Source organism: [Anoxybacillus] calidus, assembly GCF_013760845.1.
GTDB lineage: Bacteria > Bacillota > Bacilli > Bacillales > Anoxybacillaceae > Paranoxybacillus > Paranoxybacillus calidus.
Genome location: NZ_JACDUU010000004.1, coordinates 65,548 through 180,890, shown reverse-complemented (window position 1 = coordinate 180,890; position 115,343 = coordinate 65,548). Strand labels below are relative to the sequence as shown.

The following is a 115,343-nucleotide window of genomic DNA, read 5'->3' as shown; positions in this document are numbered from 1 at the left end:
TGAGAAACACGCGCATAAAACACCAAACAAAATCGCTTTAAAATGGGAGAATGAAGCGGGAGAAACAAGAGAAATTACATATGTTGAGCTAATAAAAAGCGTCAATAAAATTGGAAACGCTTTAATTACTCGTGGATTAACAAAAGGCGATAAAGTGTTAATTGTGGTACCACGATTAATTGAAGCATATCAAGTGTATTTAGGAGCATTGAAAGCTGGATTAGTTGTTATTCCAAGCTCTGAATTGTTGCGTGCAAAAGATTTACAGTATCGTATTTCTCACGGTGAAGTAAAAGCAGTGATTGTTTATCATCCTTATATTGCTGAATTTGCACAAATTGAAGATACGAACCGTTTGATTAAGTTTGTAGTAGGAGATGATGTGGAAGGATGGTTCAATTTACAAAAAGAAATGGATAAGCAAAGCGACGAATTTACAGCAGTTGATACATCGCGTGATGACATGGCCTTTCTATCTTATACGTCCGGCACAACCGGAAATCCGAAAGGTGTTGTCCATACACATGGCTGGGCTTATGCCCATTTGCGTACGGCAGCGAAAAACTGGCTATGTATCGAAGAAGGAGATGTTGTTTGGGCAACGGCCGGTCCAGGCTGGCAAAAATGGATTTGGAGCCCGTTTTTATCGGTGTTAGGCTCTGGAGCAACCGGATTTGTTTATCATGGACGATTTGAACCTGAGAAATATTTGCAACTGTTAAGCAAATATGAAGTCAATGTTCTTTGCTGCACCCCTACCGAATATCGTTTGATGGCGAAGGTACCAAATATCGGAGAGTACAAACTTCCTCATTTACACAGTGCTGTCTCTGCTGGTGAACCGTTAAACCGCGAAGTCATTGACACATTTGAAAAACATTTTGGTGTTCAAGTGCGTGACGGTTACGGGCAAACAGAAAATACGTTGCTTGTCGGTGTCATGAAAGGGATGAAAATTAAGCCGGGCTCAATGGGCAAACCAACGCCAGGGAACCGGGTTGAAATTATTAATGAGGACGGAGAGCTGTGCAAAGTAGGCGAAGTAGGTGACATTGCTGTTCATGTCAGCACGCCGGCATTGTTCAAACATTACTATAAAGAACCTGAACGTACTGCGATGCAGTTCCGCGGTGAGTACTATATTACTGGAGATAAAGCAAAAATGGACGAAGATGGATACTTCTGGTTTGAAGGGCGCGGTGATGACATTATTATTAGCTCAGGCTATACGATCGGACCGTTTGAGGTAGAAGATGCACTTGTTAAACATCCTGCTGTAAAGGAATGTGCCGTTGTTGCAAGTCCAGATGAAATTCGTGGACATGTTGTCAAGGCATTTGTTGTTCTTCGCGAAGGGATCAATAAAAACGATCCGGCATTAATTCCAGCTTTACAAGAGCATGTTAAACAATTAACAGCTCCATACAAATATCCGCGCAAAATTGAATTTGTTGATGACTTGCCAAAAACAGCATCAGGTAAAATTCGCCGCGTTGAGCTTCGCCAGCGGGAAATAAGATTAGCTCAACAACAATAGTGACATATACTAAAAGAGGCTGACCCATAAGTGTTTGACCTCCCGTCCATTCCACCATATATCGTTTATTTATCTAATTATGTCTTATATGATGGTTGTGGGGGCTGACATTTTGCTTGTGGATCAGCCTTTTTTGTCGTTTATAAAAACGTCCTTTTTACTTTTTCCCAGAAAGAATTATTTTTTAGTTTTACTGTTTTAATAACTTTCTCGCTTAAAGAAATATCCAGTTTTTCGATATGTTGAATGCTGAGTGCTTCGTTGTCCATACCGATAATTGGATAATGATTACCTTCCGAGGAAATTTTTAATGTTAGCTTTCGTTTTCCGCTTAAAATAAACGAAGAACCTAATGTACGATAACGATTATTATTGAGAGAGGCAAGCTCGCTTACTTGAATGCACGGAAGCAGCGGGTCGACAACAGCACCGTTTACTGACTTGTTATAGGCAGTACTTCCTGTTGGAGTCGCTACAATCATTCCATCGCCGCGGAATGTTTCAAAATGAAGTTCGTCAATAAATACATCCATAACAAACGTTTTGATAATTCCAGAACGAATAGAACATTCATTTAAGCAATAAAATGAAGCAGAGTTATCAATGGTTACTTGAATTGTCGGATATCTTCGTACTTCAATACGCTCGTTTGTCATAGCTTCAATCATCTTATCTGTGTCATCAATATGGAAGTCGCAATAAAAGCTTGGTGAGTTAAGAGTGGAAATTCCCACATAAAGACAGTCATCACGGAAGCCAGTTTTTCGTACTGCCTGAAGGAATGAGCCATCACCACCGATGCTAACAATAATATTTGCGTTTCGATGATCGCTCACGACATGGAAATTGTATTCATTAGCAAGATTGATTAGCGACTTTACTTGCTCGCTTGTTTTTTCGTCTTTTCTGTAAAAAAAGTAAATATGATTGCGACGTTCTGCCATTTAGATGGCACCTCCGTTACAGTATTTTAGTTATATTAACAATTATGGTAAGATTAACTAATGTAATATGTAATATATAGTTTATCATTATTGCTTTTTAAAAGTAAAATTCATTTATATGAGGAGGAGAGATATGAATCGGAAACGTTGGATTGCTTTAGCAATCGCTGCGGCTTTATTTATCTTTTCCGCGCTAATGAGTTTTGTTACATCTGTATTTACTTCGGATTTTGAAAAATGGTCCGAAGATTTTTTTGCTCAAGGGAATGAGGAATTTGCTGAGGAAATCATTGAAGAAGGAAACGAGTTTAAAAAAATTGTTGTTCTAGAAGTAAATGGTGTTATTCAAGAAACGGAAGAAGTAGGCTCATTGTTTGAAACAGCTGGATACAATCATCAAGCTTTTTTAAACATGATTGAACAGGCGAAAAACGATGATGCGGTTAAAGCGATTGTATTGCGCGTCAACTCTCCGGGCGGCGGCGTTGTTGAAAGTGCAGAAATTCATGATAAACTATCCGATTTGAAAAAAGAAACAAAAAAACCGATTTATGTGTCAATGGGAACGATGGCTGCTTCTGGCGGATATTACATATCGACAATGGCAGATAAAATTTTCGCGAGCCCCGAGACGATTACTGGTTCGCTAGGCGTGATTATGCAAGGCATTAACTACGAAGGATTAGCGAAAAAATACGGTGTGGAATTTGTTACGATTAAAAGTGGGCCTTATAAAGATATTATGAATCCGGCAAGAAAAATGACGGATGAGGAAAGAAAGATTTTACAAACTCTTATTAACAATTCTTATGAAGGATTTGTAAAAGTGATTGCCGAAGGAAGAAAGATTCCTGAAAGTGAAGTTCGCAAACTGGCAGACGGACGTATTTATGATGGTCGTCAGGCAAAGGAATTAAAGTTAATTGATGAGTTTGGCTTTTTAGATGACACGATTGCTGCTGTGAAAAAAGACTATCACTTAAAAGATGCTCAAGTTGTGAAATATACGGACGAACTTGGTTTCGGTTCGTTATTTAGCATGAATGTAAAACCATTCAAACAAGATAACAACGAGGCAATCGAGCTTGTTAAATTATTTTCGCGTCCGAACTCACCGCGTTTAATGTATTTATATGCGGAGTAAAGGAGAGTGAAAAAGAATGATGAATGAAGAGCAGCAAAGCATTGAACAAGCAACAATGCAAAGTGAAACAGTTGTCTTACCGAATTATGCCACTTTCCATTATGCGGGATTTTGGATGCGGTTTTGGGCTTATTTGCTTGATTTAATCGTCATTGCAAGCATGAACGGAATCATTGTGTATCCAATTTTTCGCTTTATGGACTTACCTTTGGAAAAGAATCATATGTTTACACCGCTATCGATTGCAACCGCGACTACTTTTTATTTATATTTTATTTTCATGACAAAGATTTTTAAACAAACGATAGGAAAAATGGTGTTTGGTCTAAAAGTAATAGATGTTAACAATAGATCGTTAACATGGTCGACAGTGTTGTTTCGAGAATTGGTCGGAAAGTTTATTTCTAAGACCATTTTATTCATCGGATTTTTAGTAGCAGCATTTTCACCGAAAAAACAAGGGATTCACGATATGATTGCTGATACAACGGTTGTGCATGAGCGTACCTGCTAGTTATACTAGCAGGTTTATTTTTTATAGAAATGGTGAAAATGGTATGTTGAAGGAGAGTGCGTAAATTGAATGCTGTCTTGTTCATAGCGGTGGGGTTGATTTGTTTCATCATGTTCATTTCTATGATGAGAATGTCCATTTTAATTGATGTTAAACATGCGCAAGGTGATGATCGCGTAAAAATCACGCTAAAAACGTTATTTGGCCTCATTCGCTACACGATTAATATTCCGTTAGTAAAAGTGGATAAGGAATCACTGGGGATTATTGTTTCTCGCCGGGACGAGATGAGCTATGGAAAAAGTAATGTTGAAATTCAACCGAAAAAAAATAAGTATACTCCTAGTGAGATTGTCGATAGTCTAAAACAAACAAAACGATTTGTTAATCACGTTGTTCACTTACATTCCATTCTTAAAAAATTTCTGTCACACATTGCTGTGACGAAATTCGAATGGCATACGACATTCGGTACAGGTGATGCAGCTTATACAGGAATGGCTATTGGCATTGGATGGTCGGTGAAATATGGAATTGTGGCGATTGTTAGCCGATATATGAAGTTAAAAACCGGTCCTGTTATTACGATCACCCCATCTTTTCAACAAGCAATGTCGCAAACGCATTTTATATGTATGATTCATTTTCGTATCGGGCATGCTATGTTAGCAGGAATGCGAATCGTGAAATATTGGCGCGGCAACTCTTTGTCAAAATTAAAATCATTTGTTGCCGGTAAAGCAAACGAAAGTTATTAGGAGGGTTAGAAATGAGCAATCATCCAATCCAAGGGTTAATGTCAACGGCAATGGAAAATTTAAAACAAATGATTGATGTCAATACGATTATCGGCGATCCGGTAGAAACTCCGGATGGAAGTGTCATTTTAACGGTTTCTAAAGTAGGATTTGGCTTTGCTGCAGGCGGAAGCGAGTTTATGCTTGATGAAACCAATCAGCATAACGGTCAACAATCTATGGAAAACACTCATCCATTTGGCGGAGGCAGCGGTGGAGGAGTGTCGATTACACCAATTGCATTTTTAATTGTTAATTCTTCAGGTGTGAAGCTTCTTCATCTTGATGAAAGTACGCATTTATACGAAAAAATATTGGATTTAGCACCACAAGCGGTGGAGAAAATTCAACAAATGTTAAAGAAAAACAAGCAGCAACAACATGAACAAAACGATCGGGAAAACTCTTTTGAACAAAAAAAGGATGATTTCGAGATTTAAATAAGTCAAAATAATTGAAATTTTTTTATATTGTCATTATGATTAGCCTGTACATATTTTTTAGGAGGTAATCAGATGGCAAATATTACTTTTAAAGGGAAACCAGTTACTTTAGTAGGAAATGAAGTGAAAGTTGGCGATACAGCTCCAGACTTTAAGGTATTAGCAAATGATTTATCAGAGGTCACGCTCGCTGATACGAAGGGACATGTTCGTTTAATCAGTGTTATTCCTTCGATTGATACTGGCGTTTGTGATGCGCAAACTCGCCGTTTTAACGAAGAAGCGGCAAAATTAGAAAACGTCAAAGTGTTAACCATCAGCGTCGATTTACCATTTGCGCAAAAGCGTTGGTGCGGTGCCAACGGCATTGAAAATGTGCAAACATTGTCTGACCATCGCGACGTGTCATTTGGTCAAGCATACGGGGTGTTAATTAAAGAGTTACGTTTATTAGCACGTGCTGTATTTGTTATTGACAGCAACGACAAAGTAACATACGTTGAATACGTACCTGAAGCAACAAATCATCCGAATTATGAAGCGGCGATTGAAGCAGCCAAAGCAGCGAAATAATGGCGAAAGGACCTCGAGTTATTCGAGGTCTTTTTCGTTGCCTGATATAAAACTCTTGCGTTTATGAGCGAATACTCCATACAATAGAAAATTGGACACCAAATTGAAAGGTGGAAAAAAAATGAGCACACCAGTTGAACGATTATTTATGCTATTTGACCGTACTGCAGCGATCTTACAAGAAGAATTAAAATGTTCCTATTTAGAAGCCGTGGCCGAAACAGGAGAAAACTTATTTCATGAAGATGTTTTACAAGAAGAAGTAAGCGAATTATCGCAAAAACGGCTTAAAAAAGAATATAAAGAAATTCAGCTTGAGACATTTACGAATGAAGAAATTCGCAAATCGTTTCAGCTTGCCGTGTTAAAAGGAATGAAAGAAAATACGCAGCCGCATCATCAAATGACCCCAGATGCTGTTAGTTTATTTATCAGCTATTTAGTTGGCAAATTTACTGCGAAACATCTTGCTTTAACTATTCTCGATCCGGCTGTTGGGACTGCTAACTTATTAACGACTGTCCTAAACCATTTACCGGGCAAACAAGTAAAAAGTTATGGGGTTGATGTTGACGATTTATTAATTAAATTAGCGTATGTCAACGCTAATTTACAAAAACATCCTATCCAATTTTTTAATCAAGATAGTCTGCAGCCGATGTTTGTAGAGCACGCGGATGTTGTCGTTTGCGATTTGCCGGTTGGCTATTATCCACATGATGAAAATGCATCCCGCTTTGTTTTAAAGGCAGAGAAGGGGCATTCATACGCGCACCATTTGTTTATTGAACAAAGTTTGTATTATACGAAAGAAGGCGGCTATTTATTTTTCCTAATCCCGAATTCGTTATTTTCCAGCGATCAAGCTGCCGAGCTGCACACCTTTTTAAAAGAACAGGCTGTCATTCAAGGATTATTACAGTTACCGCTGTCGATGTTTAAAAATGAACAAGCTGCGAAAAGCATTTTTATTTTGCAAAAGAAAGGTTCAAACGTAAAAGCGCCAAAAAAGGCGTTGCTTGCAGAGTTGCCGCGCTTTTCGAATAAACAAGTCATGCAAGCAATGATGCGAAAAATTGATGAGTGGTTTGCAAGCGAAAAAAATCAATAAACTAAAGGGACGAGGCTGGTCCATAAGCGTCTGACCTCACGCCTAATCCTCCATAGCGTTCTTATCTAATGTTATGTCCTATATAGGAGGGGGCTGAGGTTTTGCTTTAGGGCAGCCTCTTTTTTTGATATTTGATATTTCAGAATATAAAAATATATCGATTAAGCGGTTTTTTTATTGATATCGTACTTGAAAAGATTATTAAATGGGGCGTAAAATGAAGAAGGTATATTGAAATTTGTCGAATTGTCTACAATATGATTAATGAAAACTTTTTTAGTGTAAAACCTAAAGGAGCTGTTTAGAAAGATGTCAAAAATTATTGCAATTAACGCCGGTAGTTCTTCACTCAAGTTTCAATTGTTTGAAATGCCTAGTGAAAAAGTGTTAACGAAAGGTCTAGTGGAGCGTATCGGCTTTGAAGACGCGATCTTTAATATTACGGTAAACGGCGAGAAATTGAAAGAAGTAAAGTCAATTCCAGACCATGCAGCTGCCGTTAAATTGTTGCTTGATAAATTAATAACGTTAGGAATCATTCAATCATTTGACGAAATTGATGGAATTGGACACCGTGTTGTACATGGCGGTGAGAAATTTAGCGATTCCGTTCTTATTACGGATGAGACATTAAAAGAGATTGAAGAGCTATCAGAATTAGCTCCGTTGCATAACCCGGCAAACATTGTTGGTATTAAAGCATTCCAAGAAATCTTACCAAATGTTCCGGCTGTCGCTGTATTTGACACGGCGTTCCATCAAACAATGCCTGAACAATCATTTTTATACAGCTTGCCATATGAATATTATACAAAATTCGGTATTCGTAAATACGGATTCCATGGAACGTCTCATAAATATGTTACACAACGCGCTGCGGAATTGCTTGGCCGTCCAATTGAACAACTGCGCTTAATTTCATGCCACTTAGGAAACGGAGCAAGCATCGCTGCTGTTGAAGGTGGAAAGTCAATTGATACTTCTATGGGATTCACGCCGCTTGCAGGTGTAGCGATGGGAACACGCTCTGGTAATATTGACCCTGCATTAATTCCATATATCATGGAGAAAACGGGCAAAACGGCGGAAGAAGTTGTCGAGATTTTAAATAAAAAGAGCGGTATGCTCGGTATTTCTGGTTTTTCAAGCGATTTACGTGACATTGAAAAAGCAGCGGAAGAAGGAAATGAGCGTGCTGAGTTAGCGTTAGAAGTGTTTGCAAGCCGCATCCATAAATATATCGGTTCTTATGCAGCACGCATGTGCGGTGTCGATGCGATTATTTTCACAGCAGGGATTGGCGAAAACAGTGACGTTGTCCGTGCGAAAGTATTGCGCGGTCTTGAGTTCATGGGCGTTTACTGGGACCCAGCACTGAACAAAGTCCGTGGACAAGAAGCATTCATCAGCTATCCGCACTCACCGGTTAAGGTGCTTGTCATCCCTACAAACGAGGAAGTCATGATTGCCCGCGATGTAGTGAGATTGGCGAATTTAGCGTAATGTTCAGGCACCTTTGACAAAAAATTGACCTAAATCTAATAAAGCAACCTTCTCTCATGCGATCTATCATGGCATGAGAGAAGGTTGTTTTTTTATGCGTTTTACTTTGAACCGTTGGCATCATTAGTATTTCTCTTACTGTGTTGGGCTGGAAAGTATAAATTAGCGTAGGAAATGTTGTTTTTTCTTCTTAAATTATGAAGTATGTGAAATGATTGAATAGAAAATAATTTATTTAATGGAATATAATTGGAATTACTGTTATTATAATTGTTAGAAAATTTAGTTTTTTATAGAGGGGGATTTTGTTGATAAGAGCTATTTAATTAATCACCAGAATAGTGTTCGAATGTATTGTTGCAATCTTAGGTGTAGTTATGGTTAGCGGTTTGCCAATCTTATTTAATAATATCAATATAAACATGAAGGAATATGTTAAAACGTTAGGTTACATCATCATGAAACTTATTCAGCCGATAAATATTGTATATGGAGAGAATAGGAGAGTATTTCCGCAGATTCTTCTACATTATAGGGAATCGCTAATATTGTGTGTGTTAGCTATGATGCTGGCATTATTATTGGCATTTATGATAACGTATATTACGTTACTTTCATTCAAACGCTATATTGATAAGATAAAAATCGTATTAACTTTTTTGGAGTCTCTTCCTGATTTGTTCATTATTGTAACATTCCAATTAATCGTTTTGATCATATTTAAGAATACTGGATGGCTCATATTTAATCTTGCTTCTCTTGGTGATGAACGAAGTATTTTTTTACCTGCCATTTGTCTGAGTATTCCGATTTCTTTGTTGTTTGGGAGGCTGCTTTTACAACAGTATGAAAACGAACTTCGCAAATCATATATAGAATATGCGATATCTAAGGGATTATCCTTTTTCTATATCCTTAATAAACATGTATTAAGGAATGTTATAGTAGGATTATTTAGTTATTCTAAAACAATTGTTTGGTTTATGCTTTCCAATTTAATTATCATTGAGTATCTATTTAATGTGAATGGTATCACAACTTTTCTAATTGAATATCATACTTCGGAAGTTTTTGCGCTAGGGGTTTTATTATTATATATTCCTTTATTTCTATTTTATAAAATATATCATTTGCTTCTTCCACCGATGTTGAAAGGAGAGAAATAGATTGGTTCGTTTGTTAATTCGAGACAAGCTATTTATGCTAGGCTTTCTTTTTATAACTATTCTAATGATATTAAGCCTGCTAAATAGCATTTTAAACGATGGGAATGTTAGACAAGTCCCTATTCTTTTTGACAAAAACGGTTCCCCCTTTTGCACCTTCACTCCATATTCCTTTAGGTACGGATCGTAATGGTTATGATATGTTGCATATTATTATACAAGGCGCGAAATTTACAATAGGGATTGCTTTATTAATAACGATTTTACGCATAACTTTGTCCATAATGATAGGTGGAATTCTAGGTGTTTATTTTAAAAACTGGATTTCAAAATTTGAAACCTTCTTTGATAGTTTTACAGTCGTTCCGTTAACGTTAATTGCTTACTTTATTCTAATTAATGTTCTATGGATGCCGATTGACGGATTTCCTCATCCTTTTTGGAAACGAGCTGCGTTTGAAGTTTTTGTCCTCACTGTATTAGCTATTCCTACATTAGCGTTTTATATCGCAAATGATATACGAAAGGTATTTACGGAGGAGTTTATCCAGGCAGCAAAAATATTAGGTGGTTCTAAATTTCATATACTAAAAGTACACGTTGTTCCGCATGTGGTTGAAAATTGGGTTTTATTGTCGATTCAACAATTTATTCAAGTATTAATGATTATGGCTCACTTAGGAGTACTACAATTATTTTTTGGGGGTACATTTGTTGACTATACATATCAAGATCCACCGAAAACTATTTCTTATGAATGGTCTGGGTTAATTGGAGACAGCTATCAAGTTTTAAATATAACTCCTTGGATTTCGATAGTTCCAATTGTATTTTTTCCCTAACTATTATATCAGCTCAGTTTATGTTGAACGGAGTGAAGAGAGCATTTGCATACAAAAAAGGGCAAAAAAAATATTAAAAATAATCAAGTAAGAATGAGAGAACAATTAAATACAGAGAAAAACGATTTTCCCCATATAAGAAATTAAAGCAGAAGAAGTGTCAGCTGCAAAAGCATGGCACTGCTTCTGCTTCATTAATGAAGAACGAATCTTATTTTGGTTCCGATTTTATTGCAAATTTTTATTTTTTTCTATCTCTTGGTTTCGAAGGATGAATCGTTGAATTTTACCGCTAGTCGTCTTAGGTAATTCAGTTACGAATTCAACTTCACGAGGGTATTCATGTTTCGAAAGGCGATTTTTAACAAACAGGGAAAGCTCTTGTGCTAATTCATTTGAAGGTGTAAATCCGTCTGCCAGCACAACAAAAGCTTTGACTATTTCCCCTTTCAATGGGTCGGGTTTTCCAACAGCGGCTGCCTCTACTACAGCCGGATGCTCGAGCAGACAACTTTCGATCTCAAAAGGTCCAATTCGATATCCCGCACTTGAGATAATGTCGTCAGCTCTACCTTGAAACCAAAAATACCCATCTTCATCCTTGAAGGCTAAATCACCTGTTAGGAACCACTTTCCAATCATTTTCTCTGAAGTCTTCTCAGGATCTTTCCAATATCCTTTAAAAAGATTTGGGATTGAATCGGTATTAAAAGCAATTTGTCCAACATTTCCATCAGCTACGGGAACACCTTCGTCATCGAGCAATGCAACTTCAAAACCTGGTAAAACAAATCCCATTGAACCTGGACGAATCTCCATATCAAGCGCGTTGAAATTACCAATTAGCATTAAAGTTTCAGATAACCCATACTGATCATGCACTGTGACTCCGAGATGCTTTTCGAAAAACCGTATCACTTCAGGATTAAGCGGCTCCCCTGCAGAACTCATTGCCCGTACATTAATATTGTATTTGCGGATTACTTCTGAACCTGCTGCCGCCATCGCACGATAGGCCGTAGGAGCATACGCAAAATTCGTTACATTATATTTTTCCATAAGAGAATAATAGGAATCTGGTTTGAATGGTCCTTCGTAAAAAACAATCGGAACCCCAAAACTCATTGGTGCAAACGTACAGAAAATCAGCCCATAAGCCCAGCCAGGATCTGCACCGCCTAAGAATATATCATCGTCCCGTAGATCGATGGCATACCGCATATAAGGATAAATATTAATGATCATATTGTGTGACCACATGGCTCCTTTAGGCATACCGGTAGAACCTGATGTATACTGTATTGCTAACAGATCATCTACTGTCATTTCTTCTGTTCGATGTTCAGTAGATTCGAGTGTAAGCGTTTCCCAAAAAGGCAAATCGTTTGGATACATAGTTCCATCAATTACAAAAATGTGCTCAAGTGAGGGAACCTTTTCTCGTGAAGGTAGTTTGCTTCGTTGATTTTGATTAGTTAGAATCACCCTAGCTTCAGAATGATTGATACGGTATTCAATCGCTTGTGGACCAAATGCTGTAAACAGTGGGACATAAACTGCTCCAATTTTCCAGGCAGCTAAAATATAGACGATAAGTGCTGGATTCTTTGGAAGCAGTGCGCAAACCCTGTCTCCTCTCTTGATTCCGAGTTTACGAAACACATTGGCCAGCTGGTTAGACCAGTCGCGAAGTTCACGATATGTGATAGTCTGTTGATTGCCAAACTGATCCTCATGAAATATGGCGATACGTGAGGGATCTTCTGCATAGCGGTCACATACTTCGTGGGCAACGTTGAAACGTTCACGAGGATTCCAGTGATAGTGATCGAATACTGCTTCCCAAGAAAAAGAGGAAGTTAAAGAAGAATAATTCATTGTTTTTAACATATTCATCCCTCCGATGTGGATTAATGGATCGATTTTCTGTAGTCAAACGATTCTTTGAAATACTGATACCAACCAAAGGTTAATAGTGTGAGTTCCTATTAACTAGAGTTATCATCCTCGTAAGCAACAATTAGTATGTTGTATATGTTCCTCCCTTCGTAAAAGTAATCATTGTTAAGCATTAATTTACTTAATATTAATAATAGACGTAAATAATAGAATATTCAATATATTATCCGTACCGTTCATGGTCTTTATTTCTTAAGATATTCTGAAAAGGTGGACATAGTTTTGTTGTATACTAAAATAAATTTTAATAGAAAGGTGAATACATATGAGCGTTACAGAACATAAAAAAGAAGCTCCGCGCAGTGTAAAATGCAAAGTCATTACGATTAGCGATACAAGAACAGTTGATACGGATAAAAGCGGAAAGTTAATGGTGCAACTGTTACAGGAAGCGGGGCATGAAGTGGTTGACTATGAAATTGTGAAAGATGAAAAAACGGCGATCCGGGAAGCGATTTTGGCTGGCTGTGCGAATCGAAACATTGATGCGGTGTTAACAAACGGCGGAACGGGAATCGCCAAAAGAGACGTAACAATTGAAATCGTAAAAGAAATCATTGAAAAAGAAATCGTTGGCTTCGGCGAGTTGTTTCGCATGTTGAGCTATACAGAAGATATTGGTTCCGCGGCGATTTTATCAAGAGCGATTGCTGGTGTTGCCAACGATACTGCGATTTTTTCTACTCCTGGATCCACTGGGGCGGTGAAACTGGCGATGATAAAATTAATTTTGCCAGAGCTTGCACATGTAATCCGCGAAATCAGAAAAGATTTGTAAAAGCAAAAGGCGGCTACAGAAATGAACGCCGCCTTTTAACCCAAAATCACCCTATTGATGCATTCGTGAAGACACGGTTTGATTCATTCGGTACCAAATCCATAAATCATTAATAATGGAAGCTAATTCGGTAATTTCCGAATTTAATATACATGATTTTGAAAAATCATTTTCTTCTCCAAGCTCTGCTTGCTTTTGATTAATGATCCCTTCAAGTTCGACAATTCGGTCTGGGATTTTGCCGCGAATTTTCTCCCAATGAAGTAATATGGCGTGTTGTTCGGATTCACTATATTCCTCCCACTCTTTTTCTAGTTTAGGAAGTGGAATGCCTAAACGTTCATCGTAAATAAACAGATGCTCCATTTTTAAACCCCCATCTCCATTACATATTTCCATTGTACAAAAAAGTCAGAAAAAGAACCATTTTTGCATGTTAGTATTTTTATACTTTTTTGTGAATAAGTATTGAAATTTTATAGAAAAGTTGATAAAGTAAAGCTATGTTTTATGAATAAATATTAATTATCAAGTATATTTATGTGAATTGTAGGGAAGGGGAGGAATACTATGGCGAATCCGAAGATTGTGTTAGCTTATTCTGGTGGTTTAGATACATCTGTTGCAATCAAGTGGCTTCAAGAGCGGGGGTATGACGTGATTGCGTGCTGTCTCGATGTTGGTGAAGGAAAAGATCTCGATTTTATTAAGGAAAAAGCACTGAAAGTTGGAGCGGTTAAGTCTTATGTGATTGATGCTAAAGAGGAATTTGCGAATGAATATGCACTCGTAGCACTACAAGCCCACACGCTTTACGAAGGAAAATATCCACTTGTTTCTGCGTTGTCTCGCCCGTTAATTGCGAAAAAATTAGTGGAAATCGCCGAGCTTGAAGGAGCGGTGGCGGTCGCGCACGGTTGCACAGGGAAAGGAAACGACCAGGTCCGCTTTGAAGTATCGATTAAAGCGTTGAATCCTAATCTTGAAGTTGTCGCTCCTGTACGTGAATGGAGCTGGTCGCGTGAAGAAGAAATTGAATATGCGGAAAAACATAACATTCCGATTCCAATCGATTTGGACAGTCCATTTTCCATTGATCAAAACTTATGGGGACGAAGCAACGAATGCGGCATTTTAGAAGACCCTTGGGCAGCTCCGCCTGAAGAAGCATACGAATTAACAGTGACGCTTGAGGATACGCCTGATGTCCCAGAAATCATTGAGATCAGTTTTGAAAAAGGCGTGCCAAAAACATTGAATGGAAAAGAATATTCGCTTGCTCAGCTGATTCTTGAGTTAAACGCCATTGCCGGAAAACACGGCGTTGGTCGCATTGACCATGTGGAAAACCGCCTTGTCGGCATTAAATCTCGTGAAGTGTACGAATGTCCAGGGGCAATCACATTAATTAAAGCGCATAAAGAGTTGGAAGACTTGACACTTGTGAAAGAAGTAGCGCACTTTAAACCACTCATCGAACAAAAACTGGCGGAAGTGATTTACAACGGCTTATGGTTCTCGCCGTTAAAAGATGCGCTTCTAGCATTCTTAAAAGAGACGCAAAAGAATGTGACAGGCGTCGTACGAGTGAAATTGTTTAAAGGTCATGCGATTATTGAAGGACGTAAATCTGAATTCTCGTTATATGATGAAAAATTGGCGACTTATACAGCAGAGGATGAGTTTGACCATCAAGCAGCTGTCGGCTTTATTTCTCTATTCGGCTTACCGACAAAAGTGTACAGCATGGTCAACAATAAGAAGGTGAACGTGTGAAAAAACTTTGGGGCGGACGTTTTACGAAAACAGCGGAAGAGTGGGTCGATGAGTTTGGCGCGTCGATCCCTTTTGATAAAGAATTAGTCGAAGAAGACATTGAAGGAAGCATTGCGCATGTGACGATGCTTGGCGAATGTGGCATTTTGTCAAAAGAAGACGTGGAGAAAATTCAATCAGGATTGCTTATTTTACTGGAAAAAGCGAAAAAGCAACAGCTTGAGTTTTCTATAGCGTATGAAGATATTCACTTAAACATCGAAAAAATGCTTATTGACGAAATTGGACCAGTCGGCGGAAAACTGCATACGGGACGAAGTCGTAATGACCAAGTCGCCACAGATATGCATTTATATTTGCGAAAGCGAGTCAATGAAATTATTGAACTAATTAAAGAGCTGCAAACAGTGCTAGTGGAAAAAGCGGAGAAGCATGTTGAAACAATTATTCCCGGCTATACTCACTTGCAGCGGGCACAGCCTGTTTCATTTGCACATCATTTAATGGCTTATTTTTGGATGTTTGAACGTGATCGTGAGCGTTTCACTGAATCATTAAAGCGCATTAATAAATCGCCGCTTGGAGCAGGTGCTTTAGCTGGGACCACATTTCCGATTGATCGTCAGTTAACGGCTGAGCTTCTCGGTTTTGACGGAATGTATGAAAACAGCATTGATGCGGTAAGCGATCGTGATTTTATCATTGAGTTTTTAAGCAATAGTTCGATACTTATGATGCATTTATCGCGCTTTTGTGAGGAGTTAATTCTTTGGTCAAGCCAAGAGTTTCAATTCGTTGAAATGGATGATACGTTTGCAACAGGAAGTAGCATTATGCCACAAAAGAAAAATCCAGATATGGCTGAATTGATTCGCGGCAAGACCGGACGGGTGTACGGAAACTTATTTGCCTTGTTGACAGTAATGAAAGGAACGCCTCTTGCTTACAACAAAGATATGCAAGAGGATAAAGAAGGAATGTTTGATACTGTAAAAACAGTGACAGGTTCTTTGAAAATTTTCACTGGCATGATTGCGACAATGAAAGTGAATACCGCTGTCATGGAAAAAGCAACGAAACAAGATTTCTCCAATGCGACTGAACTAGCTGATTACTTGGCAGCAAAAGGAGTACCGTTCCGCGAAGCACATGAAATTGTCGGTAAATTAGTATTAACATGTATTGAAAAAGGGATTTTCTTAGCTGATTTACCGCTTACTGACTATAAGGAAGCATCGGAATTGTTTGAAGAAGACATTTACGAAGCTTTGAATCCGTATACAGCAGTTAATCGCCGCAATAGCGCAGGAGGCACAGGATTTACAGAAGTGAAGAAGGCGATTGGAAAAGCAAAAAAGCGGTTGGATGAAAAGGACACAGATAACAATGGGGATAAGGAAAGATAAAAAGGGGACAATCCGTTGAGTAAGTTTTTGCCTACTGGATTGTCCTCTTGTTTTATTCCTTTTTAATTCTCACAACAGGCATTGATTGCGCTTAGCAATCAAATGCTCATTCGGCTTTTTTTGATCCATCTAATGCCACTAAATTTTTCTTATGAGTTATATCCATTTTCTCCTGGATATTGGATATAAGTGTTATTTCTGCTTACAGTATAGCATTAGCCAAAACAAAAAAGACTAAGTGCGTAATGATATTTTTGTGAAAAAAGGAGTGAATGGAATGCCGAGAGAACGTGAAATTTTATATTATGACGAAGAAGCAGCATTGGAGATTAGTCAGCAAATCGCAAGTGCTTACCACAGTGGCATGGTTGATCGGGAGTTAATTGAAAATCCACATTATCGCAAAAAGGAACAACAGACTCTTGAGCTTGATTAAGCTAAAATCGCATTAAAGTACTATACACATTACGTACCATATATTATAGTTATAGGGGCTGACACTTTGTTTTTTGAGTCAGCCCGATTTTTTTTAAACAAAAAATGTTGTTATCGTGTTTTTTATAGTAAATTAGAGATATAAAGAGAGTATAGGGAGGCGTTTTTTGTGCGGCATGCCCTCATCACTGCTGGAACAAAAGGATTGGGAAGAAAAGTAACAGAAAAGCTGCTCGAAAAAGGATACTCTGTGACTGTCAATTATAGAAGTGATGAGAATGCAGTCCAGTCATTAAAAGAAAAATACCATCATCTCTCAGAACGGTTGCATTTTGTTCAAGGAGATGTAACGAAAAAAGAAGATTTGTATCGTTTAGTAGATGAGGCTTTCAATCGTTTTGGCAGAATTGATTTTTTAATTAATAATGCTGGTCCTTACATTTTTGAACGAAAAAAATTAGCTGACTATGAAGATGATGAATGGTATGAGATGATTGAAGGAAATTTAAGCGCGGTATTTCATTTGTTTAAAAAGACGATTCCGATTATGAGAAAGCAACGGTTTGGACGTATCATTACATATGGCTTTCAAGGAGCGGGAAGCGCACCAGGCTGGCTCCATCGTTCTGCATTTAGCGCGGCAAAGGTCGGGCTTGTTTCATTGACGAAAACGATTGCTGTGGAAGAAGCAGAATATGGCATTACGGCTAATATGATTTGCCCTGGAAATATTTTAGGAGACATGAAAGAAGCGACGATTGCGTATGCTAGACAATTTAAAGATGAAATGACACCGATTGGCCGTTCTGGCACAGGGGAAGATATTGCGCGTGTTGTCGCGTTTTTATGTGAGGAAGATTCTGATATGATTACAGGTACGGTAATAGAGGTAACAGGTGGATTAGATGTCATTCATCGATATCGATAATGTGAATATTTTTCCAAAAATCACCTCATTCTAATGGATGAGGTGATTTTTTATGAGAAAATATGTCTTTTTGTTGATTATATGGTCATTTTTGTTAGCCCCGATTGTTGGTGCAGCTGATTTTCACAAAGGAAGTTTGTTTAAAATCAAACTTGTTGCTGATCATCAGGAAGTAGAATGTGAATATACATTTCCGTCAAATTATATGTGTAAAACAAACGGGAATGAACTGGAAGACAGACAAGCAAGGAAACAACTGCTGTTATTTTATCAACAGCTTCATCTTCACCGTGGAGTAAAGGCAGAAGAAATGGTTGCTTATTTACAACAGAAAGGATATAAAAATATTCAGCTTTTAGATGTGCGTTGGCTGGATGATCATGGACGTTTATTTACATGGATATGGGAGAAAGATAATGATTGAACCAATCCCATTCTCCCTTGGTTTAGAAGCGGAAGTCATTTCAACGATTTAAGATAAATTTCACGTTTATTAGTTTCAATATCAAACTGTTATGGATATTCTATAAAAAAGCAAGAATTTAGGAGGAAACTCATGGAAATTGGTGTTCCAAAAGAAATAAAAAATAATGAAAACCGTGTTGCGATTACGCCGGCTGGAGTGATGACGTTAGTTAAAGCAGGACATGAAGTGTATATCGAAAAAGATGCCGGAAAGGGGTCAGGATTTTCCGAAGAAGAGTACGTAGCCGCAGGGGCAAAAATTGTTGAAACAGCGGAAGAAGCATGGTCCATGGAGATGGTGATGAAAGTAAAAGAACCGCTTCCAGAAGAATATCGTTATTTTCGTGACGGCTTGATTTTATTTACGTATTTGCACTTAGCGCCAGAACCGGAGTTAACGAGAGCTTTAATTGATAATAAAGTAGTCGGTATTGCTTATGAAACGGTACAGCTTTCGAATGGTTCGCTTCCGTTGTTAATGCCGATGAGTGAGGTAGCGGGACGAATGTCAGTACAGATTGGTGCACAATTTTTGGAAAAGACAAAAGGCGGAAAAGGAATTTTGCTTGGAAGTGTGCCAGGAGTAAGACGCGGTAAAGTGACAATTATCGGCGGTGGCGTAGCGGGAACAAACGCGGCCAAAATGGCAGTTGGTCTCGGTGCAGAAGTGACGATTATCGATTTAAATCCGGATCGGCTTCGTCAGTTGGATGATATTTTCAGAAATGACGTGACAACGCTCATGTCGAATTCTTATAACATTGCCGAATCGGTGAAAGATTCTGATTTAGTGATTGGCGCTGTGCTTATTCCTGGTGCAAAAGCACCTAAGCTTGTGACAGAAGAAATGATTCAATCGATGACTCCGGGTTCAGTTGTCGTTGACATTGCTATTGACCAAGGAGGCGTTTTTGAAACAACCGATCGAGTGACAACTCATGACAATCCAACGTATGTAAAACATGGGGTTGTTCATTATGCCGTTGCGAATATGCCTGGTGCTGTTCCTCGTACATCGACATTGGCATTGACAAATGTAACGGTTCCGTATGCGCTGCAAATTGCCAATAAAGGGTATCAAAAAGCATGTTTAGATAACCCGGCATTGTTAAAAGGAATTAATACGCTAAATGGATATGTCACCTATGCAGCCGTGGCAGAGGCTCATGGCTTGGCATATGAGGACGCGAGAACATTATTGGAACAGATGTAATATAAAAGAGGCTGTTTGAAAAAGGTTGAACCTCACGCACCATCACAATAGTCAATGTACGATATATGGTGGTTGTGAGGTCTAACCCTTGCTTTTGAGACAGCCTCTTTCGATCTTTATATAATCTGAAGTTCTTTTGGATATTTCGTTAAAATTTCTACTCCGTCTTTTGTAATAAACACATCATCTTCAATTCGTACACCACCGATAGCAGGAACATAAATGCCTGGTTCGATGGTGAAGACCATTCCTTGTTGTAATGGCATTGTGTTTGTGCTATTCATGGATGGGTATTCATGAACGTCGATGCCTAATCCATGGCCGACACGATGTGTAAAATATTCACCGTATCCAGCTTGTTCAATGACCGTTCTTGCTGCTTTGTCAATTTGGCCAATTTCTATGCCTGGCTTGCAAGCGTGAATCGCTGCAATCTGTGCTTTTAATACCGTTTCATAAATTTCTTTTTGTTGTCCGTTTGCTTCACCGAAAGCGACCGTTCTTGTAATATCGGAGCAATAGCCATCAAGTACAACTCCTAAATCAAATAACACGAAATCTCCTTTTTTAATCGGAGCTAAACCTGGTACTCCGTGAGGAGCCGCTGTTTTTTCACCTGTCAACACCATCGTTGCGAATGACATTTCTCTTACGCCTTTTTTCTTTAATTCAAACTCGATTGCCGCAATAATCTCCAATTCGGTTTTTCCTTCGGCGAGTGCTTTCACTCCTGTTTCAACACCGAAATCGGCAAGTTCTGCTGCCTGGCGTAAAATCGCAATCTCTTTTTCATCTTTGATCATTCGTAACTCTCTTAATTTTTCCTCGACATTCAAGAATGAGGTATCTGGAAAATAAGTATGTATTTGTTCATAGCGTTCCATTGTTAAATGGCTTTTTTCAACGGCAATTTTACTAACGTGAACTTTCTGATTGTTTATATACTTAGAAACGAGCTCCCACGGATTGTCGATATCACTATAACCGATGATGTGGTAGTCCCAGCCCGCTTGCTTTGCTTGCAATACTTCCATTTGTGGACAAACTAAAATAGGCTCTTTATCTGGAAAAGCGATTAAAGCAAGCAAACGTTCATGAGGATCGCTATAGAAATTGCTTAAATAAAAAACGTTTGGTGTTGATGTGATAAAGGCAAAGGAAATGTCGTTTTCCTTCAACCAAATAGAAAGATTTTGCAACCGTTGATTCATTTTTTTCACATCCTTTTATTGATTATTTTACTTTCAGAGTATCAAGAATTGGCTTACGTGTAAACTGATTGACGGACATAATTAAAAAGAAGGAAATGGGCAATCAACGTCGAAACGTTATAAACGGGAATTTTAGCAAAGAAAGGGGAGACTTGCATTGAAGCTTACATACCATGGTCATTCTGTTGTCAAAATTGAAACAGGAGGCAAAACGATTTTTATTGATCCGTTTATTACAGGAAATGGAGCAACGGATTTAAAAGTTGAAGATGTAAAAGTGGATGTTATTTTATTGACTCATGGACATAACGACCATGTCGGTGATACGGTCGACCTTGCTCTTCGCAATAATGCGCTTGTCGTTGCACCTTATGAATTAGCTACTTATTTGAGCTGGCAAGGAGTTCATGTTCATCCGATGCACATTGGCGGAGCACATCAGTTTGAGTTTGGGAAGGTAAAATTAACACAAGCATTCCATGGTTCCAGCTATATTGATGAAAATAAACAAATTATTTATACAGGTATGCCATGTGGAATTTTGTTCTCTGCTGAAGGAAAAACCATTTATCATGCGGGAGATACAGCATTGTTTTCTGACATGAAGCTCATCGGTGAGAGAAACAACATTGATGTTGCGTTCTTACCAATTGGTGACAACTTTACAATGGGGCCGGAAGATGCGGCGTTAGCTGCTGAATGGCTTCGTGCGAAGACGGTTGTGCCGATTCATTACAATACGTTTCCTGTCATTGAACAAGATCCAGAAAAATTTGTTGCCATGTTAAATGAAGGGGTAGGAAAAATATTAAAAGCAGGAGAGAGTATCGAACTTTAACGACAGGCAGGGGCTGACTCATAAGTGTCTGACCTCACGCGTACTCCACCATATATAAACTCATTTATCTAATATGATGTTCTATATATTGTGCTGTGGGGTCTGACACTTTGATTTTGGAGTCAGCCTCTTTTTTTGTCAGAAACTAAAAAATGGTACATATTGTATGGTTTCATTGAATCCACTCTCATTCATCTTTATAATGGAAATAGACATCATGCTTAGAGGGTGAAGAAAATTTGGCAACAAAACATGAGCAAATTTTACAATATATTGATAGCCTTCCGGTTGGAGAAAAAATTTCTGTTCGGCAAATTGCAAAGGAAATGGGTGTAAGTGAGGGGACGGCATATCGGGCGATTAAAGATGCCGAAAATAAAGGATATGTAAGTACGATTGAGCGTGTCGGAACGATTCGAATTGAACGAAAAAAGAAGGAAAATATTGAAAAACTAACTTATGCAGAGGTTGTTAACATCGTTGATGGACAAGTTCTTGGAGGGCGTGAAGGGCTTCATAAGACGTTAAATCGCTTTGTGATCGGGGCAATGAAATTAGAAGCGATGATGCGTTATACAGGAGCAGGTGATTTATTAATAGTTGGCAACCGCATAAAGGCGCATCAACTGGCTTTGGAAGCAGGAGCAGCCGTTTTAATTACGGGCGGCTTTGATACAGAGGAACATGTCAAAAAATTAGCTGACCAATTGCAACTGCCCATTATTTCAACAAGCTATGATACGTTTACAGTTGCAACGATGATTAACCGCGCTATTTACGATCAGTTGATTAAAAAAGAAATCGTTCTTGTCGAAGATATTTTAACACCGCTAGAAAAAACGGTATATTTACAAGTTTCGGATAAAGTGGATAAATGGTATGAGCTAAATGAGGAAACGAATCATGGACGTTTCCCGGTAGTGGACCAACAGCTGAAAGTGCAGGGAGTTGTAACTGCGAAAGATATAATGGGGAAAGATCGTCAACTGTCGATTGAAAAGGTAATGACAAAAAACCCGATTACTGTGAGCGGAAAGACGTCGGTTGCTTCTGCTTCTCATATGATGGTATGGGAAGGAATTGAAATATTGCCTGTTGTTGATGATAACAATCGTTTGCAAGGTATTATAAGCCGTCAGGATGTTTTAAAAGCGTTGCAAATGATTCAGCGTCAGCCGCAAGTCGGCGAGACCATTGATGATATTATTACGAGCCAGTTTCTTGAAATGGAAAGCGAACAAAAAGAAGAAATATTTCGTTGTAGGATTACGCCGCAAATGACAAACTATTTAGGTACGCTGTCATATGGTGTGTTTACGACGATTGTTACAGAGGCGGCAACTCGTGCTCTTCGTCTTTACAAAAAAGGAGATTTAGTGGTAGAGAATATTACGATTTATTTTATTAAGCCGGTACAAATCGATAGCACGGTTGAGATTAAACCAAAATTGTTAGAAATTGGTCGGAAATTTGGAAAGGTAGATGTCGAAGTTTATAACGAAGGAATGGTTGTTGGCAAAGCTATGATGATGTGCCAATTAATTGACCGCTAGAAAAGTGGGGCCGCCTGTACATGAAGAAAAAACGGGGAAGATTAAACCCCGTTTTTTCCTAATTGTTTCGCTTCTTCAATGACAAGAGGCAAATAGTATTTATAGGCACGAACTCCTGCCCATGCACTGCCACCGCCAACGAGCAAGAAAATGATGCCAACAATTAGTGAAATAGTTGTTTGGTGAATAAAAAATTGATTAATGGCAAAGAAAAAGACGAACGCTCCAAGGGCAATGCTCGACTTGGCAGAAATCCAACGGCGTTCCATCGGGCGGTTGCTACGAAAATATTTTAGTTTGTAATAAACGTAAAAAGCGAGCGAAAAAATGATTAAAATGACAAATGCAGGCATATGTAAAACCTCCATGTTTAGTCTCTTTCCTCATTGTACAAAGAAATGTTGCAGAATTCTAGCCATGTACTGTTTTTAGGAAGTAGAAAAATGCTCTTCATATAAACCGTATGATATGCTTTAATAAAAGAAAATTCATTTAAAAGAGGAGAAAAACATGAAAGAAAAAGTGTTGCAAATTTTAGAGGCAATTAAACAATTTGACACAATTATTATTCACCGTCATGTTCGACCTGATCCTGATGCTTATGGATCACAAGGAGGGTTAGCAGAAATTTTAAAAGCGTCTTTTCCTGAAAAAAATATTTATACAGTAGGAAAAGAAGAAGAATCACTGAACTTTTTAAGAAGAATGGACCAGATTCCAGATGAAGCATATGAGAATGCTTTAGTTATCGTCTGTGATACAGCTAACCAAGAACGGATATGCGACCAGCGTTATAACCTTGGGAAAAAGTTGATTAAAATTGATCATCATCCAAATGAAGATGCATATGGTGACATTTTATGGGTCGATACAACAGCAAGCTCTTGCAGTGAAATGATTTATGAGTTTTATTTAATGGGAAAAGAGCATGGATTAGTTATGACAAAGACAGCGGCCCGCTTAATTTATGCGGGGATTGTTGGGGATACAGGACGTTTTCTTTTCCCAAGCACGAATCCAAAAACGTTTAAATATGCAAGCGAACTTATTGAATATGGTTTTTCGTTTACAGAGTTATATGAAGGATTATACCGTACGAAGTTAAATGTTGCTCATTTAAGCGGGTATGTGTTGCAAAACTTTAAGATATCTGAATCAGGTGTCGCTTCTATGATTATTTCCAAAGACATTTTAAAAGAGTATGATGTATCTCCTTCAGAAGCGTCCCAGCTAGTTAGCATTCTCGGCAATATTGAGGGAATTGTAGCGTGGGTGTTTTTTGTCGAAGAAGACGATCAAATTCGTGTTCGTCTTCGCTCAAAAGGCCCTGTTATTAACGAAGTAGCAAAGAAATATAAAGGCGGTGGCCATCCATTAGCGGCTGGTGCGTCTATTTATTCATGGGATGAAGTCGATAACGTGCTTGCCGATTTAGAAGCTGTTTGCAGGGTCTGACCCTCACTACTTCACCGCGTTAACGTAGTGGGGGTCAGACCCCTTGTTTTATTTTTAAGTCGATTGATAATGTGGTAAATAGAAATAGTTCGGATATTTCTACTTTGTAACGTCGGTCATCGATTTCAAATATTTTATTTTCAATCGCTTTTTTTAACAGGTCTTTGCTTTTATATACCGTTTCAATATCTTTGGCGATTAGGTGATCGATATCGTTTTTTACGCTTTCTTCAATGCGAAATTTTGTATAAGAATCGAGTTTATATTGTTCGGCATTAATAATGTTGATTTTAATATCTTGAATCGTTAACTTCTTTTTATTCTCTTTGTTTAATTGAATATAATCTTGCTGCCAAATTTGAATATCGTTTTTCAAATCAACAATTTCTTCTTTTAACCCAGCAATTTTACGCACCTGTTTTTCCTGTAAAATCCCGAATAACTGCAAAAATACAAGCCAGCTTATGACGGCACCTATAGCCATTCCGGCGAAAAAGCGTTGCCACGTTTTATCGTGGTGATAAGGGGGAATTCTCATGAGGAGATGTGCTCCTGCGTGAGCCATGTAATAATGATGAAACCTGTTTGCGCTCCGCCGATAGCTGAGAGAATAAGAAGAATTTGTTTGACAATATCGCGGGTTTCTCCTTGGAAAAGACCGCGTTCTACGCTGTAAAACGTGTCAAACGTTCCGCCGATGGCTGAAATAAGGGCCCAAATTTTTAAACTCTGTGCAAAACGGTATATGGTTGCTAGAGGCGGCTCACCTGTCAAAAATGCACCGAATCCTCCGATTAACGCCCCGCCTAACAACACTCCTAAAGCGATAAAATAGCTTTGAATAAAAGCTGGTAAAAACGCCATTTTCATCTCCATTGTCACTCATTCCTTTCACTAATAATATGTATATGGACAATCACGACGAAGTATGTTTTGCTTTTAAAAACTATCATTCACTATAATGAAGGAAAAGAGTGTAAAAAGGTGGGGAGAACATTGTCTTTTGTTCACCTTCATGTGCGCAGTGCTTACAGTTTGTTAAACAGTGCGGCAAAAATGGAAGAGCTCGTCAAAAAAGCGAGCGAACTTGGGTTTCATGCCCTTGCTTTAACAGATGAAAACGTACTATATGGTGTCATTCCTTTTTATAAAGAATGCAAAAAATATGGACTTAAACCAATTATTGGCATGATTGCGGACATTGTGCTTGAACGTAAACAACAATCCTTCCCGTTAGTGTTATTAGCAAAGAATGAGACAGGTTATCGTAACTTATTGAAAATTAGCAGTGTCATTCAGACGAAAGCTCCTGGCGGGATTCCTGAAAAATGGCTTCGATACTACACTGATGGGCTCATTGCCATTACTCCTGGAATAAACGGATACATTGAAACCTTGCTTTTGCAAAAGCAATTTACGGAGGCGATGGACGTATTAACGACTTATAAACAGTTATTTGGAAACGAGCAATTTTACATAGGATTACAAAACCACGGACTAAACGATGAAGCGGATTTGCAAATGGAGTTAATTCGCTTTAGCGAGGAGACGAATACACCGCTTGTCGCTACAAACGATGTTCACTATGTAAATAAAGAAGATGCGTTTGTCCATGATTGTTTGCTGGCGATTAAACACGGTGTGAAACTTGATGATGAAAAACGTCCGCGTCTTCAAAGCAATGAATATTATTTAAAATCGACAAAGGAAATGATTGATTTGTTCCGCCATTCTCCATCAGCGGTCGCTAATACAGTGCGGATTGCTGAACAGTGCAACGTAAAAATTGAGCTGGGGAAAATAAAGTTACCGAAATATCCAGTGCCGACGAATCAATCAGCGCATGATTATTTGCGCGAACTTTGTCTGAAAGGATTGCATGATCGTTTTTTGCAGCCGGAAGATGTTTATTTAAAACGTCTTGAGTACGAATTAGATGTTATTAAGAAAACGAACTTTAGCGACTATTTTTTAATTGTTTGGGATCTTATGAAATTTGCGCATGAACAAGGGATCTTAACAGGACCTGGACGCGGTTCGGCTGCAGGTTCCCTTGTTGCCTATGTGCTTCATATAACAAATGTAGACCCTATTAAATATGGCTTGCTTTTTGAAAGATTTTTAAACCCTGAGCGTATTTCAATGCCTGATATTGATATTGACTTTCCTGATGAGCGCCGCGACGAAGTGATTCAGTATGTAGTGAAAAAATATGGGAAGCAGCATGTTGCCCAAATTATTACGTTCGGTACTCTGGCAGCAAAAGCTGCGTTACGTGACATTGGAAGGGTGATGGGGGCTTCTAAGAATGAAATTGATTTTTTGGCAAAACAAGTCCCGAACAAGATTGGAATTACACTTCGGGAAGCGTATGAACAATCTCCTTCATTGCAACGGGCGGTGAAAGAGTCACCTCTTGCTAGGAAGATTTTTAAAACAGCGCTAAAAATTGAGGGGCTGCCGCGCCATACATCAACGCATGCAGCAGGTGTTGTGATCAGCGAACAGCCGTTAAGTGATATTGTTCCGCTGCAAGAAGGCTACGAGCAAATTTATTTGACGCAATACCCGATGGATATTTTAGAAGAGTTAGGACTGTTAAAAATGGATTTCCTTGGGTTGCGCACGTTAACTTTAATTGAAAATGTTCGTACGCTGATTAAGCACAAAACAGGAAAGACGCTCGATTTACAGGAGATTCCGTTCGATGATGCGAAAACGTATGCTTTGTTAAGCCGTGGGGAGACGACAGGCGTTTTCCAATTAGAATCGGAAGGAATGAGAAAAGTCTTACAGGAACTGCAGCCGTCTAAGTTTGAAGATATCGTGGCAGCGAATGCTTTATATCGTCCAGGTCCGATGGATTATATTCCTGTATACATTAAACGGAAACATCGTCAAGAAACAGTTTCTTATCCGCATCCTGATTTAGAGCCGATTTTAAAATCAACTTATGGGGTGCTCATTTACCAGGAGCAAATTATGCAAATTGCTGCGAAAATGGCCGGTTTCTCTTTAGGACAGGCAGATTTGTTGCGCCGTGCAGTCGGAAAGAAGAAAAAAGAAATTCTTGATAAGGAAAGAGAGCATTTTGTGAAAGGATGCATGGAAAAAGGCTATAGCAAGGAGACAGCCAATGACATATACGACTTAATTGTCCGCTTTGCCAATTACGGATTTAACCGGAGCCATGCCGTCGCTTACAGCATGATTGCTTATCAACTCGCTTACTTAAAAGCCAATTATCCTTTATATTTTTATGCTGCATTACTAACGAGCATTATTGGTCATGAGGAAAAAGTGGCCCAATATATTCTTGAAGCAAAACAAAAAAATATTTCGATTTTACCGCCTTCTATCAATAAAAGCTTTTACCCGTTTTCCATTGAGGATGGAAAAATCCGTTACAGTCTCGCAGCGATAAAAAATGTTGGTGCCGCTGCTGTGAAAGCGATTATTCAAGAAAGAAAAAAACGTCCGTTTACCGATTTGTTTGATGTTTGCATTCGTTTAGCGCCAAAAACAATCAATCGAAAGATGCTGGAATCTTTTGTGCTTGCCGGTTGCTTCGATGAGTTCGGAGTGGAACGAGCTTCATTGTTGGCCAGCTTAGATGTTGCCCTCGAGCATGCGGAGCTTGTGCGTCCTGATGATGGGCTCGGGGATTTATTTGCTGAGGAGTTTTCGTTAAAACCGAAATATGTAAAGGCTGAACCATTAACGGAAGATGAAAAATTAAAGCACGAAAAAGAACTGCTTGGCGTTTATTTATCAAGCCATCCTGTTTCTCCATATATCAAGCGTTTCCAGTCATTCGACACGCTGCCAATTTCGCATATGGCAAAGGCTCTAGGAAAACAAAAAATAAGTGTTGGTGCTTATATCATCAAAGAAAGAAAAACGAGAACAAAAACAGGAGAAGAAATGGCATTTTTTACAATTAGCGATGAAAGCGGTGAAGTGGAGGCGGTCGCTTTTCCTGATGTGTACAATCGCTACCGGCAGCAATTGCATAAAGGAGCCGTTTTACTGTTTCAAGGAAAAGTAGAAATTCGTCAAGGGCATTTACAATTGGTTATTAAACAAATATGGACGATAGAGGAATTGAAAGAAGCTGAACGTTCTCTTTACTTAAAAATTAGTCCGGACCATATTGCAATGGGAAAACTATCATCGTTAAAAACGCTTTTACAACAATATCCAGGCCCATACTCTGTATTTCTTTATTATGAGCAAGAGAAAAGAACGGTAAAGCTTTCAGAAGATTATTGCATTAATCTTACGAATGAATGTTTAGAAGAATTAAAAGAACTGCTCGGAGCGGAATATGTTGCCGTAAAATAATAATGCTTTACTATATTTATGGATTTTGTTATATTTTTATAAATGTTAGGTGGTCAGACCAGTTGGGGTAAAAGATTAAGGAGTGAACCGTTTTGTCATTGCGTGAAGAAGCGTTAAATATCCATAAAAACTATCAAGGAAAATTAGAAGTGAAAGCGAAGTTTCCAATCACCAATGCAAGAGAGTTGAGCTTAGCCTACTCTCCAGGTGTTGCCGAGCCTTGCAAGGAGATTTATGGAGATCGAAAGAAAGTATATGACTACACGATGAAAGGAAATACTGTCGCTGTAGTATCTAACGGCACAGCTGTGTTAGGTTTGGGGAATATTGGAGCTGATGCAGCATTGCCGGTTATGGAAGGAAAAGCTGTTTTGTTTAAGAGTTTTGCTGGTGTTGATGCTTTTCCTGTTTGCTTAAACACAACTGATGTTGAGCAAATCGTGCAAACAGTAAAACTCCTGGAGCCGACTTTTGGCGGCATTAACTTAGAGGACATCGGGGCACCAGATTGTTTTATTATTGAAGAACGATTGAAAAAGGAACTGGAAATCCCAGTTTTTCATGATGATCAACACGGGACAGCAATTGTAACCGTAGCTGGCTTGTTGAATGCTTTAAAGATTGTTGGAAAATCGATAACGGAAATTAAGCTGGTTGTTAATGGAGCTGGAGCTGCTGGTATTGCGATTGTAAAACTGCTTTATCATTACGGCGTTCGTAACTTAATTATGTGCGATTCAAAGGGAGCTATTTTTTCCGGAAGACCATATGGAATGAATAAAATGAAAGAGGAAGTAGCAAACATAACCAATCCGGAAAAAATTGAGGGACCTTTAGAGGAAGTTATTAAAGGAGCAGATGTTTTTATCGGAGTGTCTGTTGCAGGAGCGCTAACAAAAGAAATGATACGCACCATGAATAAAAATTCGATTATTTTTGCAATGGCGAATCCGACGCCGGAAATTATGCCGGAGGATGCAATCGATGCTGGGGCAACAGTGGTAGGAACTGGACGTTCCGACTATCCAAATCAAGTAAACAATGTTCTGGCGTTTCCTGGGATTTTCCGCGGAGCATTAGATGTTCGTGCAAGACAGATTAATGAGGAAATGAAGATTGCTGCTGTCGAGGCGATTGCCTCGTTGATTAAGGAAGAAGAGTTGCGTCCTAATTACGTTATTCCGGCTCCATTCGATTCTAGGGTCGCACCTGCCGTAGCAGCTGCAGTAGCCAAAGCGGCGATGGAAACAGGAGTTGCAAGGATTCATCTCAACCCTGAAGATGTGGCAAAGAAAACTCGTCAATTAACAACGATTATATAAAGTGAAAATTCTCCGATGGGGATGGGAAAGGGAGAGTGCCATGACCCAGTTCCAAATAGTGTCTGCTATTCTTGAGAAGAAAGATGATTGAACGGAATAAATCTGTGCGCTGAAGCAAGACGAACTCCCCAGATGATACTAGTTGAACAATTGGTGTTTATGATCAGCGGACTGACACCTATATAGGCAGCAGTCTTATAAACGATTACAACAGGACAAAGCGAGTGATGCTGCAACATGGCTTCTAAAGTCTACATTGAAATTTTGGAACAACTTCGCCGCTTGATTGAAGAGGATGGGCTTGTTGCCGGTGATAAAATTCCTTCTGAACGGGAGCTGTCGGAACGTTTAAATGTCGGGAGGTCTTCTGTCAGGGAAGCGTTGCGGGCCCTTGAACTTCTTGGCATTATCGAAACACGCCGGGGGGAAGGTACATATATAAAAGAGTTCGGTGAGCATCAGCTTGTCAGTTTGCTTGGAACGTTTATTTTACAAGGACATAAGGCAAAAGCCGACTTAATTGAAACAAAACTGTTAATTGAAAAAATATGCTTGCAGCTAGCCTGCCAGCGCCGTAACGAGAATCAGTTGGTAGCTTTAAAAAAAATGATTGAACAAAAAACGATTGATTACGATCGTTTTTTTAAATGGGTTGCCGATGCTGGAAATAACTATTTACTATTAAGGGTTTGGTTAGTGTTAAATGACTTTTTTAGACTAGAAAAAACAACTGTTGATATCCCGCTTATTTTTTATAAAAAAATGTTGGCGGCTTTTCAGGAGCAAAATGAATCGGCTCTGTTGCTGCTATTTGAAGAGTATGTTGTAAAACAATTGTCGAAACGGTAGCGACAAGCTTTTACAAAAAATCTCGTCCATTTCGTATAAAGTAGTAAAATAAGCCATCTTGTAAAATTGATAGAGAAGGAGAGAACTGACTTGCTCAAAGAACTGTTTACGAAGAAAAAGAAATATGCCACCATTCCTTCTGAGCAAGCAAAGCAAGACGTTCCTGAAGGAATTATGACGAAGTGCCCGAAATGCAAAAAAATTATGTATACGAAAGAGTTGGCGAAAAATTTGCGCGTTTGCATGAACTGCAACTACCATCACCCGATGTCAGCGTATGAAAGAATTGAAAGTTTGCTTGATGAAGGAAGCTTTAAAGAATACGATGCTAATATGATTTCTGAAAATCCGTTAAACTTTCCAGATTACGTGGAGAAACTTGAAGCGGATCGCCTAAAATCAAAGCTCAATGAAGCGGTTGTTACAGGTGAAGGGACAATCAATGGTTATCCCCTTGTCATTGCTGTCATGGATTCTCGTTTTCGCATGGGAAGCATGGGCTCTGTTGTCGGTGAGAAAATTACGCGGGCGATTGAGAAAGCGATGGAGCTCCAAGTTCCGTTTCTTATTTTTACCGCTTCCGGAGGAGCACGTATGCAAGAAGGTGTGCTAAGTCTAATGCAAATGGCGAAAACGAGTTCTGCTTTAAAGTTATTTAGCGAACAGGGCGGGCTCATTATTTCTGTAATGACCCATCCAACGACAGGAGGAGTATCAGCAAGTTTTGCTTCACTTGGTGATTATAATTTTGCGGAGCCAGGAGCATTAATTGGATTTGCCGGACGAAGAGTCATCGAGCAGACGGTGCGCGAAGAACTGCCGGAAGACTTCCAAACAGCGGAGTTTTTATTAAAACACGGACAGCTCGATGCTGTTATTCATCGTCACGACTTGAAAGAAACGCTAACCAATTTATTAGATATTCACAAAGCGGGAGGTGAAGGAGAATGGTGGGAGAATTAGAATTTGAGAAGCCGCTTATCGAATTGCGGAAAAAAATTAGCGAACTGAAGGAGTTTACGAAAACGGCGGATGTCGATCTTTCAGCCGAAATTGAAAAGCTGGAAGCAAGACTGGAAAAATTAGAAAATGAAACGTACGCCAATTTAAGTCCTTGGGACCGAGTTCAAATCGCCCGCCATCCGAACAGACCGACAACGCTTGACTACATTGAACGATTATTCACTAATTTTCTTGAATGTCATGGTGACCGCTGCTTTGGCGATGATGCTGCAATTGTCGGAGGAGTAGCGAAATATCATGGATTGCCTGTAACTGTTATTGGACATCAGCGCGGGAAAGATACAAAAGAGAACATTCGCCGTAACTTTGGCATGCCTCATCCTGAAGGATATCGCAAAGCGCTGCGTTTAATGAAACAAGCGGAGAAATTTAACCGTCCAATTATTTGTTTTATTGATACAAAAGGTGCTTATCCTGGAAAAGCTGCAGAAGAACGGGGACAAAGTGAAGCAATTGCGAGAAACTTATTTGAAATGGCTGGTTTAAAAGTTCCAATTGTTTGTATTGTTATTGGTGAAGGTGGAAGCGGAGGCGCACTGGCGCTTGGAGTTGGGAACCATATTCATATGCTTGAAAACTCTACCTATTCTGTTATTTCTCCTGAAGGAGCAGCAGCCATTCTTTGGAAAGATGCCTCACAGGCGCGTCAGGCAGCAGAAACGATGAAAATTACCGCTCCAGATTTAAAACAGCTTGGTGTCATCGATGAAATTATTCCAGAAGTAAGGGGCGGGGCACATCGCAATGTCGATGAACAAGCGAAAGAAATTGATGTTGTTTTGAAAAAATCGTTAAAAGAGTTGCTGCAACTCGATGGTGAGGAATTGGTGCAGCATCGCTACCGTAAATTTAAACAAATCGGTCAATATACTTTTTTGAATGAATATTTTAGTGTGAAATAAGCGAAAGAAGCTGGCTCAACAGTAAAGGTTCATCTTTCTAAATGGCATAAACGTTAATGATGTTGCCGTTTGAGAAAGTCTACTGTGATGAGTCAGCTTTTTATCTTAAACATTTTGTAAAACCATCGTTTCTCTATTGTTTTCGGCTTACTCTTCATGTTATTTTATAAAGTATCGAAAACTTTTTTGTCGTATGAGGTCAGACTTCTTTGGTCACTAATAGAATGAAACATATGAGGTGAGCATGAATGAAAAGAATAGGTGTATTAACAAGTGGCGGCGATTCTCCTGGTATGAATGCTGCGATTCGTGCGGTTGTGCGAAAAGCGATTTATCATGGTGTTGAAGTTTTTGGAATTTATCATGGATATGCAGGACTCATTTCTGGGAATATTAAAAAACTAGAGGTTGGCGATGTCGGCGATATTATTCACCGAGGCGGCACGATGTTGTATACAGCACGCTGTCCAGAATTTAAGACATTGGAAGGACAGTTAAAAGGGATTGAACAGCTGAAAAAGCATGGAATTGAAGGATTAGTGGTTATCGGTGGAGACGGATCTTATCAAGGTGCGAAAAAGCTGACAGAGCATGGCTATCCTTGTGTTGGTGTGCCGGGAACGATTGACAATGACATTCCTGGAACAGACTTTACAATCGGCTTCGACACAGCGTTAAATACAGTCATTGATGCGATTGACAAAATTCGTGATACAGCGACATCCCATGAGCGTACATATGTCATTGAAGTAATGGGACGTCATGCAGGAGATATTGCATTATGGGCCGGATTAGCTGGCGGTGCGGAAACAATCTTAATTCCGGAAGCAGACTATGATATGGATGATATCGTTACCCGCTTGAAGCGTGGACATGAGCGTGGGAAGAAGCACAGTATTATTGTTGTCGCTGAAGGTGTTGGTAGCGGAGTGGAATTCGGTAAGAAAATCCAAGAAGCGACAGGTTTTGAAACGCGTGTTACGGTTTTAGGTCATGTGCAACGAGGCGGTTCGCCAACAGCATTCGACCGCGTATTAGCAAGCCGTTTAGGCGCTCGTGCAGTTGAATTGCTTCTTGAAGGAAAAGGTGGACGCTGCGTCGGAATTCAAAATAATCAAATTGTTGACCATGACATTATTGAAGCATTAGCACAAAAACATACAGTTGAACAAAAAATGTATGAATTGTCAAAAGAGCTTTCAATTTAAAAGTATGGTATCGTTACCATATAGTGTTAATAGGAGGAAACGGTATGCGTAAAACGAAAATTGTTTGTACGATTGGTCCGGCAAGCGAGAGCGTTGAAAAATTAGTGGAGTTAATCGAAGCAGGAATGAATGTGGCGCGTCTCAATTTTTCGCATGGCGATTATGAAGAACATGGTATGCGCATTAAAAATATTCGCGAAGCGGCAAAACTTACTGGTAAGACAGTTGCGATTCTTCTTGATACGAAAGGACCAGAAATTCGTACGCATAATATGGAAAATGGTGCGATTGAATTAAAAGAAGGTTCTGAAGTCATTATTTCGATGGAAGAGGTACTTGGCACTCCTGAGAAATTTTCCATTACGTACACAGGCTTGATTGATGACGTCACCGTGGGCTCCAAAATTCTCCTCGACGATGGTTTAATCGGTTTAGAAGTGTTAGCTATCGACAAGGAAAAAGGGGAAATTAAGACAAAAGTCTTGAACAGCGGCGTGTTAAAAAATAAAAAAGGCGTCAATGTTCCAGGAGTTCGCGTGAATTTGCCTGGTATTACAGAAAAAGATGCTCAGGACATCCTTTTCGGCATTGAGCAAGGAATTGACTTTATTGCCGCATCTTTTGTTCGCCGTGCTTCCGACGTGCTTGAAATTCGCGAACTGCTCGAAATGAACAATGCGCTTCATATCCAAATTATTCCGAAAATCGAAAATCAAGAAGGTGTCGATAATATCGATGAAATTCTTGAAGTGGCAGATGGGTTAATGGTAGCGCGCGGTGATTTAGGTGTGGAAATTCCAGCTGAAGAAGTACCGCTTGTGCAAAAAGAGTTAATCAAAAAATGTAATGCGCTCGGCAAGCCGGTCATTACAGCAACGCAAATGTTAGATTCGATGCAGCGTAATCCACGTCCAACTCGCGCGGAAGCAAGCGATGTTGCCAACGCAATTTTTGACGGTACAGATGCAATTATGTTATCAGGTGAGACCGCTGCTGGATGTTATCCTGTTGAAGCGGTAAAAACGATGCATCAAATTGCTTCGCGCACTGAGCAAGCACTACAATATCGGGATTTATTAGCACAGCGCACAAAACAGAGCGGGACGACGATTACAGACGCAATTGGGCAATCTGTTGCTCATACAGCGCTAAATCTTGATGTGGCTGCAATCGTTACACCAACGGTGTCAGGAAATACAGCACGCATGATTTCGAAATATCGTCCGAAAGCACCAATTGTCGCTGTTACAGCAGATGAAGCTGTTTCCCGTAAACTAGCACTTGTATGGGGTGTATATCCAAAGGTGGCCCCTCAAGCAAACTCTACAGATGAAATGCTTGATATAGCTGTCGAGGCAGCAGTTGAGACAGGCATTGTCAAGCATGGTGATTTAGTAGTTATTACGGCTGGTGTGCCTGTCGGAGAAACAGGATCTACTAATTTAATGAAGGTTCATGTTGTTGGGGATATTATTGCAAAAGGTCAAGGAATCGGGCGAAAATCTGCTTTTGGCAAAGCGGTTATTGCGAAAACAGCTGAAGAAGCAGTCGAGAAAATGACTGAAGGCGCTATTCTTGTGACGTACAGCACAGATGCTGATATGATGAAAGCACTGCAAAAAGCAGCAGCGATTATTACGGAGGAAGGCGGTTTAACTAGCCATGCTGCAGTTGTAGGCTTAAGCCTCGGCATTCCGGTCATTGTCGGTGTAGAAAATGCGACATCCATCTTAAAAGATGGTCAGGAAATTACCGTTGATGCTGGATTTGGCGCTGTTTATCAAGGACATGCCAGCGTTCTATAAGATATAATAAGAGCAGGGAAGTTTTCTTCTCTGCTTTTATTATAAAGATATGGAGTTTGATATATATGAAACTGTTAATGTTTCTTCTTATTGTTATTCCAGCTCTTGAAATTGCTTTATTAGTGCTTTCAGGTAGTGTGATTGGGGTATGGCCTACGGTAGGACTGATTATCGCTACTGGAGTGATTGGGGCTTGGTTAGCGAAACGCGAAGGCATAGAGACGATTCGCCAAGCAAAACAGGAATTGATGTATGGAAGGATTCCAGGTGAAGCGGTTCTAGACGGGATTTGTATTCTCGTCGGAGGGATTGTTTTACTTACACCAGGATTTATTACTGATTTATTAGGATTTATTTTGTTAATTCCGTTCACAAGGAGATGGATCAAGCCTTTTTTAGGTCGTTGGTTAAAATCACTTTTTGAAACAAGAACGTTTTTTTACATGAAACGATAAAGAGGCTGCCTCTTATAAGTGCCTTACCTCACGTAAAATCCAACTTTGCAAACAGGAGTGCAATGGTAGTTGTGAGGTTTGGCACTTTGCTTTAGGTCAGCCTCTTTTCCTATTTAACATTTTTACTGAGAAGTCTCCCTACTCTAAGCGAAGTGTAGGTGGGAGAGGTTCATGACATTGGTTTTCCGATGATAAATTGCCAAAGATCGCGAAACACGTTTGCACCGTGTAAGGCTCGAATGATTACAAGCAAGACAGGACCGATAATCAACCCGAGAAATCCGAAAAGTTTAAAGCCGACAAACAAAGCGATAAGCGTTGCAAGAGGGTCTAAGCCAATCGTCGATGATAATACTTTCGGCTCCATGATTTGTCTTTGCACTAAAACAATGATATATAAAACGCCTAAACCGATGGCAAACGGTATATCGCCGCTTACAGCAGAGTAAATAATCCATGGCACAAATACAGCACCTGTTCCTAAATATGGAAGAATATCAACAATTCCGATAATAAGCGCAATCGTGATGGCATAATCTACACCGAGAAGAAGTAAACCAATCAATACGATGACGGTTGTAATCGAAATGAGAGTCGCTTGTGCTTTTACAAAACCGACTAAAGCCTTTTTTAAATCGATAAATACTGTTTTTCCACTATCTTTAGCTTTATTGGGTAAAATTTTTTGCACTGCTCCACTCAGACGGTACCAGTCTTTGCTGATAAAGAATGTGGCTAACAATGAAAAAACAATGACTGTTGCCGCATTTGGCAGCCAGCTAAGCAAATTTGGAATGTTTTGTAGCAGTTCTTGAATAAAATTACCAACTGTTGTAGCAATTTTGGTTCCCACTGATTGAATGTTGCTCATAATCGTGTCTTGCTGGCTTGCATCTAAATTTTTAAAAATAATGGAAATCTGGTTGTAAAGCGGAATAATTTGACCGGCAAAAAAGTCTTCGATGTAAACAATTAATTTTTGAAAGTGATGTGGGACGACGTTTGCTAAATATTGTGTTCCTGAGACAATTTCTGCGATTAGTAGCGTTAATAGACCAGCGACAATCGCAAATAAAAGAAGCAAGACAAGAATGACCGCCAGCGATCTCGGCATTTTCCCTTTTTGTTCTAAATAGTTAACGAAAGGATTAATCATGAACGCGATTAAAAAAGCAATGATAAAAGGATATGTAATTGTCGATATGTAGTAAAGGCTCATTGCGCCGATGACGATAACAGCAATAACGAACAAAAAGCGCAACATGCTATATAGATGATGTTTTGACAAATTTTCACCTCCAAAATTTTCCCATATTATAATATTACAATGTATATACGTAGTTGCAAAGCTAAAGGTTTCGTGCTTTTTCAATGTGATGTGCATAAAGTAAAAAGAGAAGTAATAACTCCATCATGGAAAGGAAGGATCCATTTTGAATCAATCAGTACTATTTTTATTAGTTTTACTAGTGATTGGATTGATTGCGAAAAATCAATCATTAATGATTGCTGTAATCGTTTTATTGTTTATTAAACTAATTGGGATGGAAGGAAAGTTATTGCCTGCTATTCAAGATAAGGGGATTCACTGGGGAGTGACAGTGATTACGGTTGCCGTATTAGCACCGATTGCTACTGGAGAAATCGGTTTTAAGCAGTTAACGGAGTCTTTGCGGTCATTTTCCGCCTGGATTGCCCTTATATCCGGTGTCATTGTTGCTCTGTTGGCAAAAGGTGGAGTAACTTTGTTGGCAGATGATCCGCATATTACGACAGCGCTTGTACTTGGAACGATTTTGGCTGTCTCGTTATTTAATGGAATCGCTGTTGGACCATTAATAGGGGCAGGAATTGCATATATCGCAATAAAAATAGTAGAATTTTTTTAAAAATAATTTTTTTGTGATAATATTTTATACATAATGAGTTCTTTTGATTCACAAAAGTCAGATAATTGTTTATAATAGAGACGTAAGTTACCTCACTTTCGAAAATGAGGATAATAGTTCCATTATGTTCATATTGTCACTATTTCAAGTGTTACAAGTGACAATATGAATATATGATAAAATGTAAGCATTTTCTTTTGTATTTTTATTCATCTGTTTTGAGCGAGCGCTCGCTTTCATCATGAAATCACGGTGGGAAAAGGGGAATCTTATAGAAAAGGAGAGATGGATATGACAGTAACACGCGGTCTCGAAGGGGTTGTTGCAACAACTTCAACGATTAGCTCTATTATTGATGATACGTTAACGTACGTAGGCTACGACATTGATGATTTAGCGGAAAATGCAACATTTGAAGAGGTTGTCTATCTTCTTTGGCATCGCAAGCTTCCAAATAAACAAGAGTTGGAAGAGTTAAAGAAACAATTAGCAGAAAATGCATCAATTCCAAAAGAAGTGATTGATCATTTTAAAATGTATCCAATTGACAAAGTGCATCCGATGGCAGCGTTAAGAACAGCGATTTCTTTATTAGGAATATATGATGAAGAGGCAGACGTAATGGATGCAGAAGCGAATTATCGCAAAGCGATTCGCCTACAAGCAAAAGTATCGACAATTGTTACTGCTTTTTCCCGCATTCGCAAAGGATTAGAGCCGGTTGAGCCGCGCAAAGATTTAAGCTTTGCTGCTAATTTCTTGTATATGCTCACAGGAGAAGAGCCGAACGAAATTGCTGTAGAAGCGTTTGATAAAGCGCTTGTTCTCCATGCTGACCACGAGTTGAATGCTTCTACTTTTACTGCACGCGTCTGTGTAGCGACGTTATCAGACGTATACTCCGGTATTACTGCGGCAGTTGGAGCGCTAAAAGGACCACTTCATGGTGGCGCAAACGAAGCGGTTATGAAAATGCTGACAGAAATCGGTACAGTTGAAAATGTTGAACAATATATTCAAAAAAAATTAGAAAACAAAGAGAAAATCATGGGCTTTGGTCATCGTGTATACCGTGAAGGTGACCCACGTGCGAAGCACTTAAAGAAAATGTCTGAGAAATTAACCAAACTTGTCGGTGAGCCTCATTGGTATGAAATGTCAGCGAAGATTGAAGAGATTATGAATTCTACTAAGCCATTACCGCCGAACGTTGACTTTTATTCAGCGTCTGTCTACCATTGTTTGGGAATTGACCATGATTTATTTACGCCGATTTTTGCAGTGAGCCGCATGTCCGGATGGTTAGCGCACATTTTAGAGCAATATGAAAATAATCGTCTCATTCGTCCTCGCGCTGAATATACAGGCCCACAAAAGCAGAAATATGTACCAATCGAGCAAAGAATATAACTCTTCTTTGCCGAACATCGCTTTTACTCATCGTCACTTAAAGGTGAGAATGGGCTTTCAATTCTCACCTTTAAAATTAAATAAATGGAGGTTGTGACCGAGATGCAAGGTGAAAAAATTACAGTTACGAATGGAGTTTTAAACGTTCCGAATAATCCAATTATTCCTTTTATTGAAGGCGATGGAACTGGTCCCGATATTTGGGCAGCAGCGTCTCGTGTATTAGAAGCAGCTGTTGAAAAAGCATATAAAGGTGAAAAGAAAATTGTTTGGAAAGAAGTTCTTGCCGGCGAAAAAGCGTTCAAACAAACAGGAGAATGGCTACCGCAAGAAACATTGGATGTCATTCGTGAATACATAATTGCAATTAAAGGACCGTTAACAACTCCTGTTGGTGGCGGTATTCGTTCTCTCAACGTGGCTCTTCGTCAAGAGTTAGATTTATTTGTTTGCTTGCGCCCAGTCCGCTATTTCAATGGAGTGCCTTCACCGGTTAAGCGTCCGGAAGATACGGACATGGTTATTTTCCGTGAAAATACGGAAGATATTTATGCTGGAATCGAGTACGCGAAAGGCACTGAAGAAGTGAAAAAAGTCATCGATTTCTTACAAAATGAAATGGGTGTTCGCAAAATCCGTTTTCCAGAAACATCTGGTATTGGCATCAAGCCAATCTCCGAAGAAGGAACAAAACGTTTAGTCCGCGCTGCGATTAAATATGCAATCGAGCATGGCCGCAAGTCAGTAACGCTTGTACATAAAGGGAATATTATGAAGTATACAGAAGGTGCGTTCAAAAACTGGGGTTATGAATTAGCGGAACAAGAATTTGGTGACAAGGTGTTTACATGGGCAGAGTATGACCGCATCGTTGAAAAAGAAGGAAAGGAAGCAGCAAACAGAGCGCAAGCAGAGGCAGAAGCAGCAGGAAAAATCATCATTAAAGATGCAATTGCTGATATCTTCTTACAGCAAATTTTAACTCGTCCGCGTGAATTTGATGTTGTAGCGACAATGAACTTAAATGGCGACTACATTTCTGATGCACTTGCTGCTCAAGTCGGCGGTATCGGTATTGCTCCAGGCGCTAATATTAACTATGAGACTGGACATGCCATCTTTGAGGCTACTCACGGTACAGCTCCAAAGTACGCTGGATTAGATAAAGTGAACCCATCATCTGTTATCTTATCAGGGGTAATGATGTTTGAGCATCTTGGCTGGAATGAAGCGGCAAAATTAATCATTGATGCAATGGAAAAAACAATTGCTTCTAAAGTCGTTACTTACGATTTTGCTCGTCTCATGGAAGATGCGACAGAAGTAAAATGCTCTGAATTCGCTGATGCTCTCATTAAAAACATGGGAGAATAAAGTGAAGCTTTAAATTGAACGAATTGCGCTTTCAGCATTGGAAATCTTTCGTTATATCACAATAGATATTGAAAAAGGGGATGGAGACAATGGCGATGAAACGTAAAAAAATCTCAGTAATCGGTGCTGGCTTCACAGGTGCAACAACGGCATTTATTTTAGCACAAAAAGAGTTAGGGGATATTGTGCTTGTTGATATTCCACAGTTGGAAAATCCAACAAAAGGTAAAGCGTTGGACATGCTTGAGTCAAGCCCGGTTTTAGGCTTTGATGCAAACATTATCGGTACTTCTGATTATGCAGACACAGCTAATTCTGATATCGTTGTCATTACGGCTGGTATTGCCCGCAAACCTGGTATGAGCCGTGATGACTTAGTTACAACAAACCAAAAAATTATGAAAGCTGTAACGAAAGAAATTGTTAAGTATTCTCCGAACTGCTATATTATCGTGTTAACAAATCCAGTTGATGCGATGACATATACGGTTTACAAAGAGTCTGGATTCCCGAAAAACCGCGTCATTGGTCAATCAGGGGTTCTTGATACAGCACGCTTCCGCACATTTGTTGCTCAAGAGTTAAATCTGTCTGTGAAAGATATTACAGGCTTTGTATTAGGTGGACATGGCGATGACATGGTGCCGCTTGTTCGTTATTCCTATGCAGGCGGTATTCCGCTTGAAACATTAATTCCAAAAGAGCGTCTTGATGCGATTGTAGAGCGCACGCGCAAAGGTGGCGGCGAAATCGTTAATCTTTTAGGTAACGGCAGCGCTTATTATGCTCCTGCAGCTTCTCTTGTTGAAATGGTTGAAGCAATCATTAAAGATCAACGCCGCGTTCTTCCAGCGATTGCTTATCTTGAAGGAGAGTACGGTTACGAAGGCATTTATTTAGGCGTGCCAACTATTTTAGGCGGTAACGGTATTGAAAAAGTCATTGAGCTTGAATTAACAGAGGAAGAAAAAGCCGCTCTTGCGAAATCTGTAGAGTCCGTCAAAAATGTTATGAAGGTATTAGAATAATATAAACATTATGTCATCAGACAACCGCAAAAATTCGGGGAACCCCCCGAATTTTTGTTCAATTGTATTGTAAGCGTTTTCGACAAAGGGGTGTTTATTATGTTAAAAAAACGCAAATTAGGTAGAAATATCTCGGAAATTACTGTTGGAGAGAAATTAGTTGTTAATCAAAAAATTGAAGACAGAGATTTATTGCTTTACCTCGGACTTACCGATGATGCAAATCCGCTATATATCCAGTACGATTATGCCTCGCAAACACCGTTGAAACGTCCAATTGTTCCTGCCATCATGTTAACAGGGATCATCACCTCTGCTATTTCGAAATATTTGCCTGGTCCAGGAAGTCATATTACAAAACAAGAAATTCGCTTTTTACAGCCGGTATATCATTATGAAAATTTACAATTTACATTTGAAGTAACAAATGTCGATCATGAGAATCATTTCATCGACATTAAGGTTGAGGCATTGCGAAATGAAGCAGAACCAGTTTTAGAAGGCATGATTTCTGTATGTCCCCCATATGCACTATCTAAACTGAATGTTAGCGTGTTGGAAAACTTTTAATTTTAATATAGTAAATCAAAAAAGGGATGATTCGTCCCTTTTTTTATTTTATGTTATTATGAAATTATAGAGCGATATTGATAAGTGTGGGGGAAAACAATGAATAAGAAAGTGTTAGTTGTTGACGATGAGCAGTCCATTGTTACATTGTTGCAATATAACTTGCAGCAAGCTGGATTTGAAGTGATTACAGCCAATGATGGCGAAGAAGGCATGAATAAAGTAGTAAACGAGCAACCCGATTTAATCATTCTTGATTTAATGCTGCCAAAATTGGATGGGATTGAAGTATGCAAGCAATTAAGACAGCAAAAAGTGATGACGCCGATTTTAATGCTTACAGCCAAAGATGATGAGTTTGATAAAGTGCTTGGTTTAGAACTCGGTGCTGACGACTATATGACAAAGCCGTTCAGTCCGCGTGAAGTAGTCGCTCGAGTGAAAGCGATATTGCGGCGCACGCAGTTTCAGAATGAACAGGAAAAGAAGGAAGAAGATGTTGAAAAAATCATTATCGGTGATTTAGAAATACTTCCTGAACATTATGAAGCGTATTTTAATCGCGAACGCTTAGAATTAACTCCGAAAGAATTTGAATTGCTTTTATATTTGGCAAAGCATAAAGGAAGAGTGTTAACGCGCGACCAGCTCCTCAGTGCAGTATGGAACTATGACTTTGTCGGTGATACGAGAATTGTTGATGTTCATATTAGCCACTTGCGCGAAAAAATCGAGAACAATACGAAAAAACCGCTTTATATTAAAACGATTCGCGGTTTAGGATATAAACTTGAGGAGCCAAAAATAGATGAATAAGTTCCGATCGCGTTTGCTTTTTGGACTTATTTCTTTAATTGTAGCTGTTTTAATTGGACTAGGGTTGTTATTAGGGCAGCTATTTAAAGATTTTTATCTTGACACCTTTAATAAGCAAATTGAAAAGGAAGCACGGCTTGTTGCTTTATTTATTGAGAGCCAAGGCGTTAATGACCTTTCCGTAAAACAGCAGTTAAATACAATTAGCCAGACGCTATCTTCACGTATTACCGTCTTAGATGAGAAAGAGAACATTTTATTTGACACAGAAGGAATCGCGCGCATTAGCGATGATTATCATAGAAAGATGATTCAAGACATTTTACGCAGTAAAACGGACGAGGAGAAAGGTTTTTCAATTATTGAGGAACAGAAAGATGTTTACTACTACATTGTTCCGTTTTATAGAGGTGAAGAAGTAGCAGGATATGTCATTTTAAGTTCACCAGTAAACTCGCTGAAGAAAGTGAATCAACAAATTTGGGGATTGCTAATTAGCAGCTTTGGAACATCTCTTGTTGTGATTCTTCTATTAGGAGTCAAAATTACAAGTCAGTATACAAAACCGATTGAAGCAGCGACAAAAGTAGCGATGGAGTTGGCAAAAGGCAACTATAAGGCGAGAGTATATGAAGATCATCATGATGAGACCGGGATGTTAAGCCAGTCCATTAACATTTTGGCACGTAATTTGCAGGATATGACAAGAACGCAAGAAATGCAAAAGGACCGTTTACACACGCTCATTGAAAGTATGGGAAGCGGGCTTATCCTTATTGACAGTCGCGGCTATATTAATCTTGTAAACCGTGCTTATAAGGAAATTTTCCATATTGATCCCGTTGATTATCTATATCGGTTATATTATGAAGCTTTTGAGCATAAGGAGATTATTCAGCTTGTCGAAGAAATTTTTATGACAGAAGTGAGAGTGCGAAAACAGCTACTTTTGCCAATTGGTATTGAACGAAAGCATTTTGAAGTATATGGTGCTCCCATTATTGGAACAAATCATGAATGGAAAGGGATTGTTCTCGTTTTCCATGATATTACCGAGTTAAAGAAACTGGAACAAATGCGCAAAGATTTTGTCGCTAACGTATCTCATGAATTGAAAACTCCGATTACGTCGATTAAAGGATTTACAGAGACGCTGCTGGATGGAGCAATGAAAGATGAAGCAACGCTCGAATACTTTTTATCGATTATTTTAAAAGAAAGCGACCGTCTGCAAACCTTGATACAAGATTTGCTCGATTTATCGAAAATTGAACAACAAGGCTTTCAACTGAATCTTGAAGCTGTTAATTTAACACAAATACTTGAAGAAATTATTATCATGCTCCAAGGAAAAGCGACAGATAAAGAAATTCAGCTTGAACTGCTGGCTGATCAGGACATTTATATACAAGGAGATGTCAATCGATTAAAGCAAGTGTTTATTAACTTAATTAATAATGCGATTACTTATACACCAAAAGGTGGATTTGTTCAAGCCATTATTGAAAATAAAAAAGATAAAGTTCTTGTCCACATAAAAGATACAGGAATTGGTATTGAAAAAGCAGAGATTCCGCGAATTTTTGAACGGTTTTATCGTGTTGATAAAGCAAGAAGCCGTAATTCAGGTGGAACGGGACTAGGTTTGGCGATTGTTAAGCATTTAGTAGAGGCACATGGCGGATATATTACCGTAAAGAGCAAAGTAGGGAAAGGCACAACGTTTACGGTGCATTTTCGGAAGGAATGGTAAATTCACAATACATTTACAGTTGCTTTACGGTTTATTCATAAAATATTAACAAAATTTTGTTAACATAGCTTCTGAAAACCCCTTCATCCAAGGAGCCAATCTTGAACGAGGCGAGAACCTTTGTGTTCTCGTCTTTTTTTATTTCTTCTTATAATCGTGTTAAAATGATGAAAAAGAGAGTTGTAGGAGGTTATTCGTTTGAAAAAGAAGCTGGTATTAATCGATGGTAATAGCATTGCCTATCGTGCATTTTTTGCTTTACCTCTTTTACATAATGACAAAGGGATACATACAAATGCCATCTACGGTTTTACGATGATGTTAATGAAAATTTTAGAAGAAGAAAAGCCGACACATATGCTTGTGGCATTTGATGCTGGGAAAACAACATTTCGTCACAAAACATATAGCGAATACAAAGGAGGACGGCAAAAAACGCCACCGGAACTATCAGAACAATTTCCGTTTTTGCGCGAGCTGCTTGCTGCCTATCAAATTTGCTCTTATGAGTTAGAAAACTATGAAGCGGATGATATTATTGGAACTTTATCTTCACAAGCTGCTAAAGAAGGATTTGACGTGAAAGTCATTTCCGGAGATCGTGATTTAACGCAGTTAGTATCAGATCGTGTAACCGTTGATATTACAAGAAAAGGAATTACTGATGTTGATTCGTATACGCCGGAATTTATCATGGAAAAGTACGGAATTTCTCCAGAGCAAATCATTGATTTAAAAGGATTAATGGGAGATGCGTCTGATAATATTCCGGGTGTTCCGGGAGTTGGGGAAAAAACAGCATTGAAATTATTAAAAGAGTTTGGCACCATTGAAAACTTGCTGAATTCTCTCGATAAAGTGAGCGGGAAAAAGCTGAAGGAAAAATTGGAGGAGCATCGTGAGCAAGCGTTGATGAGCAAAGAATTAGCAACGATTTTGCGCGAAGCCCCTTTAGAAATTTCACTTGAAGATACAGCGTATAAAGGATATGACATGGAAAAAGTCGTCTCGTTATTTAAAGAGCTCGGCTTCAACTCTTTGTTAAGCAAAATAGGACAAAGGGAAGAAGTTCAAGAACAAGCAGAGTTGCATGAAATTGAGTATACGTTTGTCACTGAAGTAACTGATGAGATACTATCTAGTCACTCCGCTCTCATTGTTGAAGTATTGGAAAGCAACTACCATAAAGCACCGATTCTTGGGTTTGCGGTTGTCAATGAGAAGGGAAAGTTTTTTATTTCAACAGAGACAGCCTTTGCTTCAGAGACATTTAAACATTGGCTTGAAGATGAACGTCAGAAAAAGAGTGTATTTGATGCGAAAAGGGCGATTGTTGCTTTAAAGTGGCACGGTATCCATCTAAAAGGAATTAAATTCGATTTGCTGATCGCCTCTTATCTTCTCAATCCTTCCGAATCAACGGAAGATATCGCTTCGATCGCAAAAATAAAAGGTTATACGAATGTGCAAACCGATGAAACGGTGTACGGAAAAGGGGCCAAACAGAGCATTCCAAACGAGAATGTTCTTGCCGAACATCTTGTACGAAAGGCATTAGCGATTTACGAACTGCAACATCAGTTTGTTCAGGAGTTAAAAGAAAACGAGCAATATGAGTTATTTATGGAGTTAGAGCTGCCATTAACGTTTATTCTCGCAGACATGGAGTTTACAGGAGTAAAAATTGACGTCGACCGCTTAAAGAAAATGGGAGAGGAGCTGACGGAACAGCTAAGAGAAATTGAACAAGAAATATACGAGCTCGCCGGACAAGAATTTAATATTAACTCGCCGAAGCAATTGGGCGTCATTTTATTTGAAAAACTGAATTTACCTGTTATTAAGAAAACGAAGACAGGATATTCTACATCAGCAGATGTCCTTGAAAAGCTTGCTCCCTACCATGAAATTGTTGAAAAGATTTTACATTACCGTCAATTGGGCAAAATTCAATCGACATATATTGAAGGTCTTTTAAAGGTGGTTCATAAAGATACGAATAAAGTGCATACCATCTTTAATCAGGCGCTTACACAAACGGGGCGTTTAAGTTCAACAGAACCGAACCTGCAAAATATTCCGATTCGTTTAGAAGAGGGAAGAAAAATTCGTCAGGCGTTTGTGCCGTCACAGCCCGACTGGGTCATTTTTGCGGCAGACTATTCACAAATTGAATTGCGCGTGCTTGCTCACATCGCCAACGATGAAAATTTAATTGAAGCATTCGTCAAAGATTTAGATATTCATACGAAAACAGCGATGGATGTATTCCATGTGAAAGAAGAAGAAGTAACTGCGAACATGCGCCGTCAAGCGAAAGCGGTCAACTTTGGAATTGTATATGGCATCAGCGATTACGGACTATCGCAAAATTTAAACATTACACGAAAAGAAGCATCTCAATTTATTGAGCGTTATTTCGCAAGCTTTCCTGGTGTAAAACAATATATGGAAGAGATTGTACAGCAGGCAAAGCAAAAAGGGTATGTCACGACGCTGTTACATCGCCGCCGCTATTTGCCGGACATTACAAGCCGCAATTTTAACTTGCGCAGCTTTGCTGAGAGAACAGCCATGAACACACCAATTCAAGGAAGCGCGGCTGACATTATTAAAAAAGCGATGATTGATTTGGCACAACGTCTAAAAGAAGAGAAGCTCCAAGCAAGAATCTTATTGCAGGTGCACGATGAATTGATTTTAGAAGCGCCAAAAGAAGAAGTGGAAAAATTGAAAAAGCTTGTTCCTGAGGTAATGGAAAACGCAATCGAACTAAAGGTGCCATTGAAAGTAGATTATCACTACGGTCCAACATGGTATGATGCAAAGTAAAAGGAAGTGATTACTATGCCTGAATTACCGGAAGTAGAAACAATCAAGCGGACACTCATTCAATTAGTAGCAGGAAAGGTAATTGAAGATGTTACTGTATGGTGGCCGAAAATAATAAAGAAACCTGATGAAGTAGAGCAGTTTATTGATGCTCTTAAAGGACAAACGATTCACGACATCGGCCGGCGCGGGAAGTTTTTGAAGTTTTTCTTAGATGATTATGTTCTCGTTTCCCATTTGCGCATGGAGGGACGCTATTCTGTTGTGAAAAGCGGAGAACCGATCGATAAACATACGCATGTCATTTTTCACTTTACCGACGGAACGGAGCTTCGTTATCGCGATGTTCGCAAATTTGGCACAATGCATTTATTTAAAAAGGGGGAAGAAGAGAAGGAGTTGCCGCTTTCTCAACTTGGCCCTGAGCCGTTCTCTGAACAATTTACAGCAGGGTTATTAATGGAAAAATTGCAAAAAACGAACCGTAAAATGAAAACAGTGCTTCTTGATCAGACGGTTGTTGTTGGGCTCGGAAATATTTATGTGGATGAGGTTCTGTTTCGCTCGGGGATTCACCCGGAAAGACCGGCAAATTCTCTGAAGCAAGAGGAAGTTCATGTACTTTACCAGGAAATTATTGCAACTTTAGAGGAAGCAGTGGAAAAAGGCGGCAGTACAGTAAGATCATATGTAAACTCCCAAGGACAAACTGGGATGTTTCAGCTCGAATTATTCGTGTACGGGCATAAAGGAGAGCCGTGTAAAAAATGCGGTCAGCCACTTCAAAAAATGGTTGTCGGTGGACGGGGCACCCATTATTGTAGCCATTGTCAAAAGTAAAACCAAATGGATTTCTCGAAATAAAAGGGGGAGAGCAAGATGGCGCTTATTATCGGTTTAACAGGTGGAATTGCCAGCGGAAAAAGCACGGTGGCAAGGATGTTACTTGAGCTGGGCATTCCTGTTATAGACGCAGATCAAATTGCCCGTGAGGTTGTTGAGATAGGTGAGGACGCATATTTGCAAATTGTTGAAAAGTTCGGTGAAGAAATTCTTCAGGCTGACAAAACGATTGATCGGGCGAAACTAGGTGCTATTGTTTTTAATGATGAGGAAAAAAGAAAATTGCTCAACAGCATCGTTCATCCGGCTGTTCGCCAAAAAATGCTTGAGCAAAAAGAACAATACGTAAAAAAAGGAGAAAAAAACATTGTTCTTGATATTCCATTATTATTCGAGAGCAACTTAACCTATCTCGTTGATAAAATTCTTGTTGTTTATGTTGATGGCCATATTCAGCTTGAACGATTAATGGAACGCAACTGTTTTTCAAAGGAAGAAGCGGAAGCGCGGATAAAGGCGCAATTGCCATTAAAGGAAAAAGCAGCAAAGGCGGATGCGGTTATCGATAACAATGGTACAATTGAACAAACAAAGGAGCAATTGTTAAATATTTTAAAACAATGGGATGTCCTCTAAAAATAGGACATCTTTTTTTGTTTTTTAATGTAATTTTTTCTCCACAAACTCGTTAAATATGTTATACTATTTCTAAAGATAACAAGTTATTAGTATAACATATATTTTGAGGGGAGACATAAGAATGAAAGTGAAAGTAGCGATTAATGGTTTTGGACGTATCGGAAGAATGGTATTCCGTAGCGCGATTGACGCAGAAAACTTTGAAATCGTTGCGATTAATGCGAGCTATCCGCCTGAAACGTTAGCTCATTTAATAAAATATGATTCTAACCACGGCAAATTTGATGGTGACGTGATTCCTATAGAAGATGGTCTTTTAGTAAACGGTAAGAAAGTGCAATTGTTAAGTTCACGTGATCCTAAGGAGCTTCCTTGGAAAGAGCTTGGTATTGACATTGTTATCGAGGCAACGGGAAAATTCAATTCAAAAGAAAAGGCAAGTCTTCACTTAGAGGCTGGAGCAAAACGCGTCATTTTAACAGCGCCGGGTAAAAATGAAGATATTACAATCGTTATGGGCGTAAACGAAGAAATGCTTGATATAGATCATCATTTTATTATTTCGAATGCTTCATGTACAACAAACTGCCTTGCTCCGGTTGTGAAAGTACTTGATGAAAAATTTGGTATTGAAAATGGCTTAATGACAACGGTTCATGCGTATACAAACGACCAAAAAAATATCGATAATCCGCATAAAGATTTGCGTCGTGCCCGTTCATGTGCCCAATCCATCATTCCGACAACAACAGGTGCAGCAAAAGCATTATCGCTTGTATTGCCGCATCTAAAAGGAAAATTACATGGAATGGCTCTCCGCGTTCCAACACCGAACGTATCATTAGTTGATTTAGTTGTTGACTTAAAACAAGATGTAACAATCGACGAAGTAAACCAAGCATTCATTGATGCCACAAACGGAGAATTAAAAGGAATTCTTGATTTTACAACAGAACCGCTTGTATCGATTGATTTTAACACAAATCCGCATTCTGCCATCGTTGACGGCCTATCTACAATGGTCATGGAAAACCGCAAAGTAAAAGTATTGGCATGGTATGATAACGAATGGGGCTATTCATGCCGTGTTGTTGACTTAACGAACTTAGTAGCAAGCAAAATGATGGAAAAATTACAGGTGAATGCTTAAGAAGTAGTCTCATAAGGGTCAGGCCTTACACATCATTTACAATAAATCCGATACGTGACTAAACAAGGTGTATGGATTTATTGTAGTTGTTGGGTCTGACCTTTTGTTTTTGAGACAGCTTTTTGGTTGAATCACTCCAACTAAAAAATCCGCTTATTAGCAAAAAAAATTAAAAAAGTGTGTTGCAAAAAAAATACAAACAAAGTATACTATGTCTCGTGAACTTCTTAAACGCACGGTAATGTGACTACTTAAAGGGTTAGGACCTCTTTGGACTAACTTTCCCCCGTGGTAGTTATACATGCCATTTTGCAAAAGAAATTCATGATTATTTTTTAAAAAATTTTAAAGGGGGATTATTCGAATGGATACAATGGGTCGTCACGTTATCTCTGAATTATGGGGATGCGAATTTGATAAGCTGAATGATATTGATTTTATTGAAAAAACGTTTGTTGATGCTGCATTAAAATCTGGAGCGGAAATTCGTGAAGTTGCTTTCCATAAATTCGCTCCGCAGGGGGTTAGTGGGGTAGTTATTATTTCTGAATCTCACTTAACTATTCATAGCTTCCCTGAACATGGCTATGCAAGCATCGACGTTTATACTTGCGGTGATTTAGATCCAAATATTGCTGCTGATTATATTGCTGAAGCATTAGGTGCACAAACTCGCGAAACAACTTTCATTACGCGAGGTATGAAACCAATTGAATTAAATCAAAAACAAGTAAAAGCTTTATAATAACTTCGACTAAAAAGAGGTGTAGATTCTGCACCTCTTTTTTATCATTTTTGTGTATGATGATGTTATGAGGAAATCCATTGAACGATTTATCCCGTTCTACCCGTCCGTAAGACTCCCAACTCTACAGGTGGGAGATAACGGACGCTAGAAGTGCGATAAGTTCAACTAACATCAGAGGGGGATGAAGAAAAACCCACTACTAATGAAGTTTCACTTTATTAAGGAGCTGGCATGGAAGGTGAGTATTTTTCAAAAGGTGAAAAATTGGCTTGCCGATCATTGCGAAACGCAAGAAAACCATCAAGATGAGCAGTTGCGAAGCCGCTATTATAAAACAACAGCAGTCAACGCCTTAAAGACAGTCAAAGAAATTGTCGAGAAATCACCTCATTTTGAACTTCTTTCTATTTCAGAGGAACGTGGTGAACTTAGTGTATCGGTTTCTAAAGGAAAGAAGGCATTTATGGTCATTACTGTGATTTCTGTTCGTCCGTTTGAAACGGCGATTGACTTTTCGGTAACAACGGAAACCAAATTTTTGCCATTTGATTTTGGATTTAGCCGCAATGTGATTTTAGATATGTATAAAAAACTTGATCAACATCTTACTTATATTGGCTCTGGAATCAACGCAGACATGTAAACTGCTGCTTTATCTATCTGTCAATCTCTTGTATACAGCCGATTGTTTCGATTATGATAAAGTTAGGCATAAGAGGAGTTAGTAAAAAACAAAACGGAGATGGTTATATGAAATGTCCATCATGTCAATATAACGGCACAAGGGTGTTGGATTCTCGGCCTGTTGACGAGGGGCGCTCTATTCGTCGCAGACGGGAGTGCGAACAATGTCATTTTCGTTTTACGACGTTTGAAAAAGTGGAAGAGATGCCGCTTATCGTTGTCAAGAAAGAAGGGACAAGAGAAGAGTTTCGACGCGATAAAATTTTGCGCGGCCTTATTAAAGCATGTGAAAAGCGCCCTGTCGCTTTAGAACAGCTTGAACAAATTACGCAAGAAATAGAAAAAGAATTGCGGAATCAAGGGGTGGCAGAAGTAAAGAGCGAAGCAATCGGCGAGATGGTGATGGAACGTTTATCAAAAGTAGATGAAGTGGCATATGTCCGCTTTGCTTCAGTGTACCGTCAGTTTAAAGACTTGAACGTTTTTATCGAAGAATTAAAAGAGCTAATCAAAAAAGAGCAACGTTAAAGAGCTACTTAGGCTCTTTTTTTATAAGCATATATTGAAAGGTCGATACTATGGAACACCATTGGAAAGAACTTATTCCTGTAGATCGCTACGTTGTACGGAGTAACAGTATCTTGCAGGACTTTGACCGAAAAGTTCTGACGTTATTGTATCAGCCTTTAATCGGCTGTCGGGCGTATAGTTTATATATGACATTATGGAGTGAATTAGAACAGCATCAGCTTTGGGGAGAGGAAACAACACATCATAGTTTAATGGCAATCATGCAGTGCAGCTTGAAAGAAATTTACCAGGAACGCTTGAAACTCGAAGGAATCGGCTTGTTAAAAACATATGTCAATCATGAACAAGACGAGCGAATGTTTATTTATGAACTGCAGGCACCGTTAACCCCAGAACAGTTTTTTACCGATGGGGTATTAAACATCTTTCTTTATAATCGAGTCGGAAAAAGCAAATTTAACAAGCTCAAGCAATTTTTCTCGACCTCAACCATTGATATGTCTAAATTTTCTTCCATTACCCGCTCCTTTAATGAGATTTTTTATTCTGTTCATCCTGAGCAAATGGTTGCAGCTGTCAATGATGAAACAAAAGAAGACTTAGTTTTAGCGGGCGGTTATGAATATGTCGGACGTAATGAAAAAACCGAATATGCCATTACAGATGATGTATTCGATTTTGATTTGTTTTTCGCTGGTCTTTCTGCCAATATGGTTCCGAAGCGGGCGATCAATGCAAAAGTAAAAGATGCAATTAAAAAGCTCGCTTTTTTATATGGAATTGGACCGCTTGAGATGCAAAAACTTGTCATTAGCGTTATTGACCCTTATGAACATATTGATATAGATGCTTTAAGAAAGGCAGCGCGTGAGTGGTATCAGTTTGAACATGGAGAATCATTGCCACACTTAAGCACGCGTGTCCAGCCGCTGCCATATCGAACAATGACAGATATTGAACCGAAAACAAAAGAAGAACAGTTAATCAAACAGCTAGAAACGATTTCACCGCGCCAGCTGCTCATGGATATTTCAGGCGGTGCAGAGCCATCGTTAAGCGATTTGCAAATTATTGAAGATGTGATGTTTCATCAAAAGCTGCTGCCTGGGGTTGTGAACGTGCTGATTTACTATGTCATGCTGCGTACTGATATGAAGCTTTCTAAGGCATATGTGGAGAAAATTGCAAGCCATTGGGCGCGAAAAAAGATTCGCACGGTGAAAGAAGCGATGGAATTAGCCAAACGCGAAGCAAGGGAATATCAAAAATGGGCGAGCGAAAAAGAAAAAGCACAAAAGGGGCGCAAAAAAGTTATTCGGAAAGAACTGTTGCCAGATTGGCTCAATATGGACTACAGTCAAAAAGAAAGCGAAAGCAAGGAAGAAGTGCATGATTTAGAGGCAAAACGACGAGAATTAGAAGAAAAGTTAAAAAAATATCGTGATGATCACAAGGAGTAAGCCAATGTCAGTTAGGATGTGAGAACGATGCAACCAATCAATGAAACATTGAGCAAGCTAATCAATCGTGAGGACTTTAAAAAACGGTACGAACAACTAAAAAAAGAAGTGCTGTCTCATCCGGAAGTTCGCTCATTTTTGCAGCAACATCCACACTCTATTACGGAAGAAATGGTAGACCGCAGTTTAATGAGATTATATGAGTTTATTGGACAAAGCAAAAACTGTAAGCAATGTCCAAGCCTTGACCAATGCAAAAACATTTTAAAAGGGTATCATCCTCATCTTGTCATTCAAGGAACGATGATCGATATTCAATATGAGCGATGTCCATCGAAAGTAAAACATGATGAGCGAAAAAAACAAGAGTCTTTGATTCAAAGTATTTTTGTGCCACGGGAAATTTTAAATGCGTCATTTTCTGATATTGAGTTAGTCGAAAATGGAAAAACCAATGAATCACGAGTGAAAGCGATTGAATTGGCAGAAAAATTTGTTTCGGAATATGAGCCAAAGAAAAAAATGAAAGGTCTATATTTGTACGGATCATTCGGTGTAGGGAAGACGTATATTCTTGGAGCCATTGCGAATGCACTTGCGAAGAAAAATGTGCCATCGCTTCTTGTATATGTCCCAGAGTTCTTCAGGGAGCTAAAAAGCTCTCTCCAAGATCAAACGATTAACGAAAAACTTGATTATGTAAAAAAAGTGCCGGTTTTAATGTTGGATGATATCGGTGCTGAATCGATGTCGAGCTGGCTACGTGACGATATTCTCGGACCGATTCTTCAATATCGTATGCTGGAAAACTTACCAACGTTTTTTACGTCTAACTTCGACTTTCAGCGACTTGCGCATCATTTTACTTACTCACAGCGCGGAGAAGAAGAGCAAGTAAAAGCTGCACGAATTATGGAACGAATCCAATATTTAGCCCAACCGGTTGAAATTAAAGGAAGAAATCGCCGGACTGAAATCTAAAGCCGCTTCATCGTTACCCATAAGGCGGCTTTTTTATTCTAAAAATCCGTGTCCTCCCATATATATAAGAACAAGTATTCACAATAAAGGGGGGACAACCTTGATTGAAATTTATTTCGAACAAACAACCGATGCAGCAAAACTATTTGCAGTTTTAAAAGTATATAAAAACGAACAATCCCTTTGCTTTGCATATGATGGGGACAAGCGAATTACAATTCATATAGATAAAAAAGCAGTCGAAATGATTCAAACTATTGTCATTCCAGCAATGACAAAGTTTATGATTCGCTTTATTGAAGACCGTTTGCTTTTATCAATCATTTCTAATGATTTTCACTATAAGAATGTCGAAGAACAGCAACAAATTTTACAGTTGGCTCATTCATTTATTGATGGAGAGCGGTATGATTATCGAAATGGAAAGCAGCAGGTTGAATCGAGAGAAACTTTCATTAAACAGGCCCTGACGGAATTTTTAAGCGAGCATATTTCTTTTTCGTTTGAATCATTTGTATATTTTCGACTAAAGAAATATAAAGAACGATTGCTGCATTACGTTGAACTGGCAATTGATGAATACAAGCTGGAACAGGAATATCAAAGTTTTATTCAAACATTGCGTGACTGTTTAGTATCCAGGCCACCAAAATTGAGCACCATTCATTTATTGCATAAAGAGTCCACATTTACTTTTTACGATGAGTATTTTTGTGAAATTTCTGCAAAAGAGTTAAGAAAGTTGATTGATCGCACGCTAATTGTTAATCAACCGATGTATATTGACTCATCGGTGTTAGCTCCGCTTGTATCTATTGCACCGAAAACCATTTATTTATATACTGGGAACTCAGACGATGGAATGGTTCAAACGATTCAAAATATTTTTCAAGAACGATTAAAGCTTTGTGATATTGATTTTTTTCTCCAGAGTAAACAAGCTTATTGCAAAAAGATTCGATAGCAGTACTTGATTTTCGGCGTTAATCACTCTATAATTACGTACATAAGTTTCCGAAAAAATGAAATAACGAAAAAAGTTATGATGAGGACATGGGTGTATTTTTACGGTTTCCAGAGAGGGAAGGCTTAGGCTGCAACCTTCCTAACACGAAAAATGCACTTACCACCTCTAAACTTCAGCAGTGAACAATGGGACGTTTCCATTAAGTAATTGCTGACGGTCAGCACCGTTATATTATTTGAGCCATCGTTTCAAGGGGAGAAGTGTCTTTTCCTATGAGCGATGGGAAAAAGGGTGGAACCACGAAACCAACTCGTCCCTTGTTTAGGGACGAGTTTTTTTATTTTAGATCAAAAAGGAGTGAAAAGAAATGTCAGAGGCAGTAAAAATTACATTCCCTGATGGTGCAGTAAAGGAGTTTCCTAAGGGAATCACAACGGAGGACATTGCTGCATCGATCAGCCCTGGTTTAAAGAAAAAGGCTATTGCCGGAAAATTAAACGATAAATTCATTGATTTGCGCACACCAATTTATGAGGACGGGGCTATCTCCATCATTACGCAAGACATGCCGGAAGCGTTGGAAATTTTGCGGCACAGTACAGCGCATCTTATGGCACAAGCGATTAAACGGCTTTACAAAAATGTAAAGCTCGGCGTTGGTCCTGTTATTGAAAATGGATTCTACTATGACATTGATATGGAAGAATCGTTAACACCAGAAGACCTTCCAAAGATTGAAAAAGAAATGCAGAAAATCGTCAAAGAAAATTTAGAAATTGTCCGCAAAGAAGTAAGCCGCAAGGAAGCGATTCGCCGTTACGAGGAAATCGGGGATCACTTAAAATTGGAGTTAATTAACGATATTCCAGAGGGGGAAGTAATCTCTATTTATGAACAAGGCGAATTTTTCGATCTTTGCCGCGGTGTGCATGTACCGTCAACAGGAAAAATTAAAGAGTTTAAACTGTTAAATATTGCGGGAGCTTATTGGCGCGGCGACAGCAAAAACAAAATGTTGCAGCGCATTTACGGTACAGCGTTTTTCAAAAAAGAAGATTTAGAAGAGCATCTTCGCTTGTTGCAGGAAGCAAAAGAGCGAGATCATCGCAAATTAGGAAAAGAGTTGGAGTTGTTCACAACTTCCCAAAAAGTAGGACAAGGCTTACCGCTTTGGCTACCAAAAGGGGCAACAATCCGCCGCACTATTGAAAGATACATTGTTGATAAAGAGCTTGCTCTAGGATATCAACATGTATATACTCCAGTTCTCGGAAGTGTGGAGCTATATAAAACTTCCGGCCACTGGGATCATTATAAAGACGGAATGTTCCCGCCGATGGAGATGGACAATGAACAGCTTGTGCTGCGTCCGATGAACTGTCCGCATCATATGATGATTTATAAACATAAAATTCATAGCTACCGTGAACTGCCAATTCGCATTGCTGAACTCGGAACAATGCACCGTTATGAAATGTCAGGAGCGCTTACTGGGCTTCAGCGCGTGCGCGGTATGACACTCAATGATGCGCATATTTTCGTCCGCCCGGATCAAATTAAAGACGAGTTTAAACGCGTCGTGAACTTAATCATGGAAGTTTACAAAGATTTTGGATTAAACGATTACTCGTTCCGCCTTTCTTATCGCGACCCGCACGATAAAGAAAAATATTATGATGATGATGCGATGTGGGAAAAGGCGCAAAGCATGCTGAAGGAAGCGATGGACGAATTAGGTCTTGAATATTATGAAGCAGAAGGCGAAGCAGCGTTCTACGGTCCAAAATTAGACGTGCAAGTGCGCACAGCGCTTGGAAAAGACGAAACATTATCAACGGTTCAGCTTGACTTCTTATTGCCAGAACGCTTTGATTTAACATACATTGGCGAGGACGGCAAACCGCATCGCCCAGTTGTGATTCACCGCGGTGTCGTTTCGACAATGGAACGCTTCGTTGCTTTCTTAATTGAAGAGTATAAAGGCGCGTTCCCAACTTGGCTTGCTCCTGTTCAAGTGCAAGTCATTCCAGTTTCGCCGGCGGTTCATGCTGATTACGCTTACGTGGTGAAAGAGCAGCTGCAGGCCGAAGGATTCCGTGTGGAAGTGGACGAGCGCGACGAGAAAATCGGCTACAAAATCCGCGAAGCGCAAATGCAAAAAATTCCTTACATGCTTGTTGTTGGCGATAACGAAGTGAAGGACAACTCTGTCAATGTGCGTAAATACGGAGAACAGAAGAGCGAAACTGTCGCATTGAACGATTTTATCGCTGCGTTGAAAGCAGAAATACATCGTTAAGCGATAGCAAGTGTCTGACCTCACGCAAAAATCACAGTATATCATGCACTAAACAAATCATGATGTACAATCGATTGTCATTGTGAGGTCGACACTTTCTTTCAACGATTTTTTATCTAAATAAAAAATTTTTGTTGCCATAATGTAAAATATTTATTATAATAATAAACGTTGTGTTTTGAATATCCAAAATTAGCCTTGACATGTTATTTTGACAATGATATATTATCTAAGGTGAAAGAAATACTTGTTTGTTGTATAAGCAGAAGCACCCCGCTTCTCACCTGTTTGACGCTTCACTTGCTGTTGACAGGTTTTTTACGATTGAATTGCGTATAATCAGGATCGTAATAAGTGTGGGTGTCGTATGCACTCACACTTTTTTTATTCCAAAACCTGTAACGCAAGGGTGCAGACCGACAAACAAGCGTTTCGTGAAAAAACCTTGGAGGTGGCTAGTTATTAGCAAAGATTTTATTATTAATGAAAACATCCGTGCCCGTGAAGTTCGTTTGATTGACCCGAACGGTGAGCAGCTTGGCATTAAGACGAAGCAAGAAGCGTTAGAAATTGCGGCGAGACTGAATCTTGATTTAGTGATGGTTGCTCCGAATGCCAAACCGCCTGTATGCCGCATTATGGATTACGGCAAATTCCGTTTCGAGCAACAAAAGAAAGAAAAAGAAGCCCGCAAAAAACAAAAAGTGATTAACGTCAAAGAAGTGCGTTTAAGCCCGACAATTGAGGAGCATGACTTTAACACGAAGCTCCGCAATGCGCGTAAATTCCTTGAAAAAGGTGATAAAGTTAAAGCGACAATCCGCTTTAAAGGGCGCGCTATTACGCATAAAGAAATCGGTCAGCGCGTATTAGATCGCTTCTCAGAAGCATGTGCCGATATTAGTACGGTTGAATCTGCGCCGAAAATGGACGGACGCAGCATGTTCTTAGTTCTAGCACCGAAAAATGAGAAATAACGTAACAAGGAGGAACACCCTATGCCAAAAATGAAAACTCACAAAGGCTCTGCAAAGCGTTTCAAAAAGACTGGTACTGGTAAATTAAAACGTTCACACGCTTTCACTAGCCACTTATTCGCGAACAAAACTCAAAAACAAAAACGTAAACTTCGTAAAGCGACACTTGTATCTTCAGGTGACTTCAAACGCATTCGTCAATTATTAGACAACTTGAAATAATTCGGAAAACTAGATTTTAGGAGGGAACTCACATGCCACGTGTAAAAGGCGGAACAGTAACACGCAGACGTCGTAAAAAAGTTCTTAAATTAGCAAAAGGTTATTTCGGTTCTAAGCATCGTTTATATAAAGTTGCAAACCAACAAGTAATGAAATCTTTAATGTATGCTTACCGTGACCGTCGTCAGAAAAAACGCGACTTCCGTAAGCTTTGGATTACTCGTATCAACGCGGCAGCTCGTATGAACGGTCTTTCTTACAGCCGCTTAATGCACGGCTTAAAATTAGCTGGTGTTGAAGTAAACCGCAAAATGCTTGCTGATTTAGCAGTAAACGATGCAGCAGCATTCGAGCAACTTGCAAACATTGCAAAAGAACAACTAAGCAAGTAATGTTAAAATGATGACCATTCTCTTTTGAGGGAATGGTCATTTATTATATGGAGGAAATCATGTTTGAACTATACGTTATAATCGTTAATATGTTAGGATTTTTTGTGATGGCAGTCGACAAGCAAAAAGCGAAAAAAGGAAAATGGCGCATCGCTGAAAGCACGATTTGGCTCGTTGCGCTGCTTGGTGGTGCTATCGGTGCGATGTTAGGAATGCAACTGTTTCGCCATAAAACAAAGCATCGCTTATTCCGTTATGGATTGCCATTTCTTGCATTGTTTGACATTGTCGTTTACCTAATATTTTATCAGTAATGGGGGAGATCAACGTGGATTTACAGAGACTTTATTCCATGCAGAAAATGCTTGATGAACGCATTGAAACACAACACGGTTTACAAGATGAAAACTTAGTCGAGAAAAAGATGCTGGCACTTTTTGTTGAAATTGGAGAACTTGCCAACGAAACGCGCTGCTTTAAGTTTTGGAGCTTAAAACCTCCTGCGCCGCTTGAAAAAGTGCTGGAAGAATATGTGGATGGCTTGCATTTTATTCTATCTTTAGGAATTGAATTAAATTTTGGTGACGATGTGGATAAAATGAAGAAAGAAACGGAAAACTATTCACTTGTGGAGCAATTTTTACGTGTCTTTCAAGCGGTAAACGAGTTTCAACAAACAAAGTCACTGGAAGCGTATAAGCATTTATTCACGAATTATTTGCAGCTCGGGGAACATTTAGGCTTCACGAATGAACAAATCGAACAAGCGTATATCAAAAAAAATGAAGTGAACCATGAGCGTCAAAATCAGAATTATTAACAAATTTTGTATTTTATGAGTGTTTTCTGTATAATGGGTGTGGAGTACGTAAGAAAGGGGTTCGAACATGACAAAATTAGATGAAACGTTAACGATGCTAAAAGAGTTAACCGACGCCAAAGGCGTGCCAGGCAACGAAAGAGAAGCACGTGAGGTAATGAAAAAATACATAACACCTTATGCTGATGAAGTCACGACAGATGGTCTTGGCAGTTTAGTTGCGAAAAAGACTGGAAAAGCAGATGGTCCGAAAATTATGGTTGCCGGCCATTTAGATGAAGTCGGTTTTATGGTGACGCAAATTGATGAAAAAGGATTTATCCGCTTCCAACCACTTGGCGGCTGGTGGGGGCAAGTCATGCTTGCTCAGCGCGTGACAATTATGACAAAGAAAGGCGACATCACAGGTGTCATTGGTTCCAAGCCACCGCATATTTTACCGCCAGAAGCGCGCAAAAAGCCGGTTGAAATTAAAGATATGTTTATTGATATTGGTGCATCAAGCCGTGAAGAAGCAATGGAATGGGGAGTTCGTCCAGGAGATTCCATCGTTCCATACTTTGAATTTACGGTAATGAATAATGAAAAAATGTTGCTTGCGAAAGCATGGGATAACCGCATTGGCTGTGCGATTGCGATTGACGTGTTAAAGCAATTAAAAGATGTCGAACATCCAAACGTTGTGTACGGTGTCGGTACAGTTCAAGAAGAAGTCGGCTTGCGCGGCGCGAAAACATCGGCAAATTTCATCCAGCCAGATATTGCGTTTGCGGTGGATGTGGGCGTTGCCGGAGATACGCCAGGCGTTTCCGAAAAAGATGCCATGGGCAAGCTTGGTGCTGGACCACATATCGTCTTATACGATGCAACGCTTGTGTCTCATAAAGGCCTGCGTGAATTTGTCATTGACGTAGCGGAAGAATTAAACATTCCTTATCACTTTGACGCAATGCCAGGCGGTGGCACAGACGCCGGAGCGATTCATATGACCGCAAGCGGGGTACCTGCGTTAACAATCACCATTCCAACGCGCTACATTCATTCACATGCGGCCATGCTTCACCGTGACGACTACGAAAACACAGTGAAACTTCTTGTTGAAGTGATTAAACGTCTAGATGCGGAAAAAGTGAAAGAGATTACGTTTGATTAACAAAAAAGCCGGCAGATGAGTGCCGGTTTTTTTGTAATTATATGCAAAAAAGTTTATTTATGTAAAATAATTATTTAAAATGAAAGTCATGGGGAAAACTTATTTATAGAAGGGATGAAAGATACGTGTCTAAAATGTAAAAAGAGATTTTATCATGGGGAAAATCAATCGTTTTTGCAATCTTTATAGCATTAGTGGTGAGAAATTTATTTTTTGCTCCTTATGTGGTAAAAGGAGAATCGATGCTTCCTAATCTGCAAAATGACAATCGGCTAATCGTCAGCAAGCTCAATAAATTCGATGGCTATCATCGATTCGACATCGTTGTATTCAATGCCCCTGACTCTTCAGAAAAATATATTAAAAGAATCATAGGATTACCGGGAGATACGATTGAAATGAAAGACGATACATTATACATTAACGGCAAAGCTTATAACGAACCGTATCTAAAAGAGCTGAAAGACAAAAAAGTGGAGGGCACTCTTCTTACAGGGGATTTTACTTTGAACGAGATTGCCGGTAAAAAAGTAATTCCGGAAGGTTATGTCTTTGTGTTAGGCGACAACCGCCTAATGAGTAAAGATAGCCGGCATTTTGGACTGCTGCCGATGAAAGATATTGTCGGGAAGGCTGTATTTCGTATATGGCCGATTGATCAAGCGGGATTAGTTCAATAATAAAAGCTAATATAGAGATTCTAAAAATAAAAACACAATGAAGCTTCTTGTTGAAGCTACTAAGCGTTCAGACGCGGAAAAAGCGAACAGGACTTGGTTTAATTAATAATAAAAAAGCTGGCAAATAAATGTCGGCTTTTTTATGTTGTATTATTAATTTTTGTTATTATTGATACAATATGTTAAATATTTGCGATATTTTATTAAAGGGGAGAGGAAAATATGGTTTCTTTTAATGTATGGAATCCGGATTTATATGACGAAAAATTATCTTTCGTATCCGGTTTAGGAAAAGGACTTATCGAGCTACTCCATCCAAAAAAGGGAGAGAAAATTCTTGATTTAGGCTGTGGTACAGGAGATCTCACTTATGAAATTGCAAAGTCGGGTGCTACGGTTGTAGGAATGGATTTATCGCCTGAAATGATTGAAAAGGCTCGCGAAAAATATGAAAACATTCAATTTGTCGTCGAAAATGGAGAGTCATTTAGAACAAATGAAAAGTATGATGCCGTTTTTTCAAACGCCGCTCTGCATTGGATGAAGAATGCGGAAAAAGTGGTTGAGTCTGTAGCACTTGCTTTACGTCCCAAAGGAAGATTTGTTGCTGAGTTTGGCGGAAAAGGAAATGTAGAAATGATTGTTAAGGCAGTTGAAGCAGTTTTATTACAAAACTACGGAATGAATGCAGTGGAAAGGAATCCTTGGTATTTTCCAAGTATAGGGGAGTATAGCAGTTTACTTGAAAAATACGGATTTCGTGTTCTTTATGCAAGCCATTTTGACCGCCCCACTCCATTAGTTGATCAAGAACAAGGGTTAAACCACTGGTTAGACAGTTTTTCCGGTGACTTTTTTGTAGGGATTGATCCATCTGAAAAGCTATTACTTTACGAACAAATTAAAGATAGACTAAGACCGTACTTATTTAAAGATGGGACATGGATTGCTGATTACAAACGCATTCGAATTGTGGCTATGAAAGAGGGATAATCAGGTTTTACTAAGAATGTTTGATTGTTAAACATGATTTTTTAGGAGAGATGTTTAATAATTAAGACAAAAAGTAGAGAAAAAATTGTTTCATTTATTTTTTGGGGAGTTATTTGGGGGGTATCGTTTATTTTTACGAGCTATGTTGTTAACAGTGCGTATCCTTCTCTTAAACTGTCATCGCTTTATTCTTGTCTATATTCTTTTGTACTATTGGAGTTTATATTGCTACAAGGAAGCTTTTATTGGTTTTTAAAGTGGAAATATCTAAAAGATAGAAACACGTCTGCCATTCCTGCTAAATATCTTTATACATTTAAAATTTTAAAGAGAGTAAATATCTTTCTATTATTTATTACACCTTTTCTATTCATTTATGATTTGTTCATTCAAGATTTCCCGCTTCCATTATGCGGATTGGCGATAGGAATGTTCATTTATTTCTTTCTTTCTTTCTTCTCTGTAATTGAGTATGTTAATTACTATCATATTAGGCTTTCATACAGCCATTTCAACGAGATTATATCTCTTAAAAAAACGAAAGCAATCCATTCTGTCAAAGGACTTAAAGACAATCGAATGAAATATGATTCGTGCTCGAAAATTTATAACCAATCACTCTAATTCGGTTTATGGTTCAAAATGGCTATAGTCGAGAATGTAGAAGTATCATTTATGGCAGGTTGTTCTTTTCTTTATCCGGAAAGTGTTGCTGATTTAGCGATTGAAAACTACTTAGAATCCTATCATATTGTATATTTTTACTTGGTTTTATCATTGTCTCAATTGTTTGCAGGTTTGTTTTCTTTAGCACATTATAAAAAATACATAAACGAATATCTATTGTCTTTAAATATCTTCTTGTCATGGTGTTTTCTCAAACAAAAGGGGCTGATAATATATAGGACATAACAAACACTATATGTGAAGTCAGCCCCTATTTTGTTTTCTTATCAGTTGTCGAAGGTTTTAGTGTTATTGTTTTACTGCTTGTTCGAGAGTTGTTAACATCATGTCTTTTTGCTGCTCAGTGGAGTTATTCCAAATTGCTTCAAAAAGAACTCCTAAGCCCGGAAGCATTTTTTCCTCGCCGCGTTGAATCGCATCGACAATCGTATCTTCTAATTGTTCTTTTGTGTTGTTTGCCACATTGTGCATAATCGCATGACGTAAATTTAAATCCATCTTTTTCACCTCGTTATTATGTATTACACGTTTATTTTTTGCTGTCATTTCGTTTATTATGTATAAAGAAATGTTTAAAGCAAAGGAGAATTCGATTTGAAACGAATTGAATCAACAAAAAATCCACAAGTCAAACAGTGGAAAAAGTTATTAACCAAAAAAGAACGGGAAAAAACCGGTTTGTTTATCATTGAAGGGTTTCATTTAGTCGAGGAAGCGGTAAAAAGCGGTGTTCACATTGTGGAAATCATTTTAGAGGAGAAAAAAGAAGTTCCACCAAGTTGGAAGGTGGATCATATTCCCATTACGTTAGTGACAGAAGAAATTATGAAAGCAATCAGCGATACGGAAACACCGCAAGGAATCGCGGCTGTGTGCAAACAATTCACATATGAACCAATCGACTGGGGAACAGCGAATGTGCTGCTTATTGACGCTGTGCAAGACCCAGGAAATGTCGGGACAATGATTCGTACCGCCGATGCGGCTGGGATAGATGCCGTCATTCTTGGGGAAGGATGTGTAGATTTGTACAATCCAAAAGTCATTCGCGCTACACAAGGCTCGCTGTTCCACCTTCCGATTATTCGTGGAAATCTCCGTGAATGGATACAAACATTAAAAGAGCAGAAAGTCCATATTTACGGCACATCTTTAGAAAACGGAGAGGATTATAAACAAGTGGAGCCAAAAGAACCGTTTGCCCTTCTTGTCGGAAACGAAGGCAGCGGTGTCAACAAAGATTTGCTTCAGCTGACCACGAAAAATTTATACATTCCGATTTATGGCAAATCCGAATCATTAAATGTTGCCGTTGCCGCGGGAATTTTGCTTTATTATTTGCACGGATAGAGGTTGCAACCCGTCCTTTGTTTGCCTATAATATAAAAATAGTTAAATAAGGAAAACAACGATGATAGAGAAGAGTAGCTTGCCGCTCGCCATCCAGGGAGAAAACGCCGTAGACTGGGAGCGTTTTTATGGTAGAAGCAAGTGAATTCACCTCTGGAGTTGACACTTGGACCATTCTACAGGAGTAGAATGTAAAGGTGTTCCGGTTTACGCCGTTATCGCAATGAAGTGAACAGCGCTGTTTCAATTTTGGCTGCTTTGCAAGCTTTGTTTCTTTTCGATTGCCTGTAAGCGGATAAAGCTCACAACTGGAAAAGCAGCATTAAGATAGCGGCGCTGTTAATAAGGGTGGTACCGCGATTTCACTCGTCCCTTGTTTGAGGGGCGAGTTTTTTATTTGGAAAAAGGAGGAGTAGCACATGAAAGAACGATTACAACAACTTCAACAAGAAGCGCTTGAGAAAATTGCTCAAGCAAGCGATTTAAAAGCGCTTAATGATGTTCGTGTCGCTTATCTTGGCAAAAAAGGTCCGATTACGGAAGTGCTTCGTGGCATGGGCGCTTTATCGCCGGAAGAACGACCAATCATGGGAGCGCTTGCCAACGAGGTGCGTGCAGCCATTCAGTCTGCGCTAGAGGAAAAACAAGCGAAACTTGAACAAGAAGAAATCGAGAAAAAATTAGCTTCCGAGGCGATTGATGTAACGCTTCCGGGACGTCCAGTTCGACTTGGCAATCATCATCCATTAACAAGAGTCATTGAAGAAATCGAAGACTTATTTATTGGCATGGGCTATACGATTGCCGAAGGTCCAGAAGTCGAAAAAGACTACTACAACTTTGAAGCATTAAACTTACCAAAAGGTCATCCAGCACGCGATATGCAAGATTCTTTCTACATCACCGAAGAAATTTTGCTTCGTACGCATACGTCACCAGTGCAAGCGCGCACAATGGAAAAACATCAAGGCCGTGGTCCGGTGAAAATCATCTGTCCAGGAAAAGTATATCGCCGTGATAATGACGATGCGACACACTCTCATCAATTTACACAAATTGAAGGGCTTGTTGTCGATGAAAACATTCGCATGAGCGACCTGAAAGGAACGCTTCAAGCGTTTGCGAAAAAAATGTTCGGCGAAGACCGAGAAATTCGTTTCCGTCCTAGCTTCTTCCCATTCACAGAACCGTCTGTAGAAGTGGATGTATCATGTTTTAACTGCGGAGGTCATGGCTGTAACGTATGTAAAGGAACAGGTTGGATTGAAATTTTAGGTGCAGGTATGGTTCATCCGAATGTTCTTGAAATGGCGGGCTTTGATTCGAAAAAATATACAGGTTTTGCCTTCGGTATGGGACCTGAACGAATTGCGATGTTGAAATACGGCATTGATGATATCCGTCATTTCTATCAAAACGACCTTCGTTTCTTACAACAATTCAATCGCGCGTAAAGGGAGGGTAATGGAATGTTAGTATCGTATAAATGGCTGCAAGAATACGTTGATTTAACGGGAATTACAGCAAAAGAATTAGCCGAGAAAATTACAAAAAGCGGCATCGAAGTCGAAACGGTCGAAGTGTTAAACAAAGGTGTAAAAGGTGTTGTCGTGGGGCATGTGCTTGAGCGCGAGCAGCATCCGAATGCCGATAAATTAAGCAAATGTTTAGTTGATATTGGCGAAGGAGAGCCGGTACAAATCATTTGTGGTGCACCGAACGTGGCGAAAGGACAAAAGGTAGCCGTTGCGAAAGTTGGCGCGGTATTGCCTGGTAACTTCAAAATTAAGAAAGCAAAGCTTCGCGGCGAAGAATCACATGGTATGATTTGTTCGCTGCAAGAGCTTGGCATTGAATCAAAACTTGTCGCAAAAGAATATGCAGACGGCATTTTTGTCTTTCCAAGCGATGCGCCTGTCGGGGCAGATGCATTAGAGCTATTAAACTTAGACGATGAAGTGTTAGAGTTAGGCTTAACACCAAACCGTGCCGATTGCTTAAGCATGATTGGTGTTGCTTATGAAGTAGCAGCGATTTTAGGACGAGAAGTGAAGTTGCCAACCGTTGAACTTCATGAAACAAGCGAAAACGTTGCCGATTATATTTCCGTGAAAGTGGAAGCAACGGAAGACAATCCATTATATACAGCGCGTGTGGTGAAAAACGTGAAAATCGGTCCGTCTCCGTTATGGATGCAGACGCGCTTAATGGCAGCTGGCATTCGTCCGCATAACAACGTTGTCGATATTACGAACTATATTTTGCTTGAGTACGGCCAGCCGCTTCATGCCTTTGACTATGACCGCCTCGGTTCAAAAGAAATTTTAGTGCGCCGCGCGAAAGCAGGCGAAAAAATCGTCACGCTTGATGATGTGGAAAGAACACTAACCGAAGACCATCTCGTTATTACAAACGGAACAGAGCCGGTTGCCCTTGCCGGTGTGATGGGCGGAGCTAACTCGGAAGTACAAAATGATACAACAACGGTATTAATCGAATCGGCTTATTTCACAAGTGCAACGATTCGTAAAGCGTCTAAAGACCATGGTTTGCGCAGTGAAGCAAGCACGCGCTTTGAAAAAGGTATCGACCCGGCGCGTACAAAAGAGGCATTAGACCGTGCTGCGGCATTAATGGCCGAGTATGCAGGCGGTGAAATTGTCAGCGGTGTCACCGAAGTGAATACGTTAAAACAAGAAGAAATTGTTGTTACGATTACCCTTGACCGCATCAACGGGGTGTTAGGAACAGCGATTACAAAAGAAGAAGTAGCAACGATTTTAACTAACTTAAAATTTGCGTTTACGGAAGATAATGGAACGTTCACAATCACAGTTCCATCACGCCGTCGTGACATCTCAATTCCAGAAGACATTATCGAAGAAGTGGCAAGATTATACGGCTACGATAACTTGCCAACGACATTGCCGGTAGCGGAATCACAGCCTGGTAAGTTAACACCTTATCAAGCAAAACGCCGGAAAGTGCGCCGTTATTTAGAAGATGCAGGACTTTTCCAAGCGATTACGTACTCTTTAACAAGCGAGGAGAAAGCAACGAAATTCGCGTTAGAGACGGCGGAGCCAATTCGCTTAGCGATGCCGATGAGTGAGGAACGCAGCGTGCTTCGTCAAAGCTTAATTCCTCATTTGCTTGAGGTCGTAAGCTATAATCGTGCGCGTCAAATCGAAAATGTCGCAGTGTATGAAACAGGAGCAGTGTATTTAGCAAAAGAGGCGCATGAACTTCCAGAAGAAAAAGAACGTTTGGCCGGAGCAGTCACGGGCGTATGGCACGCGCATTTATGGCAAGGCGAGAAAAAAGCGGTTGATTTCTATGTCGTCAAAGGAATTTTGGATGGATTATTCAACTTGCTTGGCTTAGAAAATCGCATTGAATACAAACAAGCAAAACGCGACGGTATGCATCCTGGTCGGACAGCGGATATTTTGCTTGACGGGAACGTCATTGGTTTTGTCGGACAGTTGCATCCAAGCGTGCAAAAAGAAAATGATTTAAAAGAAACGTATGTATTTGAGCTGGCATTAACCGACTTACTTCACGCCGAAGTTGAAGAAATTCGTTATTCAACGATTCCGCGCTTCCCATCGATGACGCGCGATATCGCTTTAGTTGTTGATAAAGATGTCATCGCAGGCGATATTCAAAAAGCAATTGTCGAAGCGGGCGGAGAACTGTTAAAAGAAGTAACGATTTTCGACGTGTACCAAGGCGACCGCTTGCCAGAAGGTAAAAAATCAATCGCGTTCTCACTTCGTTATTTCGATCCAGAGCGGACATTGACAGACGAGGAAGTAACAAAAGTTCATGAACAAGTAATAAAAGAAGTGGAAGAAAAATTTGCGGCAACGTTAAGAAGCTAATACAAAGAAAGGTGTGGTTCCATGAACCACACCTTTCTACATGTTCGCTAATTTTTTCGCCTTTTCTGTATTGGCAAAATGGAGCTTTGCATATTTGTTTAACGCGGAAAGCCCTTTTGTTTTGATTAACTTTGCAGCTGCGATATCCACTTGTGTGCCAGCTCCTTTTGGAAGCTCTATCCCCGCTTGGTGACTTAAGGAATCCATTGCTTTTAAAAACGCATAGCGGGCAATAATGGAGGCAGCGGCAACAGCAAGATGCAGTCCTTCTGCCTTTGTACTGAAATAGACAGATTCCTTTACAATCGTCTTTTTTCCTTTTAAATAATTATAATAAGTAGATGATTCAACAAACTGGTCGATTAAAATGGCATCAGGGCGGGCAGGGGCAATTTTGTCCAGAAGTTGAATAATTGCTTGATTGTGCAAGAGCGCCTTCATTTTTCCTTGTGACATTCCGCTTGCTTGCAGCTGATTATATTTTTCATTATGCAATGTGAACAAGCTGTATGGGATTTCTTTAATAAGCTGTTTGGCAATTAGACTAATTTTCTCATCGGTGAGCGTTTTCGAGTCTTTTACACCAAGTTGTTGCAGCACAGGAATTTTTTCCTTACTAACGTATGTGGCAACAACCGTAATTGGACCGAAATAATCTCCTGTTCCGACTTCATCCGAGCCGATAATAGATAAGGATGAAAAATTGGCAGGAAGATTCGTAGAATGACTTTTTGCTAATGATGGTTCCGCGCTTTCTTTTTCTTGCCATCGTGCGGCTTCCTGCTCGGCTGCTTTTCCTTGAAATAATACTTTTCCGGATTTGTAGGCAGTAATCGTGCAATCAGGAAGTTTGGCGGTAAACAAGGCACCGTTTGGAATTTTATCAAGTAAGAAAGCATAATAATATCGTTCCATTTCTTTCATGACGAATTCGGTCGCTTTGATAACTGTATTCGACAAAATGTTCAACCCCTATATAAATATATATATCTTATCATAACGATTTATCTCATATCTTTCCATACTATCATGATTCGTGTTATCATAAACATTAGGACTTTTATGAATGGGGGAAGCAATTTGTCAGAGCAGCAAAAAGTACGGATAAACGTTGAGATATATGGGCAGCAATATACCATTGTTGGTACGGAAAGCTCCAGCCATATCCGTTTAGTTGCGTCGATTGTTGACGATAAGATGCGGGAAATTAGCGCGAAAAATCCCCATCTCGATATTAATAAACTAGCTGTGTTAACCGCTGTTAATATTGTTCACGATTATTTGAAATTAAAAGAAGATTATAATCGACTATTACATGATATAAAAAAAGAAAAGGATGAACGACTCAATGATTGACTTAATTTTGCTTTTCATCCTTTTAACAGGATTTATGATTGGATTAAAACGTGGCTTTATTTTACAGTTTATTCATATGACAGGTTTTATTGTCGCGTTTATTGTTGCTTATATGAATTATGAAAACCTCGCACCAAGATTAAGACTATGGGTCCCTTATCCTTCTTTCGGCGATCAAGAAACAATGAAGATGATTATTGAAGGTGCTAACCTTGACGAAGCATATTATCGTGCGGTTGCTTTTGCGATTTTGTTCTTTGCGACGAAAATTTTGATGCAAATAATTGGTTCGATGCTTGATTTTGTGGCTCAGCTGCCGCTTTTGCGCAGCGTGAACCGATGGGCGGGTGGAGCGCTCGGTTTTATCGAGATTTACTTAATCGTCTTTATTGTTCTTTACATAGGAGCGCTTATTCCGATTGAAAGTTTACAAACACAGCTCCAAGATTCGTTTATGGCCAGTATTATTGTTAAACATACCCCATTTTTATCGCATATGCTTGAAAACATGTGGATTAAATATATGGCGTAAAAGAGGCTGTCGCATAAGGGTCTGACCTCGTGCACAAATCATGATATATAGCGTATTTATCCAATGTTATATACTATATATGATGGATTGTGGAGTCTGACCCCTTGCTTTGAGACAGGCCTCTTTTTTGTACTTTTTTATCAAAACTTGTATCATTTTTCATAGTGAATCGTATAGGTAGGTGTTTAAAAGCGGATGGTGAAAAATAAAAAAGATGTCATTAAGCTGTTAGAAACGATTGCTTTATATATGGAAATCAAAGGAGAAAATCCGTTTAAAATTGCTGCGTTTCGCAAAGCTGCAGCTACTCTTGAAAATGACGAACGCAGTTTGACAGATATAGATGATTTGACAGCGCTGCCGGGAATCGGAAAAGGAACGTCAGCGGTTATTGTGGAGTTTATAAAAACAGGGCAGTCAACTGTTTTAGAGGAATTGCAAAAAGAAATTCCAGCTGGACTGTTTCCATTGTTAAAGATTCCGGGACTCGGCGGGAAGAAAATTGCCAAACTATATAAAGAGCTCGGAATCGTTGATATTGAATCCTTAAAAGCTGCATGTCTAGAAAATAAAGTACAGGCTTTGTCCGGATTTGGGAAAAAGACGGAAGAGAAAATTTTAGCGGCTATTGAGGAAATTGGCTCCCGCCCGGAGCGGCTGCCGCTTGCTGTGATGCTGCCGATTGCCGAGGGAATTGAGAGGCAGCTTGCAGAAATCGAAGGAATCATTCGTTTTTCCCGCGCTGGCAGCCTGCGTCGTATGCGGGAAACGATTAAAGATTTAGACTTTATTATCGCGACGAATGAGCCACAAAAAGTGCGCAAACAGCTATTAACGTTAGAACGCGTATCGGAAATCATCGCGAATGGCGAAACAAAGGTGTCATTGCAGCTTAGCTATGAATATGAAGTCTCCGTTGATTTTCGTTTAGTAACACCTGAGCAATTTGCTACGACATTACACCACTTTACAGGCTCAAAGGAACATAATGTGCGGATGCGGCAAATTGCGAAGGAACGAGGAGAGAAAATTAGTGAATACGGTGTTGAAAACGTTGAAACAGGAGAAATCATTACGTTCGAAAATGAGGCGCAGTTTTTTGCACATTTTCATCTTCCGTATATTCCGCCAGAACTTCGCGAAGACGGAAGCGAAGTAGAACGCTATCAATCAGACTATCCTCTTATTGAGCTTAGTGATATTAAAGGGGATTTGCATATGCATTCTGCATGGAGTGACGGCGCTTTTTCGATTGAGGAAATGGCGGAAGCTTGCCGCAAAAAAGGATATAAATATATGGCGATAACCGATCACTCGCAGTTTTTAAAAGTGGCGAATGGCTTAACGGTAGAACGGCTAAAGAAACAGAGGGAAGAAATTCAGCGTCTCAATGAGAAATATGATAATTTTACCATTTTAGCAGGTGTCGAAATGGACATTTTACCGGATGGGACGCTAGACTATGATGATGAAGTATTAGAGGAGTTGGATATCGTTATCGCCTCGATTCATTCAGGATTTTCCCAGCCTCGAGAAGTCATTATGCAGCGTTTAAAAGCAGCGCTAATAAATCATCATGTCGATATTATCGCTCATCCAACGGGACGTCTCATCGGCCGTCGCGATGGTTACGATGTCGATATCGATATGCTCATTGAATTAGCAAAAGAAACGAATACCGCGCTTGAGCTGAATGCGAATCCAAACCGTCTTGATTTGGCATATGAACATTTAAAAAAGGCACAAGACGCCGGAGTGAAAATTGTTATTAATACAGATGCGCATAATCTCGATATGCTCGAAGATATGAAAATAGGCGTCGGCATCGCCCGCAAAGGCTGGATTCGTAAAGAAACGGTGTTGAACGCTTTAGAATTGGACGAACTGCGAAATTTTCTTAAACGCCATCATTGTTAATACTACAAACATGGAGGTTTTCATTGGTGCAACAACGAATTTTAAAAGTGTTAGAGTTTGACAAAGTAAAAGAACAGTTAATGGAACATGCAGCTTCATCATTGGGAAGAGAAAAAACTGAAAAGCTCGTTCCGTCAGCCGATTTTGCTGAAGTGGTAAAATGGCAGGAGCAGACGGATGAGGCTGTTACGATTTTGCGGTTACGGGGCAATGTTCCGCTTGGCGGGATTTTTGACATTCGCGCAAGCGTCAAAAGAGCGAAAATCGGTGGAACGCTAAGTCCTCATGAACTGCTTGACGTTGCGAGCACGATTTATGCAAGCAGACAAATGAAAAAGTTTATTGAGTCATTAAGCGATGAAAATGTGGAGCTTCCGCATTTATCGCAATATGTTGAACAAATGGTGGCTTTACCGGAAGTGGAGCAGGCGATAAAAAATTGCATTGATGATTATGGAGAAGTATTAGATCATGCCAGTGACCGCCTGCGTTCGATTCGCCAGCAGCTGCGGAGTACAGAAGGAAGAATTCGCGAAAAGCTTGAGAGCATGATTCGCTCTTCATCGGCACAAAAGATGTTATCTGATGCCATTATTACGATTCGCAATGAACGCTATGTGATTCCAGTAAAACAAGAATACCGCAGCGCTTACGGCGGTATTGTGCATGATCAATCTTCATCAGGTGCAACATTATTTATCGAGCCGCAGGCGGTTGTTGATTTAAACAATCAGCTGCAGGAAGCGCGCGTGAAAGAAAAGCAAGAAATTGAACGAATTTTAATTGAACTGACCGAAAAAGTGGCAGAACATGCAGATACTCTTCTCATCAATGTTGAAGTTCTAGCAGAGCTTGATTTTATTTTTACAAAAGCGAAATATGCCCGGAAAATCAAAGCAAGCAAACCGCTCATGAATGACCGTGGATATATTCGCTTGCGTAAAGCACGTCATCCGCTCATTGCGCCAGATGTTGTCGTGCCGAATGATATTGAGCTGGGCAAAGATTATACAACAATTGTTATTACCGGTCCGAACACAGGCGGTAAAACGGTTACGTTAAAGACGATAGGATTATTTACGTTAATGGCGCAGGCGGGGCTGCAAATTCCTGCGTTAGATGGTTCAGAATTAGCCGTTTTTAACGCTGTTTATGCTGATATTGGCGATGAGCAGTCAATTGAACAAAGTTTAAGTACGTTCTCTTCTCATATGGTCAATATTGTGGATATTTTACGAAAAGTGGACAATAACAGCTTAGTTCTATTTGACGAGCTTGGAGCAGGAACCGATCCACAAGAGGGAGCAGCTTTAGCGATTGCTATTCTTGACGAAGTGTATCAGCGGGGGGCGCGTGTCGTTGCAACAACGCATTATCCAGAGCTGAAGGCATATGGATATAACCGAAGAGGGGTTATTAACGCAAGTGTTGAGTTTGATATTGAAACATTAAGTCCAACATACAAATTATTAATCGGCGTTCCGGGACGAAGCAACGCCTTTGAAATTTCCAAACGGCTCGGTTTGGATGAACGAATCATTGAACGCGCAAAAAGTCATGTAAGCTCGGAAAGCAATAAAGTCGAAAATATGATTGCTTCACTTGAATACAGCAAAAAACGCGCTGAAGAAGAATGGAAGGAAGCGGAAGATTTTCGAAAAGAAGCAGAAAAGCTTCATAAAGAATTGCAGCGACAAATTATTGAATTCAATGAAAAGCGTGATGAATTGATCGAGGAAGCAAAACGGAAGGCAGCAGAAATTGTGAAAGCGTCTCAACAAGAAGCGGAGAAAATTATTAGCCAATTACGACAAATGCAAAAAGAAAAGCTCGCTGAAATTAAAGAGCATGAATTAATCGAGGCGAGAAAACGATTAGAAGAAGCTGCTCCGAAGCTGGAGGAGAAGAAAAAAGCGAAGAAAGCAAAAGCCTCTCAACATCAATTCCAGCCTGGTGATGAAGTAAAAGTGATTAACTTGAATCAAAAAGGCCATTTAATTGAAAAAGTTTCTGATGATGAGTGGCAAGTGCAAATCGGTATTTTAAAAATGAAAGTAAAAGAGGAAAATCTCGAATATATCGGAACGCCAAAACCAGTAGAAACAAGACCGTTAGCGACGGTAAAAGGAAAAGACTATCACGTTAGTCCTGAACTTGATTTGCGCGGGGAACGTTATGAAGATGCTCTTGTTCGTGTTGAAAAATATATTGATGATGCCCTTTTGGCTGGATATCCACGCGTATCCATTATACACGGAAAAGGAACAGGGGCTCTGCGTAAAGGAGTTCAAGAATTTTTGAAAAACCATCGTTCTGTAAAAAATATTCGCTACGGAGAAGCGACAGAAGGCGGTACCGGTGTCACTATTGTTGAATTAAAATGATGAAGGAGAGAATGCGATGAGCTCCTTTTGGGAAAATGAAATCGTGAAAGTAGCAGCAAATTTTAGCGTAGCCGTTTTATGTATCATCGTGTTTTTAGCTGTTTTTGAATTAGTCACAAAGTACAAAAACTGGGAAGAAATTCAAAATGGTAACGTTGCTGTGGCGATGGCGACAGGCGGAAAAATTTTTGGCATTGCTAATATTTTTCGCTACTCAATTGGCCAACATGATTCGCTAGTGGCGATGATTGGTTGGGGGGTTTACGGTTTTGTACTTTTATTGGTAGCATACTTTATTTACGAATTTCTCACTCCAAAATTTAATATTGATCATGAAATTGAAAAAGATAACCGAGCTGTTGGATTTATTTCCATGGTGATTTCTATCGGATTATCATTTGTAATTGGCGAAGGAATTCAATAGAGGGTGGAAAGATGGAAACATTAGCAAAAGTGCTGTTTGTATTATGCGGGATATTTTTCGTCATTGGTGTTATATACTTAATGTTTTTTGTATGAGGGTGTCTAAAAAAGACATCCTTCTTTTTTATTTTAAAAATCAAAGGAATATAATACAATGATAAATAATCAGAATTATCGAAATTGAAGGAGGGATATTAATGAATAAACCATGGTTAGCTCACTATCCTTCACAAATTCCTCATACGATTGATTATCCAAACAAGACGTTGCAGCAATTTTTACAAGAGGCAGCTTCACAATTTCCAAATAAAATAGCTATTCACTTTTTAGGAAAGGAATTAACATTTCAGGAAGTATATAAACAAGCATTAAAACTGGCTAACTATCTTGTGAAACTTGGATTAAAAAAAGGCGATCGTGTTTCCATTATGTTACCGAATTGTCCACAAGCGGTCATTAGTTATTACGGAGTGTTGTTTGCAGGGGGAGTTGTCGTTCAAACGAATCCGTTATATACCGAAAGAGAGTTAGAGTATCAATTAAAAGACAGCGGGGCAGAAATATTAATTACCTTAGATTTGCTTTATCCAAAAGCAGTTAAAATGAAAGCGATAACAAACCTAAAGCATTTAATTATTACCAGTATTAAAGATTACTTGCCTTTTATAAAAAAGCTTTTTTATTCGCTCGTTCAAAAGAAACAACAACAAGTCATTGTAAAAGTAAAAGAACAAGAGGATCAGCATTTGTTCTCGAGTGTCATGGCTTTTTCGGAAGCAAAAGAAATGGAAGTGGATATCGATCCTGTAGAGGATATCGCTTTATTGCAGTATACAGGGGGAACGACAGGATTCCCAAAGGCAGCGATGCTGACTCATCGAAATTTAATTGCCAATACGGTCATGGGTGCATATTGGATGTATCAATGTGAAAAAGGAAACGAGTCGATTTTAGGAGTTTTGCCTTTTTTCCATGTGTATGGTATGACAGCAGTGATGAATTTATCGATCATGCAAGGATATAAAATGATTTTACTTCCAAAATTTGATCCAGAAACAACATTAAAGACCATCCAAAAATTAAAACCAACATTGTTTCCAGGTGCCCCAACGATCTACATTGCTTTATTGAATCATCCAAAACTGAAAAATTATGATTTATCTTCCATCAAAGCATGTATTAGCGGCTCTGCTCCTTTACCTGTGGAAGTACAGGAAAAGTTTGAAACGGTTACAGGTGGAAAGCTGATCGAGGGATATGGTTTAACAGAAGCTTCACCAGTAACGCATGCTAATTTTCTATGGGATGGGGAACGTGTAAAAGGAAGTATTGGAGTACCATGGCCTGATACGGAAGCAAAAATTATATCATTAGAAACAGGTGAAGAAGCAAAGATAAACGAAATCGGTGAACTTGTCGTGCGCGGTCCTCAGATAATGAAAGGGTATTGGAATCAGCCGATCGAGACAGAAGCAGTATTGAGAGATGGATGGTTGTACACTGGAGATCTAGGGTATATGGATGAGAGAGGATATTTCTTTATTGTTGATCGGAAAAAGGATATGATTATAGCAAGCGGCTATAACATTTATCCGCGTGAAGTGGAAGAAGTGCTATACGAACATCCGAAAGTTCAAGAAGCGGCTGTCATTGGTATCCCTGATGTGTATCGTGGGGAAACGGTCAAAGCGTTCATCGTATTAAAACAAGGAGAAGAATGTACAAAGGAAGAACTGGATCATTTCGTGAGAAGTCGATTAGCAGCATATAAAGTGCCGCGAATTTATGAATTCAGAAAAGAATTACCAAAAACAGCAGTAGGAAAAATATTGCGGCGGGTGTTAATAGAGGGAGAGAAAAAATGATCATGAAGAGCCTGCCATATTTTCTTCATAGGCTCTTTCTTTTAACGTATTTTATATCTTGACAAGATAGAAAGGGGATTTTTAAAATAAAAACATGAATGATTATTCATTCATTTTTTGAAAGGGAGAATGTATGTTGAAAAAGAATAAACCAAAATATAAGCAAATTATCGAAGCAGCAGTCATTGTCATTGCGGAAAACGGTTATCATCAAGCACAAGTTTCAAAGATTGCTAAACAGGCGGGGGTAGCTGACGGAACGATCTATCTTTATTTTAAAAACAAAGAAGATATTCTTATTTCATTATTTCAGGAAAAAATGGGAAGTTTTATCGAAAAAATTCAAAAAGAAATAGAAGGAATCTCAAGTCCGACGGAGAAGTTATATGTGTTGGTAGAAAAACACTTTCAATTGTTAGCAGCTGATCGTCATTTGGCCATTGTTACCCAGTTAGAATTACGTCAATCGAATAAAGAACTTCGTTTAAGAATTAACGAAGTGTTGAAAGGATATTTGAAAGTCGTTGATGGTATTTTAATTGAGGGAATTGAAAAAGGCGAGTTTCGCAAAGACTTGGATATCCGATTGGCAAGACAGATGATTTTTGGGACGATTGACGAAACTGTTACAACGTGGGTAATGAATGAACAAAAGTATGACTTGGTTGCGCTAGCCAAGCCGGTTCATCAGTTGCTTACAAAAGGGTGTTCTGCCTAACGAATGTTTCTTGCGTCTGTTGATGCACAAGAATCGTTGACAACATAGGGGAGGGAGAAGCGAAATATGGAATTTTTCAAGGTCAATACGGAGGAGTTTGTTGCTACCATTTCCATTTCACGTCCTCCAGCTAATGCTTTATCATCGGGGCTTTTAAAAGAGCTTGCAATCATTCTCGATCGGTTAGAGAACGATGAAAGTGTTCGTGTGATTATTCTGCATGGGGAAGGTAGATTTTTTTCCGCAGGTGCGGATATTAAAGAATTTACGACAATCGAATCCGAAGAGAAAGCGACAGAACTTGCTCTTGCCGGCCAGCAAGTCATGGAGCGGATTGAGCAGTTCACTAAGCCGATCATTGCAGCGATTCACGGTGCAGCGTTAGGTGGTGGTTTGGAGTTAGCAATGGCCTGCCATATTCGCCTCGTTACTGAAAATGCCAAATTAGGATTGCCTGAATTGCAGCTTGGATTAATTCCAGGTTTTGCAGGAACGCAGCGCTTAACTCGTTATGTCGGCTTAGCGAAAGCGGCAGAAATGATGTGGACAACCGAGCCGATTACTGGCAAAGAAGCTGTACAGTGGGGACTAGCCAATCGCGTCGTTTCTGAGGAGCAGCTATTGGAAGAAGCGAAAACACTAGCACAAAAAATCGCGCAAAAAAGTCCAGTTTCAGTAAGCGCTACCATTGAATTGCTGAATGCTGCAAAAGCAACAGCGTTCCATGAAGCGGTTCAACAGGAAGCGGAGCTTTTCGGTAAAGTATTTACATCTGAAGATGCAAAAGAAGGAATTCAAGCTTTCATTGAAAAGCGGACAGCGCAATTCAAAGGAAAGTAATTATATATATTTTTTTACTATAATTTTACAGAAAATTTTAAACTGAATAAATGTTCGTTAAAAATAGGAGGGGTATTACATGAACATTTTCGTACTAATGAAACGCACATTTGATACAGAAGAAAAAATCGTTATTAACAATGGTGCAGTGAGTGAAGATGGAGCTGAATTTATTATTAACCCATATGATGAATATGCAATTGAAGAGGCTATTCAAGTACGCGATAAGCATGGCGGCGAAATTACAGTTGTTACTGTAGGGAACGAAGAGGCGGAAAAAGAATTGCGTACAGCGTTAGCAATGGGGTGTGATAAAGCTGTGTTAATCAATATTGAAGATGATGTAGAAGAAAGTGATCAATACACAACAGCAAAAATTCTTGCTGAATATTTAAAAGACAAAAATCCAGATTTAATTTTAGCTGGTAATGTTGCGATTGATGGTGGTTCAGGACAAGTCGGACCACGTGTTGCAGAATTGCTTGGCATCCCTTATGTGACAACGATTACAAAGCTGGATATTGACGGCAGTAAAGTAACGGTTGTTCGTGATGTTGAAGGGGACGAAGAAATTATTGAAACATCACTTCCTTTATTAGTTACTGCCCAACAAGGGTTAAATGAGCCACGTTATCCGTCGTTACCAGGCATTATGAAAGCAAAGAAAAAACCGCTTGAAGAGCTTGAATTAGATGATTTAGACCTTGAAGAAGACGATGTCGAGGCGAAAACGAAAACAATCGAAATCTTCTTGCCACCGAAAAAAGAAGCAGGAAAAATTTTGCAAGGGGAATTAGTAGACCAAGTTAAAGAACTTGTATCTCTTTTACACACAGAAGCAAAAGTAGTATAAACGTTATACCTTATTGAGACATCAATTCATTTCATACGGGGGGATTAAACAATGGCACGCAAAGTCATTACATTAGCTGAAGTTCGTGATGGTTCATTAAGAAACGTGTCTTTTGAAGCAATTGCTGCAGCAAAAACGATTGCTGAAGGCGGCGAAGTCGTAGCGGTATTAGTTGGTGAAAGCGTTCAAGCTTACGCAAACGAATTAATTTATTATGGCGCTGATCGCGTTGTAGTCGTAGAAAACGAAAAGTTAAAGAATTATACATCCGACGGGTTTAGTCAAGCGTTAATGGCGGTCATTGACGCGGAAAAACCGGAAGGAATTGTGTTTGGTCATACGGCGTTAGGAAAAGATTTATCACCAAAAATTGCAACAAAATTAAATTCTGGGCTTATTTCTGATGTAATCAATGTTGAAGAAGCAGGCGGAAATCTTGTGTTTACAAGACCGATTTATTCTGGAAAGGCATTCGAAAAGAAAATCACAACCGATGAACGCATTTTCGTGACAGTGCGCCCAAATAACATTCCTGCGCTAGAGCGTGATGAATCACGTACAGGAAATATATCAAACTTATCTGTTGATATTAAAGATTTGCGTACAATCGTAAAAGAAATCGTCCGTAAAACAGTTGAGGGTGTCGATTTATCAGAGGCAAAAGTGATCATCGCTGGCGGTCGTGGCGTAAAGAGTGAAGAAGGTTTCGAACCGTTGAAAGAGCTCGCAAATGTATTAGGCGGTGCAGTCGGAGCTTCACGCGGTGCATGCGATGCCGGTTATTGCGACTATTCGTTGCAAATTGGACAAACGGGTAAAGTCGTTACCCCAGACCTTTATATTGCGTGCGGAATTTCGGGTGCGATTCAACACTTAGCGGGTATGTCTAACTCTAAAGTGATTGTTGCAATTAACAAAGATCCAGAAGCGAACATTTTCAAAGTAGCGGATTATGGTATTGTCGGCGATTTATTTGAAGTGGTGCCGCTGTTGACAGAGGAATTCAAAAAATTAAAAGTTCATTCATAACGTTTTCTGTCTAAGAAGCGAGCAGAGTTTTTCATGACTCGGCTCGTTTTTTTTGGCTAATCAGAAGCGTAGCTCGAGATGTAGCTAAGGCTTTCATAAGGTCACGAAAGGAGAAAACTTGATATAAGCGAAGTTAGCCCGAACAGTCGGCAATCAACGAATTTCCTTTAGCATAATTATGACCTTGCAGGAAATATTAGTAGCGAAACAAAAAATTAGCGTCTTAAACAATTAAATGATATACTTTGCTTACACCAATTAAGTAATGAATAGGAGGAATTATAATGGCGATTGTAAGTGCAACTGATCAAACGTTTGCGACTGAAACGAAAGAGGGGGTTGTATTAGTCGACTTCTGGGCTCCTTGGTGCGGACCGTGCCGAATGATCGCTCCTGTTTTAGAGGAAGTAGATCAAGAAATGGGAGACAAAGTAAAAGTAGTAAAGGTTAACGTTGATGAAAACCAAGAAACTGCAGCAAAATACGGCGTAATGAGCATCCCAACTTTGTACGTTTTCAAAAACGGCGAAGTTGTAGATAAAGTAGTCGGTTATCAGCCAAAAGAAGCGCTCGTTCAATTGCTGCAAAAACATGTATAATGGCTGGCGGGAAAACGGTTTGATAAAATGGGGTTCAGACGATAAGTCTGAATCCCATTTTGTTTCATTAAGCGCATAAAGGGGTTTAAATAAAAGAATATTAAAAATAGTAAAAAATGATTGACTGACCAAAAAAAATCATTTATAGTAATATCTAACAAAACCGATAAAAAAAGTAGGAATAAAGTTCAGGAGACTGATCGGACATACCGAAGGTCCTTAATCACATGGAATCACCATGGATTGAGGACCTTTTTTAGTCCTATTAAACAAAGTTTTCCTATCGGAATAAAATAAATAAATTAAACTCGGAATACAAGTTTTTTAGATGATTGAAATATGGAAAATCAGATGAAAGATGATAAAGGGGGAATAGCTTTTGACTGTACATATTCGTGTAAGGGAGAAGTCGTTCAAAAAAGGTCAGACTGCCGTTCAGGTTCTTCGTGATATCCGTTTGGAGCTGGAAGATGGGGACTTTATAACCATCATTGGTCCAAGCGGCTGCGGAAAAAGCACTTTACTGAAAATTATTGCTGGGCTCGACACGGATTATGAAGGGACGGTTGAAATCGGTGGACTTCCTGTCGTAGGACCGGGAACGGATCAGGGCTTTGTTTTCCAAGAGCACAGGCTGTTTCCATGGTTGACGGTTGAGGAAAATATTGCAGCGAATCTATCCCTGAAAGATCCAGAAATCCGCAAAAGAGTCGATGAACTGATTCACATTGTTCGATTGAAAGGGTTTGAAAAAGCTTATCCAAAGGAGTTATCGGGGGGGATGTCGCAAAGAGTGGCGATTGCTAGGGCGCTGTTAAGAGAACCAAAAATATTATTATTGGATGAACCTTTTGGTGCACTAGACGCGTTTACAAGAAAGCATCTGCAAGATGTTCTTTTGGAAATATGGAGAAAAAAACGCATCACGATGGTTTTGGTAACCCATGATTTGGATGAATCTATTTATCTTGGCAATCAGGTCGTGATTATGAAGACAAAACCAGGATCTATCAGCAGAATCATTCCGATTGAATTACCTTTTCCACGGCAGAGAGCTCATCCACTGTTCCAGGAAATGAGACAAAAGGTTTTGAAAGAGTTTGAGACAGCGGACGAACTGCCTCTTATCGAGGGGCTTGGAATCTAGCATTGAGGAGGGATTTAGGGATGCGCAAAGGATTTGTTTTTGTCTTTATCATTGGCTTTGTTTGGATTTTTTCTGGTTGCAGCAGCTGGGATGCTGGTGGGGCTAAAAAGGAAGCAGAAAATATCACCATTCATATAGGAATTCAACAGAGTCTCGGGCCGCTTCTATTAGCGAAAGAAAAGGGATGGTTTGAAAAAGAATTCAAAAAAGAGGGAGTAAAAGTCAAATGGACCGAGTTTCAAAGCGGACCGCCTCATTTTGAAGCGATGGCCTCTAATAATCTTGATTTCGGGGTGGTGGGGAATTCTCCTGTTATTTCCGCCCAGGCCGCAAACATCGCTTTTAAAGAAATTAGCAAAAGCTCCGATGGATTAAAAGGAGATGCTATTCTCGTTCCAAAAGGAAGCAAAATCAAGGATTTGAAAGATTTAAAAGGAAAGAAAATTGCGGTGGCAAAAGGAAGCAGTGGATTCAATTTTTTATATGAAGCACTTGAGCATGCCGGATTGAAAGCGTCCGATGTGGAAATGATCCAACTGCAGCCGGATGAAGCCCAAGCGGCTTTTGACACCCGCAAAGTGGATGCTTGGGCCATTTGGGAGCCGTATATCTCCTATGAAACAATTAAAAACAAAGCGAAGGTGCTGGCGGATGGAGAAACACTGAATGTTTATTCGCCAGGTTTTATCATTGCACGCTCCGATTTTACGGAGGAACATCCGGACTTAACCGTTCGATTTTTAAAAGTGTATGAAAAAGCACGCCGTTGGCAGAATGAGCATTTTGACGAGGCGGTTTCTATTTATGCGAAAGCGAAGAAGCTGGATGAGAAAGTGGTCGCACGTTCGTTGCGCAACAACCCGCCGTTAAATGAGCCGATTACAGACGACATTATCAAGGCCCAGCAAAAAACCGCCGATTTTCAATATTCACAAAAAGTGATCAAAACGAAAATTGATACAAGTAAAGTGGTCGATAACCAATATATTAAAAAAGCATTGCAGGAACTAAAGAAGGAGGGGGAAGACAAAAATGGCTAAAACAACGATTACAGCAGAACAGCCAAAATTCCGAAAGGAATCGGTGAGAAGACCCACTGTTTTGAAAGACGACGGATTTAAAGAGAGTTTGAAAAGAAGAGTGGCAGGGCTTATCTTACCTTTCCTCCTATTTGCTATCTGGCAGATCATCGGCTCGCTCGGATTCGTTTCTAAAACAGTGTTACCGACGCCATCAGATATTGTGATGGCCTTTAAGAATTTGGTTGTTTCCGGAGAGCTATTTACCCATTTGAAAATCAGTGTTCTCCGAGCAGCAGCAGGATTTATATTGGGAGCGGGGCTAGGGCTTGCAGCAGGTATAGCCGTTGGTTTTTCGACCAAAACGGAAGGTGTGCTAGACCCGAGCCTACAGATGTTGCGGACGATTCCTCATCTGGCAGTTGCGCCGCTCTTTATCTTATGGTTTGGCTTCGGAGAAGCGTCCAAAATTTTATTAATCGCCAAAAGTGCGTTTTTCCCGATTTATGTGAATACGTTTCTTGGCATACGCGAAGTGGACGCAAGGTTGTTTGATGTAGCACGGATTCTCGATTTCAGCAAATGGAAGCAAATAAAGCTGCTCATCCTACCTTCCGCTCTTCCCAATATCTTATTGGGCATTCGTTTATCCCTCGGAGCTGCGTGGCTAGCGCTGGTTGTTGCTGAGTTGATGGGGTCGACAGAAGGAGTGGGCTATATGATGATGGATGCCAGACAGTTTAGCAATACTGATATTGTTTTTGTCGGGATTATCATTTTCGCAGCGGTCGGAAAATTGACAGATTCGTTTGTTCGCTTATTGGAAACACGCTTACTCAAATGGCAGGATACCTATAATGGTAGATAAAACGAGCTCTAGCTTCCTTTACGGTTTAATAATAAAAAGGAGTGGGTTGAAAATGTCGAATATTGTGTTGATTTCCGGAAGTCCATCTCCAAATTCCAAAACGGCTTCGATTGCCAAATGGTTGCAAAAGGAGCTAATCGAAAGAAACCATCGCGCCGATTTGATAGAGGTGCGTGAGTTGCCGGCGGAGGACTTACTCTATGCCAATTTCAAAAGCTCGACTATTGCCCATACTCATGCATTGATTAAGGCTGCAGACGCGATCATCGTTTTAAGCCCTGTCTACAAGGGAAGCTACACCGGAATTTTAAAGGCCTTTCTTGATTTGCTGCCAGAAAAGATTTTTGCTGGAAAGATTGTGGCGCCAGTTTTGACTGGGGGAACGATCGCTCATCTTCTATCTATCGAATACGCCTTTAAGCCGATTTTTTCACTGTTGGGGGCAAGAGAGATTTTGCATGGAGTATTTATTTTAGATACGAACGTTCAATGGAATGAAAAAGGTGACGTTTTTTTAGCTAAAGAGGTAGAGGAAAGAATTCAACACAGCTTAGAGGATTTGTTGAAAGCAACAGAAAGAAAAGAATTTCCAACGATTTAGTTAGAAAGGAGTAGGAAAAATGGAAATCTTGTGGTTTATTCCTTCACATGGTGACGGTCGATATCTCGGAACAACAAAAGGAGGTCGCTCAGCTGAATATAGCTACTTCCGTCAAATTGCACAAGCTGCTGATCGTCTTGGGTATAAAGGAGTTTTAATTCCCACGGGAAAATCCTGCGAAGATCCGTGGTTGCTGGCGGCAGCATTGGCTGCGGAAACGGAACAGTTACATTTCCTTGTTGCTGTCCGTCCAGGTTTAATGTCTCCTACACTTGCAGCAAGAATGGCTTCAACGCTCGACCGGATTTCTGGCGGACGTCTACTTATCAATGTGGTAGCTGGAGGAGATCCGGTTGAGCTTGCAGGTGACGGACTGTTTTTGAACCATGATGAACGTTATGAAGCGACAGACGAATTTCTTACGATTTGGAAAAAGCTGTTGAACGGTGAGGAGGTCACATTTGAAGGCCGTCATTTAAAAGTGAAAGGAGGAAAGCTTTTATTCTCTTCTGTACAAAAGCCATATCCTCCGATTTATTTTGGTGGATCATCTCCTGCGGGACAGCTCGTGGCGGCGAAGCATTCGGATGTATATTTAACCTGGGGGGAACCGCCAGAACAGGTGGAAAAGAAACTTTCAGAAGTGAAAAAACTTGCTGAAGAGCAAGGAAGAACGATCGAATTCGGCATACGGCTGCATGTAATTGTTCGGGAAACCGAAAAGGAAGCATGGGAGGCCGCTGAACAATTAATTCGATATGTGGATGCAAAAACGATTCAAGAAGCGCAACGAGTATTTTCCCGCTACGATTCTGTGGGGCAGCAGAGAATGAGACAGCTCCACAATGGAAATAGGGAGTCTTTGGAAATCAGCCCGAATTTATGGGCGGGTGTCGGCCTTGTGAGAGGAGGAGCAGGGACGGCTTTGGTGGGAGATCCGGAAACCGTGGCAAAACGCTTGCTGGAATATCAGAAAATGGGGATTAATCGTTTCATCTTATCTGGCTATCCGCACCTAGAGGAGGCATACCGGGTTGCCGAACTATTATTTCCACTCCTGCCGCTGGATCATGGAAAGAAGAAAGAGATCGTTCAAGGAGAAGTTATTGGCAATGAATTTTTCCCTTCATTTATTAAAGTGTGAACAAAAGCAGAGGGGCTGACCCATAAGTGTCTGACCTCAAGTGCAATCCATCGTATATAGTGTTATGTCCTATATATTGTGTGTGATTGTAGGGTCTGACACTTTTTGGGGTCAGCCTTTTTTAGTTGAACTACTTGAAAAGGTGAAAGATTATGAAACATTTTCTGGGAAATAAACGTTTTATGTCATATTTTTGTACATTTATCGGAGTTAGCGCACTTAGTTTGCTGTTTTATGTAGAATATCAATATGCAAGTCCATATGCGGCAACGTGGGATCAAGTTGATTTTGCGTTAGCGTTAAATCGTTATGACTTATTGGCCATGCAGCCTCATTTTCCAGGATACCCTTATTTCATTCTTGGGGGGATGATTGTAAACTCATTTATTGAGAATCCAGCAAAAGCGTTGTCTATTTTTAATGTGTTTATGATGTTATCGGCAACGATACCGAATTTTTTGTTAGCAAAAAAATATTACGAAAGTGATATTGCTTGGATAATTACATGTCTTTTGATGCTCATTGTTACGCAGCCGATGTCAGAAGGTGCTGGAATCGCTGTTTTATGGTGGTATTTATGGGCGGTTCAAATGACCAGAGAACGCCTTATATTGTCCTTTCATCTTCTGTCATTATTTTTTAAGTATGATATTAGGAATCCGGCTTTCTTATTTGCCTTTCGCAGCGGCACTCCTTTTTCTATGGTATGATGATTGGAAAAAATATAAAAGAATTGGCAGGATCATTCTATTGTTTATTGCCGCGTTGTTTTTTCAATTGATTTGGGGTGGTGCAGTAGCCTTAACAGAAGGAAGAATAACGGGATTTATCAAGCTTGCTTTAGCTTTTACAAGCGATCACTTTCAAGAATGGGGTGGTGCGGTAACAGCGGAACATGATTCACTTTTTGAGCGGTTTCTCATCTTCATTTTTTATAATATCATTTGGACGGGGATTGCCAGCCAAACGATTTTCTTGCTTATTGCATATGTCGTCTTAGTATTTTTGCTGCTCGTAAAACAAACGAAGCAGCTATCATTCCATATTGGCTATTCATAATAAGCATCGTCTATTTTCTTTGGGCGTGGCTTGCGCAAAATATTGATAAGCCACGCCATATTGCACCGTTAGTTACGATTATTCTCTTTTATATTTGGGGACGCTATTTTTCTGTTGGGAAGTCCATGTATAAAAAATGGTTTGCATTAACTGTATTCATCGTTCAAGTCATTGTCGGCAGTATACATGTATATGGTCAAGCAACTCACTTGCCAGCAACTTACCAATTAACATATGATTTACAAAAAGTAGATGCTCCTTTTGTTATTTATACGTGGGAAGAGACGAGAGTAATGGAATATTTAGACGCCGATTTTATCCATAAACGGGTGCTTCATTTTGACATTTTTTTACAGGGTAAAGTGAACTATAAACATGCTACAATTTATTTGACAGATCATGTAGTCAAAGGATTTACGGAACAAGGGGTTTCACTTGAGAGGCATTTGCGTAAGGTGAAAACCTATCAATCAAGCACATTAGCAGACCCCATTTATGGAGAAATTACCTTGTATGAGTGGATAGATTAATGTCATTGGAGTGATTGTCATGCATGATCACTTAAAAGAAAAGTTAGCGTTTTTGCCTGAACAGCCGGGCTGCTATTTAATGAAAGATAAAAACGGAACAGTCATTTATGTTGGGAAAGCGAAAGTGTTAAAAAACCGTGTGCGCTCGTATTTTACCGGAACGCATGACGGAAAAACGCTTCGTCTTGTCAATGAAATTGCTGATTTTGAATATATTGTCACTTCTTCGAACCTTGAGGCGCTCATTTTGGAAATGAATTTAATAAAAAAGTACGATCCGAAATATAACGTCATGTTGAAAGACGACAAAAGTTATCCGTTTATTAAAATTACCGCTGAAGAGCATCCGCGTCTCATCATTACAAGAAAAGTAAATAAAAAAGATAAAGGGAAATATTTCGGACCTTATCCGAACGTGCAGGCGGCGAATGAAACAAAAAAGCTGCTGGATCGTATTTATCCGCTGAGAAAATGTTCGACTCTGCCAGATCGAGTATGTCTTTATTATCATATGGGACAATGCCTTGCTCCATGTGTACATGATGTTTCACCAGAGCAAAACAAAGAGATTGTCGAGCAAATCGTTCGTTTTTTAAATGGGGGATACCGTGAGATTAAAGAAGAGCTGACAGAAAAAATGTTAAAAGCGGCAGAAGCTCTTGAATTTGAAAGAGCAAAAGAATACCGTGATCAAATTGCCCATATTGAAGCAACGATGGAAAAGCAAAAAATGATGATGAACGATTTTGTGGACCGCGATGTCTTTGGTTATTCCTATGATAAAGGCTGGATGTGCGTTCAAGTTTTCTTTATCCGGCAAGGAAAATTGATTGAACGGGATGTCTCGATGTTTCCGATGTATCAAGACCCTGATGAGGAATTTTTAACATTTTTAGGGCAGTTTTATACAAAAGCTAATCATTTTAAACCGAAAGAAGTCATTTTGCCCGAAGATGTGAATGGAGAATTGGCTGGACAGCTCCTTCAAGTAACGGTTGTCCAGCCGAAAAAAGGAAAGAAAAAAGAACTTGTTGATTTAGCAAACAAAAATGCGGCTATTGCTCTTAAAGAGAAGTTTTATTTAATCGAGCGCGACGAAGAACGAACAATAAAAGCAGTAGAGAATTTAGGAAAAAAGCTTGGGATTCCGACACCGCATCGCATTGAAGCATTTGACAACTCCAATATTCATGGAACCGATCCTGTCTCAGCGATGATTGTATTTATTGATGGCAAGCCGGAGAAGAAAGAGTATCGAAAATATAAGATCAAAACGGTGGAAGGTCCTGACGATTATGAATCAATGAGAGAAGTTGTCCGGAGAAGGTATGTACGTGTGTTGAAGGAGAACTTGACGCTTCCTGATTTGATTATCGTTGATGGCGGCAAAGGGCAATTGGCAGCCGCCCGCGATGTGCTTGAAAATGAGTTAGGGCTTGAAATTCCGATTGTAGGACTTGTGAAAGACGATAAACACCGTACTTCGGAATTAATTATTGGCGATCCACCCAAAACGGTTGATTTAGAGAGGAACAGTCAAGAATTTTATTTACTGCAGCGCATTCAAGATGAGGTGCACCGATTTGCTGTTACATTCCATCGTCAAGTGCGCGGCAAGACTGTATTTCAGTCTGTATTAGATGAAATTCCGGGAGTAGGAGAAAAGAGAAAAAAAGCGCTGCTGAAACATTTTGGTTCTGTCAAAAATATGCGTGAAGCTACTGTGGAGGAATTGAAACAAGCTGGAATTCCACATTCGGTTGCTGAAAAAATTTATGAGAAATTACGAGAATAATATTGTTATTTATATAGAAATTTGGTACAATTTTCTCAAAATGAATATTTATACACTTCTAAACACTGAAGTGAAGATAGAGGTGCGAACTTCAAGAGTAGGCATTCTGAGGAAAATGAGTTCCGATGATGAATGTTGAAAGGGGAGCGTCGCCGAAGTGGAAAAAGTCTCATTGCTTTTTCTGCTGGTCCTGCGTTTAAGAAATGTAGGACTGTCAAGATGAGAAACCATCTTGGAGAGCTATCTCACTGCGTGGAGCGAATTTGTTTTTTCGTTATTCACAGCAATGAGATTTCTCTCATTGCTGTTTTTTATTTGCGCGCAATCTAGCTTTTCTATCTATATCGATATAGATAAAGTAAACCTTCATCAGTGGGAACTTCATCCCTACTGCTGTTAGTTAAACTTATCGTACTTCTAGCGTCCGTTATCTCCCATCTGTAGAGGTGAGAGCCTTACGGGCGATTAGAACGGGATAAAGTAAAATTATGAACTAAAGGATGAGTGATAGTGGGAATTATTGTACAAAAATTTGGTGGAACATCTGTTGGTTCAATTGAACGCATTCAAAATGTAGCTAACCGAGTGATTGAAGAAGTCAACAGCGGAAACCAGGTAGTCGTTGTTGTTTCAGCAATGGGAAAAACGACGGATGAACTTGTTAATCTAGCAAAGCAAATTTCGAAAAATCCAAGTAAACGCGAGATGGATATGCTTTTAACAACCGGTGAACAAGTGAGTATTGCTCTATTAACAATGGCACTGAAAGAAAAGGGCTATGACGCTGTTTCTTTAACCGGATGGCAAGCGGGGATTGAAACGGAAGCCGTGCATGGAAACGCAAGAATTACGAACATCGACACGACAAGAATATATAAACATTTAAACGAAGGAAAAATCGTCGTTGTTGCCGGATTCCAAGGAATGACGAAAAATCAGGAAATTACAACTCTTGGACGCGGCGGTTCTGATACAACGGCTGTTGCGTTGGCAGCAGCATTAAACGCTAAAAAATGCGACATTTATACAGATGTTACCGGAGTGTTTACAACAGACCCACGCTATGTAAAAAAAGCCCGAAAACTACAAGCCATCTCATATGATGAAATGCTAGAATTAGCCAATTTGGGGGCTGGTGTTTTACATCCGCGGGCTGTTGAGTTTGCGAAGAACTATCAAGTACCGTTGGAAGTGCGCTCAAGTATGGAGCGTGAGCGCGGCACAATCGTTGAGGAGGAAGCTTCAATGGAACAAAACTTAATCGTAAGAGGAATTGCTTTTGAAGACCAAGTGACGAGAGTGACCATTCAAGGATTGCCGAACGAGCTGCATACGTTATCGACGATTTTTATGACACTTGCCAATCATGGGATTAATGTAGATATTATTATTCAAAGTGCAACAAGCGCAACGACGATGTCGATTTCTTTCTCGATTCACACGGAAGACTTAGATGAAACGTTAAAAGTACTGGAGTTTCATAAAGATCAATTAGGCTATGAGACGATTGAACATGAAAGCGGATTGGCGAAAGTATCCATTGTCGGTTCGGGAATGATTTCAAATCCTGGTGTTGCTGCGGAGATGTTTAAAGTGCTTGCTGAACATGGAATTGAGGTGAAAATGGTCAGCACGTCGGAAATTAAAATATCAACCGTCGTTGAACAAAGTAAAATGGTCGCTGCTGTTGAAGCATTGCACGATGCGTTTCAGCTTTCTGAAGAGGTAGCTGATGTACCTGTTATTTCGTAGTAGAATGATAGAAAAAGGTCACTCCCTAAATGAAGCATGGGAGTGACCGCTTCATTATTCAACGATCATATCTTTTTTATCCCATTTGACAGTGAAAACGACTTTTTTCGCCCGTTTTTTCGGCTGTTCATAGGCCTCGGTTATCCGCTTTTTCTGCTGTTCGATTTGCTGGGCGAGAAAACCGGCTTCAAGCTGAAAAGTACAATCTTCCTTATAGGAGAGACGGGTGATAATAAGCGGGCTTGTTAATTCAAATTCAAGTTCATCCTTGCCTTCGGAAACGATTGTTAGTGTTCCCCAACCAGCCTTTTCAAAAAACGAAATAATCTCCTCCATCGTTTCCAATGGATATTTACGGGCAAGGCTTTTTCCGGCCCAATATAAAATGCTTGCAGTTTCTTTTCCTAAAAGATCTGGAAGAAGAATTTCACGGATAATTTCGTATCCAAAACTAGAGATGTCAATATCTTTTAGTAATCCATAGTGTTGTTCAAATGTTAATTGTTTCACAAGCTTCCCCTCTTTCTAACAAACATTATAACGAAATGAATGAAAGAAAACAGTAGTTTTTCGATATGGAGAATAAAAGATTTACTTTGAAAAATTATTTTAATTTTCGAATGATTGAACAATTTGTGAACACGTTTTCTTGACGCTCCTACATTCTGGGAGTACAATGGATGTGACAAATGATTAATGGAAATGGAAGCAGTTTCATTTCTATTAATAAAAATCTAGTAAATGTGGATGGGGAGTGTATAAGAAATTTTTTGCGAACATCTTTTATGTTGATTGTCACAATTTAAGGGGGGTTACATATGGCAGGAAATCGTGAATTTTTTTATCGCCGACTTCATTCATTGTTAGGAGTTATCCCGGTAGGCCTCTTTTTAGTTCAGCATTTAGTGGTGAACCACTTTGCAACGAGAGGACCTGAAGCTTTTAACCGTGCGGCGCATTTTATGGAAAATTTACCGTTTCGTTATTTTTTAGAAATATTTGTTATTTTTCTTCCGCTATTGTTCCATGCCATTTATGGATTGTATATCGCTTTTACGGCGAAGAACAATGTGAGCCGATATAACTATTTCCGTAACTGGATGTTTATGTTACAACGTTTATCAGGTATCATCACTCTTATTTTTGTAACATGGCATGTATGGGAAACGCGTGTACAAGCTGCATTTGGTGCGGAAGTGAATTATGAAATGATGGCGAACATTGTTGACAATCCGATGATGCTCGGATTCTACGTTTTAGGTATTATTTCGACGGTGTTCCACTTTTCTAACGGTTTATGGTCTTTCTTTGTAAGTTGGGGAATTACTGTTACTCCTCGTTCGCAACAAATTTCAACATATGTGACAATGGCTATTTTCGTAGCGCTTTCCATTGTTGGTATCCGCGCCATCTTAGCATTCGCTTAATCCACAACTAGCAATCTTTTAAGGAGTGAGTAACGATGAGTAAAGGAAAAATCATAGTAGTTGGTGGCGGCTTAGCCGGCTTAATGGCAACGATTAAAATTGCAGAAGCAGGCGTGCCTGTAGAATTGTTTTCGCTCGTACCAGTAAAGCGATCTCACTCTGTTTGTGCTCAAGGTGGGATTAACGGTGCAGTAAATACAAAGGGTGAAGGTGACTCTCCATGGGAGCACTTTGATGATACAGTATATGGTGGTGACTTCTTGGCGAACCAGCCACCAGTGAAAGCGATGTGTGAAGCAGCACCAGGCATTATTCATTTACTAGATCGCATGGGCGTCATGTTTAACCGTACGCCTGAAGGATTGTTAGACTTCCGACGCTTTGGTGGTACACAGCATCACCGTACGGCATATGCGGGGGCAACTACTGGTCAGCAGCTTCTATATGCGTTAGATGAGCAAGTGCGTCGTCACGAAGTAGCTGGTCTTGTGACAAAGTACGAAGGATGGGAGTTTTTAGCTGCTGTTTTAGATGATGAACAAATCTGCCGTGGTATTGTTGCTCAAAATTTAACAACAATGGAAATTAAAGCGTTCCCAGCTGACGCTGTTATTATGGCGACAGGTGGACCGGGAATTATTTTCGGTAAGTCAACGAACTCCATCATTAACACGGGATCAGCCGCTTCTATTGTTTACCAGCAAGGTGCATACTATGCAAACGGTGAGTTTATTCAAATTCACCCAACAGCGATTCCAGGCGATGACAAATTGCGCTTAATGAGCGAATCTGCACGCGGTGAAGGTGGACGTGTATGGACATATAAAGATGGTAAGCCGTGGTATTTCTTGGAGGAAAAATATCCTGCTTACGGAAACCTTGTACCACGTGATATCGCAACTCGCGAGATCTTCCATGTTTGCGTGGACTTAAAGCTTGGCATTAACGGCGAAAATATGGTGTATTTAGATCTTTCTCATAAGGATCCGAAAGAGTTGGATATTAAGCTTGGTGGTATCATCGAAATTTACGAAAAATTCATGGGAGAAGATCCACGCAAAGTTCCGATGAAAATCTTCCCTGCCGTTCACTACTCAATGGGTGGTCTATGGGTTGATTACGACCAAATGACAAATATTAAAGGATTATTCGCTGCTGGTGAGTGCGACTATTCGATGCACGGGGCCAACCGTCTAGGAGCGAACTCGTTATTATCAGCCATTTATGGCGGTATGGTTGCTGGGCCGAAAGCAGTAGAATATATTAAAGGTTTAGAAAAATCAGCTGATGCAATGCCGTCTTCATTATATGACCGCTATCTCAAACAAGAAGAGCAAAAATGGGATAAGATCATGTCAATGGACGGTACAGAAAACGCTTATATCCTTCATAAAGAGCTTGGTGAATGGATGACAGACAACGTAACGGTTGTTCGTTATAATGACAAGCTGTTAAAAACAGATGAAAAGATTCAAGAGCTTCTTGAACGCTATGAAAATATTAATATTAACGATACAGCGAAATGGAGCAACCAAGGTGCATCGTTTACTCGTCAATTGTATAATATGCTTCAATTAGCGCGCGTTATTACGTTAGGTGCTTACAATCGGAATGAAAGCCGTGGAGCTCACTATAAGCCTGAGTTCCCTGAGCGTAACGACGAAGAATGGCTCAAAACAACAATGGCGAGATTTACGCCAGATGGACCAGCGTTCCACTACGAAGATGTTGATACTTCATTAATCAAACCTCGTAAACGTGACTATACGAAAAAGAAAGGGGAAGTGAAATGATGAGTGAGAAAAAAACGGTTCGCTTCATTATAACGCGACAAGATCGTCCTGATTCCCCTCCTTATGAAGAGGAATTTGAAATTCCTTATCGTCCGAATATGAACGTCATTTCCGCATTGATGGAGATTCGTAGAAATCCAGTCAATGCAAAGGGAGAAAAAACAACTCCTGTTGTTTGGGAGATGAACTGTCTTGAAGAGGTATGCGGCGCTTGTTCGATGGTCATTAATGGAAAGCCGCGCCAATCCTGTACGGCACTGATCGATCATTTAGAACAACCAATTCGTTTAGAGCCAATGCGCACGTTTCCGGTTGTGCGTGACTTGCAAGTTGACCGCAGCCGCATGTTTGATTCGTTAAAGAAAGTAAAAGCATGGATTCCAATTGATGGAACGCACGATTTAGGGCCTGGTCCGCGTATGCCTGAGCGTAAGCGTCAATGGGCATATGAACTTTCAAAATGCATGACATGTGGTGTTTGCTTAGAAGCTTGTCCAAATGTAAACAGCAAATCGAACTTTATCGGTCCTGCTCCGCTTTCACAAGTTCGTTTATTTAATGCTCACCCAACTGGAGCAATGAACAAGGCGGAGAGATTGGAGGCGATTATGGGAGACGGCGGACTTGCAAACTGCGGTAACTCGCAAAACTGCGTACAGTCTTGTCCGAAAGGAATTCCGTTGACAACATCGATTGCTGCGTTGAACCGAGAGGTAACGATTCAAGCCTTCCGTAACTTCTTCGGAAGCGACCAAGTATAACATATGCTTAATGAGGCTGTCCCATCATTGTCAGCCCCCACACAAAGCCGTATTATCAAGTGTAATGTCCGATATATTGTGGCTGTGGGGTCTGACACTTGGTTTTTGAGACAGCCTCTTTTTTCTAATGTGGGGGAGAGTAAATATATGAAGCAAATTAACTATATTCATGACTTTCAAGAATGGGAAAAAACATTTACTTTTTCGCATCCAATTAAAGTTCGTTTTTCAGAAACAGACATGTTTGGACATTTAAATAACACGGTTCCGTTTGTTTATTTTGAAGAGGCGAGAATTGAATTTTTTAAAAGTATTGGTTTTATGCAAAAGTGGACAGATTCGTTATCAGAAGAAATTCCAGTTGTTGCCGACTTGCAGTGCGACTTTCTCCAACAAGTGTTTTTTGGGGAACAATTAAGCCTATATGTCAAAGTACATTATGTGGGAAATTCGTCCGTTGACTTGCATTATATGGCGAAAAAAGATAACGGTACAGTTGCTTTTGTTGGCAGAGGAATGATGGTGCAAATCTCGAAAACAACAGGAAAGAGTGTTCCTTGGAATGAAGAAATGAGACAGGCACTCATTCGATTGCAATCGTCCATCACAAATATACCCCGTTGAACACCTATTTTTTATAATCTGTCATTTATTTCAGTCACCGTAATCCTCCAATTCACATACTATATGGTGAATAAATTATATACCCATCCGGTCGTTCAGGTCTGGCTAAAGCAAGGAGGGTTACAATACTTGAAGGAGAAACCATTTCAACAAAAGCCATTGCTTACCAAAAGAGAAAGAGAAGTGTTTGAATTATTAGTTCAAGATAAAACAACGAAAGAAATTGCAAGCGAGCTGTTTATAAGTGAAAAAACAGTTCGTAATCATATTTCAAACGCCATGCAAAAGCTTGGGGTTAAGGGGCGCTCTCAAGCTGTAGTTGAATTGCTACGAATGGGCGAACTTGAACTATAATAGATACCGGCTCACCTTAATTTTTTAAGGTAGCCGGTTTATTATTTTTATTATTGATTATGTAAGAAAGTGTAGTAAAATGAGAGTTGTGGCATTTTTGATTCGATGCATTTCGCTTGCAATTTGCATAAAAAAGTGTAAAAAATAGTAGAGTAAAAACGCGTTTTTACAGGAGAGATTTTATGACATCTCAATTTCAACAAAATGATGTCATTGTTGAGTTAGAAAAGTCGTTACGTTATGTAGCGGCTATTTTGAAACAAAAGGGAAGGGAAATTTTAACCCAATACCCGATTACACCTCCCCAGTTTGTGGCGTTGCAATGGCTCTTAGAAGAAGGGGATATGACGATTGGAGAGCTTTCGAATAAAATGTATTTAGCATTCAGTACGACGACGGATTTAGTCGATCGTATGGAGAAAAATCGTTTAGTGGCAAGAGTGAAAGATCAAAATGATCGAAGAGTTGTTCGAATTCATTTATTGCCAGAAGGCGAACGAATTATTGAGGAAGTAATCAAGAAACGACAACAATATTTGTTGGAAGTTCTTGGCGATTTCTCGGAAGAAGAAATTATCTTTTTAGAAAAAAGCTTAAAAAAATTACATCAAGAAATGAAGAAAGAATGAGGCGATCACTTGGATAGACCAATTGGTGTTATCGATTCAGGAGTAGGCGGGCTAACTGTTGCGAAAGAAATCATGCGACAATTGCCGAAAGAACAGATTGTTTATTTAGGAGATACAGCAAGATGTCCTTATGGTCCGCGTCCAAAGGAAGAGATTCGGCAGTTTACTTGGGAGATGACGAATTACTTATTGCGTTATTATGATATAAAGATGCTTGTTATTGCTTGTAATACTGCTACAGCTGTTGTTTTAGAAGAAATTCGTGAAAAACTTAACATTCCTGTGTTAGGTGTTGTTCATCCCGGTGCGAGGACTGCGTTAAAAATTACTAAAAATCATCATATCGGCGTCATCGGGACGATTGGCACAGTAAAAAGCGGTGCATATGAAAAAGCATTAAAATCAATCAATAACAAAGTTCAAGTTGAAAGTTTGGCATGCCCTAAATTCGTTCCACTCGTTGAAAGTGGAAATTTTGAAGGGGAGGAAGCAAAAAAAATTGTCGCAGAATCGCTTGTACCATTCAAGCATAGCGACATTGATACGTTAATTTTAGGATGTACTCACTATCCTCTTTTGAGTCCGTTGATTCGTGAGTATATGGGGAAAAAGGTAAAACTCATCTGCTCAGGAGATGAGACTGCGAGAGAAGTGAGTACAATTTTACATCATAGCAGACTGCTTAACACAGGAGAGAGAGTAAAAGAACATCTCTTCTTAACAACCGGACCAAAGGAACTATTTCAAAAAATTGCATCAAAATGGTTTGAATATCCAATCGAAAACGTTCAAACGATTGAACTAAAAACTCCTTCGGCTTAAAGTCGAAGGAGTTTTTATTTATGAAACGACTCATTTTGCTTTTTATGTTCTAATTTTTTAAAAGGCTCGTATACATAGTAGTACAAACTGGTCAATAGGAGGGAAATGTATGTTAAATCGCCGTGCGTGCAAGTTTGCTGCTTCATTCATTGTCTTAACAATGTTACTTAGCGGTTGCGGTCTTTTCGGAGAAGACAAAGCAGTCAAAGAAATTGACCCGCCACAAGACGTTACTTACTTAGAAGACGGAGAAGCGATACAACCTAGTAAAGAAGGCGAAAAGCAAACGAGTGCAAAAGAGGGGGAAAAAGCAACAGCAACAGTAAAGAGAGAGTTATATTTAATTGATAAAAACGGTTTTGTTGTTCCACAAACGCTCGAATTGCCAAAAACGGACGCTGTAGCAAAGCAAGCTTTAGAATATTTAGTAGAAGACGGTCCGGTATCAGAAATATTGCCAAACGGCTTCCGGGCTGTACTGCCTGCAGATACGCGGGTGCTTGGAGTGAAACTTGAAAAAGATGGAACGATCATTGCTGACTTTTCTCCAGAGTTTTCGAATTATAGGAAAGAAGATGAAAAGAAGATTTTACAAGCGATTACGTGGACATTGACACAATTTGATAAAGTCAAAAAAGTAAAAATTCGCATTAATGGTCATGACCAATCGGTAATGCCGGTCAACGGAACGCCGATTCAAGACGGGGTAAGCCGTGAAGATGGCATCAATATTGATACAAGCGGTGTAGTAGATATTACAAATACACACCCTGTAACAGTGTATTTTTTAGCTCAAGAAGATGAGCAAACTTACTATGTTCCTGTTACACGCCGGGTTTCAAATAAAGAGGAAGATCATGTTGTCGCTATCGTCAATGAATTAATTAAAGGCCCTAGCTATACGAGCGGACTGTTAAGCGATTTTCAAGCAGATGTGAAGTTATTAGATAAGCCAAAATATGAAAATGGCAAAGTGACATTGAACTTTAATGAGGGTATTTATGGAAGCAAAGAGAAAAATGTTATTTCTCAGCATGTCCTAAATTCGCTTGTTCTCTCATTAACAGAACAAGAAGGAATTGAAAGTGTAGCCATTACTGTAAATGGAAAAGCAAATCTTGTGAAAGAAGATGGAACATCACTAGCCGAGCCAGTAACAAGGCCAGAAAATGTGAATACAGGTAGTTTTTAAAAAACTTTTTTTGCTATACTATATAAAGAACAATAAGGAGGTAGGCAACGAAGCCGCCTCTTTCTGTTTATTCAGAGTGCTAAGGAGGTTGCTTTTATGAGAGTAGATGGAAGAGAAAAGCGTCAGTTGCGGCCAGTACATATTGAAACACATTACATAAAACATGCAGAAGGTTCTGTTCTTATTTCCATAGGAGATACGAAAGTCATTTGCACCGCTAGCATTGATGATAAAGTTCCGCCATTCATGCGCGGTGAAGGAAAAGGATGGATTACTGCTGAATATGCAATGCTGCCGCGGGCAACAGAGCAACGCAATCCGCGTGAATCGAGCAAAGGAAAAGTGTCCGGACGTACGATGGAAATTCAGCGTCTTATCGGACGTGCTTTACGTTCTGTTGTTGATTTACAAAAGCTTGGAGAAAAGACCATTTGGATTGACTGCGACGTCATTCAGGCGGATGGCGGAACACGCACGGCATCCATTACAGGTGCGTTTGTGGCAATGGTGTTAGCATTAGCTAAGCTTGTAGAAGAAGAAAAACTCACGGAATGGCCGATTACCGATTTCCTTGCCGCAACTTCAGTTGGTATTGATCCGGAACACGGGGTTATTTTAGATTTAAATTATGCTGAAGACTCTAAAGCAGAGGTAGACATGAATATCGTGATGACAGGAGCAGGAAATTTTGTTGAAATTCAAGGAACAGGAGAGGAAGCAACCTTTTCTCGTGAACAATTAAATGAATTATTGGAAACAGCAGAAGCAGGAATTCGGGAGCTGATCGAGATTCAGAAACAAGTACTAGGAGGTCTAGTAGAGAAAATAACTCGTTCGGAAAGAGTGGAGGAACAGTGAAAGAAGTTATTATCGCTACGAAAAATGCCGGAAAAGTAAAGGAATTTCAAACGCTATTTGCTGAAAAAGAAGTTGAAGTAAAATCGCTTTTAGATTTTGAGAACGCTCCTGATGTTGAAGAAACAGGAGAAACGTTTGCTGAAAATGCGATTTTAAAAGCGGAAACAATCGCTAATTATTTGAATAAAGTTGTGATTGCCGACGATTCTGGGTTGGTGGTTGATGCATTAAACGGCAAACCAGGCGTCTACTCTGCTCGTTATGCCGGTGAACATAAAAATGACAAGGAAAATATAGCTAAAGTACTTGAGGAATTAAAAGGGGTTCCTTTTGAAAAACGAACAGCCCGTTTTCATTGTGCATTGGCAGTTGCCATTCCTCGTCAGCGCACAGTTGTAGTCGAAGGAACATGTGAAGGATATATTGCAGAAGCACCAACAGGAACGAATGGCTTCGGCTATGATCCGATTTTTTATGTACCAGAGAAACAAAAAACGATGGCAGAGCTTTCAAAAGAAGAGAAAAATAAAATTAGTCATCGGGCGAATGCATTGAAAAAATTAGAAAAAATATGGGACGAGCTTGTTGAGACTAAGGAGTAGGTGAAATGAAAGTACTCATTGTTAGTGACAGTCACGGATTAACAAGAGAGCTTGTGGAAATAAAAAATCGCCATTCCGGAAAAGTAGATGCTTTTATTCATTGCGGTGATTCAGAATTGCCGTATGGAAGTTCCGAACTGCAAAATTTTTTGTATGTCCGTGGCAACTGTGATTTTGCGAAGGAATTTCCGGAAGAACGAACGGAAGACATTCAAGGCGTTCGCTTTTTTATCACTCATGGTCATCGTTATAATGTAAAGATGACATTCATGAATCTTTATTATCGTGCTCAAGAAATCGGAGCAAAAGTCGTATGTTTCGGTCATTCCCATATTGCCGGAGCAGAAAATATCAACGGTATTTTATTTATTAATCCCGGAAGCATCTATCTGCCGCGTATGAGAAAAGAAAAAACATATGTCATACTTGAGATTGACGAAGAAAAAGCGACGGTATATTTTTATGACATTCATGGCAACGAAATCCCAACTTTATCACAAACTTTTTCACTATGAGGCTGACTCAAGAGTGTCTGAGCTCACGCGAAACCTATAATATATAGTGTTCTCATCTAATGATGTACGATATATTGTGATTGTAGGGGCTGACACTTTGCTTTAGGGTCAGCCTCTCTGTTTTAATAATGTATTGACTTTATAACATTAGTTATTTATAATAATAAATGTCTTTGAAATCGAATATGAATTGTGTCCCAGTAGCTCAGCAGGATAGAGCAGCGGCCTTCTAAGCCGTCGGTCGGGAGTTCGAATCTCTCCTGGGACGTGTAAAAACCTCTCTTTCCTAAATTAGGAAAGAGAGGTTTTTGTTTGTCTTGAAAATGGATTTCTTAAATCAATACAAGCACAAACAAAATAAAAAATTTTTACATCTTAAAATCCTTGATTTCATCGCAATGAAAGCGTATACAAATATTCTAATAAATCTAAATATTCCAAAAATGGTATTGACTCTTCTTGAGATTGAGCGTATGATAATTTTCAAATAAATCAAACAAATTTGATAATTGATGAAAACTCAGATAAGGAAAGCGCTACTTGCAAGGGAAGAGGGGAAAAATAGTGAACGAACAATGGATTTTTTTAAACGATGAATTTGTTACAAAAGAAAACGCGAAAATTTCTGTCTATGATCACGGATTTTTGTATGGAGATGGAGTATTTGAAGGAATTCGCGTCTACAGCGGAAATGTGTTTCGTTTGAAGGAACATATTGATCGGCTTTATAGATCGGCAAAGTCGATTTTGCTTAATATCCCTTACACAAAAGAAGAATTAACAGACATTATCGTTCAAACAATACAAAAAAACGGATATCAAGATGCTTACATTCGCGCCATTGTTTCCCGCGGTGTTGGCGATTTGGGGCTTGACCCTTATAAGTGTAAAAAACCACAAGTTGTTGTCATTGCTGAACCGTTAGCGATTTTTCCAAAACATTTGTATGAAACGGGAATTGAGGTTGTTACGGTTCCAACGCGGCGGAATCGACCTGATGTGCTTAGTCCAAAAGTGAAATCTCTTAACTACTTAAATAATATTTTAGTGAGAATTGAAGCCCATTTAGCCAATGTCAGCGAAGCGCTCATGTTAAATGATCAAGGCTATGTCGCTGAAGGATCGGCTGATAACGTGTTTATCGTAAAAAACGGTGTGCTTTATACACCGCCTGGATATGTCGGTGCCCTTGAAGGAATTACGCGCGATGCAATTATTGAAATTGCTCAAGAACTTGGCTATGTCGTCAAAGAAGAACCGTTTACTCGTCATGATGTCTACACGGCTGACGAAGTATTTTTAACAGGAACAGCAGCCGAAGTCATCGCTGTTGTTAAAGTCGATGGCCGTATTATTGGCGATGGAGTGCCAGGAGAACATACAAAACGATTGCTTGAAGCATTTAGACAGCGGGTTGTTTCTGAAGGTGTAAAAGTATATCAACCTAGCTCTAATATGAATGTGGGATAATTTTAATATAAAGAGAAAGCGTTGAAGAGGATAAGTAGTCAGCGGGGAAGGTATCTACAGAGAGCCGGGGAAGCTGGGAACCGGTGATGCTGCCGTTTGATGAACTCACCTCTGAGCGTCAGCCTGAACGTTACTAACTAGTAGGGTTGGCCGGGTGGAGATTTTCCACTCGTTATTAAAATGAGGGTGTTCTAAAAGTAAAGTGTCAGACCCCACAACATCATATATCGTACATAACATTAGATACATCGTGAAATATGTGTAAGGTCAGACACTTATGGGAATGCCCTCGTGAGGTGGTCATGATGACCACGAAGAAGGGTGGTACCGCGGAAAGTAAACCTTTTCGCCCCTTTGACTTTCGAGGAGAAGGTCTGTATGGGGTGAAGAGGTTTTTTTAATTCAATATTTTTAGGGGGAAGGGTGGATGACAACAAATATGAAAGTGGAAGAGAAAAGGTTGCAAAAGACAAAAATCAGCGGAGCATCGATGTTGATTGAAGCATTAAAAGCGGAAAAGGTTGAGGTGATTTTTGGTTACCCAGGCGGTGCGGTGTTACCGATTTATGACAAATTGTATGATTCAGGTGTATTTCACGTATTGACGCGACATGAACAAGGAGCCATTCATGCAGCAGAAGGGTATGCGAGAATTGCTGGAAAGCCGGGAGTGGTGATTGCCACGTCAGGTCCTGGAGCGACTAATATCGTAACAGGCTTGACTGATGCGATGATTGACTCGATTCCGCTTGTTGTATTTACAGGGCAGGTTGCCTCACATGTCATTGGATCTGACGCTTTTCAGGAAGCTGATGTTGTGGGAATTACAATGCCGATTACAAAACATAATTATCAAGTTCGTGACATTAATGAACTTCCCAAAATTATTAAAGAGGCATTTCATATTGCAACGACAGGTCGCCCAGGTCCAGTTTTAATCGATATCCCAAAAGATATTACAGTGTGTGAAGCGGAATTTGATTATGAGCAAGAGGTGAAGCTGCCAGGATATCAGCCAACCATTCGCCCCAATCATTTACAAATTCGCAAGCTAGTTGAAGCAGTGAGTCAAGCGAAAAAACCAGTGATTTTAGCTGGAGCTGGAGTGCTTCATGCTAATGCTGCAGATGAACTTAAACAATATGCAGAGCAGCAGCATATCCCAGTTATCCATACACTATTAGGCTTAGGGGGATTCCCGGCAGACCATCCTTTGTTTTTAGGAATGGCTGGTATGCATGGCACATACACAGCAAATATGGCGTTATACGAATGTGATTTATTGATCAATATCGGAGCTCGCTTTGATGATCGAGTGACAGGAAATTTAAAATATTTTGCGCCAAAAGCAACCGTTGCGCACATCGATATTGATCCAGCAGAGATTGGGAAAAACGTTCCGACGCAAATTCCAGTTGTTGGCGATGCAAAAGAAGCGTTGAAAGAGCTGATTCATCAAGAAGGAAGACCAGGAGATACAGCAGCATGGCACGAACAGCTGAAAAAATGGAAACAAGAGTATCCGCTCGTGTATAAAAACGACACGAGCACAATTAAGCCACAAAAGTTAATTGAACTCCTTTATGAACTTACAGGTGGAGAAGCCATCGTTACAACGGACGTTGGACAGCATCAAATGTGGGCTGCACAATATTACAAATTTACTAAACCGCATCGCTGGGTTACATCAGGGGGACTTGGGACAATGGGATTCGGACTTCCGGCAGCCATTGGTGCACAGCTAGCTGAGCCGAAAGCAACTGTTGTTTCAATTGTTGGCGATGCGGGATTCCAAATGACGTTGCAAGAGTTATCTGTTATTCATGAGCTCAATCTTCCAATTAAGGTGGTAATTGTGAATAACCAATCTCTTGGAATGGTTCGTCAATGGCAAGAACTCTTTTACGAAAAACGTTATTCTCATTCTTTAATCCCTAATCAACCAGATTTTATAAAATTGGCTGAAGCTTATAACATTAAAGGCTTTCGAGCGAAAAATGAGGAAGAGGCTGTACGAGTTTTAAAAGAAGCATTTTCGACAAATGAGCCGGTATTGCTTGATTTTCATGTGACTGCTGATGAAAATGTATATCCAATGGTCGCGCCTGGCAAGGGATTGCATGAAATGGTGGGGGTGAAACTGTGAAACGAATTATTACAATGACGGTCAATAATCGCCCAGGCGTTTTGAATCGAATTACCGGGTTGTTTACAAAACGCCATTACAACATTGAGAGCATCACCGTTGGACACACAGAGACAGAAGGCGTGTCACGAATGACGTTTGTTATCAACGTCGAAGATGAGCGCACGGCAGAGCAAATTACAAAGCAGTTAAACAAACAAATCGACGTGTTAAAAGTAACAGATATTACTGACCAAGCGATAGTCGCTCGCGAATTAGCCCTCATTAAAGTGGCAGTCAATCCTAATTTACGTAATGAAGTGTATACATTAATTGAACCATTCCGTGCTTCGATTGTTGATGTAAGTCGCGAAAGCCTCGTCGTTCAAGTCACAGGAGAATCAGACAAAGTCGAAGCGCTCATCGACTTGCTTAGACCTTATGGAATCAAAGAAATCGCTAGAACCGGAACAACAGCGTTTACACGCGGCTCACAAAAAAGTGCCGCTTCCAATAAAACAGCGTTTATTATTTAAAAAATATCAAAAAGGGAGAGGATAAATATGGCAAAAGTTTACTATAACGGAGATGCAAAAGAATCTTATTTACAAAATAAAACGGTGGCAATCATCGGATACGGTTCTCAAGGACACGCACATGCTTTAAACTTGCGGGAAAGTGGTGTGAATGTCATCGTCGGTCTTCGTCCTGGAAAGTCATGGGAGCAGGCGGAAAAAGATGGATTTGCAGTTCGTACTGTTCGCGAAGCAGCAAGAGAAGCTGATGTTGTTATGGTGCTGCTTCCGGATGAATATCAGCCAAAAGTATACAAAGAAGAAATTGAACCTGAGTTGAAGGCAGGAAATGCATTAGTATTTGCTCATGGATTTAACATTCATTTTAATCAAATCGTTCCGCCAAAAGATGTTGATGTATTTCTTGTCGCGCCAAAAGGTCCGGGACATTTAGTGCGACGCACGTATACAGAAGGGGCAGGAGTTCCTGCGTTAATTGCAATTTATCAAGATGTGACAGGAGAAGCCAAAGAAATAGCGCTTGCCTATGCAAAAGCGATCGGTGCTACAAGAGCCGGTGTATTAGAAACGACGTTTAAAGAAGAAACAGAAACTGACTTATTCGGTGAGCAAGCGGTATTGTGCGGCGGATTAACCTCTCTTGTAAAAGCAGGATTTGAAACATTAGTGGAGGCAGGATATCAGCCTGAAGTGGCCTATTTTGAGTGTTTGCATGAACTCAAGCTGATCGTTGACCTCATGTATGAAGGCGGTCTTGCCGGAATGCGTTACTCCATCTCTGATACAGCGCAGTGGGGGGATTTCATTTCTGGTCCGCGCGTCATTAACGCTTCCGTAAAAGAGGAAATGAAAAAAGTACTTGAAGATATTCAATCTGGTACATTTGCTAAAGGTTGGATTTTAGAAAATCAGGCTAATCGCCCTGTATTTAATGCGATTAACAAGCGGGAAAACGAACATCTCATTGAAGTGGTTGGCCGTGAGCTCCGGGAAATGATGCCATTTGTTAAACAAAAGCAGAAAGAAGCGGTGGTTACCAATGCGAAAAATTAACATTTTCGATACGACGTTACGTGATGGGGAACAATCAGCTGGTGTGAACTTGAATTTAACGGAAAAACTAGAAATTGCCCGACAGTTAGAACGCTTAGGCGTCGATATTATTGAAGCTGGCTTTCCTGCTGCTTCTAAGGGGGATTTTCAAGCCGTCAAACAAATTGCGGAAACAATCCGAAATTGTTCTGTCACTGGGCTTTCACGCTCGGTGCAGAGCGATATCGATGCAGCGTGGGAGGCGTTAAAAGGTGGAGCGGAACCCCGCCTTCACCTTTTTATCGCTACCTCACCAATTCATATGCATTACAAGTTGCGAATGAAGCCGGAAGAAGTGATAGAAGCAGCTGTTTCCGCAGTAAAATACGCCAAAAAATATTTTCCGATTATTCAATGGTCAGCGGAAGATGCCTGTCGTAGTGATTTGAAGTTTCTGAAAACAATTATTACTGAAGTGATTAAAGCGGGGGCGAATGTTATTAACATACCGGATACCGTTGGATATATTACCCCGAAAGAATATGGTGAAATTTTCTCTTATTTAACAAAAAATATTCAGAATATTGAAAAAGTATCCCTTTCCGCTCATTGCCATGATGATTTAGGAATGGCGGTAGCAAACTCATTATCCGCTGTTGAGCATGGAGCGACGCAAATTGAAGGAACGATTAATGGCATCGGCGAGCGCGCCGGAAATGCCGCTTTAGAGGAAGTAGCGGTAGCTTTATATATTCGAAAGGATTATTATCAAGCAACAACGCGATTAAATCTTCAAGAAATTAAAAGAACAAGTAACTTAGTGAGCAAGCTAACAGGCATGATGGTACCACCCAATAAAGCAGTTGTCGGCAAAAACGCTTTTGCTCATGAATCAGGCATTCATCAAGATGGTGTCTTAAAAGAAAAAACAACATACGAAATCATATCACCAGAACTTGTTGGTGTTCACTCGAATTCAATGGTGTTAGGAAAACACTCAGGGCGCCATGCTTTACGAAATCGCGTTACGGAGCTTGGCTACACATTGACAGAAGAAGAAATTAATAAACTATTTGTTCGTTTTAAAGAATTAGCAGATAAGAAAAAAGATATTACGGATGATGATTTAGTAGCGCTGGTTTTTGAAGAGAAATTTGATCAATTTAAAGATTTTTATCAACTTTCTTCGATTCAAGTTCAATACGGCACAAAGCAGATTCCAACAGCTGTCGTTGTATTAACGGATGGAAAAGGAAATGAAATTCAAGAAGCGGCAACAGGTGCGGGAAGTGTTGAAGCATTATATAACACGTTGGAGCGGTGCTTCCAAACAACAGTAAAACTATTAGACTATCGTATTGAATCGGTCAGCGGTGGAAGAGACGCACTTGCGCAAGTATTTGTCAAAGTGCGTGTTAATGACATAGAAACAAGTGGAAGAGGAATGGCGCAAGATGTGCTGGAAGCGTCAGCAAAAGCCTATATCAACGCAGTAAATCGCGTCTTTGTGATTGAAAAAATGCGAGATGAAAATCAGAAAGTAGCAATTAACTAATGGAGGGGAGCAACATGGGAAAATATCGTATTGCTGTATTGCCGGGGGACGGAATCGGGAAGGAAGTAACAAAAGGAGCAGTTGAAATTTTAAAAGCGGTCGGTACACGGTTTGATCATCGTTTTGAATTTGTTTATGGATTCATTGGCGGGGAAGCAATTGACCGTGAAGGAACACCGCTTCCAGATGAGACGCTGCAAATGTGTCATGAAAGCGATGCTGTGTTACTTGGTGCGGTTGGCGGTCCGAAATGGGACCACAATCCTCCGCATTTGCGTCCGGAAAGAGGGTTGTTAAAAATTCGCAAGGAGATGAACTTATTTGCAAACTTACGGCCTGTTAAATTTTATGATAGTTTAGTCGATTCTTCTCCGCTAAAGGCAGAAGTAGTGAAAGATGTTGATTTATTGATTGTTCGGGAGTTAACAGGCGGTCTATATTTTGGAAAACCGAGCGAGCGCCGCGTCGAAAGCGGAGAAGAAGCGGTTGTCGATACGCTCTATTATAAGCGTGAAGAAATGAAAAGAATTATTACGACTGCTTTTGAATTAGCAGGAAAACGTAAAAAGAAGGTAACGTCTGTCGATAAAGCAAATGTATTAGAATCGAGCCGAATGTGGCGAGAAATTGCTGAAGAAGTAGCTAAGGATTTTCCTGATGTGACACTTGAACATATGTTAGTCGATAATGCAGCGATGCAGTTGATCCGCAATCCGAAGCAGTTTGATGTTCTCGTAACAGAAAATATGTTTGGGGATATTTTAAGTGATGAAGCTTCTGTGTTAACCGGTTCGCTCGGAATGTTGCCATCAGCGAGTTTATCAACATCAGGTCCAAGTTTGTATGAGCCGATTCATGGCTCAGCCCCAGATATTGCCGGTCAAAATAAGGCAAATCCGATTGCGATGATTTTATCAAGTGCGATGATGCTTCGTTTATCGTTTGGGCTTCATGAAGAAGCTGATGCGATTGAAAAAGCGGTTCAACAAGTGTTAGCTGCTGGATATCGCACGGCAGATGTTGCTAAAAACAGTAAACGTGTCGTTTCAACAACGCAAATGGTGGAAGAAATTAAAGAACGTATTCTTGATGATTCAGCGATCTTAAGTATCATGGCTGTCTATGCGTAATGAGGTGATAACGTTGAAGCCGAGAACAATTATTGAAAAAATTTGGGAGAATCATGTTGTATATTGTGAAGATGGAAAGCCGGATTTACTATATATCGACCTACATTTAGTTCATGAAGTCACCTCTCCACAGGCGTTCGAAGGATTAAGACAAAAGGGGCGGAAGGTGCGCCGCCCCGATCTAACGTTTGCCACGATGGACCACAATGTTCCAACCGTCAATCGTTTTGAGATTCATGATGAGGTGGCAAAAAATCAAATTACTGCTCTCGAACGAAACTGCCGTGAATTTTCGATTCCGCTTGCTGATTTATACAGTCCCGAACAAGGAATTGTTCATGTCATTGGCCCAGAGCTTGGTTTAACACATCCGGGAAAAACGATTGTTTGCGGTGATAGTCACACATCTACACATGGTGCATTCGGAGCATTGGCATTTGGAATCGGTACAAGTGAAGTAGAACATGTATTGGCTACGCAAACGTTATGGCAGCATCGTCCGAAAACATTGCAAGTCTGTGTCTCGGGAAAACTAGCACCGGGCGTAACTGCCAAGGATGTTATTTTAGCGATTATCCGTAAGTATGGCGTTGATTTTGGCACAGGTTACATTATCGAATTTACAGGTGAAACAATTCGTAACATGTCAATGGAAGAAAGAATGACGATTTGCAATATGTCCATTGAAGCGGGAGCGCGCGCAGGTTTAGTAAGTCCAGACGAAGTGACGTTTGAATATTTAAGAGGAAAAAAATATGCACCAAAAGGCGAGGAATTTGAAAAGGCAGTTGAACGTTGGCGGGAATTGGCGACAGATGAGGGAGCAACATACGATAAGACTGTAGAAATGAATGCATCGGAAATTGCGCCGATGGTTACATGGGGGACGACACCGGGAATGAGTGCATCGATCGAGGAAACCATTCCTTATCTAGAAGACTTTGCGACAGAAACAGAAAGAAAAGCAGCAAAATTGGCGCTCGAGTATATGGGATTAACACCGGGAATGCCGATTAGCGACATACAGATTCAGCATGTTTTTATCGGTTCCTGTACGAACTCCCGTTTAAGCGATTTGCGTGCTGCTGCAGAGGTGGTGAAAGGAAAGAAAGTCGCCCCAGGCGTAAGAGCGTTAGTGGTTCCCGGCTCTCAAGAAGTGAAGAAAAGAGCGGAAGAAGAAGGTTTAGCGAAGATATTTATAGAGGCCGGGTTTGAATGGCGGGATTCCGGCTGCAGCATGTGTTTAAGCATGAATCCCGATGTTGTTCCTGAAGGAGAGCATTGCGCGTCTACTTCCAATCGTAATTTTGAAGGCAGACAAGGAAAAGGAGCGCGCACTCACTTAGTAAGTCCGCCAATGGCTGCCGCTGCTGCGATATACGGCCGATTTGTCGATGTGCGAAAACTACAGGAAGAACGAGTACATTAAGAAAGGAGTGAAGCAATTGGAATCATTTACAATTCATACGGGAAAAGTTGCTGGATTAGACCGTGTCAATGTTGATACGGATCAAATTATTCCAAAGCAGTTTTTAAAACGGATTGAGAGAACGGGATTCGGACAGTTTCTATTTTATGATTGGCGCTATCTTGATGAACATACCTTAAATCCAAATTTTGAATTGAATCGTCCGGAAAATCAGGGGGCGACCATTCTTGTTGCTAATGAAAACTTCGGTTGCGGCTCGTCGCGCGAACATGCGCCATGGGCTCTGCAAGATTACGGTTTTAAGGTGATTATTGCTCCTTCTTTTGCCGATATTTTTTACAATAACTGCTTAAAAAATGGACTGTTGCCGATAAAACTAAGCAAGGAAGAGGTCAACTATTTATTAAAAGAGTCGCTAAGCGCGGATTATGAATTAACCATTTCTCTAGAGGAACAAGTTGTCCACGACGAAAAAGGATTCCGTGCTTCGTTTTATATTGATTCTTATCGCAAGCAATTAATGCTGAAAGGTTGGGACGAAATTGATTTAACTTTTGTCTATGAGGAGCATATTGCTGCATATGAGGAAAAAAATAATCCTATTCGTTGTTAAATATAAGGGGCTAGACTTCTCTGAAAAGATCTTTTCAGAGAAGTCTAGCCCTTTTTTATATCAATGTAAATGATATGTTTGCTTGTGTTTCCAAAAAAACATTGGTAAACTGTAAAGCAAATTGGTTAAAGGCGGATTGAAATGGACAAGCAAAAAGGAAAAATTATTCATTTTCCTAAATTAAAAGAACGCTTGGTAGAAAAGGGATTAGAACGATTACAGGCGAAAAAATATAAAGAAGCTCTTTCTTTGTTGCAAGAAGCTTATGAATTAGATTCCACTGATGCAGATGTGGAACTTGGCATCGTTCTTTGCTTATTGGAACTTGGAAAGCTGGAGCAGGCGAAGGAACGTTGTTACAAGATACTGCAAGAAGGGAAAGGCGACTATTTTCAAATTTTGCAAATTTATTTGTCGATTCTAATTCATTTACAACAGTATGAAGAGGTTATAATGACGATTCAAGCTGTTCTTGAAGAGAGCGATAATATGGATCCGGCGTTTCGGCAAAATTTAATCAATTTACTTCATTTCAGCACAAAAATGAGCGACCAAACGTCTATTGACATAAAAAGAGAAGAAGCAACACGATTGGTGCAGCTATTACTGCAATCAGATGATACAACTGAGCATATGAACATCATTAAGCAGCTTGAAAAAGAAGACATTGATTCAGTTCTTCCGATTCTTAAGCAATATTTAGCAGATGAAAAGAACAATCCGCTCACAAAAACGATGATATTACAGCTGCTTATTTCAAAACGAATTTCTGAACGTATCGTTGTCAAAAAATTTGGTGATACATTAACGATTATTCCAAGTGAACTGGACGAAAACATGCAATCTGATTTTGCGAGTGAAGTGCTACATATATTAGAAAAACAACTTGGCATAGAAAGTCCGAGTTTGTACAATTTGGCAGAAAGTATTTGGCTTCGTTATTTGTATATACTTTATCCGTTTATTCCAAAAAGCGAGGCAAATAGACAATGGGCCGCCGTCTTGCATATCACAGCGTGCAAGTATCAAGGAGTGAAAATCAATAAGAAAAATATCGCAGAACTTTATGGCGTTTCGTATGAACAAATCCAACCTCTTTGTCAATCGATTTGGGAAATAGAAGAAATTTCTCGATTTTGAATACATGATTTCTGTTGAAAGCAACTCAGCGTATGTTATAATATAGTGGTTGTATTGTGCATATCTTTTATATTTCAGCAATCCTACATACATTACAATCGTTGAATCGGATAATGAAATGTATGTTGGACATTCATTATCTTAGCTATAATTTAATAGGTGTTGGAGGGAAAAATATGTCTGCAAAATGGGAAAAGCTCGAAGGGAACCAAGGTGTTCTTACAGTTGAAGTAGATGCAGAAAAAGTGAATGAAGGTTTAGATGCAGCATTCAAAAAAGTAGTGAAAAAAATTAATGTTCCAGGATTCCGTAAAGGAAAAGTTCCACGCGCTCTTTTTGAGAAGCGTTTCGGTGTGGAAGCACTTTACCAAGACGCTTTAGATATTTTATTGCCTGAAGCATATGCAAAAGCTATCGAAGAGACAGGAATTGAGCCTGTGGATCGTCCTGAAATCGACATCGAGCAAATGGAAAAAGGAAAAAGCTTAATCTTTACGGCAAAAGTGACAGTAAAACCAGAAGTCAAACTAGGTGAATATAAAGGTCTCGAAGTTGAAAAAATCGATACAACTGTAACAGATGAAGATGTAGAAAATGAACTTAAACGTCTTCAAGAACGTCATGCTGAATTAGTTGTAAAAGAAGGCGGCAAAATTGAAAACGGCGACACAGCTGTGATTGATTTCGAAGGTTTTGTGAACGGTGAAGCATTCGAAGGTGGAAAAGGCGAAAACTATTCTTTAGAAATCGGCTCTGGCACGTTCATTCCTGGTTTTGAAGAGCAATTAGTAGGTTTAGAAGCTGGCGCTGAAAAAGAAATCGAAGTAACATTCCCAGAAGAATATCATGCAAAAGAATTGGCAGGAAAACCAGCTACATTCAAAATTAAAGTTCACGAAATTAAAACGAAACAACTTCCAGAGCTTGATGATGAGTTTGCAAAAGACGTAGATGAAGAGGTAGAAACACTTGATGAATTAAAAGCAAAAATTAAACAAAGACTAGAAGAAACAAAAAAGAATGAAGCAGAAACAACGCTTCGCAACACTGTAGTAGAAAAAGCAGCGGAAAATGCAGAGATCGATATTCCTGAAGTGATGATTAAAAATGAAACAGACCGCATGTTAAGTGAATTTGAACAACGTTTGCAAATGCAAGGCTTAAATCTTGAGTTATATTATCAATTCTCAGGTCAGGATGAAGCTGCATTGCGCGAACAAATGAAAGAAGATGCTGAAAAGCGTGTACGCGTCTCCTTGACACTGGAAGCAATTGCAAAAGCAGAAAATATTGAAGTGACAGAAGAAGATGTCAATAAAGAATTAGAAGAAATGTCTAAAATGTACGGCATCGAAGTTGAAAACTTAAAGAAAATGTTAGGAAGCCTTGAAGGCATTAAAGAGGATTTAAAATTAAGAAAAGCAATTGATTTTCTTGTTGAAAACAGCAAAATTGTTGCATAATAATAAGTAGAAGAACAAGGCGCGAGATGATCGTGCCTTGTTCTTTAATACAGAAAAACACTGTTCATAAGGAATATAAGTTCGAATTTTCTAATTTTTCTAATACATTTGTATTTTTTGTTAGCGTTTTTATAGTAATTTATGATACAATGACCATTACATAATGTTTTTTGTCACCGTTTTATGAGTTGTTGCAAAAGTACATATAATAATCGGTATCTTTGTATTTATATAACAAGGGGTGAAACGATGTTTAAGTTCAACGATGAGAAAGGACAGCTAAAATGTTCTTTCTGTGGAAAAACGCAAGACCAAGTTCGCAAATTAGTCGCTGGTCCAGGCGTATACATATGCGATGAGTGCATTGAGTTGTGTACAGAGATTGTGGAAGAAGAATTAGGCAACGAAGAAGAAGTGGAGTTTAAAGATGTTCCGAAACCAAAGGAAATTCGCGAAATTTTAGATGAATATGTCATCGGGCAAGACGCCGCGAAGAAATCACTTGCGGTAGCGGTTTATAACCATTACAAACGAATTAACTCCAACAGCAAAATTGATGATGTGGAATTATCAAAAAGTAACATTTTAATGATTGGACCGACAGGAAGCGGAAAAACACTGCTTGCCCAGACGCTTGCTCGCATTTTAAATGTACCGTTTGCGATTGCCGATGCTACATCTTTAACAGAAGCTGGTTATGTCGGTGAAGACGTAGAAAATATTCTTTTAAAATTAATTCAGGCTGCTGATTATGATGTAGAAAAAGCAGAAAAAGGGATTATTTATATTGATGAAATTGATAAGATTGCCCGCAAATCAGAAAATCCGTCCATTACGCGCGATGTATCAGGAGAAGGGGTACAGCAGGCACTTTTAAAAATTTTAGAAGGAACTATTGCAAGTGTACCTCCGCAAGGCGGCCGTAAACACCCGCATCAAGAATTCATTCAAATCGATACAACGAATATTCTTTTCATTTGCGGCGGTGCGTTTGACGGCATTGAACCGATTATTAAACGTCGTCTTGGCAAGAAAGTCATCGGCTTTGGTACTGAGGTGAATCAAGAGGAACTTGACGACAAAGCGTTATTATCTAAAGTGCTTCCAGAAGATTTGCTGAAATTTGGTTTAATTCCAGAATTTATCGGACGCTTGCCGGTCATTACAACCCTTGAACAATTAGATGAAGAAGCGCTCATTGATATTTTGAC

At 39.6% G+C, this 115,343-nt stretch carries 111 protein-coding genes, 1 tRNA gene, 1 riboswitch and 4 other annotated features (2 of these 117 only partly in view); of the genes, 101 read left to right on the top strand and 11 right to left on the bottom strand.

The annotated features are described in order from the left end of the window. Positions 1-1,537: the 3' portion of an acyl-CoA synthetase MbcS gene (gene mbcS / locus HNQ85_RS09830; RefSeq protein WP_181537574.1), read on the top strand. Its footprint begins 53 nt before the window's first position; 1,537 of the gene's 1,590 nt are visible here — the last part of the coding sequence; its start codon lies off the left edge, out of view; its stop codon occupies positions 1,535-1,537. Between the two features lie 140 nt (positions 1,538-1,677). On the opposite strand, the gene HNQ85_RS09825 is transcribed toward mbcS, so the two are convergent. Next, positions 1,678-2,481, bottom strand: coding sequence for an NAD kinase (locus HNQ85_RS09825; protein ID WP_181537573.1), 804 nt, complete (start codon positions 2,479-2,481; stop codon positions 1,678-1,680). 133 nt (positions 2,482-2,614) lie between these two features. Here HNQ85_RS09825 and sppA point away from each other — a divergent pair, with 133 nt between their 5' ends. The 9 genes from sppA to HNQ85_RS09780 all read left to right on the top strand — a co-directional run bounded on the left by sppA (position 2,615) and on the right by HNQ85_RS09780 (position 10,574). Continuing rightward, positions 2,615-3,625 (top strand): signal peptide peptidase SppA, encoded by a 1,011-nt coding sequence (gene sppA / locus HNQ85_RS09820; protein WP_181537572.1) that lies wholly within the window; start codon positions 2,615-2,617, stop codon positions 3,623-3,625. Positions 3,626-3,641: 16 nt separating this feature from the next. Beyond that, on the top strand, positions 3,642-4,139 hold the full coding sequence (locus HNQ85_RS09815; protein WP_409994126.1) for an RDD family protein: 498 nt from the start codon (positions 3,642-3,644) through the stop codon (positions 4,137-4,139). 65 nt (positions 4,140-4,204) lie between these two features. Next, the gene (locus HNQ85_RS09810) at positions 4,205-4,897 is read left to right on the top strand and encodes a DUF2953 domain-containing protein (protein WP_246326839.1); all 693 of its coding nucleotides are present in this window, start codon (positions 4,205-4,207) and stop codon (positions 4,895-4,897) included. Between the two features lie 11 nt (positions 4,898-4,908). Further along, positions 4,909-5,376 (top strand): GerW family sporulation protein, encoded by a 468-nt coding sequence (gene ytfJ, locus HNQ85_RS09805; protein ID WP_181537571.1) that lies wholly within the window; start codon positions 4,909-4,911, stop codon positions 5,374-5,376. A 75-nt stretch (positions 5,377-5,451) separates the two neighbouring features. Continuing rightward, entirely contained in the window at positions 5,452-5,952 is a 501-nt protein-coding gene (gene tpx / locus HNQ85_RS09800) for a thiol peroxidase (protein ID WP_181537570.1), read from the top strand. Positions 5,953-6,073: 121 nt separating this feature from the next. Beyond that, positions 6,074-7,063 carry a class I SAM-dependent methyltransferase gene (locus tag HNQ85_RS09795; RefSeq protein WP_181537569.1) on the top strand — a complete coding sequence of 330 codons (990 nt, stop codon included), beginning with the start codon at positions 6,074-6,076 and terminating at the stop codon, positions 7,061-7,063. A 309-nt stretch (positions 7,064-7,372) separates the two neighbouring features. Then, complete coding sequence (locus HNQ85_RS09790) at positions 7,373-8,566, top strand: acetate kinase (RefSeq protein ID WP_181537568.1); 1,194 nt, start codon at positions 7,373-7,375, stop codon at positions 8,564-8,566. A 458-nt stretch (positions 8,567-9,024) separates the two neighbouring features. Then, entirely contained in the window at positions 9,025-9,732 is a 708-nt protein-coding gene (locus tag HNQ85_RS09785; RefSeq protein WP_246326838.1) for an ABC transporter permease subunit, read from the top strand. 98 nt (positions 9,733-9,830) lie between these two features. Then, on the top strand, positions 9,831-10,574 hold the full coding sequence (locus HNQ85_RS09780; protein WP_246326837.1) for an ABC transporter permease subunit: 744 nt from the start codon (positions 9,831-9,833) through the stop codon (positions 10,572-10,574). Positions 10,575-10,802: 228 nt separating this feature from the next. Here HNQ85_RS09780 and HNQ85_RS09775 read toward each other — a convergent pair whose 3' ends face one another. Further along, on the bottom strand, positions 10,803-12,464 hold the full coding sequence (locus HNQ85_RS09775; RefSeq protein WP_181537566.1) for an acyl-CoA synthetase: 1,662 nt from the start codon (positions 12,462-12,464) through the stop codon (positions 10,803-10,805). A gap of 334 nt (positions 12,465-12,798) precedes the next feature. Between HNQ85_RS09775 and HNQ85_RS09770 the strand changes: the two genes are divergently transcribed. Beyond that, on the top strand, positions 12,799-13,311 hold the full coding sequence (locus HNQ85_RS09770) for a MogA/MoaB family molybdenum cofactor biosynthesis protein (RefSeq protein WP_181537565.1): 513 nt from the start codon (positions 12,799-12,801) through the stop codon (positions 13,309-13,311). Between the two features lie 51 nt (positions 13,312-13,362). Here the strand turns inward: HNQ85_RS09770 and HNQ85_RS09765 are convergent, their stop codons facing one another. Continuing rightward, complete coding sequence (locus HNQ85_RS09765) at positions 13,363-13,677, bottom strand: hypothetical protein (protein WP_181537564.1); 315 nt, start codon at positions 13,675-13,677, stop codon at positions 13,363-13,365. 204 nt (positions 13,678-13,881) lie between these two features. On the opposite strand from HNQ85_RS09765, the gene HNQ85_RS09760 reads away from it, so the two are divergent. The 6 genes from HNQ85_RS09760 (at position 13,882) to ald (ending at position 19,534) form a co-directional block, all read left to right on the top strand. Beyond that, positions 13,882-15,087 carry an argininosuccinate synthase gene (locus HNQ85_RS09760; RefSeq protein ID WP_181537563.1) on the top strand — a complete coding sequence of 402 codons (1,206 nt, stop codon included), beginning with the start codon at positions 13,882-13,884 and terminating at the stop codon, positions 15,085-15,087. Beyond that, the gene (argH, locus tag HNQ85_RS09755; RefSeq protein ID WP_181537562.1) at positions 15,084-16,493 is read left to right on the top strand and encodes an argininosuccinate lyase; all 1,410 of its coding nucleotides are present in this window, start codon (positions 15,084-15,086) and stop codon (positions 16,491-16,493) included. Before HNQ85_RS09760 ends, argH begins: the two co-directional genes overlap by 4 nt. Before the next feature lie 277 nt (positions 16,494-16,770). After that, complete coding sequence (locus HNQ85_RS09750) at positions 16,771-16,929, top strand: hypothetical protein (protein ID WP_181537561.1); 159 nt, start codon at positions 16,771-16,773, stop codon at positions 16,927-16,929. Positions 16,930-17,097: 168 nt separating this feature from the next. Next, complete coding sequence (locus HNQ85_RS09745; protein ID WP_181537560.1) at positions 17,098-17,856, top strand: SDR family oxidoreductase; 759 nt, start codon at positions 17,098-17,100, stop codon at positions 17,854-17,856. 52 nt (positions 17,857-17,908) lie between these two features. After that, positions 17,909-18,280 carry a hypothetical protein gene (locus HNQ85_RS09740; protein WP_181537559.1) on the top strand — a complete coding sequence of 124 codons (372 nt, stop codon included), beginning with the start codon at positions 17,909-17,911 and terminating at the stop codon, positions 18,278-18,280. Between the two features lie 132 nt (positions 18,281-18,412). Next, a complete protein-coding gene (gene ald, locus HNQ85_RS09735; RefSeq protein WP_181537558.1) occupies positions 18,413-19,534 on the top strand; it encodes an alanine dehydrogenase in 1,122 nt (373 codons plus the stop codon). A gap of 116 nt (positions 19,535-19,650) precedes the next feature. Here the strand turns inward: ald and HNQ85_RS09730 are convergent, their stop codons facing one another. Beyond that, complete coding sequence (locus HNQ85_RS09730) at positions 19,651-20,745, bottom strand: M24 family metallopeptidase (RefSeq protein WP_181537557.1); 1,095 nt, start codon at positions 20,743-20,745, stop codon at positions 19,651-19,653. Positions 20,746-20,902: 157 nt separating this feature from the next. Between HNQ85_RS09730 and HNQ85_RS09725 the strand changes: the two genes are divergently transcribed. Next, positions 20,903-21,583 (top strand): metal-dependent hydrolase, encoded by a 681-nt coding sequence (locus HNQ85_RS09725; protein ID WP_181537556.1) that lies wholly within the window; start codon positions 20,903-20,905, stop codon positions 21,581-21,583. A 239-nt stretch (positions 21,584-21,822) separates the two neighbouring features. Continuing rightward, entirely contained in the window at positions 21,823-23,136 is a 1,314-nt protein-coding gene (locus HNQ85_RS09720) for a CBS domain-containing protein (protein ID WP_181537555.1), read from the top strand. A gap of 41 nt (positions 23,137-23,177) precedes the next feature. Here the strand turns inward: HNQ85_RS09720 and HNQ85_RS09715 are convergent, their stop codons facing one another. Beyond that, positions 23,178-23,489, bottom strand: a complete 312-nt coding sequence (locus HNQ85_RS09715) for a YtpI family protein (protein ID WP_181537554.1) — start codon at positions 23,487-23,489, stop codon at positions 23,178-23,180. Positions 23,490-23,646: 157 nt separating this feature from the next. On the opposite strand from HNQ85_RS09715, the gene HNQ85_RS09710 reads away from it, so the two are divergent. Then, positions 23,647-24,591 carry a DHH family phosphoesterase gene (locus HNQ85_RS09710; RefSeq protein ID WP_181537553.1) on the top strand — a complete coding sequence of 315 codons (945 nt, stop codon included), beginning with the start codon at positions 23,647-23,649 and terminating at the stop codon, positions 24,589-24,591. 34 nt (positions 24,592-24,625) lie between these two features. On the opposite strand, the gene ytrI is transcribed toward HNQ85_RS09710, so the two are convergent. Together ytrI and HNQ85_RS09700 are read right to left on the bottom strand one after the other, a co-directional pair. Further along, on the bottom strand, positions 24,626-25,129 hold the full coding sequence (gene ytrI / locus HNQ85_RS09705; protein WP_181537552.1) for a sporulation membrane protein YtrI: 504 nt from the start codon (positions 25,127-25,129) through the stop codon (positions 24,626-24,628). Beyond that, positions 25,126-25,467 carry a YtrH family sporulation protein gene (locus HNQ85_RS09700; protein ID WP_181537551.1) on the bottom strand — a complete coding sequence of 114 codons (342 nt, stop codon included), beginning with the start codon at positions 25,465-25,467 and terminating at the stop codon, positions 25,126-25,128. Before HNQ85_RS09700 ends, ytrI begins: the two co-directional genes overlap by 4 nt. 120 nt (positions 25,468-25,587) lie before the next feature. Here HNQ85_RS09700 and HNQ85_RS09695 point away from each other — a divergent pair, with 120 nt between their 5' ends. The 8 genes from HNQ85_RS09695 (at position 25,588) to HNQ85_RS09660 (ending at position 36,499) form a co-directional block, all read left to right on the top strand. Then, the gene (locus tag HNQ85_RS09695; RefSeq protein ID WP_181537550.1) at positions 25,588-28,935 is read left to right on the top strand and encodes a DNA polymerase III subunit alpha; all 3,348 of its coding nucleotides are present in this window, start codon (positions 25,588-25,590) and stop codon (positions 28,933-28,935) included. A 92-nt stretch (positions 28,936-29,027) separates the two neighbouring features. Further along, positions 29,028-30,257 carry an NAD(P)-dependent malic enzyme gene (locus HNQ85_RS09690; protein WP_181537549.1) on the top strand — a complete coding sequence of 410 codons (1,230 nt, stop codon included), beginning with the start codon at positions 29,028-29,030 and terminating at the stop codon, positions 30,255-30,257. Between the two features lie 237 nt (positions 30,258-30,494). Further along, complete coding sequence (locus HNQ85_RS09685) at positions 30,495-31,106, top strand: FadR/GntR family transcriptional regulator (RefSeq protein ID WP_181537548.1); 612 nt, start codon at positions 30,495-30,497, stop codon at positions 31,104-31,106. A 90-nt stretch (positions 31,107-31,196) separates the two neighbouring features. Next, positions 31,197-32,069: an acetyl-CoA carboxylase, carboxyltransferase subunit beta gene (gene accD, locus HNQ85_RS09680; protein WP_181537547.1), complete on the top strand. Its 873-nt coding sequence runs from the start codon at positions 31,197-31,199 to the stop codon at positions 32,067-32,069. Further along, positions 32,054-33,031, top strand: coding sequence for an acetyl-CoA carboxylase carboxyl transferase subunit alpha (gene accA, locus HNQ85_RS09675; protein WP_181537546.1), 978 nt, complete (start codon positions 32,054-32,056; stop codon positions 33,029-33,031). Before accD ends, accA begins: the two co-directional genes overlap by 16 nt. 248 nt (positions 33,032-33,279) lie before the next feature. Continuing rightward, positions 33,280-34,239: a 6-phosphofructokinase gene (gene pfkA, locus HNQ85_RS09670; protein WP_181537545.1), complete on the top strand. Its 960-nt coding sequence runs from the start codon at positions 33,280-33,282 to the stop codon at positions 34,237-34,239. Between the two features lie 44 nt (positions 34,240-34,283). Continuing rightward, positions 34,284-36,044, top strand: coding sequence for a pyruvate kinase (gene pyk, locus HNQ85_RS09665; protein ID WP_181537544.1), 1,761 nt, complete (start codon positions 34,284-34,286; stop codon positions 36,042-36,044). Between the two features lie 65 nt (positions 36,045-36,109). Next, positions 36,110-36,499, top strand: a complete 390-nt coding sequence (locus HNQ85_RS09660; protein ID WP_181537543.1) for an FxsA family protein — start codon at positions 36,110-36,112, stop codon at positions 36,497-36,499. 169 nt (positions 36,500-36,668) lie between these two features. Here the strand turns inward: HNQ85_RS09660 and ytvI are convergent, their stop codons facing one another. Beyond that, positions 36,669-37,787, bottom strand: coding sequence for a sporulation integral membrane protein YtvI (gene ytvI / locus HNQ85_RS09655; protein WP_181537542.1), 1,119 nt, complete (start codon positions 37,785-37,787; stop codon positions 36,669-36,671). A 145-nt stretch (positions 37,788-37,932) separates the two neighbouring features. Between ytvI and HNQ85_RS09650 the strand changes: the two genes are divergently transcribed. From HNQ85_RS09650 to HNQ85_RS09525, 26 genes are all read left to right on the top strand, one after another. Then, positions 37,933-38,388 carry a DUF441 domain-containing protein gene (locus HNQ85_RS09650; protein WP_220129178.1) on the top strand — a complete coding sequence of 152 codons (456 nt, stop codon included), beginning with the start codon at positions 37,933-37,935 and terminating at the stop codon, positions 38,386-38,388. Positions 38,389-38,679: 291 nt separating this feature from the next. Continuing rightward, a complete protein-coding gene (gene citZ, locus HNQ85_RS09645) occupies positions 38,680-39,798 on the top strand; it encodes a citrate synthase (RefSeq protein WP_181537541.1) in 1,119 nt (372 codons plus the stop codon). 84 nt (positions 39,799-39,882) lie between these two features. Next, positions 39,883-41,172 carry an NADP-dependent isocitrate dehydrogenase gene (gene icd, locus HNQ85_RS09640; RefSeq protein ID WP_281363448.1) on the top strand — a complete coding sequence of 430 codons (1,290 nt, stop codon included), beginning with the start codon at positions 39,883-39,885 and terminating at the stop codon, positions 41,170-41,172. Positions 41,173-41,261: 89 nt separating this feature from the next. Further along, positions 41,262-42,200, top strand: coding sequence for a malate dehydrogenase (gene mdh, locus HNQ85_RS09635; protein WP_181537539.1), 939 nt, complete (start codon positions 41,262-41,264; stop codon positions 42,198-42,200). Positions 42,201-42,299: 99 nt separating this feature from the next. After that, positions 42,300-42,770 carry a MaoC/PaaZ C-terminal domain-containing protein gene (locus HNQ85_RS09630; protein ID WP_181537538.1) on the top strand — a complete coding sequence of 157 codons (471 nt, stop codon included), beginning with the start codon at positions 42,300-42,302 and terminating at the stop codon, positions 42,768-42,770. Positions 42,771-42,869: 99 nt separating this feature from the next. After that, positions 42,870-43,586, top strand: coding sequence for a response regulator transcription factor (locus tag HNQ85_RS09625; protein WP_181537537.1), 717 nt, complete (start codon positions 42,870-42,872; stop codon positions 43,584-43,586). Then, positions 43,579-45,339, top strand: coding sequence for a two-component system histidine kinase PnpS (gene pnpS, locus HNQ85_RS09620; protein ID WP_181537536.1), 1,761 nt, complete (start codon positions 43,579-43,581; stop codon positions 45,337-45,339). The genes HNQ85_RS09625 and pnpS overlap by 8 nt, the downstream gene beginning before the upstream one ends. 198 nt (positions 45,340-45,537) lie before the next feature. Beyond that, positions 45,538-48,171: a DNA polymerase I gene (gene polA / locus HNQ85_RS09615; protein ID WP_181537535.1), complete on the top strand. Its 2,634-nt coding sequence runs from the start codon at positions 45,538-45,540 to the stop codon at positions 48,169-48,171. Between the two features lie 15 nt (positions 48,172-48,186). Continuing rightward, positions 48,187-49,011, top strand: coding sequence for a DNA-formamidopyrimidine glycosylase (mutM, locus tag HNQ85_RS09610; RefSeq protein ID WP_181537534.1), 825 nt, complete (start codon positions 48,187-48,189; stop codon positions 49,009-49,011). A 39-nt stretch (positions 49,012-49,050) separates the two neighbouring features. Next, positions 49,051-49,650, top strand: a complete 600-nt coding sequence (gene coaE / locus HNQ85_RS09605) for a dephospho-CoA kinase (protein WP_181537533.1) — start codon at positions 49,051-49,053, stop codon at positions 49,648-49,650. Between the two features lie 124 nt (positions 49,651-49,774). Next, positions 49,775-50,803: a glyceraldehyde-3-phosphate dehydrogenase gene (locus tag HNQ85_RS09600; RefSeq protein WP_181537532.1), complete on the top strand. Its 1,029-nt coding sequence runs from the start codon at positions 49,775-49,777 to the stop codon at positions 50,801-50,803. A 364-nt stretch (positions 50,804-51,167) separates the two neighbouring features. After that, the gene (gene speD / locus HNQ85_RS09595) at positions 51,168-51,548 is read left to right on the top strand and encodes an adenosylmethionine decarboxylase (RefSeq protein WP_111644528.1); all 381 of its coding nucleotides are present in this window, start codon (positions 51,168-51,170) and stop codon (positions 51,546-51,548) included. A 241-nt stretch (positions 51,549-51,789) separates the two neighbouring features. Then, positions 51,790-52,194, top strand: a complete 405-nt coding sequence (locus HNQ85_RS09590; RefSeq protein ID WP_181537680.1) for a cytosolic protein — start codon at positions 51,790-51,792, stop codon at positions 52,192-52,194. 107 nt (positions 52,195-52,301) lie between these two features. Continuing rightward, positions 52,302-52,763 (top strand): transcriptional regulator NrdR, encoded by a 462-nt coding sequence (gene nrdR, locus HNQ85_RS09585; RefSeq protein WP_181537531.1) that lies wholly within the window; start codon positions 52,302-52,304, stop codon positions 52,761-52,763. Positions 52,764-52,813: 50 nt separating this feature from the next. After that, on the top strand, positions 52,814-54,226 hold the full coding sequence (locus HNQ85_RS09580; protein ID WP_181537530.1) for a replication initiation and membrane attachment family protein: 1,413 nt from the start codon (positions 52,814-52,816) through the stop codon (positions 54,224-54,226). A gap of 27 nt (positions 54,227-54,253) precedes the next feature. Further along, positions 54,254-55,207: a primosomal protein DnaI gene (dnaI, locus tag HNQ85_RS09575; protein WP_181537529.1), complete on the top strand. Its 954-nt coding sequence runs from the start codon at positions 54,254-54,256 to the stop codon at positions 55,205-55,207. A gap of 100 nt (positions 55,208-55,307) precedes the next feature. Then, positions 55,308-56,171, top strand: a complete 864-nt coding sequence (gene ytxC / locus HNQ85_RS09570; protein ID WP_181537528.1) for a putative sporulation protein YtxC — start codon at positions 55,308-55,310, stop codon at positions 56,169-56,171. Positions 56,172-56,240: 69 nt separating this feature from the next. Continuing rightward, positions 56,241-56,495 (top strand) — a binding site (T-box leader). Between the two features lie 46 nt (positions 56,496-56,541). Beyond that, a complete protein-coding gene (gene thrS / locus HNQ85_RS09565) occupies positions 56,542-58,473 on the top strand; it encodes a threonine--tRNA ligase (RefSeq protein WP_181537527.1) in 1,932 nt (643 codons plus the stop codon). A gap of 254 nt (positions 58,474-58,727) precedes the next feature. After that, positions 58,728-58,864, top strand: a sequence feature (ribosomal protein L20 leader region). A 43-nt stretch (positions 58,865-58,907) separates the two neighbouring features. Then, entirely contained in the window at positions 58,908-59,450 is a 543-nt protein-coding gene (infC, locus tag HNQ85_RS09560) for a translation initiation factor IF-3 (RefSeq protein WP_181537679.1), read from the top strand. Positions 59,451-59,471: 21 nt separating this feature from the next. Continuing rightward, positions 59,472-59,672, top strand: a complete 201-nt coding sequence (gene rpmI, locus HNQ85_RS09555) for a 50S ribosomal protein L35 (protein WP_111644535.1) — start codon at positions 59,472-59,474, stop codon at positions 59,670-59,672. A gap of 32 nt (positions 59,673-59,704) precedes the next feature. Further along, a complete protein-coding gene (gene rplT / locus HNQ85_RS09550) occupies positions 59,705-60,064 on the top strand; it encodes a 50S ribosomal protein L20 (RefSeq protein ID WP_181537526.1) in 360 nt (119 codons plus the stop codon). Between the two features lie 59 nt (positions 60,065-60,123). Beyond that, entirely contained in the window at positions 60,124-60,378 is a 255-nt protein-coding gene (locus HNQ85_RS09545; RefSeq protein WP_181537525.1) for a DUF1294 domain-containing protein, read from the top strand. Between the two features lie 14 nt (positions 60,379-60,392). Continuing rightward, entirely contained in the window at positions 60,393-60,884 is a 492-nt protein-coding gene (locus HNQ85_RS09540; RefSeq protein WP_181537524.1) for a dUTP diphosphatase, read from the top strand. A 67-nt stretch (positions 60,885-60,951) separates the two neighbouring features. Further along, a complete protein-coding gene (locus tag HNQ85_RS09535; protein ID WP_181537523.1) occupies positions 60,952-62,037 on the top strand; it encodes a M42 family metallopeptidase in 1,086 nt (361 codons plus the stop codon). Positions 62,038-62,183: 146 nt separating this feature from the next. Further along, positions 62,184-62,717, top strand: coding sequence for a signal peptidase I (lepB, locus tag HNQ85_RS09530; RefSeq protein ID WP_343046504.1), 534 nt, complete (start codon positions 62,184-62,186; stop codon positions 62,715-62,717). Between the two features lie 222 nt (positions 62,718-62,939). Further along, positions 62,940-63,710, top strand: a complete 771-nt coding sequence (locus tag HNQ85_RS09525) for a class I SAM-dependent methyltransferase (RefSeq protein ID WP_181537522.1) — start codon at positions 62,940-62,942, stop codon at positions 63,708-63,710. Between the two features lie 975 nt (positions 63,711-64,685). Here HNQ85_RS09525 and sspI read toward each other — a convergent pair. Continuing rightward, a complete protein-coding gene (gene sspI / locus HNQ85_RS09520) occupies positions 64,686-64,895 on the bottom strand; it encodes a small acid-soluble spore protein SspI (RefSeq protein ID WP_181537521.1) in 210 nt (69 codons plus the stop codon). A 96-nt stretch (positions 64,896-64,991) separates the two neighbouring features. Here sspI and HNQ85_RS09515 point away from each other — a divergent pair, with 96 nt between their 5' ends. The 3 genes from HNQ85_RS09515 (at position 64,992) to pheT (ending at position 69,631) form a co-directional block, all read left to right on the top strand. Beyond that, positions 64,992-65,747 (top strand): TrmH family RNA methyltransferase, encoded by a 756-nt coding sequence (locus tag HNQ85_RS09515; RefSeq protein ID WP_181537520.1) that lies wholly within the window; start codon positions 64,992-64,994, stop codon positions 65,745-65,747. A 52-nt stretch (positions 65,748-65,799) separates the two neighbouring features. Next, positions 65,800-66,124 (top strand) — a binding site (T-box leader). 42 nt (positions 66,125-66,166) lie between these two features. After that, complete coding sequence (gene pheS / locus HNQ85_RS09510; protein ID WP_181537519.1) at positions 66,167-67,201, top strand: phenylalanine--tRNA ligase subunit alpha; 1,035 nt, start codon at positions 66,167-66,169, stop codon at positions 67,199-67,201. 15 nt (positions 67,202-67,216) lie between these two features. Beyond that, positions 67,217-69,631 carry a phenylalanine--tRNA ligase subunit beta gene (pheT, locus tag HNQ85_RS09505; RefSeq protein ID WP_181537518.1) on the top strand — a complete coding sequence of 805 codons (2,415 nt, stop codon included), beginning with the start codon at positions 67,217-67,219 and terminating at the stop codon, positions 69,629-69,631. Between the two features lie 36 nt (positions 69,632-69,667). On the opposite strand, the gene rnhC is transcribed toward pheT, so the two are convergent. Further along, positions 69,668-70,591, bottom strand: a complete 924-nt coding sequence (gene rnhC / locus HNQ85_RS09500; protein ID WP_181537517.1) for a ribonuclease HIII — start codon at positions 70,589-70,591, stop codon at positions 69,668-69,670. Positions 70,592-70,711: 120 nt separating this feature from the next. Between rnhC and zapA the strand changes: the two genes are divergently transcribed. The 21 genes from zapA (at position 70,712) to HNQ85_RS09405 (ending at position 92,062) form a co-directional block, all read left to right on the top strand. After that, positions 70,712-70,987 (top strand): cell division protein ZapA, encoded by a 276-nt coding sequence (zapA, locus tag HNQ85_RS09495; RefSeq protein ID WP_181537516.1) that lies wholly within the window; start codon positions 70,712-70,714, stop codon positions 70,985-70,987. Further along, the gene (locus tag HNQ85_RS09490) at positions 70,980-71,519 is read left to right on the top strand and encodes a CvpA family protein (protein ID WP_181537515.1); all 540 of its coding nucleotides are present in this window, start codon (positions 70,980-70,982) and stop codon (positions 71,517-71,519) included. Before zapA ends, HNQ85_RS09490 begins: the two co-directional genes overlap by 8 nt. Before the next feature lie 195 nt (positions 71,520-71,714). After that, a complete protein-coding gene (gene polX, locus HNQ85_RS09485; RefSeq protein ID WP_181537514.1) occupies positions 71,715-73,436 on the top strand; it encodes a DNA polymerase/3'-5' exonuclease PolX in 1,722 nt (573 codons plus the stop codon). Positions 73,437-73,462: 26 nt separating this feature from the next. Further along, a complete protein-coding gene (locus HNQ85_RS09480; RefSeq protein ID WP_181537513.1) occupies positions 73,463-75,820 on the top strand; it encodes an endonuclease MutS2 in 2,358 nt (785 codons plus the stop codon). A 16-nt stretch (positions 75,821-75,836) separates the two neighbouring features. Beyond that, positions 75,837-76,244 (top strand): DUF350 domain-containing protein, encoded by a 408-nt coding sequence (locus HNQ85_RS09475; protein WP_181537512.1) that lies wholly within the window; start codon positions 75,837-75,839, stop codon positions 76,242-76,244. Between the two features lie 196 nt (positions 76,245-76,440). Further along, positions 76,441-78,108: an AMP-binding protein gene (locus HNQ85_RS09470; RefSeq protein WP_181537511.1), complete on the top strand. Its 1,668-nt coding sequence runs from the start codon at positions 76,441-76,443 to the stop codon at positions 78,106-78,108. Between the two features lie 136 nt (positions 78,109-78,244). After that, on the top strand, positions 78,245-78,826 hold the full coding sequence (locus HNQ85_RS09465; protein WP_181537510.1) for a TetR/AcrR family transcriptional regulator: 582 nt from the start codon (positions 78,245-78,247) through the stop codon (positions 78,824-78,826). Positions 78,827-78,892: 66 nt separating this feature from the next. After that, positions 78,893-79,666 (top strand): enoyl-CoA hydratase, encoded by a 774-nt coding sequence (locus HNQ85_RS09460; RefSeq protein ID WP_181537509.1) that lies wholly within the window; start codon positions 78,893-78,895, stop codon positions 79,664-79,666. A gap of 79 nt (positions 79,667-79,745) precedes the next feature. Beyond that, positions 79,746-80,519: an electron transfer flavoprotein subunit beta/FixA family protein gene (locus tag HNQ85_RS09455; protein WP_181537508.1), complete on the top strand. Its 774-nt coding sequence runs from the start codon at positions 79,746-79,748 to the stop codon at positions 80,517-80,519. Between the two features lie 51 nt (positions 80,520-80,570). Continuing rightward, complete coding sequence (locus HNQ85_RS09450) at positions 80,571-81,548, top strand: electron transfer flavoprotein subunit alpha/FixB family protein (protein ID WP_181537507.1); 978 nt, start codon at positions 80,571-80,573, stop codon at positions 81,546-81,548. 284 nt (positions 81,549-81,832) lie between these two features. Further along, a complete protein-coding gene (trxA, locus tag HNQ85_RS09445) occupies positions 81,833-82,147 on the top strand; it encodes a thioredoxin (protein ID WP_181537506.1) in 315 nt (104 codons plus the stop codon). Positions 82,148-82,526: 379 nt separating this feature from the next. Beyond that, positions 82,527-83,294 (top strand): ABC transporter ATP-binding protein, encoded by a 768-nt coding sequence (locus HNQ85_RS09440; RefSeq protein ID WP_181537505.1) that lies wholly within the window; start codon positions 82,527-82,529, stop codon positions 83,292-83,294. Between the two features lie 20 nt (positions 83,295-83,314). Further along, positions 83,315-84,334 carry an aliphatic sulfonate ABC transporter substrate-binding protein gene (locus HNQ85_RS09435; protein WP_181537504.1) on the top strand — a complete coding sequence of 340 codons (1,020 nt, stop codon included), beginning with the start codon at positions 83,315-83,317 and terminating at the stop codon, positions 84,332-84,334. After that, on the top strand, positions 84,327-85,181 hold the full coding sequence (locus tag HNQ85_RS09430; protein ID WP_181537503.1) for an ABC transporter permease: 855 nt from the start codon (positions 84,327-84,329) through the stop codon (positions 85,179-85,181). Before HNQ85_RS09435 ends, HNQ85_RS09430 begins: the two co-directional genes overlap by 8 nt. 52 nt (positions 85,182-85,233) lie before the next feature. Next, complete coding sequence (gene ssuE / locus HNQ85_RS09425; RefSeq protein ID WP_181537502.1) at positions 85,234-85,782, top strand: NADPH-dependent FMN reductase; 549 nt, start codon at positions 85,234-85,236, stop codon at positions 85,780-85,782. 19 nt (positions 85,783-85,801) lie between these two features. Next, complete coding sequence (ssuD, locus tag HNQ85_RS09420; protein ID WP_181537501.1) at positions 85,802-86,926, top strand: FMNH2-dependent alkanesulfonate monooxygenase; 1,125 nt, start codon at positions 85,802-85,804, stop codon at positions 86,924-86,926. A gap of 152 nt (positions 86,927-87,078) precedes the next feature. Continuing rightward, positions 87,079-87,636 carry a hypothetical protein gene (locus HNQ85_RS17615; protein ID WP_246326836.1) on the top strand — a complete coding sequence of 186 codons (558 nt, stop codon included), beginning with the start codon at positions 87,079-87,081 and terminating at the stop codon, positions 87,634-87,636. Positions 87,637-87,676: 40 nt separating this feature from the next. Next, entirely contained in the window at positions 87,677-87,985 is a 309-nt protein-coding gene (locus HNQ85_RS17610) for a hypothetical protein (RefSeq protein ID WP_246326835.1), read from the top strand. A gap of 125 nt (positions 87,986-88,110) precedes the next feature. Further along, positions 88,111-88,515, top strand: coding sequence for a hypothetical protein (locus tag HNQ85_RS17605; RefSeq protein ID WP_246326834.1), 405 nt, complete (start codon positions 88,111-88,113; stop codon positions 88,513-88,515). 19 nt (positions 88,516-88,534) lie between these two features. Then, a complete protein-coding gene (gene uvrC, locus HNQ85_RS09410) occupies positions 88,535-90,310 on the top strand; it encodes an excinuclease ABC subunit UvrC (protein WP_181537500.1) in 1,776 nt (591 codons plus the stop codon). Between the two features lie 69 nt (positions 90,311-90,379). Then, positions 90,380-90,561, top strand: a riboswitch (Lysine riboswitch). Positions 90,562-90,820: 259 nt separating this feature from the next. Beyond that, positions 90,821-92,062 carry an aspartate kinase gene (locus HNQ85_RS09405; RefSeq protein ID WP_181537499.1) on the top strand — a complete coding sequence of 414 codons (1,242 nt, stop codon included), beginning with the start codon at positions 90,821-90,823 and terminating at the stop codon, positions 92,060-92,062. A 54-nt stretch (positions 92,063-92,116) separates the two neighbouring features. Here HNQ85_RS09405 and HNQ85_RS09400 read toward each other — a convergent pair whose 3' ends face one another. Further along, positions 92,117-92,572 (bottom strand): DUF2507 domain-containing protein, encoded by a 456-nt coding sequence (locus HNQ85_RS09400; protein ID WP_181537498.1) that lies wholly within the window; start codon positions 92,570-92,572, stop codon positions 92,117-92,119. A 308-nt stretch (positions 92,573-92,880) separates the two neighbouring features. Between HNQ85_RS09400 and HNQ85_RS09395 the strand changes: the two genes are divergently transcribed. The 23 genes from HNQ85_RS09395 to clpX all read left to right on the top strand — a co-directional run. Further along, positions 92,881-93,489, top strand: coding sequence for a succinate dehydrogenase cytochrome b558 subunit (locus tag HNQ85_RS09395; protein ID WP_181537497.1), 609 nt, complete (start codon positions 92,881-92,883; stop codon positions 93,487-93,489). A gap of 35 nt (positions 93,490-93,524) precedes the next feature. After that, the gene (gene sdhA, locus HNQ85_RS09390; protein WP_181537496.1) at positions 93,525-95,282 is read left to right on the top strand and encodes a succinate dehydrogenase flavoprotein subunit; all 1,758 of its coding nucleotides are present in this window, start codon (positions 93,525-93,527) and stop codon (positions 95,280-95,282) included. Then, positions 95,282-96,043: a succinate dehydrogenase iron-sulfur subunit gene (gene sdhB / locus HNQ85_RS09385; protein WP_181537495.1), complete on the top strand. Its 762-nt coding sequence runs from the start codon at positions 95,282-95,284 to the stop codon at positions 96,041-96,043. The genes sdhA and sdhB overlap by 1 nt, the downstream gene beginning before the upstream one ends. A gap of 147 nt (positions 96,044-96,190) precedes the next feature. Continuing rightward, entirely contained in the window at positions 96,191-96,667 is a 477-nt protein-coding gene (locus HNQ85_RS09380) for an acyl-CoA thioesterase (RefSeq protein ID WP_181537494.1), read from the top strand. A 129-nt stretch (positions 96,668-96,796) separates the two neighbouring features. Continuing rightward, the gene (gerE, locus tag HNQ85_RS09375; protein WP_181537493.1) at positions 96,797-97,021 is read left to right on the top strand and encodes a spore germination transcription factor GerE; all 225 of its coding nucleotides are present in this window, start codon (positions 96,797-96,799) and stop codon (positions 97,019-97,021) included. Between the two features lie 182 nt (positions 97,022-97,203). Further along, the gene (locus HNQ85_RS09370; protein WP_181537492.1) at positions 97,204-97,650 is read left to right on the top strand and encodes a MarR family winged helix-turn-helix transcriptional regulator; all 447 of its coding nucleotides are present in this window, start codon (positions 97,204-97,206) and stop codon (positions 97,648-97,650) included. Between the two features lie 9 nt (positions 97,651-97,659). After that, positions 97,660-98,472, top strand: coding sequence for a glutamate racemase (gene racE, locus HNQ85_RS09365; protein ID WP_181537491.1), 813 nt, complete (start codon positions 97,660-97,662; stop codon positions 98,470-98,472). Between the two features lie 109 nt (positions 98,473-98,581). Beyond that, complete coding sequence (locus tag HNQ85_RS09360) at positions 98,582-99,664, top strand: GerMN domain-containing protein (RefSeq protein WP_181537490.1); 1,083 nt, start codon at positions 98,582-98,584, stop codon at positions 99,662-99,664. 96 nt (positions 99,665-99,760) lie between these two features. Beyond that, on the top strand, positions 99,761-100,522 hold the full coding sequence (rph, locus tag HNQ85_RS09355) for a ribonuclease PH (protein WP_181537489.1): 762 nt from the start codon (positions 99,761-99,763) through the stop codon (positions 100,520-100,522). Then, entirely contained in the window at positions 100,519-101,124 is a 606-nt protein-coding gene (locus HNQ85_RS09350) for an XTP/dITP diphosphatase (RefSeq protein ID WP_181537488.1), read from the top strand. Before rph ends, HNQ85_RS09350 begins: the two co-directional genes overlap by 4 nt. A 5-nt stretch (positions 101,125-101,129) precedes the next feature. After that, a complete protein-coding gene (locus tag HNQ85_RS09345; RefSeq protein WP_181537487.1) occupies positions 101,130-101,639 on the top strand; it encodes a metallophosphoesterase family protein in 510 nt (169 codons plus the stop codon). Between the two features lie 194 nt (positions 101,640-101,833). Further along, positions 101,834-101,907 (top strand) — tRNA-Arg (locus HNQ85_RS09340). Positions 101,908-102,203: 296 nt separating this feature from the next. Continuing rightward, positions 102,204-103,109 (top strand): branched-chain-amino-acid transaminase, encoded by a 906-nt coding sequence (gene ilvE, locus HNQ85_RS09335; RefSeq protein ID WP_181537486.1) that lies wholly within the window; start codon positions 102,204-102,206, stop codon positions 103,107-103,109. 12 nt (positions 103,110-103,121) lie between these two features. Beyond that, positions 103,122-103,466: a binding site (T-box leader), on the top strand. A gap of 70 nt (positions 103,467-103,536) precedes the next feature. Continuing rightward, complete coding sequence (gene ilvB / locus HNQ85_RS09330; protein ID WP_181537485.1) at positions 103,537-105,255, top strand: acetolactate synthase large subunit; 1,719 nt, start codon at positions 103,537-103,539, stop codon at positions 105,253-105,255. Then, complete coding sequence (gene ilvN, locus HNQ85_RS09325) at positions 105,252-105,770, top strand: acetolactate synthase small subunit (RefSeq protein WP_181537484.1); 519 nt, start codon at positions 105,252-105,254, stop codon at positions 105,768-105,770. Before ilvB ends, ilvN begins: the two co-directional genes overlap by 4 nt. A 27-nt stretch (positions 105,771-105,797) precedes the next feature. Continuing rightward, the gene (gene ilvC, locus HNQ85_RS09320) at positions 105,798-106,823 is read left to right on the top strand and encodes a ketol-acid reductoisomerase (protein WP_181537483.1); all 1,026 of its coding nucleotides are present in this window, start codon (positions 105,798-105,800) and stop codon (positions 106,821-106,823) included. Continuing rightward, positions 106,810-108,357, top strand: coding sequence for a 2-isopropylmalate synthase (locus HNQ85_RS09315; RefSeq protein WP_181537482.1), 1,548 nt, complete (start codon positions 106,810-106,812; stop codon positions 108,355-108,357). The genes ilvC and HNQ85_RS09315 overlap by 14 nt, the downstream gene beginning before the upstream one ends. A 14-nt stretch (positions 108,358-108,371) precedes the next feature. Then, entirely contained in the window at positions 108,372-109,487 is a 1,116-nt protein-coding gene (gene leuB, locus HNQ85_RS09310; protein ID WP_181537481.1) for a 3-isopropylmalate dehydrogenase, read from the top strand. A gap of 13 nt (positions 109,488-109,500) precedes the next feature. Then, entirely contained in the window at positions 109,501-110,916 is a 1,416-nt protein-coding gene (gene leuC, locus HNQ85_RS09305; protein WP_181537480.1) for a 3-isopropylmalate dehydratase large subunit, read from the top strand. Between the two features lie 16 nt (positions 110,917-110,932). Then, positions 110,933-111,529 (top strand): 3-isopropylmalate dehydratase small subunit, encoded by a 597-nt coding sequence (gene leuD / locus HNQ85_RS09300; RefSeq protein WP_181537479.1) that lies wholly within the window; start codon positions 110,933-110,935, stop codon positions 111,527-111,529. 141 nt (positions 111,530-111,670) lie between these two features. Then, the gene (locus tag HNQ85_RS09295; protein ID WP_181537478.1) at positions 111,671-112,669 is read left to right on the top strand and encodes a tetratricopeptide repeat protein; all 999 of its coding nucleotides are present in this window, start codon (positions 111,671-111,673) and stop codon (positions 112,667-112,669) included. Between the two features lie 176 nt (positions 112,670-112,845). Beyond that, entirely contained in the window at positions 112,846-114,132 is a 1,287-nt protein-coding gene (gene tig, locus HNQ85_RS09290; RefSeq protein ID WP_181537477.1) for a trigger factor, read from the top strand. A 249-nt stretch (positions 114,133-114,381) separates the two neighbouring features. Next, positions 114,382-115,343, top strand: the 5' portion of a protein-coding gene (gene clpX / locus HNQ85_RS09285; RefSeq protein WP_181537476.1) for an ATP-dependent protease ATP-binding subunit ClpX. It continues 304 nt past the right edge of the window; only the first 962 of its 1,266 coding nucleotides appear in the window; the start codon lies at positions 114,382-114,384; the stop codon falls past the right edge of the window.

Bases quoted from the DNA above. Each gene is read 5' to 3' on its own strand.
- HNQ85_RS09825 (WP_181537573.1), bottom strand. From the start codon at position 2,481: ATGGCAGAACGTCGCAATCATATTTACTTTTTTTACAGAAAAGACGAA.
- sppA (WP_181537572.1), top strand. From the start codon at position 2,615: ATGAATCGGAAACGTTGGATTGCTTTAGCAATCGCTGCGGCTTTATTT.
- HNQ85_RS09815 (WP_409994126.1), top strand. From the start codon at position 3,642: ATGATGAATGAAGAGCAGCAAAGCATTGAACAAGCAACAATGCAAAGT.
- ytfJ (WP_181537571.1), top strand. From the start codon at position 4,909: ATGAGCAATCATCCAATCCAAGGGTTAATGTCAACGGCAATGGAAAAT.
- tpx (WP_181537570.1), top strand. From the start codon at position 5,452: ATGGCAAATATTACTTTTAAAGGGAAACCAGTTACTTTAGTAGGAAAT.
- HNQ85_RS09795 (WP_181537569.1), top strand. From the start codon at position 6,074: ATGAGCACACCAGTTGAACGATTATTTATGCTATTTGACCGTACTGCA.
- HNQ85_RS09790 (WP_181537568.1), top strand. From the start codon at position 7,373: ATGTCAAAAATTATTGCAATTAACGCCGGTAGTTCTTCACTCAAGTTT.
- HNQ85_RS09785 (WP_246326838.1), top strand. From the start codon at position 9,025: ATGAAACTTATTCAGCCGATAAATATTGTATATGGAGAGAATAGGAGA.
- HNQ85_RS09780 (WP_246326837.1), top strand. From the start codon at position 9,831: ATGGGAATGTTAGACAAGTCCCTATTCTTTTTGACAAAAACGGTTCCC.
- HNQ85_RS09775 (WP_181537566.1), bottom strand. From the start codon at position 12,464: ATGTTAAAAACAATGAATTATTCTTCTTTAACTTCCTCTTTTTCTTGG.
- HNQ85_RS09770 (WP_181537565.1), top strand. From the start codon at position 12,799: ATGAGCGTTACAGAACATAAAAAAGAAGCTCCGCGCAGTGTAAAATGC.
- HNQ85_RS09765 (WP_181537564.1), bottom strand. From the start codon at position 13,677: ATGGAGCATCTGTTTATTTACGATGAACGTTTAGGCATTCCACTTCCT.
- HNQ85_RS09760 (WP_181537563.1), top strand. From the start codon at position 13,882: ATGGCGAATCCGAAGATTGTGTTAGCTTATTCTGGTGGTTTAGATACA.
- HNQ85_RS09750 (WP_181537561.1), top strand. From the start codon at position 16,771: ATGCCGAGAGAACGTGAAATTTTATATTATGACGAAGAAGCAGCATTG.
- HNQ85_RS09740 (WP_181537559.1), top strand. From the start codon at position 17,909: ATGAGAAAATATGTCTTTTTGTTGATTATATGGTCATTTTTGTTAGCC.
- ald (WP_181537558.1), top strand. From the start codon at position 18,413: ATGGAAATTGGTGTTCCAAAAGAAATAAAAAATAATGAAAACCGTGTT.
- HNQ85_RS09730 (WP_181537557.1), bottom strand. From the start codon at position 20,745: ATGAATCAACGGTTGCAAAATCTTTCTATTTGGTTGAAGGAAAACGAC.
- HNQ85_RS09715 (WP_181537554.1), bottom strand. From the start codon at position 23,489: ATGCCTGCATTTGTCATTTTAATCATTTTTTCGCTCGCTTTTTACGTT.
- HNQ85_RS09710 (WP_181537553.1), top strand. From the start codon at position 23,647: ATGAAAGAAAAAGTGTTGCAAATTTTAGAGGCAATTAAACAATTTGAC.
- ytrI (WP_181537552.1), bottom strand. From the start codon at position 25,129: ATGAGAATTCCCCCTTATCACCACGATAAAACGTGGCAACGCTTTTTC.
- HNQ85_RS09700 (WP_181537551.1), bottom strand. From the start codon at position 25,467: ATGGAGATGAAAATGGCGTTTTTACCAGCTTTTATTCAAAGCTATTTT.
- HNQ85_RS09685 (WP_181537548.1), top strand. From the start codon at position 30,495: ATGGCTTCTAAAGTCTACATTGAAATTTTGGAACAACTTCGCCGCTTG.
- accA (WP_181537546.1), top strand. From the start codon at position 32,054: ATGGTGGGAGAATTAGAATTTGAGAAGCCGCTTATCGAATTGCGGAAA.
- pfkA (WP_181537545.1), top strand. From the start codon at position 33,280: ATGAAAAGAATAGGTGTATTAACAAGTGGCGGCGATTCTCCTGGTATG.
- pyk (WP_181537544.1), top strand. From the start codon at position 34,284: ATGCGTAAAACGAAAATTGTTTGTACGATTGGTCCGGCAAGCGAGAGC.
- HNQ85_RS09660 (WP_181537543.1), top strand. From the start codon at position 36,110: ATGAAACTGTTAATGTTTCTTCTTATTGTTATTCCAGCTCTTGAAATT.
- citZ (WP_181537541.1), top strand. From the start codon at position 38,680: ATGACAGTAACACGCGGTCTCGAAGGGGTTGTTGCAACAACTTCAACG.
- icd (WP_281363448.1), top strand. From the start codon at position 39,883: ATGGAGGTTGTGACCGAGATGCAAGGTGAAAAAATTACAGTTACGAAT.
- mdh (WP_181537539.1), top strand. From the start codon at position 41,262: ATGGCGATGAAACGTAAAAAAATCTCAGTAATCGGTGCTGGCTTCACA.
- HNQ85_RS09630 (WP_181537538.1), top strand. From the start codon at position 42,300: ATGTTAAAAAAACGCAAATTAGGTAGAAATATCTCGGAAATTACTGTT.
- HNQ85_RS09625 (WP_181537537.1), top strand. From the start codon at position 42,870: ATGAATAAGAAAGTGTTAGTTGTTGACGATGAGCAGTCCATTGTTACA.
- pnpS (WP_181537536.1), top strand. From the start codon at position 43,579: ATGAATAAGTTCCGATCGCGTTTGCTTTTTGGACTTATTTCTTTAATT.
- mutM (WP_181537534.1), top strand. From the start codon at position 48,187: ATGCCTGAATTACCGGAAGTAGAAACAATCAAGCGGACACTCATTCAA.
- coaE (WP_181537533.1), top strand. From the start codon at position 49,051: ATGGCGCTTATTATCGGTTTAACAGGTGGAATTGCCAGCGGAAAAAGC.
- HNQ85_RS09600 (WP_181537532.1), top strand. From the start codon at position 49,775: ATGAAAGTGAAAGTAGCGATTAATGGTTTTGGACGTATCGGAAGAATG.
- speD (WP_111644528.1), top strand. From the start codon at position 51,168: ATGGATACAATGGGTCGTCACGTTATCTCTGAATTATGGGGATGCGAA.
- nrdR (WP_181537531.1), top strand. From the start codon at position 52,302: ATGAAATGTCCATCATGTCAATATAACGGCACAAGGGTGTTGGATTCT.
- HNQ85_RS09580 (WP_181537530.1), top strand. From the start codon at position 52,814: ATGGAACACCATTGGAAAGAACTTATTCCTGTAGATCGCTACGTTGTA.
- dnaI (WP_181537529.1), top strand. From the start codon at position 54,254: ATGCAACCAATCAATGAAACATTGAGCAAGCTAATCAATCGTGAGGAC.
- thrS (WP_181537527.1), top strand. From the start codon at position 56,542: ATGTCAGAGGCAGTAAAAATTACATTCCCTGATGGTGCAGTAAAGGAG.
- rpmI (WP_111644535.1), top strand. From the start codon at position 59,472: ATGCCAAAAATGAAAACTCACAAAGGCTCTGCAAAGCGTTTCAAAAAG.
- rplT (WP_181537526.1), top strand. From the start codon at position 59,705: ATGCCACGTGTAAAAGGCGGAACAGTAACACGCAGACGTCGTAAAAAA.
- HNQ85_RS09545 (WP_181537525.1), top strand. From the start codon at position 60,124: ATGTTTGAACTATACGTTATAATCGTTAATATGTTAGGATTTTTTGTG.
- HNQ85_RS09535 (WP_181537523.1), top strand. From the start codon at position 60,952: ATGACAAAATTAGATGAAACGTTAACGATGCTAAAAGAGTTAACCGAC.
- HNQ85_RS09525 (WP_181537522.1), top strand. From the start codon at position 62,940: ATGGTTTCTTTTAATGTATGGAATCCGGATTTATATGACGAAAAATTA.
- sspI (WP_181537521.1), bottom strand. From the start codon at position 64,895: ATGGATTTAAATTTACGTCATGCGATTATGCACAATGTGGCAAACAAC.
- pheS (WP_181537519.1), top strand. From the start codon at position 66,167: ATGAAAGAACGATTACAACAACTTCAACAAGAAGCGCTTGAGAAAATT.
- pheT (WP_181537518.1), top strand. From the start codon at position 67,217: ATGTTAGTATCGTATAAATGGCTGCAAGAATACGTTGATTTAACGGGA.
- HNQ85_RS09490 (WP_181537515.1), top strand. From the start codon at position 70,980: ATGATTGACTTAATTTTGCTTTTCATCCTTTTAACAGGATTTATGATT.
- polX (WP_181537514.1), top strand. From the start codon at position 71,715: ATGGTGAAAAATAAAAAAGATGTCATTAAGCTGTTAGAAACGATTGCT.
- HNQ85_RS09475 (WP_181537512.1), top strand. From the start codon at position 75,837: ATGAGCTCCTTTTGGGAAAATGAAATCGTGAAAGTAGCAGCAAATTTT.
- HNQ85_RS09470 (WP_181537511.1), top strand. From the start codon at position 76,441: ATGAATAAACCATGGTTAGCTCACTATCCTTCACAAATTCCTCATACG.
- HNQ85_RS09460 (WP_181537509.1), top strand. From the start codon at position 78,893: ATGGAATTTTTCAAGGTCAATACGGAGGAGTTTGTTGCTACCATTTCC.
- HNQ85_RS09455 (WP_181537508.1), top strand. From the start codon at position 79,746: ATGAACATTTTCGTACTAATGAAACGCACATTTGATACAGAAGAAAAA.
- HNQ85_RS09450 (WP_181537507.1), top strand. From the start codon at position 80,571: ATGGCACGCAAAGTCATTACATTAGCTGAAGTTCGTGATGGTTCATTA.
- trxA (WP_181537506.1), top strand. From the start codon at position 81,833: ATGGCGATTGTAAGTGCAACTGATCAAACGTTTGCGACTGAAACGAAA.
- HNQ85_RS09435 (WP_181537504.1), top strand. From the start codon at position 83,315: ATGCGCAAAGGATTTGTTTTTGTCTTTATCATTGGCTTTGTTTGGATT.
- HNQ85_RS09430 (WP_181537503.1), top strand. From the start codon at position 84,327: ATGGCTAAAACAACGATTACAGCAGAACAGCCAAAATTCCGAAAGGAA.
- ssuE (WP_181537502.1), top strand. From the start codon at position 85,234: ATGTCGAATATTGTGTTGATTTCCGGAAGTCCATCTCCAAATTCCAAA.
- ssuD (WP_181537501.1), top strand. From the start codon at position 85,802: ATGGAAATCTTGTGGTTTATTCCTTCACATGGTGACGGTCGATATCTC.
- HNQ85_RS17615 (WP_246326836.1), top strand. From the start codon at position 87,079: ATGAAACATTTTCTGGGAAATAAACGTTTTATGTCATATTTTTGTACA.
- HNQ85_RS17605 (WP_246326834.1), top strand. From the start codon at position 88,111: ATGTATAAAAAATGGTTTGCATTAACTGTATTCATCGTTCAAGTCATT.
- uvrC (WP_181537500.1), top strand. From the start codon at position 88,535: ATGCATGATCACTTAAAAGAAAAGTTAGCGTTTTTGCCTGAACAGCCG.
- HNQ85_RS09395 (WP_181537497.1), top strand. From the start codon at position 92,881: ATGGCAGGAAATCGTGAATTTTTTTATCGCCGACTTCATTCATTGTTA.
- sdhA (WP_181537496.1), top strand. From the start codon at position 93,525: ATGAGTAAAGGAAAAATCATAGTAGTTGGTGGCGGCTTAGCCGGCTTA.
- sdhB (WP_181537495.1), top strand. From the start codon at position 95,282: ATGAGTGAGAAAAAAACGGTTCGCTTCATTATAACGCGACAAGATCGT.
- HNQ85_RS09380 (WP_181537494.1), top strand. From the start codon at position 96,191: ATGAAGCAAATTAACTATATTCATGACTTTCAAGAATGGGAAAAAACA.
- HNQ85_RS09370 (WP_181537492.1), top strand. From the start codon at position 97,204: ATGACATCTCAATTTCAACAAAATGATGTCATTGTTGAGTTAGAAAAG.
- HNQ85_RS09360 (WP_181537490.1), top strand. From the start codon at position 98,582: ATGTTAAATCGCCGTGCGTGCAAGTTTGCTGCTTCATTCATTGTCTTA.
- rph (WP_181537489.1), top strand. From the start codon at position 99,761: ATGAGAGTAGATGGAAGAGAAAAGCGTCAGTTGCGGCCAGTACATATT.
- HNQ85_RS09345 (WP_181537487.1), top strand. From the start codon at position 101,130: ATGAAAGTACTCATTGTTAGTGACAGTCACGGATTAACAAGAGAGCTT.
- ilvB (WP_181537485.1), top strand. From the start codon at position 103,537: ATGACAACAAATATGAAAGTGGAAGAGAAAAGGTTGCAAAAGACAAAA.
- ilvC (WP_181537483.1), top strand. From the start codon at position 105,798: ATGGCAAAAGTTTACTATAACGGAGATGCAAAAGAATCTTATTTACAA.
- HNQ85_RS09315 (WP_181537482.1), top strand. From the start codon at position 106,810: ATGCGAAAAATTAACATTTTCGATACGACGTTACGTGATGGGGAACAA.
- leuB (WP_181537481.1), top strand. From the start codon at position 108,372: ATGGGAAAATATCGTATTGCTGTATTGCCGGGGGACGGAATCGGGAAG.
- HNQ85_RS09295 (WP_181537478.1), top strand. From the start codon at position 111,671: ATGGACAAGCAAAAAGGAAAAATTATTCATTTTCCTAAATTAAAAGAA.
- tig (WP_181537477.1), top strand. From the start codon at position 112,846: ATGTCTGCAAAATGGGAAAAGCTCGAAGGGAACCAAGGTGTTCTTACA.